General features: G+C 72.9%; 83 protein-coding genes, 2 pseudogenes and 2 CRISPR repeat arrays (2 of these 87 cut by a window edge). Of the genes and pseudogenes, 30 read left to right on the top strand and 55 right to left on the bottom strand.

Annotation, left to right across the window (positions count from 1 at the left end):
- The 5 genes from C1701_RS00280 to C1701_RS00300 form a co-directional block, all read right to left on the bottom strand.
- Nucleotides 1–342, bottom strand: partial view of a cytochrome P450 gene (locus C1701_RS00280; RefSeq protein WP_026420193.1) — the beginning only. It extends 882 nt beyond the left edge of the window; the window shows 342 of its 1,224 coding nt (coding positions 1–342); its start codon is at nucleotides 340–342; its stop codon lies beyond the left edge, outside the window.
- 69 nt (nucleotides 343–411) lie between these two features.
- On the bottom strand, nucleotides 412–1,641 hold the full coding sequence (locus C1701_RS00285; protein ID WP_030107086.1) for an NAD(P)/FAD-dependent oxidoreductase: 1,230 nt from the start codon (nucleotides 1,639–1,641) through the stop codon (nucleotides 412–414).
- On the bottom strand, nucleotides 1,638–1,838 hold the full coding sequence (locus C1701_RS00290) for a ferredoxin (RefSeq protein WP_026420191.1): 201 nt from the start codon (nucleotides 1,836–1,838) through the stop codon (nucleotides 1,638–1,640). Before C1701_RS00290 ends, C1701_RS00285 begins: the two co-directional genes overlap by 4 nt.
- A 41-nt stretch (nucleotides 1,839–1,879) precedes the next feature.
- Nucleotides 1,880–2,533: a TetR/AcrR family transcriptional regulator gene (locus C1701_RS00295; RefSeq protein ID WP_103055281.1), complete on the bottom strand. Its 654-nt coding sequence runs from the start codon at nucleotides 2,531–2,533 to the stop codon at nucleotides 1,880–1,882.
- Nucleotides 2,527–3,795 carry a cytochrome P450 gene (locus C1701_RS00300; protein WP_051712848.1) on the bottom strand — a complete coding sequence of 423 codons (1,269 nt, stop codon included), beginning with the start codon at nucleotides 3,793–3,795 and terminating at the stop codon, nucleotides 2,527–2,529. The genes C1701_RS00295 and C1701_RS00300 overlap by 7 nt, the downstream gene beginning before the upstream one ends.
- Nucleotides 3,796–3,939: 144 nt before the next feature.
- On the opposite strand from C1701_RS00300, the gene C1701_RS00305 reads away from it, so the two are divergent.
- A complete protein-coding gene (locus C1701_RS00305; RefSeq protein WP_030107089.1) occupies nucleotides 3,940–4,170 on the top strand; it encodes a hypothetical protein in 231 nt (76 codons plus the stop codon).
- 24 nt (nucleotides 4,171–4,194) lie between these two features.
- Here C1701_RS00305 and C1701_RS00310 read toward each other — a convergent pair whose 3' ends face one another.
- A complete protein-coding gene (locus tag C1701_RS00310) occupies nucleotides 4,195–4,884 on the bottom strand; it encodes a TetR/AcrR family transcriptional regulator (RefSeq protein WP_030225923.1) in 690 nt (229 codons plus the stop codon).
- Nucleotides 4,885–5,091: 207 nt separating this feature from the next.
- Here C1701_RS00310 and C1701_RS00315 point away from each other — a divergent pair, with 207 nt between their 5' ends.
- The 4 genes from C1701_RS00315 (at nucleotide 5,092) to C1701_RS00330 (ending at nucleotide 8,980) form a co-directional block, all read left to right on the top strand.
- Nucleotides 5,092–6,546, top strand: coding sequence for an MFS transporter (locus C1701_RS00315; protein WP_103055282.1), 1,455 nt, complete (start codon nucleotides 5,092–5,094; stop codon nucleotides 6,544–6,546).
- Between the two features lie 355 nt (nucleotides 6,547–6,901).
- Entirely contained in the window at nucleotides 6,902–7,429 is a 528-nt protein-coding gene (locus C1701_RS00320; protein ID WP_030107093.1) for a winged helix-turn-helix domain-containing protein, read from the top strand.
- A 76-nt stretch (nucleotides 7,430–7,505) separates the two neighbouring features.
- Nucleotides 7,506–8,588 (top strand): serine hydrolase domain-containing protein, encoded by a 1,083-nt coding sequence (locus C1701_RS00325; protein ID WP_103055283.1) that lies wholly within the window; start codon nucleotides 7,506–7,508, stop codon nucleotides 8,586–8,588.
- Nucleotides 8,588–8,980 (top strand): hypothetical protein, encoded by a 393-nt coding sequence (locus C1701_RS00330; RefSeq protein WP_026420186.1) that lies wholly within the window; start codon nucleotides 8,588–8,590, stop codon nucleotides 8,978–8,980. Before C1701_RS00325 ends, C1701_RS00330 begins: the two co-directional genes overlap by 1 nt.
- A 175-nt stretch (nucleotides 8,981–9,155) precedes the next feature.
- On the opposite strand, the gene C1701_RS00335 is transcribed toward C1701_RS00330, so the two are convergent.
- Nucleotides 9,156–9,824: a response regulator transcription factor gene (locus C1701_RS00335; protein ID WP_026420185.1), complete on the bottom strand. Its 669-nt coding sequence runs from the start codon at nucleotides 9,822–9,824 to the stop codon at nucleotides 9,156–9,158.
- Nucleotides 9,825–10,558: 734 nt separating this feature from the next.
- Here C1701_RS00335 and C1701_RS00340 point away from each other — a divergent pair.
- Nucleotides 10,559–11,416: a DUF4097 family beta strand repeat-containing protein gene (locus C1701_RS00340; RefSeq protein ID WP_155886244.1), complete on the top strand. Its 858-nt coding sequence runs from the start codon at nucleotides 10,559–10,561 to the stop codon at nucleotides 11,414–11,416.
- 166 nt (nucleotides 11,417–11,582) lie between these two features.
- Here C1701_RS00340 and C1701_RS00345 read toward each other — a convergent pair whose 3' ends face one another.
- The 5 genes from C1701_RS00345 to C1701_RS00365 all read right to left on the bottom strand — a co-directional run bounded on the left by C1701_RS00345 (nucleotide 11,583) and on the right by C1701_RS00365 (nucleotide 18,217).
- Nucleotides 11,583–12,989, bottom strand: a complete 1,407-nt coding sequence (locus tag C1701_RS00345; RefSeq protein WP_337662032.1) for a sensor histidine kinase — start codon at nucleotides 12,987–12,989, stop codon at nucleotides 11,583–11,585.
- Nucleotides 12,986–15,538 carry an FtsX-like permease family protein gene (locus C1701_RS00350; protein WP_103055284.1) on the bottom strand — a complete coding sequence of 851 codons (2,553 nt, stop codon included), beginning with the start codon at nucleotides 15,536–15,538 and terminating at the stop codon, nucleotides 12,986–12,988. Before C1701_RS00350 ends, C1701_RS00345 begins: the two co-directional genes overlap by 4 nt.
- A 1-nt stretch (nucleotide 15,539) precedes the next feature.
- The gene (locus tag C1701_RS00355; RefSeq protein ID WP_030107101.1) at nucleotides 15,540–16,283 is read right to left on the bottom strand and encodes an ABC transporter ATP-binding protein; all 744 of its coding nucleotides are present in this window, start codon (nucleotides 16,281–16,283) and stop codon (nucleotides 15,540–15,542) included.
- Nucleotides 16,284–16,499: 216 nt separating this feature from the next.
- Nucleotides 16,500–17,288 carry an ABC transporter permease gene (locus C1701_RS00360; protein ID WP_016697019.1) on the bottom strand — a complete coding sequence of 263 codons (789 nt, stop codon included), beginning with the start codon at nucleotides 17,286–17,288 and terminating at the stop codon, nucleotides 16,500–16,502.
- Entirely contained in the window at nucleotides 17,285–18,217 is a 933-nt protein-coding gene (locus tag C1701_RS00365) for an ABC transporter ATP-binding protein (protein WP_026065685.1), read from the bottom strand. The genes C1701_RS00360 and C1701_RS00365 overlap by 4 nt, the downstream gene beginning before the upstream one ends.
- A 156-nt stretch (nucleotides 18,218–18,373) precedes the next feature.
- On the opposite strand from C1701_RS00365, the gene C1701_RS00370 reads away from it, so the two are divergent.
- The 3 genes from C1701_RS00370 (at nucleotide 18,374) to C1701_RS00380 (ending at nucleotide 21,173) form a co-directional block, all read left to right on the top strand.
- Nucleotides 18,374–19,495 (top strand): sensor histidine kinase, encoded by a 1,122-nt coding sequence (locus C1701_RS00370; RefSeq protein ID WP_103055285.1) that lies wholly within the window; start codon nucleotides 18,374–18,376, stop codon nucleotides 19,493–19,495.
- Entirely contained in the window at nucleotides 19,492–20,139 is a 648-nt protein-coding gene (locus C1701_RS00375; RefSeq protein WP_026420181.1) for a response regulator, read from the top strand. Before C1701_RS00370 ends, C1701_RS00375 begins: the two co-directional genes overlap by 4 nt.
- Before the next feature lie 197 nt (nucleotides 20,140–20,336).
- Entirely contained in the window at nucleotides 20,337–21,173 is an 837-nt protein-coding gene (locus tag C1701_RS00380; RefSeq protein ID WP_016697015.1) for an aldo/keto reductase, read from the top strand.
- A 5-nt stretch (nucleotides 21,174–21,178) separates the two neighbouring features.
- On the opposite strand, the gene C1701_RS26980 is transcribed toward C1701_RS00380, so the two are convergent.
- A complete protein-coding gene (locus C1701_RS26980) occupies nucleotides 21,179–21,526 on the bottom strand; it encodes a hypothetical protein (protein ID WP_337662033.1) in 348 nt (115 codons plus the stop codon).
- A gap of 146 nt (nucleotides 21,527–21,672) precedes the next feature.
- Nucleotides 21,673–22,721 (bottom strand): annotated as a pseudogene (locus tag C1701_RS00385) (5-methyltetrahydropteroyltriglutamate--homocysteine methyltransferase).
- Nucleotides 22,722–23,039: 318 nt separating this feature from the next.
- Between C1701_RS00385 and C1701_RS00390 the strand changes: the two are divergent.
- From C1701_RS00390 to C1701_RS00400, 3 genes are read left to right on the top strand one after another with little or no spacing between them, the layout of a single operon-like run.
- Nucleotides 23,040–24,050 carry an acyl-CoA dehydrogenase family protein gene (locus tag C1701_RS00390; protein WP_245588927.1) on the top strand — a complete coding sequence of 337 codons (1,011 nt, stop codon included), beginning with the start codon at nucleotides 23,040–23,042 and terminating at the stop codon, nucleotides 24,048–24,050.
- Complete coding sequence (locus tag C1701_RS00395) at nucleotides 24,047–25,333, top strand: bifunctional PIG-L family deacetylase/class I SAM-dependent methyltransferase (RefSeq protein WP_103055286.1); 1,287 nt, start codon at nucleotides 24,047–24,049, stop codon at nucleotides 25,331–25,333. The genes C1701_RS00390 and C1701_RS00395 overlap by 4 nt, the downstream gene beginning before the upstream one ends.
- Entirely contained in the window at nucleotides 25,330–26,040 is a 711-nt protein-coding gene (locus C1701_RS00400) for a glycosyltransferase (protein ID WP_103055287.1), read from the top strand. Before C1701_RS00395 ends, C1701_RS00400 begins: the two co-directional genes overlap by 4 nt.
- 112 nt (nucleotides 26,041–26,152) lie before the next feature.
- On the opposite strand, the gene C1701_RS00405 is transcribed toward C1701_RS00400, so the two are convergent.
- The 5 genes from C1701_RS00405 to C1701_RS00425 form a co-directional block, all read right to left on the bottom strand.
- On the bottom strand, nucleotides 26,153–27,172 hold the full coding sequence (locus tag C1701_RS00405) for an ABC transporter substrate-binding protein (RefSeq protein ID WP_026420176.1): 1,020 nt from the start codon (nucleotides 27,170–27,172) through the stop codon (nucleotides 26,153–26,155).
- On the bottom strand, nucleotides 27,169–27,960 hold the full coding sequence (locus C1701_RS00410) for an ABC transporter ATP-binding protein (protein WP_026420175.1): 792 nt from the start codon (nucleotides 27,958–27,960) through the stop codon (nucleotides 27,169–27,171). Before C1701_RS00410 ends, C1701_RS00405 begins: the two co-directional genes overlap by 4 nt.
- Before the next feature lie 3 nt (nucleotides 27,961–27,963).
- Nucleotides 27,964–29,097, bottom strand: coding sequence for a FecCD family ABC transporter permease (locus C1701_RS00415; RefSeq protein WP_337662034.1), 1,134 nt, complete (start codon nucleotides 29,095–29,097; stop codon nucleotides 27,964–27,966).
- A 511-nt stretch (nucleotides 29,098–29,608) separates the two neighbouring features.
- The gene (locus C1701_RS00420) at nucleotides 29,609–30,862 is read right to left on the bottom strand and encodes an MFS transporter (protein ID WP_030107120.1); all 1,254 of its coding nucleotides are present in this window, start codon (nucleotides 30,860–30,862) and stop codon (nucleotides 29,609–29,611) included.
- Between the two features lie 424 nt (nucleotides 30,863–31,286).
- Entirely contained in the window at nucleotides 31,287–31,712 is a 426-nt protein-coding gene (locus C1701_RS00425) for a MarR family transcriptional regulator (RefSeq protein ID WP_026420172.1), read from the bottom strand.
- 125 nt (nucleotides 31,713–31,837) lie between these two features.
- Between C1701_RS00425 and C1701_RS00430 the strand changes: the two genes are divergently transcribed.
- The 4 genes from C1701_RS00430 (at nucleotide 31,838) to C1701_RS00445 (ending at nucleotide 37,545) form a co-directional block, all read left to right on the top strand.
- Nucleotides 31,838–33,571 carry an ABC transporter ATP-binding protein gene (locus C1701_RS00430; RefSeq protein ID WP_026420171.1) on the top strand — a complete coding sequence of 578 codons (1,734 nt, stop codon included), beginning with the start codon at nucleotides 31,838–31,840 and terminating at the stop codon, nucleotides 33,569–33,571.
- The gene (locus tag C1701_RS00435; protein ID WP_103055289.1) at nucleotides 33,568–35,412 is read left to right on the top strand and encodes an ABC transporter ATP-binding protein; all 1,845 of its coding nucleotides are present in this window, start codon (nucleotides 33,568–33,570) and stop codon (nucleotides 35,410–35,412) included. The genes C1701_RS00430 and C1701_RS00435 overlap by 4 nt, the downstream gene beginning before the upstream one ends.
- A gap of 692 nt (nucleotides 35,413–36,104) precedes the next feature.
- The gene (locus tag C1701_RS00440) at nucleotides 36,105–36,989 is read left to right on the top strand and encodes a BTAD domain-containing putative transcriptional regulator (protein ID WP_016700131.1); all 885 of its coding nucleotides are present in this window, start codon (nucleotides 36,105–36,107) and stop codon (nucleotides 36,987–36,989) included.
- 100 nt (nucleotides 36,990–37,089) lie between these two features.
- Nucleotides 37,090–37,545 carry a hypothetical protein gene (locus C1701_RS00445; RefSeq protein ID WP_016700130.1) on the top strand — a complete coding sequence of 152 codons (456 nt, stop codon included), beginning with the start codon at nucleotides 37,090–37,092 and terminating at the stop codon, nucleotides 37,543–37,545.
- On the opposite strand, the gene C1701_RS00450 is transcribed toward C1701_RS00445, so the two are convergent.
- The 3 genes from C1701_RS00450 to C1701_RS26985 all read right to left on the bottom strand — a co-directional run bounded on the left by C1701_RS00450 (nucleotide 37,542) and on the right by C1701_RS26985 (nucleotide 40,135).
- Complete coding sequence (locus tag C1701_RS00450) at nucleotides 37,542–38,633, bottom strand: lantibiotic dehydratase C-terminal domain-containing protein (protein WP_157163121.1); 1,092 nt, start codon at nucleotides 38,631–38,633, stop codon at nucleotides 37,542–37,544. The two genes, C1701_RS00445 and C1701_RS00450, sit on opposite strands and share 4 nt — an antisense overlap.
- A 26-nt stretch (nucleotides 38,634–38,659) precedes the next feature.
- Complete coding sequence (locus tag C1701_RS00455; protein ID WP_016700128.1) at nucleotides 38,660–39,910, bottom strand: coproporphyrinogen-III oxidase family protein; 1,251 nt, start codon at nucleotides 39,908–39,910, stop codon at nucleotides 38,660–38,662.
- 75 nt (nucleotides 39,911–39,985) lie between these two features.
- Complete coding sequence (locus C1701_RS26985) at nucleotides 39,986–40,135, bottom strand: thiocillin/thiostrepton family thiazolyl peptide (RefSeq protein ID WP_016697819.1); 150 nt, start codon at nucleotides 40,133–40,135, stop codon at nucleotides 39,986–39,988.
- Between the two features lie 421 nt (nucleotides 40,136–40,556).
- Between C1701_RS26985 and nocL the strand changes: the two genes are divergently transcribed.
- The 9 genes from nocL (at nucleotide 40,557) to C1701_RS00505 (ending at nucleotide 55,495) form a co-directional block, all read left to right on the top strand.
- Nucleotides 40,557–41,750 (top strand): 3-methyl-2-indolic acid synthase, encoded by a 1,194-nt coding sequence (gene nocL, locus C1701_RS00465; protein WP_016697820.1) that lies wholly within the window; start codon nucleotides 40,557–40,559, stop codon nucleotides 41,748–41,750.
- Nucleotides 41,751–41,768: 18 nt separating this feature from the next.
- Nucleotides 41,769–42,860, top strand: coding sequence for an alpha/beta fold hydrolase (locus C1701_RS00470; RefSeq protein WP_337662035.1), 1,092 nt, complete (start codon nucleotides 41,769–41,771; stop codon nucleotides 42,858–42,860).
- Complete coding sequence (locus C1701_RS00475; RefSeq protein WP_245533453.1) at nucleotides 42,830–44,170, top strand: AMP-binding protein; 1,341 nt, start codon at nucleotides 42,830–42,832, stop codon at nucleotides 44,168–44,170. The genes C1701_RS00470 and C1701_RS00475 overlap by 31 nt, the downstream gene beginning before the upstream one ends.
- Nucleotides 44,167–46,191 carry a hypothetical protein gene (locus tag C1701_RS00480; RefSeq protein ID WP_103055291.1) on the top strand — a complete coding sequence of 675 codons (2,025 nt, stop codon included), beginning with the start codon at nucleotides 44,167–44,169 and terminating at the stop codon, nucleotides 46,189–46,191. The genes C1701_RS00475 and C1701_RS00480 overlap by 4 nt, the downstream gene beginning before the upstream one ends.
- Nucleotides 46,188–48,314: a TOMM precursor leader peptide-binding protein gene (locus C1701_RS00485; protein WP_103055292.1), complete on the top strand. Its 2,127-nt coding sequence runs from the start codon at nucleotides 46,188–46,190 to the stop codon at nucleotides 48,312–48,314. Before C1701_RS00480 ends, C1701_RS00485 begins: the two co-directional genes overlap by 4 nt.
- 329 nt (nucleotides 48,315–48,643) lie before the next feature.
- Entirely contained in the window at nucleotides 48,644–50,236 is a 1,593-nt protein-coding gene (locus C1701_RS00490) for a nitroreductase family protein (protein ID WP_103055293.1), read from the top strand.
- Entirely contained in the window at nucleotides 50,233–53,061 is a 2,829-nt protein-coding gene (locus tag C1701_RS00495) for a lantibiotic dehydratase (protein WP_103055294.1), read from the top strand. The genes C1701_RS00490 and C1701_RS00495 overlap by 4 nt, the downstream gene beginning before the upstream one ends.
- Nucleotides 53,058–54,092, top strand: coding sequence for a lantibiotic dehydratase C-terminal domain-containing protein (locus C1701_RS00500; protein WP_103055295.1), 1,035 nt, complete (start codon nucleotides 53,058–53,060; stop codon nucleotides 54,090–54,092). Before C1701_RS00495 ends, C1701_RS00500 begins: the two co-directional genes overlap by 4 nt.
- A gap of 176 nt (nucleotides 54,093–54,268) precedes the next feature.
- The gene (locus C1701_RS00505) at nucleotides 54,269–55,495 is read left to right on the top strand and encodes a cytochrome P450 family protein (RefSeq protein ID WP_157162880.1); all 1,227 of its coding nucleotides are present in this window, start codon (nucleotides 54,269–54,271) and stop codon (nucleotides 55,493–55,495) included.
- Between the two features lie 121 nt (nucleotides 55,496–55,616).
- On the opposite strand, the gene C1701_RS00510 is transcribed toward C1701_RS00505, so the two are convergent.
- Nucleotides 55,617–55,835 (bottom strand): hypothetical protein, encoded by a 219-nt coding sequence (locus C1701_RS00510; protein ID WP_157162881.1) that lies wholly within the window; start codon nucleotides 55,833–55,835, stop codon nucleotides 55,617–55,619.
- Nucleotides 55,836–55,862: 27 nt separating this feature from the next.
- Between C1701_RS00510 and C1701_RS00515 the strand changes: the two genes are divergently transcribed.
- The 3 genes from C1701_RS00515 (at nucleotide 55,863) to C1701_RS00520 (ending at nucleotide 58,753) form a co-directional block, all read left to right on the top strand.
- A complete protein-coding gene (locus C1701_RS00515) occupies nucleotides 55,863–57,221 on the top strand; it encodes a cytochrome P450 (protein WP_337662036.1) in 1,359 nt (452 codons plus the stop codon).
- A gap of 262 nt (nucleotides 57,222–57,483) precedes the next feature.
- Nucleotides 57,484–57,633, top strand: coding sequence for a hypothetical protein (locus tag C1701_RS26990; RefSeq protein ID WP_016697832.1), 150 nt, complete (start codon nucleotides 57,484–57,486; stop codon nucleotides 57,631–57,633).
- Between the two features lie 712 nt (nucleotides 57,634–58,345).
- On the top strand, nucleotides 58,346–58,753 hold the full coding sequence (locus C1701_RS00520; RefSeq protein ID WP_039786038.1) for a pyridoxamine 5'-phosphate oxidase family protein: 408 nt from the start codon (nucleotides 58,346–58,348) through the stop codon (nucleotides 58,751–58,753).
- A gap of 361 nt (nucleotides 58,754–59,114) precedes the next feature.
- Here the strand turns inward: C1701_RS00520 and C1701_RS00525 are convergent, their stop codons facing one another.
- The 3 genes from C1701_RS00525 to C1701_RS00535 all read right to left on the bottom strand — a co-directional run bounded on the left by C1701_RS00525 (nucleotide 59,115) and on the right by C1701_RS00535 (nucleotide 61,835).
- Complete coding sequence (locus tag C1701_RS00525) at nucleotides 59,115–59,297, bottom strand: hypothetical protein (protein WP_103055297.1); 183 nt, start codon at nucleotides 59,295–59,297, stop codon at nucleotides 59,115–59,117.
- Between the two features lie 1,064 nt (nucleotides 59,298–60,361).
- A complete protein-coding gene (locus C1701_RS00530) occupies nucleotides 60,362–61,078 on the bottom strand; it encodes an SRPBCC domain-containing protein (protein ID WP_103055298.1) in 717 nt (238 codons plus the stop codon).
- A gap of 190 nt (nucleotides 61,079–61,268) precedes the next feature.
- Nucleotides 61,269–61,835 (bottom strand): pyridoxamine 5'-phosphate oxidase family protein, encoded by a 567-nt coding sequence (locus C1701_RS00535; protein WP_103055299.1) that lies wholly within the window; start codon nucleotides 61,833–61,835, stop codon nucleotides 61,269–61,271.
- 59 nt (nucleotides 61,836–61,894) lie between these two features.
- Here C1701_RS00535 and C1701_RS00540 point away from each other — a divergent pair, with 59 nt between their 5' ends.
- Both C1701_RS00540 and C1701_RS00545 read left to right on the top strand, forming a co-directional pair.
- Nucleotides 61,895–62,365 carry a winged helix-turn-helix transcriptional regulator gene (locus C1701_RS00540; protein ID WP_016697837.1) on the top strand — a complete coding sequence of 157 codons (471 nt, stop codon included), beginning with the start codon at nucleotides 61,895–61,897 and terminating at the stop codon, nucleotides 62,363–62,365.
- Entirely contained in the window at nucleotides 62,362–62,886 is a 525-nt protein-coding gene (locus C1701_RS00545; RefSeq protein ID WP_016697838.1) for a hypothetical protein, read from the top strand. The genes C1701_RS00540 and C1701_RS00545 overlap by 4 nt, the downstream gene beginning before the upstream one ends.
- A 121-nt stretch (nucleotides 62,887–63,007) precedes the next feature.
- Here the strand turns inward: C1701_RS00545 and C1701_RS00550 are convergent, their stop codons facing one another.
- The 29 genes and pseudogenes from C1701_RS00550 to C1701_RS00690 all read right to left on the bottom strand — a co-directional run.
- On the bottom strand, nucleotides 63,008–63,628 hold the full coding sequence (locus tag C1701_RS00550; RefSeq protein WP_016699034.1) for a dihydrofolate reductase family protein: 621 nt from the start codon (nucleotides 63,626–63,628) through the stop codon (nucleotides 63,008–63,010).
- Nucleotides 63,625–64,296: a winged helix-turn-helix transcriptional regulator gene (locus C1701_RS00555; protein WP_016699035.1), complete on the bottom strand. Its 672-nt coding sequence runs from the start codon at nucleotides 64,294–64,296 to the stop codon at nucleotides 63,625–63,627. The genes C1701_RS00550 and C1701_RS00555 overlap by 4 nt, the downstream gene beginning before the upstream one ends.
- A 340-nt stretch (nucleotides 64,297–64,636) precedes the next feature.
- The gene (locus C1701_RS00560; RefSeq protein ID WP_081715524.1) at nucleotides 64,637–65,488 is read right to left on the bottom strand and encodes an IS3 family transposase; all 852 of its coding nucleotides are present in this window, start codon (nucleotides 65,486–65,488) and stop codon (nucleotides 64,637–64,639) included.
- Between the two features lie 35 nt (nucleotides 65,489–65,523).
- Nucleotides 65,524–65,856 carry a transposase gene (locus C1701_RS00565; RefSeq protein ID WP_030106222.1) on the bottom strand — a complete coding sequence of 111 codons (333 nt, stop codon included), beginning with the start codon at nucleotides 65,854–65,856 and terminating at the stop codon, nucleotides 65,524–65,526.
- Nucleotides 65,857–65,921: 65 nt separating this feature from the next.
- Nucleotides 65,922–66,193: a CRISPR direct-repeat array (repeat unit 28 nt; unit sequence GGAACAGCCCCGCGTGCGCGGGGAAGAC).
- Nucleotides 66,194–66,233: 40 nt separating this feature from the next.
- Nucleotides 66,234–66,593, bottom strand: coding sequence for a type I-E CRISPR-associated endoribonuclease Cas2e (gene cas2e, locus C1701_RS00570; RefSeq protein WP_016699968.1), 360 nt, complete (start codon nucleotides 66,591–66,593; stop codon nucleotides 66,234–66,236).
- A complete protein-coding gene (gene cas1e, locus C1701_RS00575; RefSeq protein WP_337662037.1) occupies nucleotides 66,590–67,540 on the bottom strand; it encodes a type I-E CRISPR-associated endonuclease Cas1e in 951 nt (316 codons plus the stop codon). The genes cas2e and cas1e overlap by 4 nt, the downstream gene beginning before the upstream one ends.
- A gap of 41 nt (nucleotides 67,541–67,581) precedes the next feature.
- Nucleotides 67,582–68,247, bottom strand: coding sequence for a type I-E CRISPR-associated protein Cas6/Cse3/CasE (gene cas6e / locus C1701_RS00580; RefSeq protein WP_103055300.1), 666 nt, complete (start codon nucleotides 68,245–68,247; stop codon nucleotides 67,582–67,584).
- On the bottom strand, nucleotides 68,247–68,963 hold the full coding sequence (cas5e, locus tag C1701_RS00585) for a type I-E CRISPR-associated protein Cas5/CasD (protein ID WP_016699971.1): 717 nt from the start codon (nucleotides 68,961–68,963) through the stop codon (nucleotides 68,247–68,249). Before cas5e ends, cas6e begins: the two co-directional genes overlap by 1 nt.
- Nucleotides 68,960–70,096 carry a type I-E CRISPR-associated protein Cas7/Cse4/CasC gene (cas7e, locus tag C1701_RS00590; RefSeq protein WP_103055301.1) on the bottom strand — a complete coding sequence of 379 codons (1,137 nt, stop codon included), beginning with the start codon at nucleotides 70,094–70,096 and terminating at the stop codon, nucleotides 68,960–68,962. Before cas7e ends, cas5e begins: the two co-directional genes overlap by 4 nt.
- Nucleotides 70,093–70,683, bottom strand: a complete 591-nt coding sequence (gene casB / locus C1701_RS00595) for a type I-E CRISPR-associated protein Cse2/CasB (protein WP_337662038.1) — start codon at nucleotides 70,681–70,683, stop codon at nucleotides 70,093–70,095. The genes cas7e and casB overlap by 4 nt, the downstream gene beginning before the upstream one ends.
- 38 nt (nucleotides 70,684–70,721) lie before the next feature.
- Nucleotides 70,722–72,350: a type I-E CRISPR-associated protein Cse1/CasA gene (gene casA / locus C1701_RS00600; protein WP_103055303.1), complete on the bottom strand. Its 1,629-nt coding sequence runs from the start codon at nucleotides 72,348–72,350 to the stop codon at nucleotides 70,722–70,724.
- Nucleotides 72,337–75,162: a CRISPR-associated helicase Cas3' gene (gene cas3 / locus C1701_RS00605; RefSeq protein ID WP_337662039.1), complete on the bottom strand. Its 2,826-nt coding sequence runs from the start codon at nucleotides 75,160–75,162 to the stop codon at nucleotides 72,337–72,339. Before cas3 ends, casA begins: the two co-directional genes overlap by 14 nt.
- A 1,243-nt stretch (nucleotides 75,163–76,405) precedes the next feature.
- Nucleotides 76,406–77,257, bottom strand: coding sequence for an IS3 family transposase (locus C1701_RS00610; protein ID WP_081715524.1), 852 nt, complete (start codon nucleotides 77,255–77,257; stop codon nucleotides 76,406–76,408).
- A gap of 35 nt (nucleotides 77,258–77,292) precedes the next feature.
- Complete coding sequence (locus C1701_RS00615) at nucleotides 77,293–77,625, bottom strand: transposase (RefSeq protein WP_030106222.1); 333 nt, start codon at nucleotides 77,623–77,625, stop codon at nucleotides 77,293–77,295.
- Nucleotides 77,626–77,690: 65 nt separating this feature from the next.
- A CRISPR array of direct repeats spans nucleotides 77,691–78,024; the repeat unit is 28 nt; unit sequence GGAACAGCCCCGCGTGCGCGGGGAGGAC.
- Nucleotides 78,025–78,277: 253 nt separating this feature from the next.
- Complete coding sequence (locus C1701_RS00620) at nucleotides 78,278–79,057, bottom strand: enoyl-CoA hydratase (RefSeq protein WP_026420156.1); 780 nt, start codon at nucleotides 79,055–79,057, stop codon at nucleotides 78,278–78,280.
- Nucleotides 79,054–80,001, bottom strand: coding sequence for a 3-hydroxyisobutyrate dehydrogenase (gene mmsB / locus C1701_RS00625; protein ID WP_103055305.1), 948 nt, complete (start codon nucleotides 79,999–80,001; stop codon nucleotides 79,054–79,056). The genes C1701_RS00620 and mmsB overlap by 4 nt, the downstream gene beginning before the upstream one ends.
- Nucleotides 79,998–81,041, bottom strand: coding sequence for an enoyl-CoA hydratase/isomerase family protein (locus tag C1701_RS00630; protein ID WP_103055306.1), 1,044 nt, complete (start codon nucleotides 81,039–81,041; stop codon nucleotides 79,998–80,000). The genes mmsB and C1701_RS00630 overlap by 4 nt, the downstream gene beginning before the upstream one ends.
- A complete protein-coding gene (locus C1701_RS00635) occupies nucleotides 81,041–82,180 on the bottom strand; it encodes an acyl-CoA dehydrogenase family protein (RefSeq protein WP_030225973.1) in 1,140 nt (379 codons plus the stop codon). The genes C1701_RS00630 and C1701_RS00635 overlap by 1 nt, the downstream gene beginning before the upstream one ends.
- 9 nt (nucleotides 82,181–82,189) lie before the next feature.
- Complete coding sequence (locus C1701_RS00640) at nucleotides 82,190–83,689, bottom strand: CoA-acylating methylmalonate-semialdehyde dehydrogenase (RefSeq protein ID WP_026420153.1); 1,500 nt, start codon at nucleotides 83,687–83,689, stop codon at nucleotides 82,190–82,192.
- A gap of 1,033 nt (nucleotides 83,690–84,722) precedes the next feature.
- Nucleotides 84,723–85,460, bottom strand: a complete 738-nt coding sequence (locus C1701_RS00645) for a thioesterase II family protein (protein ID WP_103055307.1) — start codon at nucleotides 85,458–85,460, stop codon at nucleotides 84,723–84,725.
- Nucleotides 85,457–86,533, bottom strand: coding sequence for an HAD-IIIC family phosphatase (locus C1701_RS00650; protein WP_026420151.1), 1,077 nt, complete (start codon nucleotides 86,531–86,533; stop codon nucleotides 85,457–85,459). Before C1701_RS00650 ends, C1701_RS00645 begins: the two co-directional genes overlap by 4 nt.
- A complete protein-coding gene (locus C1701_RS00655) occupies nucleotides 86,530–87,681 on the bottom strand; it encodes an acyl-CoA dehydrogenase family protein (protein ID WP_103055308.1) in 1,152 nt (383 codons plus the stop codon). Before C1701_RS00655 ends, C1701_RS00650 begins: the two co-directional genes overlap by 4 nt.
- Nucleotides 87,682–87,684: 3 nt before the next feature.
- Nucleotides 87,685–87,945 carry an acyl carrier protein gene (locus tag C1701_RS00660; protein WP_103055309.1) on the bottom strand — a complete coding sequence of 87 codons (261 nt, stop codon included), beginning with the start codon at nucleotides 87,943–87,945 and terminating at the stop codon, nucleotides 87,685–87,687.
- Between the two features lie 27 nt (nucleotides 87,946–87,972).
- On the bottom strand, nucleotides 87,973–88,839 hold the full coding sequence (locus C1701_RS00665; RefSeq protein WP_026420148.1) for a 3-hydroxyacyl-CoA dehydrogenase family protein: 867 nt from the start codon (nucleotides 88,837–88,839) through the stop codon (nucleotides 87,973–87,975).
- Nucleotides 88,836–92,420 carry an SDR family NAD(P)-dependent oxidoreductase gene (locus tag C1701_RS00670; RefSeq protein ID WP_337662040.1) on the bottom strand — a complete coding sequence of 1,195 codons (3,585 nt, stop codon included), beginning with the start codon at nucleotides 92,418–92,420 and terminating at the stop codon, nucleotides 88,836–88,838. The genes C1701_RS00665 and C1701_RS00670 overlap by 4 nt, the downstream gene beginning before the upstream one ends.
- Nucleotides 92,417–101,737, bottom strand: coding sequence for a type I polyketide synthase (locus C1701_RS00675; RefSeq protein ID WP_103055310.1), 9,321 nt, complete (start codon nucleotides 101,735–101,737; stop codon nucleotides 92,417–92,419). The genes C1701_RS00670 and C1701_RS00675 overlap by 4 nt, the downstream gene beginning before the upstream one ends.
- 115 nt (nucleotides 101,738–101,852) lie before the next feature.
- The gene (locus C1701_RS00680; protein ID WP_103055311.1) at nucleotides 101,853–108,464 is read right to left on the bottom strand and encodes an SDR family NAD(P)-dependent oxidoreductase; all 6,612 of its coding nucleotides are present in this window, start codon (nucleotides 108,462–108,464) and stop codon (nucleotides 101,853–101,855) included.
- 32 nt (nucleotides 108,465–108,496) lie between these two features.
- Nucleotides 108,497–114,835 carry a type I polyketide synthase gene (locus C1701_RS00685; RefSeq protein ID WP_443098153.1) on the bottom strand — a complete coding sequence of 2,113 codons (6,339 nt, stop codon included), beginning with the start codon at nucleotides 114,833–114,835 and terminating at the stop codon, nucleotides 108,497–108,499.
- A 57-nt stretch (nucleotides 114,836–114,892) separates the two neighbouring features.
- Nucleotides 114,893–115,343: pseudogene (locus tag C1701_RS00690) on the bottom strand (SDR family NAD(P)-dependent oxidoreductase) (its annotated part continues 10,739 nt past the right edge of the window); the annotation flags it as partial.

A 115,343-nucleotide genomic window follows, 5' to 3' on the forward strand; every position in this document is an offset into this window, starting at 1 on the left:
CACGGTGAAGGCCGACCCGACCATCCGCCGCAGCCGCGCGTGCTCGGGATCATCCATGCCGATGAAGCTGAGACTGGCCCGGCCCGGGGCCGACCGGGGGTAGGTGGGGTGGGTCATGTCGGCGCTGACCCGCCGGTCGGACAGGACGGCGCGTTGGTCGGCGAACCGCGTCACCAACCACGGGGTGGTGCCGTCCCAGAGCCGAACCCGGGCCAGGGGCGTCTCCTCGCGGAGTCGCTCCAGCCGCGGGGGCGGGTCGAACGGGCAGCCCTCCGCGCGGGACATCGGGTAGTCGGGCGCGTCGGCCGGCGGGTGGTTGGCGGGGTCCAGGGTGCTCGTCATCGAATTCCTTCCGTGGCGGGCTCCCCGCCTTCCCTGCGGCGGGGGTGCCGGTGGGGCCGGCGGCGCGGGCTAGGCGGACGTGGGGGCGACGGCGGGTTGGCCGGTGTCCACCGCGGTCGGTGCGGTACGCGCTGGTGGTGGCCCGAGGAGGCGTTGCCGCAGTCGCCTGGCCTGTTTGGGCATGTTCCAGCCGAGGACGCCCACGGGCCGGCCCTCCCGCCGGTAGACGGCCACGAACCCACGGGACCCCAGTTCGCCGTCCTCGACGGTGACCTCGGCGTCGCGGGGCGGCAGGCCGTGGACCTGGAGCCTGGCGTCGAACTGGTCGGTCCAGAAGTAGGGCACGGGGGTGTACGGGCGGTCGGCACCCAGGATGTTCTGGGCGACCACCCCGGCCTGTTCGGTGGCGTTCGTGCGGTTCTCGAGTCGCATGCCGACGCCCAGGCCCTCGTGGAACCAGTGGGCGACGTCGCCGACGGCGTAGACCCCGTCGGCCGCCCGGCACCGGGAGTCGCAGCGCACTCCGCCGGTCAGGTCGAGCCCGCTGCCCGCCAGCCAGTCGGTGTTGGGCACCGATCCGAGGGCCACCAGGACGACCTCGGCCGGGATCTCCTCGCCGCCCTCCAGGGCCACCCCGGTGATCCGCCCCTCCCGGGCGACGAGCCCGGTCACGGCCCGGCCCAACCGGAGCCGCACCCCGTTGTCGGCGTGGGTCCGGCGCAGCAGGCCGGCCACCAGCGGGCCCAGCTGCGCCTCCAGTGGCGCCGCCTGGGGCCCGGTGAGGGTGACGTCGTGCCCGGCGGCGCGGGCGGTCGCGGCGACCTCCGCCCCCAGCACGCCGTCCCCCACCACGACCAGCCGGGTCCCGGGTCGGAGGTCCTCGCGCAGCGCCAGGCAGTCGTCGAGGGTGCGCAGCACGTGGACGCCGGCGAGACCGTCCTGCCCCGGGAACGTCCTCGGTCGGACCCCGGTGGCGAGCACCACGACGTCCGAGCGCAGCAGCCGTCCCGACGCGGTCCGCACCACCCGGTTGCCCGCGTCGAGGGAGACCGCCGGGTCGCCGAGGACCACCCGGACGTCCAAGGCGTCCAGAGCGTCCTCCTGGCGGAGCCGCACCCGGTCCGGTGCCCAGGCCCCGGCGAGGACCTGTTTGGACAGCGGAGGCCGGTCGTAGGGCGGGTGGGTCTCCGCTCCGAGGAGGGTGACCCCGTCGGTGTACCCCCGGCGGCGCAGGGCCTCGACCGTCGCGAGCCCGGCGGCGGACGCACCGACGACGAGCACCTCCGCCGGGGTGTTCACGGAGCTGTCCGCAGGGTGATCGCGGCGGCGGGGCAGACGTCGGCGGCCTCGCGGACGGCGTCGTGCAGCTCGGCCGGCGGTTCCGCGTTCAGCAGGACGACGACGCCGTCCTCGTCGCGCTGGTCGAACACGTCGGGGGCCGCCAGCACGCACGATCCCGCTCCACAGCACTTGTCCTCGTCGACGGACACCTTCATCGTTCTCGCTCCTTCGTCCTTCGTGGTGGTGGGTGGTCTCCTCAGCCGGTGGCCGAGGTGACGGGTGCGTGCCAGAGCCCGACGATGGCGTCGACGAGCGCGGCCGCGGCGCCGTCCCAGGTGGCTTTCGGGGTCGGCCTGCCGTCGGCGAGGGCCGCCTCCCGTTCGGCGCACAGGTGGGACAGGAGGGTGCGGGCCATCACCCCGCGTTCGAGGTGGACCGGTAGTGGCAGGGTGGGCAGGCAGCGGTTGAAGCCCTCCACGATGCGACGCAGGGCCTCCGTGGTGAGCGCGTCCTCCATGATGATCCTGCGCAACGCGGGGTCGGTCAGCGCCTGGGCGCTGAAACGCGCGTACCAGGAGGGAGTGCCGAGCCGGTCCAGGTGGTCGGTGAACGGCCACACCAGGCACGCCACCCAGTCGCGCGCGTCGTGGCTGCCCTCGATGCGGGCGAGCATCCGCTCCCTGGTCGCCTCGATGGCACGGGAGTGCCTGCCGATGATGGCCCGCACCAGCTCGGTCCTGCTCCCGAAGTGGTACCCGACGGCGAAGTTGTTGCCCTGGCCGGCCGCCTCACCCACCTGCCGGTTGGAGACGGCGGAGATCCCGCGTTCGGCGAAGAGCCGCTCGGCCGTGGTCAGGATCAGCTCCCGGGTGTCCTCCGCGCGTCGGGTCCCGTGTCCCGTGGTCACCATCGAACCGGTAGTTCCTGGAGCCCGCCGACCACCAGCCCCTCCACCCGCGCCAGGTCCTCGGGGGCGACGGCGAGCTCGAGCGTGGGGAGGCGGCGCAGCAGCACGGAGAGCACGGCCTGGAGTTCGGTGCGGGCGAGGGACTGCCCGAGGCAGGAGTGGCCGCCCGCTCCGAAGGCGAGGTGCGTGTTGGGGCTGCGGGTGAGGTCCAGCTGGTGGGCGTCGGGGAAGACCCGCTCGTCGCGGTTGGCGGCGCTGAGGTTGCAGACGACGGTGGTACCCCTGGGCACGAGGGTGCCGCCGACCTCGGCGTCCTCGGTGATGTAGCGGGGGATCCCGAAGCCGCCGTTGGCGTCCATGCGCAGGAGCTCCTCCACGGCGGTCCGCACGAGGGACGGGTCGGCGACCAGCGCCTCCCAGCGTCCCCGGTCCACGAGCAGCATGCCCACCATCTTGCCGATCATGTTCGACGTCGTCTCGTGGCCGGCGACCAGCAAGCCCTGCGCCGTCGCCAGCAGCGCCTCGTCCGGCATGACGTGCCCGTGGGTCTCCGCGGTGGCGATCAGCTCGCTGATCAGGTCCTCCCCCAGGTTCTCCCGGGTGGTCGCGATGTGGCCGACCATGTAGGCGCGGAACTCGGCCTGCGCCGCGTCGATCTCGTCCTGCTCGTAGCGGGTCAGGCTCAGCAGGGTGTTGGACCAGTAGGCGAAGCGGTCCCGGTCGGCCTCCGGCACGCCGAGCATGTCGCAGATGACCCAGACCGGCAGCGGGAAACCGACCATCGACCTGAGATCGGCGGGAGCGCCGTGCTCCAGCATGGCGTCGACCAGGCGGTCGGTCATGGCCTCGATCCCCGGGCGGAGCTGGGTCATGCGCTTGGCGGTGAACCACTTGCCGACGAGCCGCCGCCACTGCTGGTGGGTCTCCTCGGGCATGGCGCTGGCGAGTGCGCCGTTGAAGACCCCGCCGGACTCGTTCGCCGCGATGCGGGCGGCGTCGGGGGCGTTGAGGTGGCGGGTGAACCGGGGGTCGGAGAGCACCTGCCTGACGTCGTCGTACCGGGTCAGCAGGGAGGCCGTGTCGCCGCTCGGCAGGGTGACCGGGGCGACCGGGCACCGCCCTCGCAGTTCGGTCCACTCCGTCGGTGGTTCCAACGCGGCCGGGGCCGGGATGGGGTAGTCCAGCTTCTGGTCGGCGTCGCCGAGTGCCACCGCGTCCTCCTGGGTGTCGATGTCCTCCGGTCCAGCTAAACGAAATCCCCGCATTGAGTCAAGCGACTGACTTACGACTTCTGGAGGTGATCACCATGACACAGGGTGACGGCAGCACCGCGGACAGGTCCAGTCCCCCGAGCCGAACGGTCCAGCCCCGCGGCGACCGGATCGCCCGGACCACTACGCCCAGAGGGGGTGACCGGGCACCACCATCCCCTTCGGACCTCGGTCGAACGCGGGCACGCCGACACCACCACGGGGGACGGCTTCCACGAGCTGAGCCTCCTGAGCACCACCCGGATCGGGGCCCGCGCGGGGAAGCAGCTCAACCAGGGACGCGGGCCGCGCCGCCCGGTGTCGGGACCTCGTGGGAGCACCCCGGCCACCACCGCCCACCCGTCCCAGCCGGACGTGGAGGACCGGTGACGGGCGGGCACCCGAGGGCCGCGATCACAGTCCCGGCGGCCTCGGCCGGGAGCGCTCACCCGCGTGGGGCGCCGTCCACAGCCCGACGATGGCGTCGACGAGACCGGTGGCGGCTCCGTCCCACCCGGCACGAGGGGTGACCTCTCCTTCGGCCAGCGCCCGCTCGCGTTCCGCGCAGACGTGGAGGATGAGGTGTCGGACCATGTCCGCGCGGTCCGCCCGCACGTCGGGCGGGACCTCCGGGAGGCAGGACGACAGCTGGTCGAGCACCTCGCGCAGCGAGGGCGAGGCCAGGGACTCCTCCGCGAGGACGGGGCGGAAGGCGGGATCGGTCATCACCTGCGCGGCGAACCGGGCGAACCAGGTCGGCCCGTCCAACGAGGACAGATGGGAGGTGACCGGACGCACCAGGCAGTCCACCCAGTCGCGGACCTCCCGCGAACCCCGCACGGCCGAGACGCACGCCACCCGCAGCTCCTCGATGGCCTCGGTGTGCCGGCGGGCGATGGCGCGGACCAGGTCGGCCTTGGTGCCGAAGTGGTAGCCAACCGCCGCGTTGTTGCCCTGTCCCGCCGCCGCGCTGATCTGGCGGTTGGACACCGCGTACAGGCCCTCCTCGGCGAACAGCCGTTCCGCCGTGGCGAGGATCTGACGTCGCGTGACCTCGGCCTGCGCCGCCCTCGGTCGCCTGTCGACATCCGCCACCACGGTCACCACCCTACAGGCAGCTCACGGGGTGTTCGGACCCTCGATCTTCGGTCCCCCACCCCGTGCCCGACCACCACTCCGACGATCCGATCCGACATCGTGACCTCCCTGGTCTCCGCCCGGTGACGCCCCAGTGAATCCGGCGGGACTAGGCTAAGTCAAGCAACTGATTTAACATCGGTTCGCTCCCCTCTTCCCGACGGAGGCTCCGCCATGTCCACCGCACCCGTCCGCTCCGCCGACCCGACGGACCGACCACCGGCGAACACCGTGGTGGCCGTGCTCGCCTTCTCGGGCATCGTCGTGTCGCTCATGCAGACGGTCGTGATCCCGCTCGTCCCGCAGTTGCCCAACCTCCTGGGAGCTCCCGCGGCCGACACGACCTGGGCGATCACCGCGACCCTGCTCGCCGCCGCCGTCGCGACGCCGACCATGGGCCGTCTCGGTGACATGTACGGCAAACGGCGGATGCTGCTGATCAGCCTGGCGCTCCTGGTCGCGGGCTCGGTGGTGTGCGCGCTCAGCGACAGCCTGTCGCCGATGATCGTGGGACGTGCCCTCCAGGGGTTGGCCTCCGGGGTCATCCCGCTGGGCATCAGCATCATGCGCGACGAACTGCCCGCCGAGCGGCTCGGCTCGGCCACCGCGCTGATGAGCGCCTCCCTCGGCGTGGGTGGCGCGCTGGGCCTCCCCGCCGCGGCCCTGCTCGCCGAGCAGTTCGACTGGCACGTCCTGTTCTGGACGGCGGCCGGCCTGGGGGCGTTCGCGCTGGTCCTGGTGCTGGCACTGGTCCCAGAGTCCTCGGTGCGCTCGGGCGGCCGCTTCGACCTCGTCGGCGCGCTTGGCCTCTCGGCGGCGCTGGTCTGCCTGCTCCTGGCCATCTCCAAGGGAGCGGACTGGGGCTGGGGCAGCGGAACCACCACGGGCCTGCTCGCCGCCACCGCCGCCCTGCTGGCCGCCTGGGGCTGGTGGGAGCTGCGGACCCCCGGCCCCCTGGTGGACCTGCGCACCAGCGCGCGTCCACCGGTGTTGATGACCAACCTGGCCTCGGTCGTGTTCGGCTTCTCGATGTTCGCGATGTCGCTGGTGCTGCCGCAGTTGCTGCAACTGCCCACCGGTACCGGTTACGGACTGGGCCAGTCGATGGTGGCGGTCGGCCTGGTCATGGCGCCCTCGGGGCTGGTCATGATGGCGATGGCACCGGTGTCGGCCCGGATCTCCCGGACCAGGGGGCCGAAGACGACCCTGATCGTCGGGGCACTCGTCGTGGCGACCGGCTACGCGCTGAACCTGCTGCTGATGACGGAGATCTGGCACCTCGTGCTGGTGTCGAGCGTCATCGGCGCCGGCGTCGGCCTGGCCTACGGCGCGATGCCCTCGCTGGTGATGGCGGCGGTTCCCGTGACGGCGACGGCGGCCGCCAACAGCCTGAACACGCTGATGCGCTCGATCGGCACCTCGGTGTCCAGCGCGGTGGCGGGGGTGGCGCTCGCCCGGATGACGATCTCGTTCGGGTCCGACACCCTGCCGTCGCAGGACGCGTTCCGGTTGGTGATCGCGATCGGGGCGGGTGCGGCCCTCACGGCCGCCGCCGTCGCGGCCCTGATCCCCGGCCGCCGACCCACCCCGGCCACCGACCGGCCGGCCCCAGTCGCAGCCCGAGGCTGAGGGACCACCTCCCCGTCACCCATCCCCTGGTGCGCCCGGAGGCCGTCGCTGATCGCCCGGCCTCCGGGTTCGTCGCTGGCACGCGGACTTCCCGGGTCCCGCTGGCACCCCACACCGGACATGGCACCGGGCCGCACCCCTTCCTGGGGTGCCCGCCCTCGGAACGTGACCGCCGACCAGCACGGGGAAGTACGTACTTGTTGAACATGGAGATCCCCACCTCGCCCGGGGATCGGCGCCGATCAAGCCCGCCCACCACCAGGTACACCGAAACCAGCGCCCCTGGCCATCGTCAGCCCCCTCCCACGACACCCACCAGTTGCAAAAAGTACGGACTTACGTAATACTCGTGGCCATGACGGACGAATCCGGGTCCACCGAGGAGCGCCTCGCGGCCCTGGAGGAGAGGGTGCGAGCCCTCGAAGCCCGCTGGGCCGAGGACGCCACCTCGGCCCCTGAGGCAGCGGACCTCGCCGAACGGTTCTGGGTGCTGCGGGGCCTGCGCCAACGGATGCCCGCCGACGCCGGAGGGCTGGTCTACGCGGGCGTCCTCCGGGACGCCGCCACTCCGGTGGAGTGGCAGTACGGGCATTCCTCCGAGGAGCTGTTGGCACTGGAGAGCCCGGACGCGGAGTCCACAGCGGACCGCCTCGCCGCGCTGGGCTCACCGGTCCGGCTGCGCCTGCTCCGCGAGGTGCTCAACGGCGTCACCAGCGCGGCGGAGCTGGCATCGCTGGACTCGATGGGCACCAAGGGGCAGGTCTACCACCACGTCCGCATCCTGACCGCCGCCGGCTGGTTGCGGTCGGTGGGCCGAGGCGCGCTGGAGGTTCCGCCCGCCAGGGTCATCCCGCTGCTGCTCGCCCTCGCGGCGGCGCGCTGACGACGCGTTCCCGCCGCCGACGCCGTCCACACCCAGGTCCCACGACATCCGCGCACCGACACCAGGGGGAACAGCCATGCCTTCGTTACCGCTACCCGCCCGCTCCTCGACCGTGGTCGCGCTGGTCACCACCGCCGCGCTGAGCATCGGGATCCACACCGCGCCAGGCCCGTCCCAGTTGCCCGAGGACGCGCACGGCGGGCGAGAGCTCACCGACCTCGTGCTGGAGATCGCCGGCGAGGACCACCGGGCGCTCGCCGCCGCCGTCGTGACACCGGAAGGCCGCCACACGACCGTCATCGGCACCGACCACGACTCCCGTTTCGAGGCCGGTTCCATCACCAAGGGCATCACCGGCCTGCTGTTGGCCGACGCGATCGACCGGGGCGAGGTCACGGCGGACACCCGCGTCGGGACGCTGCTCGACCAGCTCGAGGGCACCCCGGCCGGGGAGGCGACCCTGGCGGAACTGGCCACCCACACCTCCGGACTGCCACCGCAGATCCCCTCCCGCCGCCAGTACCTGCTGAACCTGTGGGCGAGTTGGACCGGATCGTTCCCCTACCCGTCGAGCACCGAGGACCGGCTCGCCGAGGTCGCCGAGCTCGCGGCGGACTCCGAACCCGGCACCTACTCCAACGTGGCGTTCGAGGTCCTGGGAGCCGCGCTGGGCGAGGTCGCCGGCCAGGACTACCCGGAGCTCGCGCGGGACCGGGTCCTCGCCCCGGTCGGCCTGGCCGACGCGCACATCCCGACCAGCCCGGCCGAACTGGACCGGCGGGACCTCCTCGGGGAGGACGCGTCCGGTCGGACCGTCGCCGCCTGGGCGGGCGAGTCGATGGCACCCGCGGGTGGCCTGCGGATCCACGCCGACGACCTGGCCGTCCTGCTGTCGGCGTTGCTGGACGGGACCGCACCGGGCATGGACGCCCTCGAACCCCGTGGTGAGCTGGGGCCCGACCGGATCGGCTGGGCGTGGATCACCACCGAGACCGAGGACGGACGGCAGGTGGTGTGGCACAACGGCCACACGTCCGGGTTCGCCGCGTTCCTCGGGGTCGACCGGGAGGCGGGGACCGGGGTGGCCCTGGTGTCCGCGACCGGGCAGTGGGTCGACGCGGCAGGCTGGGAACTGCTGGCGAGGTCGGGAGAGCTCTGATGGAGGCACCCCTGCTGGGCGCGGTCCCCGCCCTCGTGGCCCTCGTGTTCATCGGGGTGCTCCTCACCAGGGCGTGGGGTCGCGGGAAGGCCGCGGCCAGGGACAGGTACGCCCTGGTGAGCGGAACGGTGGACGCCGTCGTGATCGCCTCGGTGGCGCGGGTGCTCGTCGCACCCCACGGCATGACGTCCTGGGGGTGGGCGATCAGCTGGGGCTGGGTCGCTGCCTGCGGCGCGATCGGCGTCGGGGTCGCGGGCGCCTGCCTGCGCTGGCGGTCCTTGCCCTGGGATGCGCCCACCAGGGCGGACCGCGCTCCCCGCCCCCGCCTGCGCGGAGTGCTCAGTGGCGCCTACGTGGCGGCGGGCGCGGCACTCGTCGTGCTCGTCAGCTAGTCGGCGTCATTCGGCCCACGGACCGGGCGCGCGCTCGCTCACCGGTCCGCCCCGCCGTCGCACGCCACCGCGTCCACCCCGGCGGCGCATCCGCTCCAGGCGCATCGGGTAGTCGACTCGCCCCCGATGGCTCCGCGCCCGCTGAGGTGAGGGAAACCCCGGTCGACCGCCTCGGTCAGGCGTCCCGCAGGTAGGTCAGCACCGCCAGCACCCTGCGGTGACCGTCGTCCGCGTTGAGCCCGAGCTTGTGGAAGATGTTGCCCACGTGCTTGGCGACGCCGGCCTCGCTGATGTGGAGTTGCCGCGAGATCATGTTGTTGGTGCCGCCCCGGGCCATCAGCCCGAGCACCTCGAGTTCCCGGGCCGTCAGCGCGGCGAGCGACTGCTGCTTCCGGCGGTCGGACATCATCTGCCTGACGACCTCGGGGTCGATCACCATCCCGCCGCCGGCGACGCGGCTGATCGCCTCGGCGAACTCCCCGACCTCCCCGATCCGGTCCTTGAGCAGGTAGCCGAGGCCGGCGGTGCTGGTCCTGGTGCCGCCGAACAGTTCGACGGTGTAGGCGGTGGCGACGTACTGGGAGAGCACCAGGACGGCCAGATCCGGATGGTCACGCCGCAGCCTGACGGCGGCGCGGAGTCCCTCGTCGGAGTAGCCGGGGGGCATCCGCACGTCGGTGATGACCAGGTCGGGCCGGTGTTCGTCGACCGCGGCCACCAGCCCCTCGACGTTCTCCACGGCGGCCACCACCTCATGATCGAGGCGGGTCAACAGTCCGGTCAGCCCCTCCCTGATCAGGAGTGAGTCCTCCGCGAGGACGATTCGGACGGGACGACTGGACATCGGTGCTCCACCGTGGACGCTCGGGACGAGGGGTACGGATGATCACGCACAGTATGCCCGTCAGCTACGTTCACCCTTGTGTCGGATCCCGCGTCCAGGTGAGCCAGCTGCTGGTTCGCCGTCGTCGTGAGTCCACCTCATCGCAGGAGCGGTCGGCACGGCACCACCCACGTCCTCGGGTACCGGTCCTCGGCCGTCGCGGGCGCCGGCCACCAGATCCGGGACCGCCGGTGCGTCGGACTTCCCCCGCCCAACCTGATCGTCGGCCGCGGTGATCCTCGGACCAGGAATGTCCTCCCGGTCCGATCCGAGTCCGAGATCGCACACGTTGGCGTACTGCCAGTCGGCCGCGGTCGTGGTCGTGAAGCGATTCCTCGTGCTCGGCACGACCGCGCCCTGGGCGCGTTGGCGACATCGAGCCGCGGGCGGCGAGCGGCTATCGCCGCCCTGACCGGTCCCGGTCCGCCCGCTCCCGTCGGCTGGTCCCGACTGGAAGGCACCTGACCTGCCGGTACTCCACGCTCATCCGCTCCTGCCCGAGTGGCGGCGGACCGCTCGCGGGAATGGCGCCGTCGACGCGGTAGAGGATGTGGGACAGCCGTGACTACAGCAGGCTATACCCGCGATTCGGGGTTTTCCCGGATTCCTCGGCGGTGGGTGCGACGCTAGTTTGATTCCCTGTCCCCCGAAACGCGGAAGGGGGAAAGGAAATCGGGCGGAGAAAGGGAGAAGGAATGGGCCACAAGGCGGCTCCGCCAGTGATGGCCATCGCGCTCGTGGCGGCGGCTGCCGTCTCGGCCGGCTGTTCGCCCACGACGAACCAGGAGACGCTGACATCCAGCCACGAGTTCCCGCTCACCGGCGAGCGCCTCATCGTCGAGGTGGTCGGCAGTGCGGTCGAGCTTCGCGAGTCCGATGTGGACTCGGTGAGCTTCGACCAGTACCTCGGTGGTGCCGCGGCCAGCGAGGGCAACGCCAGCTGGACGGTGGAGCGCGACAGCCTCCTGGTGGAGACCACCTGCACCGGTTTCACCCCCGGCTGTTCGGGCCGCTACGCCATCACCGTGCCCGTGGGCACCGCCATCGAGCTGACGGGGCGGGGCCGGAGCGTCACCGTGACCGGCCTGACCGGCCCGGTCACGGCCAGTCTCGACAACGGCACAATCGACGTTTCCGACACCTCGGGCGACCTGGACCTCGCGGCCCGCTCCGGGCACATCAGGACGGACAACACCTCGGGTTCCCTCCGGGCGAGCATCACCACCAACCACATGGAGATCCGGAACGCGAGGGGGCCGCTGGACCTGAGCAGCGAGTCAGGCAACCTCGTCGTGCGGGGCATCAGGTCACCGGAGGTCACGACCAACACCCGGAGCGGGGACGCGAGGCTGGTGTTCGCCGAGGCGCCCCGGCGGGTGAGGGCCACCTCGGCGGGAAGTGGCGACGTGCACGTGGCACTGCCATCGGGGCAGGAGACCTACCAGGTCGTCACCGAGGCCCGGCGGCTGGAGTCGGACGTGGATCACGACCCCGCGAGCGACCGGCTGATCTCCGTGGCCGGAAGCACCGTTCGCCTGACTCGGGACGCGTGACCCGGCCCGGGTCGACCGGGTCCACCCGGGGCGCCGACGAGGTCCGCGAAGCACGATGCCGCCACGGGCCCCAGCCGCCGTCCAGCGGGGTGCCGGGCGCGGGAGCCTGCCCGGAGGGGCGCCGCGCTGCCCGGTTCCGGGTCACGGCACCGAGCCCGGGTGGTGGTCAGCTCGCACCGGCGGCGTCGCCGGTGCGGGGCGGCGGGCAGGGGATGGTGACCGTGAGGGTGGTCGGTCCCCCGGTCGGGCTGGTGACCTCCAGCCGACCGTCGACGACCGCGACCCGGTCCTGGAGCCCCACGAGCCCGGTTCCCAGTCGGGTCGCGGACGCTCCTCCCACCCCGTCGTCGGTGACGGTGACGGTGAGCGTTCCCCGGTGCAGCCGACCGGTCACCTCAGCCCGCTCCGCCCGGCTGTGCTTGACGACGTTGGTGAGGGCCTCCCGCACCACGAAGTAGGCGGTCGCCTCGATCGAGGGCGGCAGCCGACGTCCCAGTTCGACATCGACGGTGACCGGGACCGGGCACCGTTGCGCGAGGTCCTCGACCGCGGCCCCGAGGCCGAGATCGGTGAGCACCCTGGGGTGGATTCCCCGGACCAGTTCACGCAGTTCGGTGAGCGCCGCCCTGGCCTGGTCGTGGGCCTCGTCGACGAGGCGGACGCCGCGCTCGTCCCCGGTCCTGGCCATCTCCAGCCTGGCCATGCCCAGGCTCATCATCAACGCGACCAGGCGTTCCTGCGCGCCGTCGTGGAGGTCCCGCTCGATGCGCCTGCGTTCGGCCTCGAACGCGTCCGCCAGTCGCATCCGCGAGGTGCGCAGCTCCCGGACCCTGGCCCCCAGTTCCTCCTCGGTGGGGGACAGCAGCAGTCGGGTCAGGGCCGCCTGCCCGAGGGCGATCGCCGAGGCCAGGTACAGCGACACCGGGGTCAGCACGAGGCCCAGCGCGGCCCAGCCCAGCGCCCCGGAGGCGGGGTCGTCGACGCCGAGGACGACGAGCAGGACGGTCAGGCCGAACCCGCCAGCGAGCAGGATGAGCCCCACCGCGTTGACGACGGCGAGCGGGAAGGCGACGACGAGGGCGTAGGCGAGCTCCCGCCACGTCGCTCGTTCCCGCAGCCGGCAGGTCAGCCACGGCCGGAGTCCCGACTCCGCCGGGGGGCGGTGCGCCGTCCGCAGGGGCAGGGAGTGGGAGTCCTCCACCAGTCGGAGCCGGTACCGCTCCACCACCGCCATCGGGATGCCCAGCAGCATTCCCCCGACCAGCAGGGGCACGCCGACCGCGACGGGAGCGAGGAGCAGGCCGAAGAACAGCGACACCGCGAACAGCACCAGCAGAACGGGCCCGCAGGCCGCTCCGACGGCGAGGTAGGCCAGTGAGCGCAGCGGCCACCAGGAGAACAGGAAGCGCAGCGGGTTACCGGTCAGCGCGGCGGCGAGGCTGGCGGGACGCCGGGAGGCGCGACGCCCCGGGTGGGCTGACGCCTCCCCGGTGCCCTGGCCACCGCCGGCACCCCCCGGGGTGCCCGGTTCCACGTCCGTCTCCGCCGGTACCTCGGTGGGCCTCGCGTTCACGGTCCCGCCCCCGCTCGTCCACGTCCGAGCAACGCGACCGGCAGCAGGCTCGCCGGCAGCGCCACCAGCAGGCAGGCCCCCGCCACCACGCCCAGGTCGCCCCACGGGATCGCGAGGTGCGCGGCGTCGACCGTCCTGGCCAGGGCGAGGTACACGCCGGTCCAGCTGACCGCCGCCGCGAGCACTCCCAGCAGCGCTCCGGTGAGGACCACCCCGACAGCCTCCCAGCTCATCATGCGGACCAGCTGGGCGCGGGTGGCCCCCGAGTCGCGCAGCAGGGCGAGTTCCGGGATCCGCCCGCCGGCCGACATCAGCAGCGTGTTGGCGATGGCGATGCTGGTGTAGAGCACGGCCATTCCGATGAGGACGAACGCGAACACCCGGCTCTCCTGGGCGTTGTCCACTTCCCGTTCCCACAACCAGCGCGCGCCCGGCGTGGCGACGGCTCCGACGGGGGCGAGGGCGTCGTTCAGCTCGGTCAGGGGGTCGTCGTCGGCCGGGGTGCGGTCGAGGGTGAGGTACAGCTCGGCGGTCATCGGGTCGCGGGAGTGCTGGGCGACCAGCTCGGGGATGACCAGGATCTCGGGGAGGTCGACCGAGTTCCGCAGCACGGCGGCGATCCGCAGTTCCCGCACCCGGCCGTCACCGAAGTGCACCGGGACGACCTGCCCGTGTTCCCACCCGGTGTCGTCGAGGACTGGTTGGGAGACGACGACGCTCTCCCCGTCAAGGGTCGCCGGGTCCCCCTCGGTGACGTCGAGCCGGTAGGTGTGCCGCACCGCCGTGGGGTCGACGCCGCCGATGGTGGTCGCCCGGGCGTAGGTGGCGGTGGGCACCCAGCCCCGGGTGCGGGTCACCGAGGCGAGCCCGACGACCTCGGGCGCGGCGCGGGCCACCTCGGCGGCTTCCGGTGGCAGGCCCGTCGCGGTGGTCGAGTGGACGATCACGTCGGCGGCGAGGTTGCGTTCGCTGTCCCGGGCGGTGGTGGCGCTGGTGATGCTGGTGGCCCCGAAAACCGTTCCGGCCAGTGCGACGGTGACGATCACCGGTGCCGTGGTCGAGGCCGTGCGGCGCATCCCGGTGCGCAGGTTGCGCGACGCCAGGAATCCGCTGGACCTGCTGAGCGAGGCGAAGGGGGTCACGACGATCGCCGCGAGGGCGGGCACGAACAGCGGTGCGAGGCTGACCAGGGTCAGGACGAGGAACACCGCCAGCAGGAAGGAGAAGACCACCACCCCGTCGGCGGCCGCGGTGGGCATCGTCGCCGCGATCAGCGCGCTCAGTGCCGCGCACACCCCGGTGGTGATCCAACGGCCGCGGGTCATGCGGCTGTCGTCGAGCTGGCCGAGTCTCGGAGGTTCGGTGGGCGAGACGCCACTGCCCCGCCGGGACGCCCCGACGACACCGGCCAACGCGACGAGGAGCCCGAGGACGAACGCGAGGGCCAGCGGACCGGGTGCTGTGGGCGCGTGGAACCCCGGCGGGGCGGCCCCGGCGTCGACGAGCAGCGCGGCGACCTGGCCGGCGGCCGCCGCTCCGAGGAACACCCCGACGGCGGAGGCCAGCACGCCGAGGATCAGCGCCTCCCCGACGAGCATCACCCGGAGCTGCCGGGCGGTGGCCCCCAACGCTCGTAGCAGGGAGAGCTCCCCGGTGCGTTGGGACACCGCGAACCCGAAGGTCCCGGCCACCACGAAGGTGGACACGAACAGCGCGATGACGGCCATCATCGCCAGCAGCGCGGTGATGTCCTGGGTGCCCTGCTGGTAGATCTCGTCCTGGGCGACGCCGCCCTTGGCCGGCCCGTGCAGCACGCGGAGCCCCTCGTCGGCGAACTCCTGGCGGATCGTCTCGGCGAGCCGGGCGGGGTCCTCCTCGGAGAACACCCCGAGGGCCACGGGGAGCTGTCCGTCGGGGACGAGCGACGCGGCGGTGGCGTCGTCGAGGAGGACCGTGGCCTCCCCGGGTATCCCGGTGCCACCGGGTGGTTCGGCCACGCCGACCACCTCGACGTCCTGGCGGCCGGTGGGGGCGGAGATCCGGAGCGTGGACCCGACGGTGATGCCGTCGGCGTCGGCCAACGACCGGCTCACCACGGCCTGCGCGGGTGCCACCGGTTCCTCTCCCTCCACCACGGTGAAGGGGGTCAGAGGAGCGTTGGACCAGGGTGCGCCGACCAGGTCCCGGAAGGGGGTGTCCGCGTCGTCCTCGGAGATCAGGCCGAGCGCGAAGGAGCCGTCGGCGACGACGTCGGTGACCCCGGGGGTGGTGCGGAGCCGGTCCGCGACCTCCGGGTCAACGCCCCGTTCCTCCCGTGCCGTGGGGTGCACGGTGCGATCGCCGACCTGGACCGGCACCTCCTGGTCGGCGCGGACGACCACGGCGGCGGCATCGTAACGACCGATCCCACCGAGCCCGGAACCGCTGGTGGAGGCGGAGAGCAGCTGGCCGGTGGAGGCCAACAGGGCGACTCCCAGGCAGAGCGCGACGAAGGACCCGACGAGCAGTCCTCGCCTGGCCCAGAGCGTGTGCAGCGCGACCCTCAGCATGTCACCCGCCCAACGTCGTCATCTGTTCGGCGACGGCGGCGGCCGAGGGGGCGACCAGTTCGCCGTGGACCTCCCCGTCGGAGAGGAAGACCACGCGGTCCGCCCACGCGGCGGACACGGGGTCGTGGGTGACCATGACCACCGTCCGCGAGTGCCGGTCCGCCGCGTCCCTGAGCAACGCCATCACGTCCCGGCTGGAGTTGGTGTCGAGCGCTCCGGTCGGTTCGTCGGCGAAGAGCACGGACGGTTCGGACACCAGCGCCCGGGCCACCGCGACCCGCTGCTGCTGGCCCCCGGAGAGCTGCGCCGGGCGCGCGGTGGCCCGGTCGGCGAGGCCCACCTGGTCGAGGACGAGTTCCACGTCGGCCCGCAGCGGGCGGCGGCCGGCCAGTCGCATCGGGAGTTCGACGTTCTGGCGGACGGTCAGCGCGGGCAGCAGGTTGTAGGACTGGAAGACGAAGCCGACCCGGTCCCTCCGCAGGCGGGTGATGTCGGGTTCCCCGAGCACGCTGATGGTGGTGCCCGCGAGGACGACCTCGCCCTCGGTTGGCCGTTCCAGGCCGGCGAGGCAGCGCAGCAGGGTGCTCTTGCCCGAACCGGACGGCCCCATCACGGCCGTGAAGGACGCCCGGGGGAAGCTGACGGTGACGCCGCGGAGCGCGGGCACCCTGTTCTCGCCCTTCCCGTACACCTTCCGGAGTCTCGACCCCCACAGGGGGACATCCTCCGTGACCTCCGGCTCCATCTGACCTCCCGCGTAGCACCACGCTGTTCGCGAGATCGAGTCAATCAGCACGGGGCCGGGAACTCACTGGAGTACGCACTCCACTTGCTGGTAGAGAGAACCCGACCACGCCGCCCCGAATCTGGTGGACGGTCGTGGTCGGGTCCTCCTCCCCCAGCCCCCGCTCGGGTGGCGGGCGGCTCCCTCAGCTGGGGCGGAGCGGGCGGGGTTCGGTGGTCACTGCCAGCGGAAGAACTTCGCGGCGACGAGGGAACCGATCAGCGTGGCACCGAGCAGGCTGAGGATGTGGGTCGTTTCCACCGACTGCCCCGCCCAGGCGGCGCCGAGGGCCTCGGCCGCCGCGCCGAAGGGGAGGAACTCGCCGATCGTGGCCATCAGGTCGGGCAGCGCCTCCCGGGAGCCGAACATGCCGCCGGTGGCTCCCATCGCGAAGAAGAGCACGAGCCCGATGGCGACGGAGGAGTTGGCCGTGGGGGCCAGGGCGGCGACGAGCATGCCGACCGCGTACATCGCGAACATGGTCAGGGCGAAGACGCCGAGCGCGACCAGCGGGGAACGGGGCAGGTTGCCGCCGAAGGCCGCGAGGGCGAGCGTGAGTGCCAGGGCGATGCCGATGACGCTCTGGATGACGCTGACCACGGCCTGGGCGACCAGGATCATCATCGGCTTCATCGGCGTCACGGCCAGCCGCCGCAGCACCCCGGACCGGCGGTAGTACGACAGGAAGCTGGGCATGTTCACCACGCCGACGGTCGCGACGACCATCGTGATGACCAGCGGGAGGACGAACACCTCCATGACCGTCAGGCCGTCCGTTCCCGGCAGGACCTGGTTGTCCATGCTGATGCCGTGCATCACCAGGAGCAGCATGGGCAGTCCGATGGGGATGAGCAGGCCCGCGGTGTCCCGCATGACCATCTTCGACTCGGCCAGGACGAGTGCCATCCAGGCGCCGAACCCGGGCGGGCGCGCCGTGATCTCGGGCTGTGTCGTCGGGGTGGTCACCGGGAGTCCTCCGTGGTGGCGTCGTCGTTGAGGGCACGCCCCGTGAGGGCGAGGAAGGCGTCGTCGAGGTTCGGCCGTTCGAGACGCGTCTCGGTGGCGATGATGTTGCCGTGCACGAGGGCGCGGCTGACCGACTGCAACAGGTCGCCGTCACCTCGCACGGTGACCTGACCGCCCTCGACGCGGACCGAGGTGACCTCGGGAAGCCTGTCGAGGACCGCCTGGTCGAAGGGGCCGTTGACCTGGAACCGGACCCGCTGGCCGAGTCCGGCGCCGGAGACCAGGCCGGCCGGGGTGTCGAGGGCGATGATCCGACCGGCGTCGATGATGGCGATCCGGTCGCACAGCCGCTCGATCTCCTCCATGAGGTGGCTGACGAGCAGGACGGTCACCCCGTCGGACCGCAGGTCCTCCACCAGCGCCCAGATGTCCCGGCGGGCCTGCGGGTCGAGACCGGTCGTGAGCTCGTCGAGCAGGGCCACCCTCGGGTTGCCGACGAGGGCCAGGGCGACGGAGAGCCGCTGTTGTTGCCCCCCGGAGAGGTTCTCGAACCGGTGGTCGCGCCGCGACGTCAACCCGACGCGGTCGATGAGCTCGTCGGGGTCGGCGCCGTCGCCGTAGAAGGAGCGGTACAGCCGCACCAGTTCCCGCACGGTGAGCGCGTTGTGGAGGTCGCTGGACTGGAGCTGCACGCCCAGGACCTGGCGGACCCGGTCGCGGTCGCGGTGCGGGTCGAGCCCGAGGACGCGCACCGTTCCCGAGGTCGGCCGGAGCAGACCGGCCACGCACTCGACGGTCGTGCTCTTGCCGGCTCCGTTGCGCCCGAGGATGCCGAAGATCTCCCCCTGCCGCACGGACAGGCTGACGTCGTGCACCGCGACGGTGGATCCGTATCGTTTGTGCAGTTCGTTGACCTCTATCGCTTGCAAGAACGCTTCTCCTGTCGGCTGGTGGATTCCCTCGTCCGGGGGATACCGCTGACGCTATTGCGCGGGCGGGTTCCCCCGCGCGTGCCAGAGGTCATGACGACCACCCATGACTTGTGGCAGGGGCGGCGGCCTGGGCCGGGTTCCTACGATGGCCGGGTGAGACGGCTGGACCCCGACACCTGGTCGGCGATCTTCGGACTCGTGGTGTGCCTGACCGCGGGGATTCCCGTGCTGCTGACGCAGCTCAACGGGCAGGAGGTGACGGTCGGTCCCCTCTGGCTGTGGTGGCTCGTCTTCCTCGGCTTCGTGACCTCGCTGGTCGCCTCCGCCATGCAGTCCGAGGAGGCGTCGCGGGGTTCCCGGTGGTCCCTCGCCGGTGCCGTGGTGCTCGGCTGCGCCCTCATGCTGTTGGCGCCGGGCGCCGGGTGGACGCAGATCGTGCTGGTGTACGTGGCCGCCATCAGCTGCTACATCGTGCCCTGGCGCGTGACGCTCGCGATCATCGTGCTCAACACGCTGGTGGTGCTCGTCGCCGCGTCCCAGGCCAGCCAGGAGATGCACAACGTCCTGTTCACGGCGATGCTCTACGCGTTCCTCCAGGTGGGGACCGCGCTGAGCGCCACCGCGCACCAACGGGACATCGAGTCGCGGGAACGCCTGGCGGTCGCCCACACCGAGCTGCGGGCGGCCAGCGCGATCCTCGCGGAGACGACCCGGGGCGACGAGCGCCTCCGGATCTCCCGGGAGCTGCACGACCTGATCGGCCACCAGCTGACGGTGCTCACCCTCGAACTGGAGGTCGCCGCGCACAAGAGCACCCCACCGGCCCTGGAGCACGTCGTCCGTGCCAGGAAGGTGGCGGGAGAACTGCTCGGCGACGTGCGCGCGACCGTCGGCGAGCTGCGCCGCCGCGCCCCGGACCTGCGGGACACCCTGGACCGGATCGTGCGGGACCTGCCCCAGCCGCTGGTGACGGTCCGGGTGGACGAGGACGTCCGGCTGGACGAGACGCGGGCGGCCGCGGTGGTGCGCTGCGCGCAGGAGATCATCACCAACACCATCCGCCACGCCGACGCGAAGGAGCTGTGGATCACGGTGAGCAGCGGGGAGAACGGCGAGGTGCGCCTGGTCGCGCAGGACGACGGGCGGGGGTCGGGGGACCTGGTGCTGGGCAACGGGCTGAGAGGGATGGTGGAGCGGGTGGAGGAACTCGGCGGACGGGCGCGGTTCCGGTCCGACAACGGTTTCCGGGTCGAGGCGGAGGTGCCGGCCGCGTGATCCGCGTGTGCGTGGTGGATGACCAGACCCTGGTCCGACAGGGCATCCGAGGTCTGTTGTCGCTGGCCGAGGACATCGAGGTGGTCGCGGAGGCCGACGACGGGATGGCAGCCCTGACCGTCATCGAGGAGACGACACCCGACGTGGTGCTGTTGGACCTGCGGATGCCCCGGCAGGACGGCATCTGGACCTTGGAGGCGCTGCGGGAGTCGGGGATCAGCGTGCCGGTGCTGGTCCTGACCACCTTCGACGACGACGAGCTGGTGTTGCGGGCGCTGCGGGCGGGTGCCCGGGGGTACCTGCTCAAGGACGTGACCCTGGAGCAACTGGTGGGCGCGGTGCGCACCCTGGCCTCGGGGGGAACCCTGGTGCAGCCGGCGATCACCGACCGCCTGCTGCGGGCGGTCCGGTCCCGCGAGGTGCCGTTCGACTCGGAGGTGACGCGGGTCGAGGACCTCACCGAGCGCGAGCTGGAGGTGCTGCGGCTGCTGGCCTCCGGATACGCGAACCGGGAGATCGCCGAGGCGCTGTTCCTGGCCGAGGGGACCGTGAAGAACCACGTCTCGTCGGTGCTGCTGAAACTGGGCACCCGGGACCGGACCCGCGCGGTGTTGCGGGCGCTGCACCTGGGTCTGCTGCGCTGAGGGTGGGCGGGTCGGCTCCGCTCCGCCCCGCGTATCCGGCCGGCCGGCGGGTAGCCGGGAGGAGGCCTACCCGCGCTGGAGGTGTCCGCGTACGCGCGCGGGGCGCGGCGGTGGGCACTTGAATCGGGCATGTCACCTGCCCAGCCGCTGGCACCGGCCGAGGTGTCGGCGGGACGGCGCGGAGGATCGGAGGCCGGATGGCACGGGAGCCGCACTCGCCGGACGGGCGGGAGACCGCGCCGTTGGGCCAGGGCACGTGGGGCATGGGCCAGCGGGACGCGGAACGCGCGGCCGAGGTCGCCGCGTTGCGACACGGTCTGGACCTGGGGTTGACCCTGATCGACACGGCCGAGATGTACGCCGACGGCGGCGCGGAGTCCGTGGTCGGGGAGGCGGTGGCGGGCCGCCGGGACGAGGTGTTCCTGGTCGACAAGGTGCTCCCCCACCACGCCGACCGCCGGGGAACGGTCCAGGCGTGCGAGCGGAGCCTGCGTCGGCTGGGCACCGACCACATCGATCTCTACCTGCTGCACTGGCGGGGGGCGACTCCCCTGGCGGAGACCGTGGACTCGTTCCTCCGCCTGCGGGACCGGGGTCTCATCGGGGCGTTCGGGGTCAGCAACCTCGATGTCTCCGACCTGGAGGAGTTGTGGCTCGTCGACGGCGGGCCGGAGTGCGCGGTGAACCAGGTCCTGTACAACCTGACGCGGCGGGGGATCGAGCTTGACCTCCTCCCCTGGTGTCGCGAACGGGGCCTCCCGGTGATGGCCTACTCCCCCATCGAGCAGGGCCGGCTGTTGGAGGACCCGGTGCTCACCGGGGTCGCCGGGCGGCACGGTGTCCTGCCGGCACAGGTGGCCCTGGCCTGGGTGCTGCGGGGCGGCGAGCTGCTGGCGGTGGCGAAGGCAGCCGCCTTGGAGCACGTGTCGGCGAACCGGGGTGCCCTGGACATCCGGTTGACCCGGCAGGACCTCGCCGAGCTCGACGCCAGGTTCCCGGCTCCCGACCGGCCGGTGCCGTTGGAGGTCCTCTGACGGGGTCACGATCCGCTCGCCGCGCGTTCCTCGCGCGGGCGGGTCGGAGCGCGCCCGTTCTGGGCCGTTCCCGCGTCGGCGGAGCGGGATTCGACCCGCTGGTCCGACAGGGAGGGTGGCAGGGCGGAGGCGCGGCCGGCGGTGCTGCCGCCCTGGCCGCTCGCCCAGTTCGGGGGCATCCCGGCGGGCGGAGCGGGGGTGGACCGTCCGCGAGCCGAAACGCCGAACCACCGGCCGAGCGACTCGACCAGCCGGTACCCCACCGCGTCCTCGGCCTGGTTCGTGAGCCGGTTGGGGCCGGCTCCCCACCCCGGCAGCGGCGCGATCTCGTCGCGTTCACCGGGACCTGGCACGAGTCACAGCTGGCGTGAGTCGTCGGAAGGCGGGCGCTGGCTCGCGGTCGACGTCGGGGTCGTGGGGGCACGCGGACTTGCGGTGGGAAGGTCCTCGTCTCCGTGCCGTTCCGGGGGCGGAGCCGAGCGGCCCCGCCCCGGTGTCCTCACAGGCCGAGTTGTTCGGCGGCCAGGGCGGTGCCCTCGATCCGGGCGCGGATCTTCGCGAAGGTGGTGTCCCGGGAGGTGGAGGTGTCGTCGGCGAAGGGGGCGAAGCCGCTGTCGTCGCAGGTGCCGAGCCGGTCGACCGGCAGGTACCTGGCGGCGGTGAGGACCCGGTCGCGGACCTGCTCCGGCGTCTCGACGGCCGGGTCGAGCGGGTCGATCACGCCGACGAGGACGCGGGCTCCTGGCGGCAGGTGGTCGGCGACGACACCCAGCACGCGGTCCGGGTCGGGCTCGCTGGCCAGCTGGAGGTAGAAGGTGCCCGCCCGCGACCGGAGGAACTTGGGCAGCAGCTCGGCGTAGTCGACGTCGAGGCTGTGGGTGGAGCCCTGGTCCGCTCCGGGGGAGGTGTGCAGCCCGACGCGGCCCGCTCGTCCTCGGAGAGGCGCTCCAGCACCTGGTCGTTGACCGCGATAAGGCTGTCCAGCAGGCCCCCGGAGGGGTCCAGCTTGAGAGACAGCCGTGCTTCGGTGAAGTCCAGTTGGACGACGTGCGCGCCGGCGTCCAGGCAGGCCCGGATGTCGGCCTCCGCCTCGTTCACCAGGTCCGCCCGGAACGCTTCCCGGGGGTAGCCGTCGATTCCGCCGGCGGGGTACAGCAGGCTCAGCGCGGACGGCGCGATGACGGCCTGTTTGACCGGCGAGTTCGTGTGCTTCCGGGCGGCGCGCAGGTAGTCGGCCGCGTGGTTGGCGTAGCGGAACGGCCCGGCGGTCAGCTGGGGCAGCTGCCGGGTGTGGCCGTCCGCGAACGGGATCACCACTCCCTCCGGCGACAGGTCCGGCAGCCCGGCGACCGGGTAGGTGGCGAAGCTGGGCTTGGCCTGTTCGCCGTCGGTGACGACCGGGGAGCCGATTTCCTCCAGCCGGGCGATGGTGTCGCGGACGGCGGCGTCCTGGGCGGCTGCCAGCGCGCCGGCGTCGCTCGCGCTCATCGCGGCGAGCAGTTCCGGGGTCCGGGGGATGCTCCCGATCGGTTCGGTGGGGATGGTCATCCGGAACGTCCTTCCAGGCTGTGTGCGAGCCAAGCCCGCCGAGTGGCACCGGAAGAACTACCAGACAGCGCGGCCTTCACCCGGCTCCGCCAAGATCAACCACCTGATGGGGTGAAGTGCCGGCACCCGCGGTGGAACGGTCATGTTCCGGGCCAGTGGCCCCCCGGCTGGCCGACGCCGGTGACCAACCGGGGGGCCACTGGCGGACCTCGTCATCCCTCTCCGGGCGGCCTGCCGACCCTGCCCCACGTCGGGTGGCGTGTCACACGACGGGGAGGGTGACGGGTAGTTCACCAGGCGACCGGGTATGCCGCTCCCATGCACCAGGAGAACCCGCCACCGAGGAGCCTTGTCGCCGAATTACCACCGAAGGGTCTCGCCGAGCCCCGCACCGTCATGACGGTGGCCGAGGAGCTGCGGTCCCTGGTCACCGCCGGGACGCTTGACCTGCCCCTCCCCGGGGAGGGGGACACCGCCGCCCGGTGGTCGGCCCTGTGCGAGCTGGGCAGGCGTGACCTGGTGTTGGCCCGTCTCGCCGAGGGCCACACCGACGCCACCGCCATCCTCGCGGAGGCCGGTGCGGTGCCCGAGCCGAACGCCCTCTACGGCGTGTGGGCCTCCCGCTCGGGCGGCACGGGCGCGGAGCTGGTCGACGGCCGTGCCTCCGGGCTGGTCCGCTTCTGCTCGGGGAGCAGCGCGCTCGACCGCGCCCTGGTCGTCGCCGACGAGCGGCTCGTCGAGGTGGACCTCGGGCACGAGGGGGTCCACGCCCACCCCGAGACGTGGCGGGCGGTGGGCATGGACGTCTCCGACAGCGGGGACGTGGTCCTCGACGGCGTCCCCGTCGAGCGGACCGTCGGCGGCCGGGGTTGGTACGTGCGTCGGCGTGGCTTCGCGCTGGGTGGGGCCGGCGTCGCGGCGGTGTGGCTGGGCGGCGCGGTGGGGGTGGTGGATCGCGTGGTCGAGTTCCTCCGGGATCGTGGTCACGTCGACGACCACCAGGCCGCCCACCTGGGCGCGCTGCGCACCGCCATCGCGGCCACCGACGCGTTGCTGGTCCGCACGGCCGGGGAGCTCGACGACGGCCGGGCCGGGGGCTCCGGGGACGCGGGGACCGCGCTCGTGGTGGATCTCGCCAGGGCGGCGGCCGAGTCGACGGCCAGGGACGTACTCGATCGCGCCCCCCGGGTCGTGGGCCCGGTGGGGCTGACCCGGGACCGCGACCTGCCGAGGCGGCTGGCCGATCTCCAGGTCTACGTCCGGCAGCACCACGGCGAACGGGACCTCGCCTCCCTCGGACGGCACGTCGTCGACGGGGGTGCCCGATGACCGGCGACCACACGGTGGAGGCGTGCTGGCGTCCCGCGCTGGCCGGTGTTCCCCGACGCCGGCTTCCCGCGCCCAGGAGGGCCACGGTGGTGGCCGCGCACCCGGACGACGAGACGCTGGGCGCGGGCGGCGTCGTCCGCCACCTGCACCGGCAGGGCACCGAGGTGGTGCTGGTCGTGGCCACGGACGGCGAGGCCGCGTTCCCCGACTCCCCAGCCGACGAACGGGCGGAGCTGGCCGGGATCCGCCGCCGGGAGCTGCGGGCCGCCCTGGACCGGATGGGCCTGGACGGGGTCGACCCGGTGTGGTTGGGGCTGCCGGACAGCGGGCTCGCCGAGCACGAGGACGCCCTGGTCTCGGTGTTGCGGGAGCTGATGGCCGACAGCGACCTCTGCCTGTTCCCCTGGCACGACGACCCGCACCCGGACCACCGGGCCGCGGGGCGGGCGGCGGCGGCCGCCGCGCCGGTGGGGGCCCACCGGTGGTCCTACCCGATCTGGTTGTGGCACTGGCGCGCACCCGAGGACCGGTCGATCCCGTGGGACCGGGCGCTGCTCCACCCGTTGTCCTCGGATGACCGCGCCGCCAGGGGCGCCGCCATCGCCGAGTTCACGTCCCAGCTCAAACCAGGGCCGCGCGGCGAGGACCCGATCCTGGACGAGGACATGCTCAGCCACCTCGACCGCGACGGTGAGGTGCTCTTCCGCGAACCCCGGGGCGGCACGGCTCCCCAGGGCCGTTTCGTCGAGCTGTACGAGCGGCGGGCGGACCCGTGGGACGGGAACTGCTGGTACGAACGACGGCGCCGGGCGGTGCTCCTCTCGGCGTTGCCGCGCGAGCGTTACGGGCACGCGGTGGAACCCGCCTGCGGACCCGGCCACCTGACCCGCGCCCTGGCGGGGCGGTGCGACCGGGTGGACGCCTTCGACGCCGTTCCGGCGGCCGTCCGCGCCGCCCGCCGCGCCACCTCCGACCTGCCGGGGGTGCGGGTCCGGGACGGCAGGCTGCCGGCGGGCCTGCCCGCCGGCCCGGTGGACCTGGTGGTGCTCAGCGAGATCCTCTACTACCTCGACGACCAGGACCTGACGGCCACCCTGGACGGGGCCGTCACCGTCCTGCGCCCCGGCGGGCACCTCCTCGCCGCGCACTGGTTGCCGTGGGCGCCCGAGGCCCCGAGGAGCGGGTGGGACGCCCACCGGCGCCTGGTGTCCCGCCCCGAACTCCGGTGCCTGGTGGCGCACGAGGACGAGGAGTTCGTGACGCACGTGCTGGAGCGGCGGTGATCGGCGCGGTCGGGGTCGTCGTTCCGGCCAGGGACGAGGCGGAGCTCGTCGGGGCGTGCCTGCGGTCGGTGCTGCGGTCGGTGCGAGCGCTCCCGCCGGGTGTGGAGTCGGCGGTGTGCGTGGTGGCCGACCGGTGCGCCGACCCCACCGAGGTGGTGGCTCGCCACGCCCTGGCCGGCCACCGCCGGGTGGTCGTGCTCGGCAACGACGCGGAGCTGACGATCGGGGAGGTTCGCGACCTGGGGGTGGACAGCGTGCGGACCCTGTTGTCGGCGCACCCGGCCGAGCGCACGCTCCTGCTGCACACGGACGCCGACACCGTCGTCACCCCGAGGTGGGCCTCGGAACACCTGGCCCGGTGCGCGGAGGGCGCGCACGCGGTGGCTGGCGCGGCCCGGCTGTCCAGTCCCCCGACGTCGCGGCTGGCGCGCATCCGCTACCGGGACGTGCTGGAGCGGGCCCGTCGACCGGAGGGCCACGGCAACGTGTACGGCGCGAACCTCGGGGTGCGGGCGGACGCCTTCGAGGCGGTCGGTGGGTTCGGCGCGGTGGCGCACGGCGAGGACCACGGCCTCTGGCGACGGCTGGACGCCGGGGGTTTCCGCGTCCGCTACGACTCGGCCGCGACCGTGATCACCAGTGGTCGGGTGGTCGGGCGGGCGCCGTCGGGACTGGCCGCGTTGCTGGCCTCACTCGCCGTCGAGTGAGGCCAGCGCGGGACCGGGCGCGGTGCTCGGGACAGGCGGGTGCCACCCGCTGATCCCCCGGGTCCGCGGGTGGTCAACGGGCTGACGGGCGGAGCGGTGGCGGGGTGGCGGGTCAGAGGTCGAGGTCGCGCAGGTAGTCGGCGAACTTCTCCAGGCCGTCGACGTTGCGGGGGCCGCTGATGCCCTCGTTGTAGTCGAGGACGAAGAACCGGTCGTTGACCACGGCGGGCAGGTCGGTGGTGGCGGGGAAGGACCGCAGGAAGTCGATCTTCTCCTCGGCGGGTTGGTCGCCGTAGTCGAGGATGATCACGACCTCCGGTTCGGCCTCCACCACGGACTCCCACCCGACGGTGCTCCAGCGGGCGTCGACGTCCTCGAAGATGTTGCGCCCGCCGGCGATGCGGATGATGTCGTTCGGCGGCACCTGGTTCCCGGCGGTCATGGGTTCGGCGGTCCCCGAGTCGTAGAGGAAGACCGGCACCCCCTCGCCCTCGGGCACGTTCTCCTCCACCGCCTCGACCCGGCTCCGCAACTCGGCGACGACCTCGTCGGCGCGGTCCCGCACCCCGAAGATCGCGCCCAGCCGCTCCAGGTCGGTGAAGAGCCCGTCGAACGGGCTGACCCGCTCCGGGTGGCCCGGGTAGTTGTAGCAGCTCTCGGTGTGCATGAAGCTCTGGATGCCCAACCCGTCGAGGATCTCCGGGGTGATGCCGCGCTCGTCGCTGAACCCCGAGTTCCAGCCGGCCACCACCAGGTCGGCACGGGCGTCGGCGACGAGTTCCCGGTTGAGCAGGTCGTCGCTGAGGAACTCGACGGCCGCGTAGTCCTCGGCGAAGGGGGACTCCTCGACGGGCGGGTTGGCCGGCGGCATGACGTAGCCGTGGACGTGGTCGGTCAGGCCGAGGACGAACAGCTTGTCGGCGCTGCCGGCCTCGTAGGCGACGGCGCGTTCCGGTAACCGGTACTCGACCTGTTCGCCGCACCGGGGGACCGTGACGGTGCCGCCGCCGGTCGCGGTCTCCTCCACGGTGGCGCCGCAGGCGGCGGTGAGCACGGAGGCGGCGGTGATACCGAGGGCGGCCGTCCTGGTGCGGAGGCGACGGGTGCTGGTTCGGCGGGCGGGGGCGGTCACGGGGTGGTCCTTCCGGAGTCGTGGGTGGTGAGCGCGTACAGCAGCTGGGGGTCCCCCGTCACCGGGTGGGTGACGACGGTGGCCTCGACGCCGAAGACGTCGCGGACCAGCTCGGCGGTCAGGACCTCCGTCGGCGGACCGGCGGCCACCAGGCGGCCGTCCCGCAGGACACCGAGCCGGTCGCAGCTGGCCGAGGCGAGGTTGAGGTCGTGCAGCACGACGAGCACGGTGAGCCCGCTGCCCCGCAGCAGGGAGAGCAGCTGGATCTGGTGTCGCACGTCGAGGTGGTTGGTGGGTTCGTCGAGCACGAGGACGCTCGGCTCCTGCACGAGCGCCCTGGCGACGAGCACCCGTTGGCGTTCCCCACCGGAGAGGGTGAGCACGCCTCGGTCTGCGAGGCGAGCGACGTCCATCCGCTCCATCGCCCACTCGCACAGGTCCCGTTCCCGGCGGCTGAGCGCCTGGTTGCCCGCGTTGTGGGGGGTGCGGCCGAGCGCGACGAGTTCGCGGACGGTGAAGTCCAGGTCGACGGTGTTCTCCTGGGTGAGCGCCGCCAGCCGGCGGGCGCTGTCGCGCAGCGGGAGCGCGTGGAGGTCGTCGCCGCCGATCCGCACCGTGCCGGTGTGGGGTCGCAGTGCCCGGTACACGCAGCGCAACGCCGTCGACTTGCCGGAGCCATTGGGCCCGACCAGCCCGACGACGCCCCCGCCGGGGACGTCCAGGCTCAGTTCGCGGAGCAGGGTGGTGCCGTTGGCGGTGACGGAGAGGCGGTCGAGGGTGAGTTCCACGGGTCAACGTCCTCCGAACAGGTAGCCGCGGCGCCGCATCAGGGTGAGCAGCACCGGGACGCCGACCAGGGCGGTGATGACGCCCAACGGCAGCTCGCGGGGGGCCACCAGGGTCCTGGCGAGCAGGTCCGCCCACACCATGAGGACGGCGCCGACGAGGGGGGCGATGACGAGGACCTTGCCGTGGCTGGCGCCGACGACGATCCGCGTCAGGTGGGGGATCACCAGTCCGACGAAGCCGATGGCCCCGCTGACGGCGACCATCGCGCCGGTGACCACCGAGGTGAGGACGAACAGGCCGACGCGGAGCCGGTGGGTGTCGATGCCGAGGCTCACGGCGGTCTCGTCCCCGAGCGAGAGCACGTCGAGGCGTCGGGCGTTCCTGACGAGGACGACGACCGCGACCAGGACGGCGACCGCGACCAGGGGGAGGGTGCTCCAGGTCGCGGCCCCGAAGCTGCCCATCGTCCAGTAGAGCACCATGCTGGTCGCCTCCCCGCTGGGCGCGAGGTAGATGAGCAGGCTCATCACGGCCTGGAACCCGAAGGACAGGGCCACCCCGGTCAGCACCAGGCGCAGCGGGGTCACCCCGGCGCGCGAGCGGGCGGCCAGGTAGACGAGGGCGGAGGCGCCGAGGGCGCCGAGGAACGCGCCGGCGGAGACCGCGTGGACGCCGAGCACGGCCAGGCCGCCGAACACCGAGACGCTGACGGCGCCGACGGAGGCCCCGGAGGAGACGCCGAGGATGAAGGGGTCGGCGAGGGCGTTGCGGACCATCGCCTGGATGGCGACGCCGACGAGGCTCAGGCCGGCTCCGACGACCACGGCGAGCAGCACCCGGGGGGTGCGGACCTGCCAGACGATCTGCTGGACGGTGACCTCGCTGGCGGGGATGGGGCCGCCGGTGAGGGCTGCCCAGAGGTGCCGGGCGGTGTCAGCGGGCGAGATGACGCTCGGGCCCAGGCCGATGGCCAGCACCACGGAGCCGGCGAGGAGCACGATGAGTCCGACGGCGCCGACGGCCAGCCCGGTCCAGCTCGGGGCGGGACGTGGTGGCGGGTGCTGGCCCTCCGTCCGCTCTGGGGCGTCGTCGTGGGCCGGGAGACGGTCCTCCGGCGTGTTGGTCGTGGAGGTCACCCGCGCTCCAATAGATTTGATTTCCGTTTTCATTAAGCTAGCACGGGTGATCCCGGCTCCACAGTGACCAGCGCCACTCCGCTGCCTCGACCTCGGGATCGTCGTCGGGCTGGAGCGGCGGTCGCGTCGTTGGGGATGCGCCGTCGTCACGCCGGACCTCGCCCCGGTCCGCACTCGACGCCCAGGGCCCGAGCCCCACGGCGGGCCGTCCGGCCGTTGCACCGCGAACGACGTGGGGAACCTGCGTTCCCGCTGGCATCACCAGGAACCCCATCCCCCGCGCCGGCGACCGACCGGGCGATGGCGCGGATCGTCCTCGATGGACGAGGGGGCCGAGCGAGGAGAACGCGGGACGGCCTCGCCGGGAGGAGCGGCCGCCGACCCGACGGGCGGAACACGGGAGCCCGTCCGGGTCCGCGTGGGATCCGCCGGAGTCGAACGACACACCCTTCCCCCGCCGGGGGCCACCACCCCAGTCGGCGGGCTCAGCGGTCGGGCTCAGCGGTCGGGCTCAGCGGTCGACGGAACGGCGCGAGTAGCCGCGCGCTCCCGGAGCGCAGGCCGCCAGGGCCGGCGCGAGGAAGCACACCACCGCGCACACCGCCAGGGTCGTCGACACCCCGCCCGCCGCCACGGCCGGGGTGATCAGCGCCAGGCCGACCGGGGCCAGACCGTAGGAGAACAGGAAGTCCACGGAGGAGACCCGGGCCAGCAGTCGGGGTTCGACCTCGCGCTGGATGGCGGTGAACCACAGGACGTTGAACAGCTCGATGCCCACCCCCGCGAGGACGTAGGCGAGGACCACCGCCGCCGGCGGCGCCTCCAGCATCATCGCCAGCGGCGCGAAGCCGTAGAGACCCAGCCCGAACAGGGAGGCCCACCCCGGCGACCGGGGCCGCCACCTGGCGACGACGACCGCGAATCCCAGGGCCCCCAGCGTGTAGCCGGTGGTGGCGGCGACCAGCACGAACTCGCCGTCGTAGTGGTCGCGGCTGACCAGGGGCAGGATCACGCCGGTCGCGGAGTAACCCGTGGCGATCACCGCCGAGAGCGCGGCGAGCCCGGCCAGGAACCACGGGTGCCGCCGCGCCTCCCGCAGGCCGTCGAGGAACTCACCCACGACGGAGGCGGACCTCCCCGCCTCCGCTCGGGCCGGGGGCGCGGAGGCGCCGGCGGGCGGCAGCAGCGCGGCCCCCAACCACATCAGCGCGGTGCCCAGGATGAGGGCCGACGTGTCCAGGAGGACCGCCAGCATCGCGGTCAGCCCCGGGGCGGCGAGGGTGGTGCCGCGCACAGCCAGGCTCATCGCCGCGTTCGCCCGCTGCCGGCGTTCCTCGACGACGACCTCGGCCGTCAGCGCCTGGTAGGCGGGCCGGCAGGCGCCCTGGCCGCAGCCGACGACGGCGGCCGCGATCGCGGTGACCGTGGTCGACCACCCGAGGCCCACCACGACCAGGGGCGTGGCGGCGGTCGCGGCCAACCCGGACCAGAGCACGGTGGCGCGACGGGAATGCCGGTCGGCGAGCACACCGCCCACGGGGACGGCGGCGAGGAATCCGACCGTTCGGGCGGCCAGGACCACGCCAAGCTGCCCGACGCCGAGCGTGCCGTCCACGACGGCGAACCCCAGGAGGAACGGCAGGGCCCAGGTGGCAAGGCCGGACAGTGTCGCGCCACACCAGAGCCGGAGGAAGGCGGGGTCCCGGCGGAGCGGGCGGCCCTGGTCGGGCGGCGGCGTGGGGTGTTCGGCCACGGGGGCGACCATCGGTCTGCTCCTCGACTGTTGCGCGGTCGACGTGCGGCGCGGTCGGACCGAGGGCCCTGGACTCGTACCGGGTCGCCTCCCGGCGACGTTCCGGCGCTCGCGGGGACCACCAGCATACTGAAAACGATTATCGCTATCTGGGGCGGGCTTCCGCCCCGCGCCAACACCACCGATGACGTCACCCGACGGGGGACCCCGGAGCGGCACCCGGGGCAGGGCCTCACCCTCCCTCCGCGGTGGCCACCGGCCGGCGACCAACCGGCGCACCGACGGTGGCGAGCGGTCAGGACGAGGAGGAGAGCGCCGAGATTCGGAAAACGGGGTGCGCGCCCCTCGAACGGGAGCGAGGATCCCGGGGTGGATCCTCCTCGCGGCCCACCGGCCGGGCACTCCGGATGGACGAACGCCGCACCGCTCCCCCAGCTCAGGAACGGACGCACAACCGCCGCGCGAGCCCGTCCAACATCGCCAGCACCTCGGCCCGCGCCTCCACGTCGTCGCCGCCGAGAGCGCGGTCGATGACGTGGTCGATCGGTGCCACCGGACGGCTCCGGCCCCACTCGCGGATGTTGGCCGAGGGCGCGACGAGCGTTCGCCTCCGGTCGGCCGGGTCCACGGTGGTCTCCAGCACCCCTTCGGCCCGGAACCGCGCCACCGCGCCCGAGACCTGGCTCTGGAGGAACCCGGTGCGCTCGGTGATGTCACCGATGGAACTGCCCGGGTGCTCGATCACGTCGAGCAGGATGGTGCGGGCACTGGCCGGCAGTCCGTGGAAGCCGCCCTCGGGAATGGCGTCCTCACCCAGTTTCATCAGCCTGCGCCCGAGTAGGTAGAGCACGAACCCGTCCACGCGCTCACGCTACAACAGCCGACACTCATCACCGATGATGCATCACTTGTGATGTAACCTGTGCTGACCTTCCGACCGCCACCCACCACACGCGCGACCCGTCGCGCCCGACACGTGGAGACCGCGTGCTCATCGCGCTGCTCAGAGTCCACTTACGGCCCTACACCGGCCGACTCGGTCTACTCGTGCTGCTCCAGCTCGTCCAGACCGTCGCCACCCTCTACCTGCCCACGCTGAACGCCGACATCATCGACAACGGCGTCATCCCCGGTGACCAGGGCCGCATCCTCACCGTCGGCGCCGTCATGATCGGCGCCACCATGCTCCAGGTCGCCTGCGCGGCCGGAGCCGTCTACCTCGGCGCCCACACCGCGATGTCCGTGGGCCGCGACATCCGCGCCGCCGTGTTCCACCGGACGCAGTCCTTCTCCAACCGCGAACTCGGCGAGTTCGGCGCCCCCTCGTTGATCACCCGCACCACCAACGACGTCCAACAGGTCCAGATGCTGGTCCTGATGACCTGCACGCTGATGGTCACCGCCCCCATCATGTGCGTCGGCGGCATCGTGCTGGCCCTCAACCAGGACGTCCCGCTCTCCGGCCTGCTGGTGGCACTCGTACCGGCGCTCGGCCTGGTCGTCGTCGCCCTGGCCTCCCGGCTGCGCCCCCTCTTCCGCACGATGCAGGAGCGGATCGACGGCGTGAACCGGGTCCTGCGGGAACAGATCAACGGCCTCCAGGTCATCCGCGCCTTCGGCCGCGACGACCACGAACGGGACCGCTTCCGGACCGCCAACACCGCGCTCACCGACACCGCGCTGCGCATCGGCCGGCTGATCGCCGTGATGTTCCCGCTGGTGATGCTCGTCGTCAACCTCGCCACCGTCGCCGTGACCTGGTTCGGCGCCGGCCGGATCGACAGCGGCGCCATGCAGGTCGGCGCACTGGTGGCGTTCCTCAGCTACCTCATGCAGATCCTGATGGCGGTCATGATGGCGACCTTCATGTTCATGATGGTGCCGCGCGCCGAGGTCTGCGCCGACCGCATCCAGGAGGTGCTGACCACCGAGGGCACCGTACGACCGCCCGAGGACCCGGTGCGGGAGCTCCCGGGAACCGGCGGCCTGGAACTGCGGGACGTCGAGTTCCGCTATCCCGGGGCCGAGGACCCGGTGCTCCGCGAGGTCAGCTTCCTCGCCAGCCCCGGGCAGACGACGGCCGTGATCGGCAGCACCGGGAGCGGCAAGAGCACCCTGCTGAGCCTCGTCCCACGCCTGGCCGACGTCAGCGGCGGCGCGGTGCTCGTCGACGACACCGACGTCCGCGACCTGGACCCGGCGCTGCTGGCCCGCACCGTCTCCGTGGTCCCCCAACGCCCCTACCTGTTCTCCGGGACCATCGCCAGCAACCTCCGGTACGGCAACCCGGACGCCACCGACGAGGAACTGTGGCGGGCGCTGGAGATCGCGCAGGCCGCCGACTTCGTGCGCTCCCGGCCCGAAGGGCTGGAGGCACCGGTCTCCCAGGGCGGGACGAACGTCTCCGGAGGACAACGACAACGCCTGGCCATCGCCAGGGCCGTGGTCCAACGCCCCGCCGTGTACCTGTTCGACGACTCCTTCTCCGCCCTCGACTACGCCACCGACGCCAGGGTCCGGGCCGCGCTCGCCCAGGAGACCAGCGACCGGACCGTCGTCATCGTCGCCCAGCGGGTCAGCACCATCCGCGACGCCGACAAGATCCTCGTGCTGGAGGCCGGCCGCGTCGTCGGCTCGGGAACGCACACGGAACTGATGGCGGACAACGACGTCTACCGGGAGATCGTCCTCTCCCAGCTGACCGAGGAGGAGGCCGCGTGAGCGCCCGAACCACCAGCGAGGACCGGCACGCACCCCAGAGCGCCGGCCGGCCCCCCAACGAGAAGTCCAGCGACTTCCTCGGCTCCGGGCGGCGGGTGCTCGGACTGCTGACCCGTGAGCGCACCGCGATGGTCGTGGTCCTCGTGCTGGCCCTGGCCAGCGTGGCGCTCAGCGTCGCGGGACCCCGCATCCTCGGCTACGCCACCGACCTCGTGGTCGACGGCGCCTTCGGACCCGACGCCGCCGGAATCGACTTCGGCGCCCTCGGCACCGTCCTGCTGTGGGTGCTGGCCGTGTACGTGGCGTCGGCGGGCTTCGGGATCGTCCAGGGCCGGCTCACCAACGGCGCCGTCCAGCGCACCGCCGGCCGGCTGCGCCGCGACGCCCAGGCCAAACTCGCGCGACTGCCGCTGCGGCACTTCAACGGCCAGTCCCGGGGCGAGGTCCTCAGCCGGGTCACCAACGACATCGACAACGTCGCCCAGTCCCTCCAGCAGGTGCTCTCCCAGGTCATCGTCTCCCTGCTGACCCTGGTGGCGGTGCTGGCGATGATGTTCTCCATCTCCTGGCTGCTCGCGCTGATCGCCCTCCTCAGCATCCCGGCGGCGGTGCTGGTGACCGCCCTCATCGGCAAGCGGGCCCAGCCCGAGTTCGCCGAGCAGTGGAAGAGCACCGGTGACCTCAACGGCCACGTCGAGGAGATGTACACCGGGCACGCGCTGGTGCGGGCCTTCGGCCGCCAGCGGGAGGCCGCCGAGGTCTTCGGCGAGCGCAACGAACGACTCTTCCGGTCAAGCTTCCGCGCCCAGTTCATCTCCGGCCTCATCCAGCCGAGCATGATGTTCGTGTCGAACCTGAACTACGTGCTGGTGGCGGTCGTCGGCGGCCTGCGGGTCACCTCAGGCCAGCTCACCATCGGCGACGTGCAGGCCTTCGTGCAGTACTCCCGCCAGTTCACCCAGCCGCTCACCCAGGTCGCGAGCATGGCCAACCTGGTGCAGTCCGGGGTGGCCTCCGCGGAACGGGTCTTCGACTTCCTCGACGCCGAGGAGGAGGAACCGGACCCCGCCGAGCCACACCGGCTGCCGACTGTGCGGGGCCGCGTCGAGTTCGAGCACGTCTCCTTCCGCTACGACCCGGAGAAGCCGCTGATCGAGGACCTGTCGCTCGTCGCCGAACCCGGGCAGACGGTCGCGATCGTCGGCCCAACCGGGGCCGGCAAGAGCACCCTGGTGAACCTGCTGATGCGCTTCTACGAGGTCACCGGCGGCCGGATCACCCTCGACGGGGTCGACACCGCCACGATGACGCGGGCCGACGTGCGGGCCACCACCGGGATGGTCCTCCAGGACACCTGGCTGTTCGGCGGCACGATCGCCGAGAACATCGCCTACGGCGCGAAGGACGCCACCCGGGAACAGGTCATCGCGGCGGCGAAGGCCGCCCATGTCGACCACTTCGCCCGCACCCTCCCCGAGGGCTACGACACCGTCATCGACGAGGAGGGCGGCGGGGTCAGCGCCGGCGAGAAGCAGCTGATCACCATCGCCAGGGCCTTCCTGGCCAACCCGTCGATCCTCGTCCTCGACGAGGCGACCAGCTCGGTGGACACCCGCACCGAGGTGCTCATCCAGCGGGCGATGGCCGAGCTGCGCAGCGGCCGGACCGCCTTCGTCATCGCCCACCGCCTCTCCACCATCCGGGACGCCGACCGGATCGTGGTGATGGAGGAGGGCGCCATCGTCGAACAGGGCACCCACGACGAACTCCTCGCGGCGGGCGGCGCCTACGCCCGCCTCTACGCCGCGCAGTTCGAACAGCCCGTCGTCGAGTCCGGCTGAACCGGAGGCCCCGGCACGCCCCCAGGTCGTTCCCGGCCACGCCCCCGTGGCCGGGACGGGCATTCGCCGGGACGACAACGTGTGGCCGGCCCCCGACGCCCCGCTCGGCCCGGCGTTGGAGTCGTTGACCCAGCTCGGGATCAGGGCCGGGACCGCTCCCGGACGGAGGAATGACGAGGAACGAATAACGAGCGGAGGTGGCGGTCCTTTTCCCGCCACCCGCTCGTGTTCGTCACCGGACCACGAAGAGTTTTCCTCGTCAAGAAGCCTGCCAATTGCGAACTGGCGGTGTCATAATAAGAACCGATCGTGTCGGTTTCCCGGTTCGGATCCTCGTGCTTCCCTGGAGAGGTCGATCCGTGCCACCAGAAGTGGGAAGGGGTTCGATACCGAACGACTCTCGTCAGGGCGAGGCTCCTCGGGGACGGTTCGCCCGTCATCGCCGGAGCTGGGTGGACAGCAGAGGGGACACGTCCAGGATTTCGCCGCTCGACAACCGGGTCCCGCACCATACGAAGCCGGCGTCCACCTCAACCGACAACGAAGTGCGCAGCTGTGGCGGTGCATGCCTGACGAATTCGCGAGGAGTGTTTGTTCGAACTGGGGGATTTATGAGGATTGAACTACTTGGCTCGCTCGCTATCCGGTATCACGGTGTGCTGGCCACTCCGACGGCACGGAAACCACGAACCGTGCTCGCACTGCTCGCCGCCCGGGCAGCCAGGACCGTTGAGTTGGACGAGCTGGTCGAGGAACTCTGGGCCAGCCGAGTACCCCGGTCGGCGCGCACGACAGTGCAGACCTACGTCCTCCAGCTCCGCCGTCTGCTGGCGACCGCGATCAGCAAGTCGGGCTTCTCGCCGAGCAGGGCCGACAGCGAGGCCAAGCGGCTTCTCGAGACCTGCCCCGGTGGGTACGTCCTCAACGTGGCGCCGGAGGAGGTGGACGTGTGGCACTTCGAGCGGCTGGCGGCCGAAGGCCACCGCGCGCGGGAGACGGGCGACCCACAACTGGCCGCGACCAGGTTCGCGGAGGCGCTCGGTTGGTGGCGGGGCAGCCCTCTGTCGGGAGTCCCCACCGGCCGGCACCTCAGGGAAGTGGCCAGGCGGTGGGAGGAGATGCGGCTGAACGTCCTGGACCGGCGGATCGACGCCGACCTCCTGCTGGGGCGGCACCACGAACTGGTGGGAGAGCTGACCGCGCTCGTGCTGCGGCACCCCCGGCACGAGGGACTGTGCGCCCACCTGATGGTCGCTCTCTACCGGTCGGGGCGGTCCTGCGAGGCGTTGGAGGTGTACCGCCGGCTGCGGGCCGGGTTGAGCGACGAGTCCGGCATCGAGCCCTCGCCGCAGCTGCGGCGGCTGCACCGCTCCATGCTGGTACCCGACAGGGCGCGCGAGGACATGGGCGGGCCCGGGCGTCGTGCCGTGCCGGTCGGCGGCCGGTCGACCGAACCGGCGACCGCCCGGGGGCGGGGTGATCTGCCAGAACGGATCTCCGCCGAAACCGCCGCGTTGCCCTGGGACGCGCACGGCCGGATCAGCGGCACCCGGCCCGCACCGAGCGGGCTCCCCTGACACCGGCCCCGAAGGTCCCCTGAGGTGGGGAGCCTTCGGCACAGGGCATTCACCCGGTCCGCCGCCCGATGTTCCCTTCCCGCCGTGACGAGGGAGTGACGTGTTCGCCTCAGTGATCCTGTGGAACCTCTCCGACTCCCAGCAGACCGTGGCGTCCCTGCGGTCCCACCTGCGCGAGTACGCCGTCGAGGCGTACTCGCGGGTCCCCGGGCTGCACCAGAAGCTGTGGGTGTCCTCCACCGGACCGGAGGGGGAGGTATGGGGTGCCCTCTACGTGTGGGAGTCCCTGGAGCTCGCCTACGGCCGGCCTCCCGGCGTCTCCCGGGTGCTGAGCCTCATCGGTTATCCACCGACCCGGCGGAGCTACTTCAGCGTGGAGGCCGCCACCTCCGGTGGCAGCCCCCTCGAGCTGACCGCCGGTCTCGGCCTGGCGTTCGCGTCCGAACCAGTCCCCCCGTTGACCAGACCGGTCGAGCACCTGCCACCCGGTGTCGAGCAGGCGGACCCGACGTCCACTGACCACCACCGGTGGACGTCGGGGCCGTCGGCCCCCTAACCGGCGATGCCGCCCAACACGTCCAGCGCGTCCACCTGGTACACGGCCTCGCAGGCACGGCTGACGGCGTGGCAGAGGAAGTACCGCTCCACCAGGCTCAGGCCGAGATTGTGCAGTCCGAGGTAGAGCAGGCTGGTGAGCACGCGCACCGCGAGGAAACCGGGGTCGGCGCGCAGGTACCGCAGGAGGTCGGTGTCAGCCTCGACCGCTCGGTGGAAGGCACTGGCCGCGCCGAGGTCCTCCCGCCCCCCGGGCCAGCCGGCGGTCCCCCCTCCAGACGGTGGTCGGTCGCCACGGGCACGGTCGGCGGTCGACTCGTCGACGAGCCAGATGGTGCCCTCCCGCACCTGGTGTTCCACGATGGGGCGGGCGAGCCTCATGGCACGGGCCCAGCGGGCCGCCGGCCCGCCCCGCTCCTGACCTCCGGTGGCCTGATGGACAACCTCGCGGACCCGCATTTCGATCTGGTCGCGCACCGCCTCGTACCTGGTGTCGAACGCGGCTCGGGACGCCGCGGGGTCCCGGCTGGTCGCGAGGAAGGCCTCCGCGTGCGATCGCAGGCTCAGGAAGGCGATCGGGGCTCCCCGCAGCCTCTCGGTGGCCCGATCGAGGTTGGGCACCGAGGACGGTCCCAGGGCGGGCAGGTGGGCGAGCGCCAGGTCGAGGGCCCCACCGAGCAGGCGTGCTCTGCCCGCCCGTCCCGCATCGGCGACGGCGAGCAACGCGGGAGTCACGGTGGCGAGGACGGTCCGGGTGGCCTGGGGCAGGCCCGGCCCCGAGAACACCGAGCCGGCCAGCGGTACCCGACGGGCTGGCCCGGTGTGAACCGGCACGCCCCGGCTCGCGCCGCACCCACGGAGTGCGGCGGCGAGCTCGGCGGCCAGCGATGGTCGCCCCGGCGAGGCGGTAGGGGGTTCTCGGATCTGCACGCTCACCTCGGGATCGCGGTCACCGCCCAGGCCACGCAGCCACAACCATTCGCCGCCGTCGACCGGGCCGCCGTCCTCGCTCGCGCGGGCGAGCAGGACAGGGGCGACCTCGTCGACGAGAACCCGCCCGACCACCCCGGGGTCAGAGCGGAACCTCACCTCCGTCCAGCTCTCCCCCGGGGTGTTCACGGCTGCTCCGGCTGGGACATCGCCATCTCGAAGGCCAGTTCGATCAGGGTGAGCCCCGCGCGGTCGCGAGGCAGGCGGATGCCCCGAGCGTCCTCGACCAGACCCCGTGCCCGTAGCAGTCCGGCAAGCGGAGCGATCGAAGGACGTTCCAGGACCTCGTCGAGCTGGGTCCCGGTCGCCAGTTCCCACTCCGCCCGCAGCACACCGTCGAACATCGCCAGTCCGGCTTGGAGGAAGGACACCAGCACACGGTCCTGCCCGGCGGGTACCGCGATGTCGAAGGAGAGCGGGTCCTGGACGTACCGGTGCAGCAGGCCCTTGCGGTGCGAGAGGAAGCGTTGGTCGACCAGGGACACGGCTCCGGACCCGAAACCAGCGGTGTCGGCGCGGAGCTGGAAGTACATGGCCGCGAACGGGGAGACCTGACCGAAGTAGCCCGAGGCGTACTCGGCGAGCCCGCCGTCCTCGATGCGGCGCCGCGCCGCGGTGAACAGGATCTTCTGCCGCCGCAGGTAGTCGCGGCGTTCCTGGCCCCCCATGCGGCGACGCATCGCCGTACCCGCCGTGGGGCGGAAGGAGTACAACGAGAGGTGGGTCACCGGCAGGCGCAGTGCCTGGTCGACGGTGGCGTGCACCTCCTCGAGGTCCTGGTCGGGGAAGCCGGACATGATGTCGATCGACACCTGGTCGAACCCGGCTTCCCTGGCGTCGCGCACGATCCGTTCGGCCTGGGCGGCGGTGTGGCGCCGTCCCAGGCGGCGCAGCCGGTGGTCGTCGAAGGACTGCACCCCGCTGGAGACGCGGTCGAAGCCGAGCTCGCGGAAGAACGCCAGCCGGTCGGCGTCGACGGTGTCCGGACTGCACTCGATGGTCGTCTCGGTGACCGTGCTCAGGTCGAAGGTCTCCCGGAGCGCGGTCATGATCTGCTCGGCTTCCGCCTCCGACAGGCTGCTGGCGGTGCCGCCTCCCCAGTAGACGACGTGAGGCACGTGGCCGGTCCCGGTCAACCGCGTTCCGCGCACGCGGATCTCGTCGCAGAGCGCGCGCAGGTAGTTCTGCCGGACCGAGTCCTCGGGTCGTCTGAGCAGGTCCCGGTTCGGGATTCCGTCAACCCAGTCGCAGAAGGTGCACCGGGCGTGGCAGAAGGGCACGTGCACGTAGATCATGAGGAGCCGGCGGTCGGGGGTGCTGGAGGGCAGCCGCTCCACGGCGGCCGTACCGGCGGATGTGGTGACCGGGGACGCCATCTGGGGTCCTTTCACGGGCCGGCCGGGCCGGGGGTCGCCCCCGGCCCGGCGGTGGGAACGTGGACGGGCGAGGAATCAGGACGAGCAGCTGCAGCAGCACTCGCAGGTGGTGCAGGAGGCGGACATGACCTTCGCGACCACCTCCCCGTCCTCAAGGCGGTTGTCGTCGAGGAACTCCGAGATCTCCAACGACTCGATGTTCAGCGCGGGCAGGTCAGCGGACATCGCACACCTCGTTTCTCGTGAGAGGAACCGGATTCGGCCCCGCATCGAACGGTAGGAACACCGAGACCCGTAGGTCAAGGACGCCAATTGTTGTTTTCGCGGTTTTCCCGGGCGACGCAGAAAAGTCAGCGAACTTCCTGAACATCGGCGCAAGCGGGGCGGAGAACCAACGCAAACACACTTGAGAACCGCTTGAGGCGCGACCGAGGAACGGCGCATGACCAGCGGAGAAGCCCTCGCCGACCAGGATGGGGACGTTTCTCCACCTCACGCTTGCAACGCCCACCGGAAACCGGGTGCTGTTGCCAGGCGGGGATTTCGGGAGTACGAATGGCGTGGAACAGCCGGAGTTTCCCTCCCATGGAGGGCGCGGGCGATCCCGCTTCGTTCCGCTTTTCCTCCCCACGGCGAAAGGGTTGCCATGAGCGATCGACAGCGGACCGGAACGACCGACTTCTCGCTGCCGGACGTGACGGCGGTAACGATGGAGGCCGAGGGGGTGGACACGAACGCGGTGCTCGGCCTCGCGGCCGGGCAGGAACCGGGAGTGTCCCGGGCGGCAGCGGCGCTCGCGTTGTGGCGGGACCGCTCGATCCCCACCGAGACACTGGTGGCGGCGGCCCAGCGGCGCTGCGCGGCGAGAAGTCCCCGCCTGCACACCTTCGTGCCGCTCTACACCACGAACCACTGCGACTCGGAATGTCGGATGTGCTCGATGCGAGCGGGCAACACGCGGATGGAGCGCAAGTTCTCCGGCCGGCACGAGATCACCGACCAGCTCCGCATCCTGTACGAGCACGAGGGCGTTCGCGGCGTCGGCCTGCTCACCGGCGAGTACGCGGACAAGTACACCAGGCTGAGCACGGCGTTCCGGGTCGGCTGGGCGATCCGCACCGCGCTGGACATGGGTTTCGAACGGGTCTACTTCAACATCGGCAGCATGGAACCCGACGAGATCGAGGTGCTGGGTGAGTGGGTTGACCGGGCGGACCCGGTGACCATGTGCGTGTTCCAGGAAACCTACGACCGCGAGTCCTACCGCCGTTTCATGGGAGCGACCTCCAGCGCGGTCCCCAAGGCCGATTTCGACCGGCGGGTGGTGTCCTTCGACCGGTGGCTCGACGCCGGGTTCCGGCACGTCAACCCGGGCGTGCTGGTGGGCCTGCACCCCGACGTGGAGTCGGAGATCGTCCAGTTGGTGGCGCACGGCGATCACCTGCGCGAGCGGGGAGCCGTCGTGGACCTCTCCCTGCCCAGGATGCGTCCGGCCATGAGCTCTCGGGACAGCACCAGGATCGGGGACGAGGACTACCTGAGGATGATGGCGGTGATCGCGTTCACCTGCCCGGAGCAGCGTCTGGTGCTCACCACCCGGGAGCCGCAGGAGTTCCAGGACCGGGCACTGGGCCTGGCCGGGGTGATCAGCCCGGGCAGTCCCGACGTGGCCCCGTACCGGGCCGACTCAGCGGCGCGCAACGAACCGAGCACGTCCCAGTTCCTCATCGCCGACCTGCGTCGTCCCCGGCACATCCTCAGCCGCATCGAGGCCAACGGCACGAAGGTCACCCACTTCGCCAACCCGTTCCGGGACGCCGGGGTCGTGGCGGTCGGTTGAGCGGGACGGAGGACACCGATGTTGGGCGCTCGTGTTCGCCGTCCCGTGGTGTACGTGCTCCACGGGCTGCTCGGCACCGCCTACGGTCACTTCGGGAAGCAGATCGGCGCGTGGCGGTCGGAGGCCGATGTCGTGCCCGTCGACCTGCCCGGTCACGGGCGGTGCCGGCTCGATGCCGAGGACGGCTATCTCGACGTGGCGCTGCGCTACGTCCTCGCTCTGGTGCGCAGGTTCGGCCCCGGTCGTCTCGTCGCCGCGTCGTACCTGGGCGGGCCGGTGGCCGTGCGGTGCGCCGCCCTCGCCCCGGACCTCGTCTCGTCGCTGGTCCTCACGGGCGTCGCGCCCGGGCTGGATCGCGAGGCCTTCCTCTCCCTGCTGGGCGGTTTCCACCGCTTGGCCGGTGAGAGCCGGGCGCTGGTGGCGGAGTACGAGCGCCTGCACGGTCCCCGGTGGCGAGCCACCCTGGACGCGTACACCGCGCACGCGACGACGTCCTACGCCGACCGGATCCAGATCCACCCGGAGACGCTCGCGGAGCTGCACCGGCCGGTGCTGATCATCAACGGTTCCCTGCGGTCCGTCGAGCGGGAGGCGGCCAGGACCGCCGGCGACATCGGTCCCGAGGTGCGGGGCCGGGTGGTGGAGGGCGGCGGGCACCTTCCGGGCAACGACGACGCGGCCACGGTCAACCGCGTGGTGTCCGGGTTCTGGCGGGAGGTGGAGCGGGGTCCGGCGCCTCCGGATGAGCGGCCGATGGGCCCCGCCTCCTCCGGCGCGGAGCGGCAGGAGGACGGTCCTGGGCCGACACCGGCCGGCAGGGACACCGATGCCGATGCCGTCCTCCCCAGTGGTGGCGCCCCGGGCGGGCGGGCGACGTCGGGGCCCACGCCCACGAGTCCCCCGAACACGGTCGCGGCCCTGCGGGCGGCCCTGGTCGACGCGGTGAACGAAAGCGATCCGACGCGGCGACTGGACTCCCTGGAGACGGTGGTCGTGCTCGCTTACCTGCGGAACACCCGGCTGGTGTCGACGCCTCCCGAACCGCCCGACCGTCCCGACACGATCGAAGGGTGGGTGACATGGGTCGCCAGGCGTTCACTCGTTTCCTGACCAGTAGCCGAGCACGGTCCGCCACTGGACGCCGAGGCGTCCAGTGGGGCGGTGCCGTCGCGACCTGGGACGAGTTGCTCGCGGGTGGGCGGGACCGGGCGCGACTGGTCCGCCCCGGGCACGCCTACGTCGTCGACCCCACGGAGGGCCTGGAGGCGCTAGCTTCGCTCTTCGCCGTCGCCAGCGTGCCGGACACCCTGCTGCTCTGGACGGCCCGTTCCGCGCTGGGCGTGGAGGAGCACCGCCTCGCTCCCGCTCTCGCGGAGGTGCCGCTCCCGCTGGCGGAACCGATGACCCGGCCGATGTGGGGCGTGTGCACATCCGGCAGTTCCGGTCGGCCCAAGGTCGCGATCGGGCACGCCGATCTGTGGGAACTGGTGGCCGTGCAGCACGACCACATGCTGCGAACGGCGCTGCCGGGCACCGGCTCCGACCCGGTGCTGGCCACCTGCCTGCCGTTGCAGTACTCGGCGGCGTTCCTGATGACCGTGCTCCCCGCGATGTTCTTCCGCCATGACCTGCTGGTGTTCCCGGCTCACGACTGGACCCCCCTGGCGACGGCGGCCCGCGACCGGGACGTGGCCGTGTTGGGGGTGCCGGCCGTGGTCGCGGCGGCGTGCCTGGGCACGCCGGACCCGCTGCCGATGGGCCGGGTGGCGGTGTTCCTCGGCGGCGGCCATGTCAGCGCCACCCGGGTCCGGCTCGCCAGGGAGCGGTTCGAAGGGGTGAGGTTGGTGAACCTGTACGGGACCGCTGAGACCGGGGCGGTCTCGGTGGATCCGGACCCCGGCCACGGAGGGCACGTTGGCCGGCCCGTCGAGGGCAAGGCCGTCTGGGTCGACCAGCCGAACGAACGCGGGGTGGGCGTCGTCTCCGCCGCCGGCCCGGACTGCTGCGTCGCGGTGTGGCGGCCAGCGGACGGTGCCCCTCCCGAGGAGACGACCGGCACGGTCAGGTCCACCGCCGGCCGCGGGGTGGGCGTCGACTACGGGCGGTGGGACGCCGAGGGGCGGCTCTGGTTGGAGGGGCGGGTCGACGGCGCGGAGAAGGTTTCCGGGATGTTGGTGCACCCGCGCCAGGTGGAACGGCACCTGTTGGCCCTTCCCGGTGTCGCCGACGCCCGGGTTCGGGTGGAACAGACCTCACACGGGCTGGAGAACCTGGCCGCCAGGGTCGTGGGCGACGTGAGTGTGGAGGAGGTGCGGGCGCACTGCGCCGCGCTGCCGGACGCACGACGGCTGACCCGGGTCGAGGTGCTACCGGAGCGGGACGCGGCCGCGGCCTACGGCGCCCACGGGAAGCTGACATGAGCGCCGGGCTCGACGAGGACTCCCTCGACGAACGGCGGTTCGCGGTACGGGCCGACGCGTTCTTCGTGCGGCACGAGGGCGGAGTGTGGCTGCGGAACAACCTGGGGTCGTTCTCGATCAGGGGGGCGGGTGCCTACCAGCTGGTGGGCTCGTTGTTCGCCAACCTCGACGGGGAACGCAGCGTGGCCGAGATCTGCGAGGGGCTACCGGAGAGCGCGAGACGATCGGTGTCCCGGCTGGTGGGCACGTTGGACCGCAACGGTTTCCTGCGCGAGGTCGTCGGGCCGAAGGAGGTCCCCCCGGAGTGGATGGCAGAGCTGTACCCGGTGCACCTGGCGTTCTTGGAACACCACGCCGACCGCCCGGTCAGCCGGCTGTCGCGGGTGCGGTCCACACTGGTCGGCTGTCTCGGGTCCGGGGTCGCGCTGCGGGCGGCCCTCGGCGCGCTCGGGGAGTTCGGCGTCGCCCGGCTGCTCGTGGTGTGCGGCGAGGCCGACGAGGCCAGCGCGGCCGAGTTGATGGCGGCGGTCCGCGAACGGGACCCGCGCGTGCGCTGGCGGTTGAAGGTGGTGGACGGCTCCTGGCCGCTGGCCTCGGCGTTACGGCTCCCGGAGCTGCGGGACGCCGGGCAGGTCCTGCTCGTGACCGACGACGCAAACCCGGTGGCCCTGGCCGACGCCCACCACCTGGCGCGCGGTCGAGGTCAGGACGTGGGGGTGCTGGGGCGCTGCGGTGACCACGTGGTCGCCCTGCCGCCCGGTGTCGCCGGCTGCTGTTGGGAGTGCGCGCACCGCTCGGTGGCGGCCCGGGTCGCCGGGTTCGCCGGCGACCTCCCGCCCGCCCCGGCCCCGGCGGCCGTCGCGGCCCTGCACCTCGTGCAGCAGGTCTTCGCCCGGCTGGCGGGGGTCGCGCTGGAGGGTGCGGGGGCGATGACGACGGTCGAGCCGTGCGCACCGGTGGTTCGGCAGCACACCGCCCGTCGGCACCCGCTGTGTTCACGCCACCCGGCTGGTGTCTCGTGGTCGGGCCCGCTCAGGGCGCCGGTGACCGGGCACGGCCGGGCGCGGACACCGTCGTCCTCGGTTCCGGCGGCCCTCTCCCACGCCTCAGTCGGTGCTCGCCCTCGGTACCAGGTCGGCTCCCCGCCTGAGGGGGAGGGCGGTGCCACCGGCTGGTCGGCAGGCCCGGGCCGCGGGCTGGACACCGTCCGACCGGACGTGCCGAGAGCGGAGGACCCGGCAGAGCTGGTCGCCGAGGCCGATCGCATCGTCGCGGCGACGGCGCGGTGGACCGACTCCGTGACCGGCCCGCTGTTGGCGGTCGGGGAGGGCGACCTCGACCAGCTGCCGCTGGCGGCCAGTTCATGCCAGGTGGTGGCACCGGAGAGCACGGCGTGCGATCCGAGGACCCGGCTGCTGGTGTGCCGTGCGCTGTCGGCCAGGGAGGCGCGCCACCAGGTGGTGCTGCGGGCCGTGGAGTGGCTCGCGGCCCGCACCGCCCGAGCCTTGGGCCAGACCGCCCCGCTGGTCCTCGGCGCCGGCTGGACCGTCCACGAGGCGCGGTTGCGTGCCCGGTACGCAGCGGTCGCGGCCAGCCGGGTGCCGACGGCCGGCCGGTGGGAACCGGCCGCCGACCTGTCCACGGCGGACACTCCGGCACGGCGTTTCCTGGTGCGCGCCCTGGCCGGCTCCGACCGCGCCTGGTGCGGGGTGGCCTGGGATGACCCGGTCGGGGGGCTCCGCAGGGTTCGGGTCCGCACCGCGGCCGGCACCACCCACCCGGGGATCGGCCTCACAGCGGACCACGCGATCGACAACGCCCTGCTCGCCGCGCTGGCCGCCGGTTCGGAGGACGCCGGCGACACCGTGGGGTGGTTGGCGCCACCGACGGCGACCTGGACCGAGGCGGCGAGGCGAGCAAGCCCACCCGGCTCGGATGCGCTGTCCGACGTCACTGGCCTGTTGCCCTTCGCGGACGGGGAAATCCACCTGGTCGCCCTGTCCCCCGGGATCGGGGCATGACCGCGCACGGGGCCCCGGGACGGGGAACACCAGCGGCGTCCGTGCTGGGCCGGGGCCCCCTGGCCCGGTGGGTGGCGGCGCACCTGGGGGTTGCCCGCTCGACGTCGACGCCCACGTGCGACGCCTCGGACGCGGCGGACTTCCCGGGGCACGCCCGCGCGACCCGTGCTCCCCGGTTGGTCGAGGATCCGGCGCCGGAGGACCGTGGGACTGCCTCGGTCTCCGCCCGCGCCCAGGACGTAGCGGCCCCAACCGAGGAACGAACGAACGAGCACCTGGCCGGTCCGGGGGCGGTGGCGTGGGACGAGGCCGGGGGCCCGCTGGTGCTGGTGGCGGAGTTGGACGCGGTCGAGGAGTTCGAGGATGTGCTCGCACGCGCCCGTCGCCTCGCCTGCCCGCTGCTCTTCGTGGGCAGCTGGCGCTCCCTGTGCTACGTCGGTCCGTGGTCCCAGCGTGGTGTCCCCGGATGCCCACGGTGTCTCGTGGTGCGCACGGCCAACTCCGCTTTCGGCCCCGACCTGGCAGGTGAGCGGGTGCTGCCCGGCTCACCGCGGCTCCTGGCCGCCACCACGCTCGGGCCGGCCACGCTGTCCGTGGTGGCCAGGTCGGTCGCCGAGGCGGTCCGCGCTGGCCCGCCGACCGGAACCGGTGCCGCCAGCGGCGTCCTGGTCCTCGACGGGGTCACCGGGGCGATGGACCGGCGGACGTTGCTGCCGGACTCGACCTGTGCGCTGTGCGGGCAGGTCACCACCGACACGGTCCCGCACCTCACCCCGAAGGGGGTGCCGCTGCCGAAACTCGGTCCCGAAGTGCTGCGCACCGGGCAGTTGTCCGCCGAACAGGTGGAACGTGACTACCTCTTCCCCGGCCTCGGCCTGTTCAAGGAGGTGCGGCAGGACCTGCAAAGCCCCTTCGGCGCGTGCTCCGTGGAACTCGACACCCGTTGGGGGCGGCGAGAACCGGCGATAGGCCGCGCCCGGGGTTACCGGACCAGCCGCACCGTCGCCGTCCTGGAAGGACTTGAACGGTACGCGGGGCTGCGGCGGGGAGGTCGGACCGCTCCCGTCCGCGCCAGTTACGCCGAGGTCGCGGACCGGGCCCTCTGCCCGCTGGACCTCGGTACCCACCCCGAGGAGTCGTACCGGACGGAGTCCTTCCCGTACCGCGAGTTCCACCAGGACACCGTTGTCGACTGGGTGTGGGCCTACTCGTTCCAAGCCCAGGAACCGGTGCTGGTACCGGAACGCGCCGCTTTCTGGGGCCCGCGGCATGACGGCGAGATCGCGTTCGTCTACGACACCTCCAACGGGTGCGCGCTGGGCAACTCGGTGGAGGAGGCGGTGTTGCACGGTCTCCGCGAGGTGGCGGAGCGGGACTCGTTCCTGTTGACCTGGTACCGGCGGCTCGCGTTGCCCGAGGTGTGCCTGGAGGGCGAGCGGGGAGCGGTCGGGGACCTGCTGCGGCGCGCCGAGCTGTTCACCGGCTGCCGGTTCCGGTGCTTCCTGTCCACGATGGAGTACGGGATGCCCAGCCTGTGGCTCACCGCCGAGGGCCCGGCCGGCGGGCCCTCGGTGCTCGCGGGCAGCGGCGCGCATCCGGACCCCAGGCAGGCGCTGGTCGGCGGGCTCCACGAACTCGTCGGCATCGTCCTGGCGGTGCGGGACGGGTTCCCGGACCGCCGGGAGGAGGCCGAGGCCATGCTCGCCGACGCCGACCTGGTGCGGCGCATGTCGGACCACTCGCTGGTCAACGCCCTACCAGCGGCGCGGGACCGGTTCGCGTTCCTGCTCGACGCCCCGCACGAGGAGATCCGCCTTGACGCGGTGCCCGCGACCCTCCACCCAGCCGAGTCCGACCTGCGGGTCGAGGTGGACACCGCCGTTCGAGGTTTCCTCGACGCGGGGTTGGACGTGCTGGTGGTTGACCAGACGATGCCCGAGCTCCGGCGAAACGGGCTGTGCTGTGCGCGGGTGCTGGTTCCTGGCCTGGTTCCGATGACTTTCGGGCACCGCAACCGCCGGACGCGCGGTCTGCCCCGGCTCACCGAGGGCACCGGGCTTCCCTATCCCGGCGCGATCGCCCCCGAGGAGGAGGTCGGATGCGTCCCGCACCCCTTCCCCTGATCGACCAGCGGCGTCCCGGCGCGCCAGCGTTGCCTGCCCCGGGGGGACGGGACATCTCCGGCCCGGGGGTCCTGTTCGGTGGCCGGCGGGGCATCGTCGGGACGTGGCCCTCCCGGCGGCCCCGGACCCGGCGCGTCCACGCTGCTGGCTCCCCGGGGATGGGCCCCCCGGCGGATGCGCGAACCGCTCCTGGTGCCCCCCGGAGACGAGCGGCACCAGCGCTCACGTGTCCGTTTCCTCCCGCTCCACGCCGCCGTCCGCTGGGCCTCAGGGAGGAGCTGCCAGGAGAACAGCACGACGCCCAGGGTGTGGCGATGGAAGGAGCGAGGATGGCGACCGGTCACGCCGAGTCCGACAAGCGGGAGCACATCCCTCCGCTGACCGAGCGGGAAGCAGCCGAGTACACGCTCGCGTTGCTCCGTGACCCGACGTCGGTGAACCCGGACGGCTGGCAAGTGGACTGGGACACCGCTCCCTGGCCCGTCAAGGTCCACGTGGGCGGCAGCCGACGCCCGCTGGGTGTGCGCCGACCACTGGATCGGCTGCTGTTCTACGGGCTCGCGGTGTCCCGGGTCCGGTTCGACCTGACGGCGCCGGTGCCGACCACCCCGCACGGCCCCGTCCTCCCCCGGCGGAGCCCGCGTGTCACGACCCGCCGGCCCGTCCCCTCCGGGGGGGCGATGTACCCGACGGAGGTCTACGTCCTGGAGACGGGGCCCAGGCCGGGTGCGCACCACTACGACCCGTACCGGCACGAGCTGGTTGATCTCGGGCAGCCGGCTCCGGCGGGGGTGCTGCGGGCCGCGCTCGGGCTCGGGGCGGGCGCGGCCCTCCCCCAGCTGGTGCTGGTGCTCGCGCACCGGTTCTGGAAGAACCTCCACAAGTACGCTGACTTCGCCACCCGGCTCGGCGCCGTCGACGTGGGCGTGGTGCTGGGACGGGTCATCCGCCTGGGTCTGGTCGAGTTCGGTGTCGTCGACGTCCGGGCCGACCTCGACGGTGCGGTGTTGGCGGGCGGTCTGGGGCTCGACCCGTGTGCTGAGGCCCCGCACCTGCTGGTGGGACTGGGCGCTCCACGGCAGGCAGCGGCGGCGGAGCCGCGCGGGGTGCGGACCCCGTGGCCGCCCCAGGTGGTGGAGCGGTCGTCGAGGTTCCGCCGGTCGTCCCGTTTCGAGGCCTTCCAGGCAGCGTTGGCCGCCTACCCGTGTCCCAAGCCCGGAGCGGCGTTCAGGTCGGCGCTTCCCGGTCCACCGGCTCCCGACACGTGGGAAGGACCTTCGCCCGGCCCGGTGGTCGCGCTGCCCACTCCGGCGTCGAACGTCCCGATGGCCGGGGACGTCCTGCTGCGGCGCACCTCCAGCGGTGCCCGGTTCTCCGGTGGGTCCTGCACACCGGCCGGGCTGGCCTCGGTCCTCGACCAGGCCAGCGCCGCCGTCGCGCAGCTCCGCCACGTGGGTGACGGCGCGCTCGGTCACGAGGTCGCCCTGTACTGCGCGGTACACCGCGTCCGGGGTGTCCAGCCGGGCTGGTACCGGGCGTGCGGGGCGGGGCTGATCCCGGTGGGGCGGGGTGTGGACCCCGACTGCGCCCAGCTCGTCCAGGAGGCGTTGCTGATCGACTCGCTGAACGTGGAGCTGGCCGCCTTCACGGTGCACGTCGCCGTACCCCCCGACTTCCGCTCGAGCGACCGGGGACCGAGGGCACACCGGGAACGGCAGATCTCGGTCGGAGTGGTGATCGAGGCGGTGACCCTCGTCGCAACGGCCCTGGGCCTGGGGAGCCACCCCGTCCTCGGTGTCGACACCCGCCGGTTGGACGCCGGTTACGGGTTGACCGGCGGCAGTGTGAGCGTGCACGGCCAGGTCTCCGTCGGCGCCGTTCACCCCGGCGTGAACTGGGAGGTCACGGTGGTACCACGATGAGGGACCAGCAGCCGTCGGCGACGTTCAGCCCCTATGTGATGTTCCGCCGAGGCACGCTCGCACTCGCCGCGCTGGACGGTCTCGTCCCGGACCGGGCCTGGGCCGCGCTCGACGCGGCCGAGCAGGAGGCCGAGGCCGTGACCGCGCTGGCTGTCGAGGTCGAACGGACCCTGCACGCGCTGGTGCCGTCGCTGCCACCGGAACGCCGGGCCGTGGTGCTCCGGCTGCGCCGGGACGTGCACAACGGCCGACAGCCGGACGTGGAGGCCCTGGACTCGGTGGTGTCCGGGGCGGCACGGGCGGTGGTGCGGCGGTGGGACCGGGCCCGCCTCCGCCGGAACGCCCTGCTGGCGGAGTCGGCGGCGGCGTACCTCGCTGAGGCGGCCCGCGCGGTGCGGGTGCTCAGCGCCGTCGCGTCCAACGAGGACTTCCGGCGGGGCGTCCAGCTCTCCGCCGAGGACACCTTCCGGGAAGTGGCCCATTTCGCGGCCAACCCCGAGGCCCCGGTCAAACCCAGTCGGCGACGCCGGGTGGAGAGCACGATCGCGAGCTTCGCCTACCGGGTGGTGTTCAAGCCCTCCCCGTTCGGATCATTCACGGAAGTCGGTGCGCTGCGCCTTCCGGCGCCCGGCGAGGGCGCCGCGCGGGAGCCGGGTGGCACCTGGCGACAGGTCGACAGCGGAACGCGGGCCCCGTCCTGCCCCGTCGGCCCTGTCGCGGTGCCCACCGGTTCCTCGGTCGCTCGACCCGACGCGGCGACGGCACCGGCGCGACACGCCCCGGCCCACCAGTCCGACGTCGTCCAGCGCACCGGAGCGGGAGCCGCGCACCGGATATCCCGGGCGAGGCTGAACGTCGGCCTGCTCGCCTGGATGGCCCAGCGCCTGCGCTCCCTACCGGGCGCGGACACCCTGCTGCGCATTCGGTTGAACAACTCGCTGACCCTTCACGACGGACGCGCCGTCTGGCTCCGCCGGCCACTGGAAGGCGTGGACGACGCCTTCCACCCGGACCGGGTGGTCGACGCCCGGCACTCCGACCTGGTCCGCCTGCTGGTGGACCTGCTGGAACTCGGTGACCGCACCGAACGCGAGGTGCGGGACCAGCTGGTCGCCGGGGGCCTCACGGCCCACGCCGCCGCCGCGACCCTCGACCAGCTGGTAGGTGTGGGCCTGTGCCACCGGGGCCTCGGACTCCCAGACCAGACCGATCGGGTGGCGGGCCGCATGGCCGTACTCCTGCGAGGCCTGGGCACTCCCTTGGCGGGAGCGGCCGCGGACGTCCTCGACCACCTCCAACGCGTCGAGGACGTCTTCCCCTTGTCCGACGCCGACCGGCGGAGCACGCTGCTCGCCGAGGTCCGGTCCGGTGTCGACCGCTTCGTGGAGATTTGCGGGTGCGAGGCACCTGCCAGGGACGCCCTGCGTTCCCCGGTCTACGAGGACGTCGGAACCACGGACGGCGCCCACAGCTGGTCACCGGCCGTGTTGGCTGCCTCGCGGGACCACCTGGCGTTGTTCGCCCGCCTGGTGCCGGTGCTGGACGGCGCCACCGTGGAACGGCTCGGCCTCTACCGGTTCGTGACGGAGAAGTTCGGCGAGACCCATCCCGGAATCCCGTTCATCGAGGTCTTCCGGGCCTTCTCCTCCCTCTCGCCCGAGGAGGCTTCCGCCGTGATGAGCGGTGCGGGTGATCCCGCGTGCGCCGCGCTCAGCACTTGGCGGGCGGGTGTGGCCCAGCTGGCGGACGAGGCAGTCGAGGACGGGGCCGAGGTGGCGCGGTTGGACACCGGCAGGCTGCGCGCTCTCGCCGAGGCCCTCCCCGCCGAGTTCCCCCCGTGGCGGTCCACCGCCTACCGGCTGCAGTTCGCCCGTGATGCCGACCGCACGCTCGTCGTGGTCAACGGCGTCACGACCGGGCACGGGGTGTTCTTCTCCCGTTTCGCCGACCTGCTCACCCCCGAGACCGGGGCGGGCTGGCACCTGGCCGAGGAGATCCGCTCCCACCTCGCGGCGACCGAGCCACGGCAGGCCGACCTGACAGCGGTACTGGGGCTCAACTTCAACCTCCACCCCCGGTTGAGCCCGCTCGAGGTCATCTACCCGGGGTCGGTCGCCTCCGGCGGCCACGGGCCAGCTTTGACCCTCGCCGACCTGCGGGTGCGCCCCGAGCCGGTCACCAGACGCTTGGAGCTCGTCTCCTCCGTGGACGGCGAGCGGGTGGACCTGGTGCCGATGAACTTCCTCTACCCGGCGGCGGCACCGCCTTTGTACCGCTTCCTGTGCGCCTTCGCGCCAACCCGCACCTACCGGGGCGGGCTGTGGGAGCAGCTGGACCGCATCCGCCCCGCCTCCGCCGGCTCGACAGGCCCACGCCCACGCCTGCGGCTCGGTGACCTCGTCCTCGACCGCCGCACCTGGCGGGTGCCCGTCGACCAGTTGGCGGTTCCCCCCGGTCTGGAACGGCGGGAGTGGGCGGCTGTCACCGAGTTCGAGCGCCGTCGCCGTGAGCTCGGCCTGCCCCGGCACAGCTTCTTCCGCGTGCTGCCGCCGGCACCGCCCGACACCGGGGTACGGGACCTGGCGGCCGAGACACGGCGCTGGGCGCTGGAAGCCCGCACCGCCCGCCTCCGCAAACCCCACTACCTGGACACGCGCAACCCGCTCCTGAGCGCGGTGCTCGCCCGCCAGGCGCTTTCGGTTCCTGACGGCACCGTGGTGTTCCAGGAGTGCCTGCCCGGTCCGGGAGAACACCCAGCGCCGGGCAGTCCTGGCAGCGCCGAGGAGTTTCTCGTGGAACTCACCGTTGAAGGGGGACACCGATGACACCCACCAGGCCCGACGGCGAGGTGTGGAGGAGCCTGCACGTCCACCGGTACGGCCGCATGGATGCCTTCCTGGTGGACGGGCTCGGCCCGGCCATCGCGCGACTCCGGGCGGAGGGCGGGGTGCGCGGGTGGTTCTTCCTCCGCTACTGGCGGGGAGGCCACCACGTGCGGGTACGCATCCGTGTCCGGGCCGACGACGCCTCGGACGTCACCACCGCGCTCGCCGACCGGCTGTCCAGCCACCTCACCCGCCACCCCAGCGGTGCGGACTTCGACGTCGAGGGGTTCCGGCTGGCGCAACCCACGATGGCCGCGCTGGAGAACGAGCCGGTTGCCGACGTCCTCCCGGACGACACCGTTCACCCCGCCCGCTACGAGCCGGAACAGGGCAAGTACGGCGGCCAGGACGGGGTCACGCTCGCGGAAGCGTTCTTCGAACGCAGCAGCGACCTCGCCCTGGCCGCGGTCGGGGACATCCTCACCCGACCGGCCCGGCGGCTCGGCGCGGGCTTCACGACGATGCTGCGAGGGCTGCTCGCCGCCGGGTACAGCACCCGGGCGATGGCTGGCTTCTTCCAGCACTACTGCCTGCTGTGGTCGCCCTACGCGTTCGACGTGTTCCTCGACACCTGGCCCGACCTCCTCGCGGCGCGGCGGAGCGCCGTGACGGCACACGCCCGGGCCGTGCTCACCGAACCCACCGCCACGGACTCCGAACCGTTCGGTCTCGCGATGAGGACCCTGCACGACGCCGTCGACGCGCGGGCGGACCGGGTGCTGCCGGCGGTCACCCTCGCCGGGCCCTCCGCCAGCGCGCACGACCGCCGACGGGTGATCACGACCAGTTGCCTGCACACCCACAACAACCGGATCGGTCTCACCCCGGAACAGGAAGCGTTCCTCGGTTTCCTGGGACACCACGTGCTGAGCGAATGCGCCGGCACCGAGCCCCATCCGAACCTGGCCGCCGCCGCCCGAACACACCGGGACCGCCGACTCGTCGGTGTCCACCACTCGCCAACGACCTGACCACCTCCCCGGGCGAGCCACCCACCCCGCCCAGAACGCCAGCACCGGACCGACCGCGCTATGAGGTGAGCGGTTCCGAGCCCCACCCGCTCCGGCGTCCCCAGCCGTGGGCCGCACCGTCCCACCACGACCCCGCCACCGGCCATGGCACCGGCCGGCCGGCCAAGGAGATGCTCATGGACCTCACCACCCGGACCTACCCCTTCCACCGGGACGGCACGTTCAGGATGCCCGCCGAGTTCTCCTGGATCAGGACGCACCTGCCCGTCGCGCAGGTGAAACTGGCCAGCGGGCACCCTGCCTGGCTCATCACCCGGTACCAGGACGTGCGACGCGCCCTCACCGACCCCCGCTTCACCCGGACCCTGGACCAGAACACCACGGCGCGCATGAACACCGGCTTCGCCGCGGAGCAGTCCAGCCCGGTGTTCAGCTTCGGTGGCTCCATCTCGGAGCCACCGGGACACACGCGGTGGCGGCGGATCGTCAACCGCGCCTTCACCCAGCGGCAGGCCGACGCCATGCGCGACCGGATCGCCGGTCACACCGACGCCGTGCTCGACGACCTCACCGCCCGGCCCGAGCGCCGCGCCGATCTGATGGCCGACTACGCCTACCGGGTTCCCATCCGGGTGATCTGCGAGCTGCTCGGCATCCCCGAGGACGGCAGACCAGCCTTCAGCACGATGGCCGCCCGGCTGACCCGGCGGGACCTCCGGTCCTCGCCCGAGGACTTCGGGCAGGCGTTGCGGGACATCGGCCGGTACGCCGTCGAGCTGATCGTCCGCAAACGCTCCAACCTCGGCGACGACCTGTTGAGCACCCTGATCGGCCTGCACGACGAGGACGACGGCGCACTCACCAACGAGGAACTGGTGTCCACCGTCATCCTGCTGCTGATGGCGGGCTACGAGAGCACCGCCGTCCAACTCGGCAACGCCCTGTACGCGCTGTTCCACCACCCGGCGGAGCTGGCGCGGCTGCGCGCGGACCCGGGCCTCGTCGACAACGCCGTGGAGGAGTTGCTGCGGTACGCGCAGATGGGCACGGGCTTCGCCGTCGCGAAGTTCACCTCGGCGGACGTGGAGATCGGGGGCACGGTGATCCCGGCCGGGTCTACCGTCTTCGTCTCGCTGGCATCGGGCAACCGGGACGTGGAGGTGTTCGGGGACGACGCGGAGGAGCTGGACCTGGCTCGACGCACCGCCGACCGGCAGCTGGCGTTCAGCGCCGGCCCGCACTACTGCCTGGGTGCGGCCCTGGCCCGGGCGGAGCTGGCGGAGGCCATCACCCGGCTGTTGGACAGGATGCCGGAGTTGGCTTTCGACGGGGACCTCACCGACGTCGTGCTCGCGTCGAACCTGTTCACCTACTACCCGCGCGAGCTCCCCGTGCGTTGGTGACCCCTGCCCGCCAGTTCCGTTCGCCCCACCCCGTGGGCACCCACGACAGCGCCAGCCCGCACCGCGGTCCCCCGCCCGAGGCATCGGCCTGTCCCTCCCCAGCGGCCGCGTCCGGGCGGAATCACAGGCCGACCCGGCGGCGCGTGTCGAGGGCCGCCCTGGTGGGCGGAAACCTCGCACCGCGCCCCGGGGGAAGGTCCAGTGCCGGTGCGCCCGGCCACTCGAAGAGGACACGCGCGGTGGCGCGGAGCGCCCGCCTCAGCGGCCTGGTGTCGACATGACCGCCGCTGACGACCACCACGTTCACCCCCGCGAGACCCGAGGGCGGGCGTGTCCTCACCCGCTTGAACGACCCTGGAGACGAGCCGTGGATCCCCATCGTGTCCGCTACCCGTTCCCCCGACCCAATCCGACCGAGCCGCCAGCGGAGCTCGCTTGGCTCCGCGACACCGCCCCGGTGTGCCAGGTCCACCTGCCCGACGGCAGCTCGGCGTGGCTGGTGTCCCGGTACGACGACGTGCGCACCGTTCTGACCGACCCCCGCTTCAGCCGCGACCGCCGCCCCACCGGGATCAACGGGTCGACCCCGGTGGCGGCCGGTGCCGGGAGCACCCCGCTCGGAGGACGGCGACCCGTGGTACCTGCCACCGCGCTGGACAGCGCACTCCCGACACGCCCCGGTGGCGCCGGCCGAGCGGTGGAAGGCGTCCCCGAGCCCGGGGGCCCGACAACGATGGGGGCGGCGACGGCGGGAGGCGACGGCGGGGCGTTCGATTTCGGCATGTTCCTGGCCGCTCCGGAGGACCATGAACGCTGGCGGCGCGGTCTGTCCCGGGTGCTGACTCCCAGATACGTGGAGGGGCTCGGACCGGAGGTCGGGAACGTCGTCGAGCGTCTCCTCGACGAGGTCACCGCAGCACCAGCGGATCTGATGACGGCGCTGGTGTTCCCGCTTCCGCTGGAGGTTCTGTGGCTGCTGTTCGACGTTCCGGCCCCACTGCGGCCAGGTTTCGACGCCTGGGCGCGGGCGATCCGAACCAGCGGCACGTCACTCGCGGGGCTGGGCAACGCGGTCGCGCACCTCCGCCACCCGGTGAGGGAACTGGCCAGGCTCGCCCTCCCCGGTCGTGGTGGCGGCCTGCTCGCGGAGCTCTGCCGGCGGGAGCACGAGGACGGGAACGCCGTCTCTGAGCAGTGGCTGGTGTCGACCGCGCTGCTGTTGACCGTCGCCGGCTACGAGAGCACGGTCGCCAGGCTCGGACACGGCCTGTTCACTCTGCTGCGGCACCCCACCGAACTGGCGCGGGTCGCGGCGGATCCCGATCTCGTCGTCCCCGCCGTTGAGGAGGTCCTCCGCCACACCCCAGCGGGCACGGGAGCCAGCGGCCGCCTGCGGACGACCGTCGACGTCGAACTCGGTGGCGTGGTGATTCCCGAGGGATCCCTGGTCCTCGTCTCGCCGGAGTCAGCTGGCCGAGACGGTTCCCGGACCGAACGGCCGGATGCCTTCGACCCAGGCAGGGGGTCCGCCCGCTCGCACCTCGCCTTCGGCAGTGGACGTCACTCCTGTCTGGGCGCGGCGCTGGCCCGTCTGACTCTGCGGGAGGCGCTGGGGAGGCTCGTCCGCCGGCTTCCCCGGCTGCGGGCCGCGTCGAACCTGTCCGAGGTGGAGTTCGACAGCAGCCTGGCCCACTCCTGGCCCCATGCGCTCCCGGTCAGCTGGTGATCGAGTGTGCCCGGGTGACCGGGAGGGGGCTCCGACGCGCACACCGATCCACCGCTCTCGTCGCCGCTCGTGCCCTCGCCATCCCGTCGGTCGCCCCGTTCTTGGTAGGGGCCCGTTCCCTCGATGTCCGTCCACCGGGTTGTCGCGGCCAGGACCACTCACGACTCAGGGCACGGTCGAACGTTGGCACACGTGCGGGCCGAGCGGGCGGAAGCCCTCCGGACAGGGCGAGGAATCGCCCCACAGCATCACGGTCAGCGGAATGAGCAGCACCAGCAGGACGAGCGCCGGAACGCACCACAACCACGTCCAGCGGCGGAGACACGACCGCCGTTGGCAGTTGGGCGGCTCGAACAGGGTCATGCTGCCGCAGGGGCAGATGACCCTCCTGCTCAACACCGGCACGATGTGAGGGGTGCCTGGTCGGGAGGAACGCGGCTGGTCGCCACACCCGGACATGCGGACTGGTGCTGCCATGCGGCCATGCCAGGACTGTAGGAGTGCCAGCTCGAATCACGCTCACGCAACACGGAGTTCACCCATTGGGGCTAGCAGCAGTCGGTGAACGTGCCCACCCGAACGGCGGCTGGTCGACGACGGGGACCGGTGTGCGGGCTCGATGCTCCAGGGGTCCTCAGGGATATCGCAGGCGCCCGGCTCAGCAGCCGCGTACGAACGAGCACCTCCCGGAGGGGAGGAAACGCCGGTCCCGTGGAGAGTGGAAAACCAACGGGAAAGCCCGAACGCGCCACACCACGAGCAGTTCCGCGTGCGGGGGGAGGCAGGCCCGGTGCCCCGTTTGTGGGACACCGGCAACAGCCCCCCGTGCGCGGGGAAGGAACTTCCTGACCTGCGGAGTCAGGAGCGCTCGCACCGATTCTCGTTCACTGTGTTCCCGTCACCGTACGGGATACCGGGCTCCCCGAGCGCCGCTGAACCGTCTCGGCCCCTGGCATGCCTGGCCGACCGCTCCTCATCGTCCGACACCAACCCCCGGCCTCCAACTCGGAACGGGGCCACTGCTGCCGGTGGCAGCACCGCTGGCACCGGTCCACCACCACCGAACCGTGGAACGGGGACGTTCCCATTGACCTCAAGCAAAGTGGAACTCCTAGCGTTGCGGGATGACTACGAACTCTCCATTGGAAGGCCTGTCGGAAAAGGCCGAGGACCGGGTGCTCTGGCTCGGCACCGTCACCCCCAGCAAGCGGCCGGCACTCCGCCCGGTGTGGTTCGTCTACGTGGACGAGAAGCTCGTCGTCTTCAGTGAGCCGCACGCGGCCAAGGTGCGCCACCTGCGCGCGAACCCGGAAGTCGTGGTGACCTTCCACACCGACCCCAGCGCTGGGCACATCCGCGTCGTCTCCGGCCGGGCCGAGGTGAGCCTCGACGGCCCGCCCGCTTCCTCGATCCCCGAGTTCCTGGACAAGTACGAGGACCTCTACCCCGTCGCTGGCTACACCCGTCACTCCTTCGACACGGCGCTCAGTGCCCGCATCACCATCACGCCCACCCGTTCCTGGGGTTGGTAGGCCAAGCCGTGGGACCGGTGGGCTGCCCTGGTGGGCGACGGCCGCGCGGGTGCGGCGGTGCACTCCCGACCACCACGCGCAGCACCACCCGGGCGCGGTCCGGCGTCGGGGACGGCTGCGGAAGGTGGGAGCCTCGGCCGGCCCCGGCGGCGGGGCTCGCACTCGTCTGGCAAGGTCCGAACGTCATCCACCCCAGAGCGGTGCGATCGAGACGGCCTCGTGTGGACGCGGCAGGAGAAGGCAGCCGACGAGGTCACCCTTACGGAGCAGCAGGCTGCTGCGCCTGGACCGCGCGAGGATCCGAACGCGCGAGCAGCTGTCCCGGTAGCTCGTGATGGCCGTTCGGAGGCGATCGCCGGCGTCACGTGGCGAACCCGCCCAGGGCCAGTGCGTGCAGTGCTCGGCCCGTGTCCCCGTTGAGCTGGGTAAGCGCGTAGTACGCGCCGAGTTCCTCATCCTCCCTGCTCTCGGGCTCGCCGGGGGAGGAAGCCGCGAAGTGCCCGTGTTCGACGGGGAACGCTGGTACCCCCGGCCGCCACGCCACCGCCGTTCCCGTCCCCACGATCCCGCCGGCCGGAGGCGGGCTCCAGCGGGACGACGACGATGCGGGCGGTGACCGGCGGCGCGGCAGGTGGGGTGCGGCGGGGCGCGGACGGTGCTGCCCGGAGTGGTCGGGCGGCGGCCGCTGTTCTTCGCGGCCGCCACGACTGGCTGATCTGCGGTACCGGGCGGCGGGCCCGGGGAGGGCCCACGCTGCGGATGCCGGCACCTCGGGCCTCCCCGACCTGGTGACCACGGGCTCGACCGGCGCTGTCCGCGCCGTCCGGTCTACTGGGGTCAGCTAGGGGCCTTCGATCGGGGGCCATTCGCGAGGTTTCACCCCACGGCCAGGTCATCACCCCTTCTCCCCGGTCTCGTCGTGCTGGTACCCACTCCTGGAGGGCGGGGAATCGTGGCGCACGAACCGGGGTCCGGCCCGTTCCAGTGGGGAGTGCTGTCGTGTGGTGGCGACTTGGTCGGGTGGCGGGCTGGTGAACGACCCGCCGGTGGGACACCAGCCCCCCTGCCATCGGCGGTCTCCGGGTGGTCCCGGGTGGTTGCCGTCCCGCTCCGCGTCCGGGGTGCGGTCTCGGGGGCACGGGTCGGCGCCGCGCCCTCCTCGGGTCGTGCCGCGTTCCCGCCACCCGGTCGAGCGGCCGGTGTCGTGCGGGCACCGGGCAGACCCGACGAGGGCGGTGTCCGATGTGGGTTGAATACTCCGAGCTGGGCGTCCTGCACAGGCTTCGCGACCGGACGACGACGCGCGTCGCGGTGTGGTGCGGCAGGGTCTTCGACGCGGGCGAGGTTCGTGGAGTGCCGCACGGCACTGGTGGGAAACCCTGCCTCAGGTGTTGGGAGCGGGAACTCCTGACCTGGATGAACCGCCGGAGATCCGGAGGGTCGTCCTCGTCGGGTGATGCGCTGCCGGGTCCTCTGGCGTGAGCCACCGGCGTTCGAAGGCCGACGCCGGGCTGTCGAACTCCTCGAGGTCGCCGGGGCGCGGCCGGATCGCCACGCCGAAGTGGGCGTCTCCGGCCGCCGCCTTCGACGTGGCCGTGCCGTCGGCCGCTACTGCTCGGCGCCGGTGTAGAAGGCGAAGGTGCGGTCGGCGGTCCCCCGGGCGTGGTCGGGGTCGGCCCCGGCCTCGACGTCCGCGTCCGCCCAGGCCGAGGCGGTGCGCCGCATGAACTCGACACCTTCCTCGCTGGCTCCCACCTTGGCCATCTCCTCCGGTGTGGCTCGCGGGTCGCCGGCGAGGTGCAGCGCGAGGGAGAGGACCGAACCGTCCCAGCCGACACCGGTGGCGCTGGGGCCGAACGTGTCCCAGAAGTCGCCGCCGGCCTGGACGTGCTCGACGCGAAGCACCGCCTGGTCGCCCTCCTCCCGCAGGGTCACCTCGACGAAGCTGCCGGCACCGGAGTCCTCCCAGGTCACCCGCAGACGCTCCCGTGGCACGCAGACCTCGATCGTGCCCTCGATCCCCCTGCCCTCGAGGCGGTACCTACCCCCTTCACGCAGGTCGCCGCTGACGGGCTCGAACCAGCGCGGCAGCCGCTCTGGGTTGACGCAGGCGTCCCACAGCTCGGTGAGCGTGGTGTCGTAGGCGCGGGTGAGGATCACCGAGTTCAGCTCGGTGCCCCGCTTGACCGCGCGGTGTGTCCGGTTGATGTGGTCGAGAAGGTCCATCGCCGCTCTCCCCCTGTCCGCCGCCCCGCCACCGCGAGTACGGCCGTCGTCGTCGAAGCGTTCCACCCGGTCCCACCAGTGGCACGCCCGCTCGGCCATCCCCCAGGGGATACCCCACCGCGTCGCTCTCAGCAGGCCGACGAGCGGACGCGGGCTCGCAGGCAGGCGGCGGGACCCGCGCCGACACTACAGCAGCAGCTTATATAAGTGAAACCTGAACTTGTTCCCCTCCCGTCATCCCAGCTCAGGGGCAGCCGGCCCCGCGCGAACGGGATCACGCGGGTGCACCTCACCACGACCAGCGGGTGGCCGAGCTCCCCGCGAACCCGAACGAGACCCGGGGCACCACGCAGTAGATCCCGTACTCCGGTTCGCCGGGCAGGTCCGGGTCGACGACGACCCCATCGCCAGCGACCGCGAGCCGCCACCCGAACCTCTCGGCCAGCACGCCGGTGAGCCGCCGCAGCGCCCCGACCTCCCGCACCCGCTCCGCCCTCCCCTCCAGGACCAGCTCCAACTCCTCCGAACTGACGATCACGCTGACCTGGGGGTTCGCCGCGAGGTTCCTCCCCTTGCGGGAGGTCGGCCGGAGCGTGACGAACAGGGCGCCGTCGACCCAGAGCGCGAAGACGGGCACGGCGTGCGGCCGACCGTCGGGCCGGACGGTGGCCAACCACACCGTCGAGGCCGCCGTCAGCCACCGCTCCGCCTCGACCCAGGGGGTCAGCGGTGCCCGGTCGTCGAAGGGACTGGCATCGGACGGGCCGAACAGGGGCTCGGTCCGCGCGGGAGGCGCGCCGACCCCCTCGCGCCCGAGAAGGTCGACGGCGTCACCGGCGGGGATTCTGGTTTCCATGCCGTCGCACCCTAGACCACTGAGTTCCCTGAGGGAACTCAGCTGGTTATACTGGGTCCATGCAGCGCACCCGTTTCGGCGACATGCCCTGCTCGATCGCACGGACCTGGAACGTCATCGGCGAGCCGTGGTCGCCACTGATCCTGCGCGACATCTACGTCGGCGTACGCCGCTTCGACGACCTCCAGGCGTCCTTGGGCATCTCCCGCAAGGTGCTCGCCGAACGCCTCACCTGGCTCGTCGACCAGCAGGTCCTCGACCGCCACCCCTACTCGGACCGACCCACCCGCCACGAGTACGTGCTCACCCCGCGGGGCGTCGAACTCTGCGACGCGCTCCTCGTGCTGGCCCGATGGGGTGACCGCTGGCTGGCCGGTGCGGACGGCCCGCCCGCCCTGTTCCGCCACCGGAGCTGTGGCGCGACGAGCCACGTGACGCTGCACTGTTCCCACTGCGACCAGCCGATGACCGCCTCCGACGTCGACGTGCTCGACGGCCCCGGAGCGCCGGCACGGGAGGAGACACCGTGACGACCCCAGCACGCGCCGCTCTCATCGGCCGCGACACGCCGCCAGGCTCCACACCGATCCCCTGGGAGGAAGCGCGCGACAGCTTCGCCGCGGCCAGCACCTACTGGTGGAGCACCGCCAGCGGCGACCACCCCACCCTGCGCCCGGTGCTGTCGGTGTGGGTCGACGACGCTCCGCACGTCTCGACCAGCCCCGTCACCCGCAAGAGCCGCCCCCTCGCAGCCAGCCCGACGACGACGCTGGCCTGCCAGACCGGCATCGCGGACACCGTCGTCGAGGGCACCACGACCCGCGTCACCGACCCGGCCACGCTGCGGGCGGTGGCCACCGCCTACGCCACCAAGTACGGCTGGTCCCCGAGCGTCGTGGGCGACGCACTCGGTGGCGAGGAGGGGGCGCCGACCGCCGGCCCGCCGCCCTACGAGGTGTACCGGATCACGCCCCGCCGGGCGTACGCCTTCGGTATCGACGAGGACCACGGGGCCCGGTCCACCCGCTGGGTCTTCCCCGACCACTCCTGAGCCGACCCGTTGGGCGGCCTACCGCGCCGGGGCGGGGCCGACCCCCCGCCCCGGCGCGTCACCGTGCTACCCGGTGGTGGCACGGTGGGCTCCCGAAGGAGGCGGGCGCTTGGCCGGCGGGTCAGGCCTCGCGCTCGTCCCGAGGCAGCTGGTAGGTCAGGTGGGTGGCGTTCGGCGTCACCGCGACCGTCGCCTGCGACAGCAGGACGCGCTGGTCGATGTGGGCGAAGAGTGGCGTGCCCGAGCCCATCAACACCGGGGACAGGTGGATGCGGAGCTCGTCGACGAGGTTGAGCGCGAGCGCCTGACCGCAGACGTCCCCGCCACCCATGATCACGGTCTCCCGGTCGCCGGCGACCTCCCGGGCGGCCGCGACGGCCGCTGCCACGCCCTCGGTCACGAAGGTGAAACCGGTCTGGTGCCGGGGGTCCGCCGGGGGCTCGTGGGTCACCACGAAGTTCGGGGGCGCCTGGGACTGGTCCTGCTTGTAGCCGTAGCCGAGGTCGTCCTTCCAACCGGCGGCACCGTCGATCACGTCGAACGTCCGCCGACCCATCACGACGGCCCCGGTCGCCCTGAACGCGGCATCCAACAGCGCGGAGTCCTCCGGCGAGGGTTCCTCCGGCATGACCCAGCGGTGGATCGGCTCACCGCCCTCCCCCAGGCCCTGGTCCGGACCGGCGTTCGGGCCGGTGACGAAACCGTCCAACGACATGGAGATGTCCACGACGACCTTGCTCACGAATGTCCTTCCTCAGGGGGTGGATCGGGGAGAACGAAACAGGACAACAGGGACTCGACGTCCGCGTGCGGACCGCTGACCACGGCGAGCTGGCGGCGCTCGGCGGCCTCAACTGACAGGGAGCCGAACGTCAGGTCTGACAGGACGGCAGGAGGGGCCGCCACGCGTACGGCGGGCGGTCGCGAGTCGGGAGCGGCCCGGGCGATGTGGAACGCGCCCTCCTCGATCCGCGCGTCGAACACGTCCTCACCCATCTCCAGCCGCACCGCGACCGTGCGTCCGGCGGCCAGGGAGGCATCGAAGGTGGTGCGCAGCGCCAACGCGAAGGAGGAGGGGCTGAGGACCTGGGCGGCGAGGTCCACCGGAGTGTGCGCGGCCCACCGCCCGAGGGCGATCAGCACCGGCTCGAGCGCCCGCCCCCAGGCAGTGAGTTCGTAGACCGCGACCGGCGTGGGCGGCGGGAGACGCCGCCGGACCACCACGCCGACCTCGGCAAGCTCCCGCAGCCGGGTGCCCAGGATGTTCGTGCTCACGCCGGGCAGCGCGGCGGCGAGGTCCGAGTACCGCCGTGGCCCGAACACCAGCTCCCGCACGACCGGGAGCGCCCACCGCTCCCCCACCGCATCCAGCGCCCGGGTGATCCCGCACGCGTCCCCGTACGTCCGCATGCTGGCACCGTACAACTCCACACTTGTTTTTCAAGAGCAGAGCCGGGCATGTCGCTACCCAGTCCTCGTGACACCCGGAACGGCAGACGTCAGGACAGGCCGCTCCCGCCAGCGCCCACGCGAGCGTGAATAGCACCACCGCTGGCCACCACCGGCGACAGCGCCCCCGGGCACCAAACCCACCCAACGAGGACCCCCCAGGACCGGGAACAACGAACGGGGCGGAGTTGGTGCGGTGGGTAACAGCCCCTCGTGCGCGGGGAAGACGCTGACCGGGGGTGCACGGTGAGTGGACCGCCCCGGTGGTGTTGGAGGCCGTGCCTCCCACGCTCGTGTGCGTTCAGACCGCTGTGGCCTGTCGCCAGTGTCGTTCCTCGTACTCCAACGGTGGCCTATTCCCACACCAACTATGCAGCCTGTGGTGATTGTACCAGTGAATCCACTCCGCAGTAGCAGCGCGGACGTCCGCAACCCCCTTCCACGGGCCTTTCCGGTAAATCAGCTCCTTCTTGTACAACGCGTTGACCGACTCCGCCAGCGCATTATCGTAGGAATCACCCCGACGCCCAACCGACCGCGCGATCCCCGACCGGCTCAACCGCTGACTGTAACGCAACGCCGTGTACTGCACCCCCCGGTCGGAATGAGCCACCAAACCAGGAGACAGACGACTCCTCCGCGCCCACAGCGCCATATCCAACGCATCCAACGCCAGCGACGTATCAGCGGTATCCGACACCTGCCACCCCACAATCGCCCGCGAGAACGCGTCCACGACCAACGCCGAATACACGAACCGACTCTCCCCGAGCCGAACGTAGGTCAGATCCGTGACCCACAACCGGTTCGGCCTCGGTGCCCGGAACACCCGCTCGACCAGGTCACCGGGCTGGCCCTCGACCTGCCCGGGCAGCATCGACCGCGGCCGGCGGGACCGGGTGACCAGCCCGGTCATGGCCTCGGACCGCATCAGCCGTTCCACGGTGCAGCGGCCCACGGTCACGCCTTGGCGGTGCAGTGCCGCCCAGACCTTGCGTGCCCCGTAGAGCCGGTGCGAGTCCTCCCAAATCCGGCGGATCACCGCAACGAGTTCCCGGTCGCGGCGGTGCCGGGCGGAGGGGTTCGTCCGTCGGTTGCGAATCGCGTAGTAGGTGGACACGCTCAGCCCTACTGTGCGGCAGGATACTTCCACGGGGAACCGGTCCCGGTGGTGGTCGACGAACTCGGTCAGCTCGGTGGGCGGGGGTCCATCTCCCGGGCGAAAAAAGCCGAGGCAGCCTTGAGGATTTCGTTGGATCGGCGGAGTTCGGCGTTTTCCCGTTCCAGCCGTGCGATCCGGTCCCGGTCCGACTCCCCGGTATTCGTGGAGTCCGCCGAGCCGGTGTGGGTGCTGGGTTCACCGCTGCGGACCCAGTACCGCAGGGCCTCGGGGTGCACTCCGAGTTGGTCGGCTACCCGGGCGATGGCTCCACGTCCGGGTCCCCACTGCCCCTCCAGTTCACGGACCATCTCCACCGCGCGTCGCCGCAACTCCTGGGGGTATTTCTTCGCGGAACCCATGCTCCTCATCCTTCCTGGGGTGCAGGGCCTCCAACAAACCCAGTACGGTCCAGAGCGCGCTCGCCGGAACAGCCCCTCGTGCGCGGGGAAGACGTGGACATCTGGCCGCCCGACACCGGCTGGCTGGGAACAGCCCCGCGTGCGCGGGGAAGACGACTTCGCCGCCGTGGAGGTTTCCGCTGATGACGGAACAGCCCCGCGTGCGCGGGGAAGACCGGCCCTTGCCCATGACCCGGATCGTCCCGGTGGGAACAGCCCCGCGTGCGCGGGGAAGACGCCGTCAAGGTCAATCGGGGTGCCCTGCATCGGGGAACAGCCCCGCGTGCGCGGGGAAGACACTTCCTGACCTGTGGCGTTAGGAGCACTACCGACGATTTTCATTCACTTTTTTGGCCACGGCCGTACCGTCTCCTCTTGCTGGCGGTGCTCCAGCCGGCGCGCTGCTTCGGCGCCGAGCGCTTCCGCTGCGCGGGCCTCAGCATGAGTTGGACCCCCTCGTGATCCACCGGTGTCCACTCGTGGCCGTGCACCTCGAAGGCCAACCCCTGCTCGGTGTCCGCGTTGTAGACCATGATCGCTCGCCCGGTCTTGACCATCTCCTGGACGCGTCCCCACAACAGAGCACGCACCCGAGCCGTGATGCCGCCGACGAAGACACCCGGGGAGATCTCCAGCAACCAGCGAGTGAGGTGGCCGCGCAGCCCTACCGGGCAGGCTGTCACCACGACCACGGTCACGACGCTTCCCCGTCCTGGTTGACGCCGTCGTCGTACTCGTCGTCCTGCCCGTAGGAGACGCCGGCCGGCACGTCCGGTCCGTCCTCGTTCCACAACATGACCACGTCGGGGAGCTGGAGGTCCGTGGCATCCCCGAGCTGCCCGTCCGCCGGGTCGCGCAGCAGGGTGACGATGTCCCGGACGCAGGTCCGGAGGAACTGCCCGTCCTTCATGCGGTCACGCACCGCTCGCCGGGTCACCGCGCCGATGTCGTCGGGGTCGGTGGCCGCCACCTCGAAGGCGACGGGGATGGTCACCTGCGCCTTGTACAGGTCGGCGATGTCGTAGACGAACGATCGCCGGTTCCCGGTGTGGACGAAACCGAGCCCAGGAGCCAGTCCCAGCGACACGATGACGGCGTGGACAACCCCGTAGAGGCTGGTGTGCGCGGCGGAGAGCGCCTGGTTGATCGGACTACCACCCGCGAAGTCGAGTGGGTCGTACTCCCTCCCGTCCCAGTCGATGCCGGTGCGGGCCGCGTACTCGCGGTACAGGCGACGGACCCGTGCCCCCTCCCGTCCTCGCAACTGCTGCATGGTCGAGGCACTGACGTCCTCGCCGGGGAACCTCATCCCGTACATCCGCCGCGCGACCGACAGCCGTGACGTGCGGTTGCTGACCAGCGCCGCCTGCCGTTCGAGAAGCCGGGAGGAGTCGGTCAGCATCCGGCCGTGCGCGTAGTAGCGGACGCCGTGTTCCCCCACCCACACCACGGTCGACCCGCTCTCGGCGAGCAGGTTCACCGCGTGGTGGCTGATCGTGGTGCCGGGACCGAGCATCAGGACGCTCAGGGTCGCCGCTGGGATGTGGAAGGTCCCGCGCTCGTCTCGGGAGGTGATGGCGTTGGCGTCGCGGTGGACGACGCAGTGTTCGAGGTAGACGAAGGTGAGCCGGTCCGCGGCTCGCACCAGGTGCGAGATGGGGACCGGCCTCGCCCCGGGGATCTCCGTCACGTCGGCCTGACCCGGGCCAGGGTGAGCAGGCCGCACCCATAGCCCTTGGCGGAGCCGATACCATGCGTCAGCGTCCGGCGGAACAGGGCGGGGTCGGCGACCCGCAACCTGCCCTCGTAGGTGGCGAGGGTGAGGGTGACCGTGGTTCCCTGGCGGGCGAACCTGCGACGGTCCCGGCCCCGCACCGTCACGTCGGGCTCGTTCTCCACGGCTGGCGGGATGCTGAAACCCAGTCGTTCGACTCGTCCCAACAACCAATCGGTCTGCTGCGTCACGGTGAGGTGCCCGTAGCGTTTCGTGTCCACATCCGACGTCCTGCGAACGCTCCGGGTCGGGTTCGCGGTGAGACGGAAGGCCCATTCCTGGCCTGCGGCGAGCTGGTCGAGAAGTGGGCCGTAGGGACGGGTGTCCCAGGTGCTGGTGGCGGGCCACCCGGTCTCCTCCACCAGGTGGGTGAGGTCGGGCCGGTGCGGGCTGACGATGTACAGCAGGGTCTGTTTCGGGGTCTGGTCGAGACGCCAGAGGACCCTGCCGTCCTCGGTCGGCTCGCGGTGCGCGGCGGGGAAGGCTTTCATCACGGCACCGTGCAGGCGGTGCGGTGATGCCAACAGGTGACGCGTGGCCCGCCGTGCAGGGTTCAACTCGAAACGGGTGAGGTGCATCAGGACGGGCTCCCGAGCAGTTCCATGGGGTCGTGTGGGTGTTCGTCCGGTGGTGGACTGTGGTCGGGGTTCGGGATGGTGACCGTGTCCCGGTGGACGCTGCGCCAGGAGTACTGGCGGTGCCGGGGGTCGAAGCTGATCGGGACATCCCGCACGACGTCGCTCCCGGGTGTGTCGGGTGGGCAGTCGAGGACGACGTCCACCGTCACCTCCCGGTCGCTGGCGCGCTTCCTGCGGACGGCCGGGGAGGCGAGCCACGGGACGGTGGCCAGCGCCGTCCTGATGTCGCCGTCGATGACGGCCTCCACGAGGCGGCCGGCGGGCGGGCAGGAGCGGCGGCCCAGGAACAGGGGTGCGGCCGGCCTGCGCAGCGCGGCACGCACCCTGTCCAGCAGTTCCGCGTCACCCTCCACGGCGACGCAGAACACCGCGTCGGCCAGGTAGAAGCGGGTGGACAGCGGCATCACCTGTGATCCGTCGAGGCTGCGGGCAGTCTGGAAGTCGCGTTCCAGTTGGCCTTCCTGATCGACCCTGACCCCCACCCTGAGGTGGGTGAACGCTCCGAGGTCGTCGGCGCGGCGGACCCCGCAGGCGGAGGCCAGCAGTCCGATGACCCCGCTGCGGCTGGGTGCGAGGTCGGTGTTGCGACGGGTGAACCGGCTGCTGGTCCCCCAGGACTGGAGCGGTGCGGCGAACCGCAGGACGAGGGCGGTCACGGTGCGAGCCGCTCGGCGACCAGCTGCCCGGCCCCCTTCACGGCGACGTCGAGGCTGACCCGCTCACCGATCTCGGCCAACGGCTCGACGCGCTCACCGACGCCGAAGCTCCACGCCCGCAGGGGTGTCTCGTCGAAGGCCGCGTGGATGTCGGTGGCGTGGGTGGCGATGCGACGGATCGAGCCGCTGATCCGCCCGCCCTGCTCCCGGGCGGTCACCGCCTCCTCGAAAGCACCGACGAGGTTGATGGGCTGCGTCTCGCGGGCGACGACGAGCACGGCGTCGGGAAGGGTGCGGTTGGCGAAGGTGTTCTGCTTGCCGGTGGGCATGCTGGAGACGAAGGCACGGACGAACGCCTCGACCGCCCGGCGGGTGGCCTCGACGTCGCCCAGGTTCTCCTGGAGCTGGTCCACGTCGATCGTGGCGTACCGGTACAGCGTGGAGGAGTTGAACTCGATGGTGCCGATCATGCCGGCCCCCGCGTCCTCCTCTTCGTCCGCCTTCTTGTGGTCGTCGACGGCGGTGTAGTAGTCGTACTCGTTGGTGACCCCGTGGACACTGAGCGCGTGCGCGACCTGGGTGGCGGCCTCGACGTTGAGATCGGGGAGGTTCGCGACCATCCTGCCGAACAGGGCGACATCCACGGAGTGGGACCGGTCGGCGCGGGCCTTGGCCTCGGACTTGTCGATCTTGGTCTTGCCGTCGCCCGCCTCCCGTGCCGACTCCACCGCGAGGTCGGCGAGGTTGATGATCTGCGCGCGGGAGAGGAAGACCAGGAAATCGGCCTCGTCCGGGGTGCCTTCCGGGGCCTTCCGTGGTGCCTTCAGTTTGAAGCCGGCAGCTTCCAGCACGGACTTGGCGAGTTCCTGGGCGCGGTCGGCGTGCTCGGGGGAGCGTTCGCCGATGGTCTCTGCGACCAGTTCGACGATCCGCTTGGTGCGAACCCCCAGGTTCTCCTTGTCGAGCAGGGACTCGAAGGCGTCCCGGGTGGCGCGCTTCCACGCCTGGCTGGACACCCGGGCGCGCCGGACACCCCCGTACATGGCGGTCTTCGGGCTTCCGGTGTCGTCGCGGTTGATGTTGCTCGGCGGAACGGTCTGGATGACGTGCAGGTCGATGATGGTGCGGCTCACGAAGCGTCCTCTGTCTTCTCGTTGTCGCTCGGCGGAGTGGTGTCGGATTCGGTGTTGGGCACCCGGTGGAACTCGCGGCCCCAGACGCGGCGGATGCGTTCAGGGGCGTCCTCGAAGCGGTGCCAGCGGACGAGCTGGTCGGCGAGCAGGCCGTAGTCGAGGGGGATCTCCGCCCCTCGCAGTAGCTTCACCAGGCCCCGCAGGTGGACGAGGAGTTCGTCGAGGTCGGTGCTGGTGACCAGCGTCGCGAACCTGCGGGCCGCCGGGTCGGTGGGCGAGATCTCCGCCTGGGGGTGCAGGGCCCGTGCCGCCCGGCCGACCCCCCAACCGGGTACGCACGCGTGCTTGCGCAGCGATTGCTGGTGCACCGCGAAGAGCGTCATCGCGTGGTGGGCGGCGGTTTCCTGCGCGCTGGGTTGGTCGCTGTGCCAGCCCTGCGTCATGAAGGGGGCGTAGGTGAGGTCCAGGATGTCGGGCATCACGCCTGGCGGCGTGTCCACGGCACGGCGCAGCCTCGCCAGACCGGCGACCGCGTGTGACCTGTCCTTGACGTACTCCTGTTGGAGTCGGCCCGTCTGCTCGTTCACCCACTTCCGAAGTGGAGGGTGCTCACTGTGGTTTCCTGTCATTCTTCGTCCTTCTCGGGCGGTTGCGCTGGGGATGCCATGGGCAGTGCTCGGTTCAACGCGAAGGTGAACCAGCGTTCGGCGACCGGGATGGTCAACCACTTGTCCTTGACGAGCCGTCCGGTCCACCCCGTGGGGGGTGCCTCGGCGATGAGGCGGCTGCCCACCGCCCGCATCTCCGCTCGGGCCGCGACGTGCCACTGCTCCTTGACGTCGATCGGGTCATCCTCGGGGAGACGAGCGGCGAGCCAGCGGCGGAAGGCGGGGTCCAGCGCGGCGTAGGCGAGTTCGAGGGCGGTATCCTTCGGCCCCAGGCGACCGTTCACGTTGGGCTCTTCGCGGGAACCGCAGGCCTTCGCGAGGTTCAGCGCGAGATCGCCCACGGCGTAGGCGGCCTTCTCCGCGTCGCGGACGCAGCCCAGCACGACCTCCTTCAGGTGGGCCAGTTCTCGGTCGAGCAGTGCCGCGTGCAGCGAGATGGCGTCGTCGACGATCTCGGCCGTCGTGGAGCTCTGGCTGCCGTAGGTCATGCCGATGGTGTGCAGGCGAAGCGGGTAATCGCGGGGCAGCCGTCGGTCACTCGTCAGTCTGGCGATCTGGTCGAGCACGCCGGGGGACAGCCGGTCGGAGGCCTCCGACCGCTGGTTGCTGGTGACCGTCTGCGGCAGCATCGCGGTCAGCCCGCGCCAGATCACCCGTTCCGGGCTGTGCTCCAAGGGCATGTACACCGGAGTGCTGGACTTGAGTTTCTTCTCCTGGGTTTCGCTGCGCCGCCACGACGTGTGCGTCTCGTGCTTGTGCTGGTTCTGCGGCCCGAGTGGATCACCGTTGCAGACGAGGACGCCAGTCACGCGGTCCCCGGTTCCGACCAGGCGGATGCGCCGGCTCTGCCACGTGTAGAGGTCGACCGGGCCGGTGGGCTCCCGTTCCTTCCCGAGTGGACCGCGCTGGCCCTGCTCCCAGGCGGGCAGGTCGTTCTCCCGGGTGGGGAGCACCAGGTTGAGCAGCAGGGTGCGCCAGAGGGTGTCCCCCTCCGGGGCCACTCCCCCGAGGCGTCCGCTCCACCCGGTGCCGATCGGGTAGCCCTTACCGTTCTTGACCCGGCTGTCGCCGACGGCGCCGGACTTGATGCCGGACGGGTCGAAGGCGTGGCAGTGGACCAACCAGCGCGCGGCCTCCGCCGGGGAGAGCGTGAGGTCCCGCTCGAGCCGCGTACTGAAGAAGGGGTGCCCGTTGGGGACGTCGGCGACGATCCTGTTGAGCTCGAACACCTCGTCCTTGGCGGTGCGGAGTGTCGCCACCTGCATGAACGGTTCCGCGGGGTGGAAGAGGTCGAAGCGGGAACGGTGCTGCTCCAGGTAGTCCTTGATCTGGTCCTGCGGGACGCCCTCGTCCCACAACCGCTTCCAGCCGTCGTCGTCCAGGCCCCGGCCGAAGGCCCGGTGGCACACCGCGAGCAGGAGGCGGAGGTGGGCGAACTGCTGGGTCGGGATGTCCCCGACCAGGCCAGCGAGAGTCTCGGACTGGGTGAGGGTGTCGAGCAGGGACTTCTCCGTCACCTCGCCGTCGAGGTCACGCACGAGCAGCCACGGCCGCTCCACGAGGTCGTAGGGGTCAGGCAGGCTCATGCATCAGTCCTCGTCGCCGGTCGTAGGTGAGGATGTGGTCGTGCAGTCGGGTTCGTCGTTCGGCATCGAGCGTCAGGACGAGTTGCCCGCTCAGCAGGGGATTGGCCTGGAAGCTGGCGAACCAGTTGTCCTCCAGTTCGTCGATGACCTCGTCGATCACGTCAGGGGTGCTGAGGGCGAGCGGCAGCCGCAGGGAACACGCCGCGACGACCCGGGCCTGGTCCCACGGGACCTTCGAGTCCAACGGCAGCTGTTTCCCCCCTCCCGGGACCCAGGGCAGGGTGCGCAGCCCGCCGCCAGCGTCCCGTTCGACGACGAGGACTTCGAGCGAGGCGGCACCGTCCCGGACCTGCGCGGCTCCGCGTGCGGTGTCCTCCGAGGCATCACCGACTCCGGCCTTCAGCCAGCCGGTGAGGGCACCGGTCTCGGACGGCGCGCCCAGCCGGTAGGTCTCCGCGTCCTTGGCGCGCCGGCTGGCCGTCTCCTCGGCGGCCTGGGCGGCGGCGGTCATCGCCGGTTGCCAGGAGTTGGGGCCAAGGGTGGTGTCGCCGTACCCGGCCTGCACCAGCGGCGCGATGTCGTGCGGTAGGGCGATCTCGTCACGGTCGATCACGAGGGCGGCGGCCCGCAGCAACAGGTGTTCCCCGTACACGCGCCGCGAGCCCGGGTGTGACCGCGCTGGCTCGGCCGCCCAGTCCTCCACTCCCACGATGGCACAACGGGGGCTGCTCACCGCCGTCGGGCGGGACCGGGTGTGGCGGTGGAGGCGTCCCATCCGCTGGAGCAACAGGTCCACTGGCGCCAGGTCGGTGACCATCAGGTCGAAATCGACGTCCAGCGACTGCTCGACGACCTGGGAGGCGACCACGATGTGCAGCGGTGGGCGGTCGGGGGCGGACTCGGGTGGTCCGAAGCGCCGCAGGAGCCCCCGGTCGATCTCCGCCCGGTCGCAGGCCAGGAACCGGGAGTGCGCGATGGTGACGGCGTCCTCGCCGAACTCCTCGCTGAGCCGCCGGGCCGTCTCCTGCACTCGACCGACGGTGTTGTGCACGACGACCGCGCAGCCACCGTCGGCCAGTTTCGCGCGCAGGTAGGTGACGAGGGTGTCCTGGCCGTCGTCCAGCCTGTCGAGGGCGACCCGGGTCCGCTCCGGGGGTAGCGGCAGCACCGTCGGAGGTGGACCACCGCTCACCGACACCACGGGGTAGCCGGGGTGCCCGGCGGGAACGCAGGAGGCGTCGCCACCTCGACCGGTGTCGTAGGCGTGGAGCAGTTCCGCGCGGCGGTGGTCGGGCAGCGTGGCGGAGAGCAGCACGACCGGGACCCGGTACGCCCCCAACCATTCGAGGACGCGGTGGAGGTACTGGGACATGTACACGTCGTAGGCGTGCACCTCGTCGACGACGACGACCTTGCCCGCGAGGGCGAGGTGCCGCAGCATGACGTGCCGGCTTTTGAGGGCGGCGAAGAGCAGCTGGTCGATGGTGCCGACGACGAACGGCGCGAGCCCGGACTTCTTGCGCCCGCTCAGCCACCAGTGCGCGACCACAGGGTCCTCGCAGTCGTCCTGCGAGCGCCGGGACGATCCGCGCCGCTCCACGTCGTCCCCCATCGAGGCGAACCGGCCGCGTCGGACGAGCCCGGAGTAGGTGTCGTTCAGGTGTGCCTTGCCGTGGGCCAGGCTCACCGACGCCCTGTCCGGAATGCCGTCGAGCCTGTGCAACCAGGTGTGGACCCGGCCGAACATCGCGTCGGTGGTCGCCTGGGTCGGCAGCGCCACGATGACGCCGTCGGCGCCGGCCCGGTGCGCCATCACCTCCGCCACCAGCAGCGCGGCCTCGGTCTTCCCCGAACCCATCGGTGCCTCGATGATGAGGAGCCCTGGCTCGGGTTGCTCCACCGCCGCGCGGACGGCGGCGATCTGGACGTCGCGGGGGCGGTCACGCTCGAACCGGCACCGCAGGAGCCCCGCGACATCCCCGTCGAACGGAACGGCCCGCCACCGGGGCGACAGGTTCAGCTTCGACCACGCCTCCGCCACCCGGCGTTCCGTCACCGTGTCATCAGGACCCGGCGCCCGGTCAAGCGCACCGACGGGGTAGAGCGGGAAGAGTTCGGAGTTGGAGGCGATCCAGTCGGCGACGATGACCAGGGCGGTCAGCAGGGCGAGCGCGGGCCGGCTGAACCGGACACCACGGAAGCGGACCAGTGCTTGCGGCCCACCCAGGTGGTCCAGCGACCACCCGAGGATGTGGGCGCGCACCTCCTGCCACCGGCGATCACCGAGGAGGTATTCCAGCCCGTCCAGGCGGTGCAGCGCCGTGTCGTCCGGCGGGAGGCCGTGGTGGCTCCCGACGACCGAGGCCAGTTCGTGCGCCCCGCCCAGGAAGTCGAAGCCGAGCTCCTCCTCAAGCCACTCCCGCACCACCCGCTGGCCGGCGACGGCGTGGTTGGCTCTCGGCCGCTCGGGGTCCGCCTTGATGCCACGCCGTACGGTCAGACCCCGACTCGCCATGTGGTTCGCCAGCTCGGGAACCTGGCAGGCGAAGGCCGGGCTGCACTTCAGGAGGTCGTGGACGGAGGCGAGCCACACGGTGAGGGTCTCGACGTCCTCACGGCCACCAGGGAACTCGGCGGCGAGCCGGTCCACTACAGCCGGTGACAACCACTCACGAACGAGCAGCCGAGCCACCCCAGCGGAATCGGCGAGGTGCTGGTGCAAGGGAAGCCAATGCGTGAGTTCACCGCTTGGGTCACGCTCAGACTTCGCCCAGACAGCCGTCCAGGCTACTTCGATCGGGGACAACCACACCCTCCAGTCAGGTCAGCACTGAACTAATACCGAAAACCCGTGACGTCGTTCCGGAAAACCAGGAACCTCACCCGTTCGGCCGAATATCGACCACTCGACACCCTGAGATCCAGGCCGGGTGACACCTTGGCCAGCAACGACGGACACCCCCTGTCTTGATGGAAAATCACCAGCGCACGACTGGGAAATTTAGGTTCCGGGTAACCGCCCGGAACCCCATGACCCGAGCGGTTTCCTGGCACCGAGCACCGACAGGAAACGAGGACTGCGGAGATTGGCCAGTGAGCCAACAACGACGGGAGCCCCCGACGGAGAATTGCCGCGACAACCGTTCCGAGACGGCCAGTTACCCCGCAGGCGCTTTCCCGGCTTCCCACTTCGGGGCTAGCCAACTCCGGGACCTCACAGCAGCGAGTGATCGATCGCCGCAGTTCGGCAGCGGTCCGTGTGGGGGCGGGCCGCACCTCGGTGACGAGCAGCCGCGTCCCGCGTCCGTGGACCAGCTGGCCGGTCTGTGCGCCCTGCGTTGCCCGTCAGCTCCACATCCGACACTCGACCCACCGAGGGTCCAGGTTATGGAAGAGCCCGAACGGGCAAGCTCCTGGGCGGGGGAGGGCAGCGTCCCCAACGATATGTCCAGCGCGAGGACCGGAACAGCCCCGCGTGCACGGGGAGGACACTGTCCCGACCGTGGTCTTCACCGGCGTGTGCGGAACAGCCCCGCATGCGCGGGGAGGACTAGATGGCCTCCCGCTCATCGCGCGATCCGTCCGGAATAGCCCCGCGTGCGCGGGGAGGACGACGCGGAGGGAGAAGCGGTGAAGGGGCTAGCAGGAACAGCCCCGCGTGCGCGGGGAGGACGTGCCGCTGATCCCCCGCAGCGATCGTGATGGAGGAACAGCCCCGCGTGCGCGGGGAGGACGTTGTCCCGCATGGAAATCCGGGACGACGAGTCGGGAACAGCCCCGCGTGCGCGGGGAGGACGTTGTCCCGCATGGAAATCCGGGACGACGAGTCGGGAACAGCCCCGCGTGCGCGGGGAGGACGTTGTCCCGCATGGAAATCCGGGACGACGAGTCGGGAACAGCCCCGCGTGCGCGGGGAGGACGTTGTCCCGCATGGAAATCCGGGACGACGAGTCGGGAACAGCCCCGCGTGCGCGGGGAGGACTAGACCGGTACTGGCCGGAACTCTGGACCGCCCCGGTGGTGTTGGAGGCCGTGCCTCCCACGCTCGTGTGCGTTCAGACCGCTGTGGCCTGTCGCCAGTGTCGTTCCTCGTACTCCAACGGTGGCCTATTCCCACACCAACTATGCAGCCTGTGGTGATTGTACCAGTGAATCCACTCCGCAGTAGCAGCGCGGACGTCCGCAACCCCCTTCCACGGGCCTTTCCGGTAAATCAGCTCCTTCTTGTACAACGCGTTGACCGACTCCGCCAGCGCATTATCGTAGGAATCACCCCGACGCCCAACCGACCGCGCGATCCCCGACCGGCTCAACCGCTGACTGTAACGCAACGCCGTGTACTGCACCCCCCGGTCGGAATGAGCCACCAAACCAGGAGACAGACGACTCCTCCGCGCCCACAGCGCCATATCCAACGCATCCAACGCCAGCGACGTATCAGCGGTATCCGACACCTGCCACCCCACAATCGCCCGCGAGAACGCGTCCACGACCAACGCCGAATACACGAACCGACTCTCCCCGAGCCGAACGTAGGTCAGATCCGTGACCCACAACCGGTTCGGCCTCGGTGCCCGGAACACCCGCTCGACCAGGTCACCGGGCTGGCCCTCGACCTGCCCGGGCAGCATCGACCGCGGCCGGCGGGACCGGGTGACCAGCCCGGTCATGGCCTCGGACCGCATCAGCCGTTCCACGGTGCAGCGGCCCACGGTCACGCCTTGGCGGTGCAGTGCCGCCCAGACCTTGCGTGCCCCGTAGAGCCGGTGCGAGTCCTCCCAAATCCGGCGGATCACCGCAACGAGTTCCCGGTCGCGGCGGTGCCGGGCGGAGGGGTTCGTCCGTCGGTTGCGAATCGCGTAGTAGGTGGACACGCTCAGCCCTACTGTGCGGCAGGATACTTCCACGGGGAACCGGTCCCGGTGGTGGTCGACGAACTCGGTCAGCTCGGTGGGCGGGGGTCCATCTCCCGGGCGAAAAAAGCCGAGGCAGCCTTGAGGATTTCGTTGGATCGGCGGAGTTCGGCGTTTTCCCGTTCCAGCCGTGCGATCCGGTCCCGGTCCGACTCCCCGGTATTCGTGGAGTCCGCCGAGCCGGTGTGGGTGCTGGGTTCACCGCTGCGGACCCAGTACCGCAAGGCCTCGGGGTGCACTCCGAGTTGGTCGGCTACCCGGGCGATGGCTCCACGTCCGGGTCCCCACTGCCCCTCCAGTTCACGGACCATCTCCACCGCGCGTCGCCGCAACTCCTGGGGGTATTTCTTCGCGGAACCCATGCTCCTCATCCTTCCTGGGGTGCAGGGCCTCCAACAAACCCAGTACGGTCCACTCGGCGGAACTGGGAACAGCCCCGCGTGCGCGGGGAGGACTATGCCGGCGCCCTCCCGGGCGGTTCGGATCGCGGAACAGCCCCGCGTGCGCGGGGAGGACTGCGGCGCCAGATGGCCGCTGCCTTGATCCAGCGGAACAGCCCCGCGTGCGCGGGGAGGACGCCCTGCCACTGCGCCAACGCCTCCTGCTTGAGGGGAACAGCCCCGCGTGCGCGGGGAGGACCGACCGGTCCGTCCTCGTGGACGTCGCCACGACGGAACAGCCCCGCGTGCGCGGGGAGGACGCCGCCGTGATCCGCGCGTCCTGCCTCCTCCGCGGAACAGCCCCGCGTGCGCGGGGAGGACACTTCTTGACCTGCGGGTTTACCGCGACCCGGCCCGGTTTTCATTCACTTTTTCTGGCATCTCCACCTCGGGAACCTCACTGGGGATCGGCACGGCGGCCGGCGGCCAGTTCCCCGGAGGCGGGGTCGGTGTTCGCTCCCTCCCGAACAAGCCTAGCGACACCTCACCCAGGTTCCCGCGTTCGCCCGCGATGCCTCAAGGGCACGGGCGGTGGACAGCCCTCCGCGCCTGACGGGCGGCGGCCTTCCCTCCCTCAGCGGTGGCGGAACTGGGGGGCGCGCTTCTCGCTGAAGGCGGCCATGCCCTCCTTCTGGTCCTCGGTGGCGAAGGTGGAGTGGAAGACGCGGCGTTCGAAGAGCAGGCCCTCGGCGAGGCCGGTCTCGAAGGCCTGGTTGACGACCTCCTTGGCCATCGCGACCGCCGGGGCGGAGAAGCCTGCGATGCGGGTGGCGGCGGTGAGCGCCTCTTCCCGCAGGGTCGCGGTGGGGACCACCCGGGACACCAGTCCGGAGCGGTCGGCCTCCTCGGCGTCCATCATGCGGCCGGTGAGGCACAGGTCCATCGCTTTGGCCTTCCCCACGGCCCGGGTCAGGCGTTGGGAGCCGCCCATGCCGGGGATGACGCCGAGGGTGATCTCGGGTTGGCCGAACTTGGCGTTGTCGGCGGCGATGAGCAGGTCGCACATCATGGCGAGTTCGCAGCCGCCGCCGAGGGCGTAGCCGGCGACGGCGGCGATCAGGGGGGTGCGGACGTCGGCGAGGGCGGTCCAGCCTGCGAGCCAGTCCTGGGCGTGGACCTCGCTGAAGGTGAGGTCGCGCATCTCCTTGATGTCGGCGCCGGCGGCGAAGACGGTGTCCGAACCGGTGATGATGATCGCGCCGACGTCGGGGTCGGCGTCCAGCCTGGCGGTGAGGTCGGTGATCTCCCGCATGGTCTGGAGGTTGAGCGCGTTCTTGGCCTTCGGGCGGTTCAGGGTGATGAGGGCGACGCGGTCGGCTGGCCGTTCCAGGGTGATGGTGTGGAGGTCGTTCACGGGGTTCCGTCCTGGTTGCGGGTGTCGTCGACGACGGGCTCGGCGGTGGCGGGCGTGCCTGGGTCGAGGGATCCGTCGCGGATGGCGGTGATGATGGCGGAGAAGTCCCGCGCCGGCCCGTCCTGGGCCACGAAGGCCGCGTAGAGTTCGGCGGCCCGCCGTCCGAGGGCGGTGGTGGTGCCGGTCTGTTCGGCGGCGGCCATGGCGAGGCCGAGGTCCTTGAGCATCAGGCCGCTGGCGAAGCCGCCCGCGTAGTCGCGGTTGGCCGGGCTCTTGGGCACCGGTCCGGGGACGGGGCAGTTGGTGGTGAGCGCCCAGCACTGGCCGGAGGCGGTGGAGGCGACGTCGAAGAGGGCCTGGTTGGTCAGGCCCAGTTTCTCTCCGAGGGCGAAGGCCTCGCTGACTGCGATCATGGAGGCGCCGAGGATGAGGTTGTTGCAGACCTTCGCGGCCTGGCCGGCGCCGGATGCTCCGCAGTGGATGGCCCTGGCCCCCATCAGCCGGAGGTAGGGCTCGGCGGCGGTGAACGCGGTGTCCTCCCCGCCGACCATGAAGGTGAGGGTGGCGGCCTCCGCCCCGACGACTCCCCCGGAGACGGGGGCGTCGACGGCGGGGTGGCCGGCGACGAGGGCGAGTTCGGCGGCGGCACGGGCGTCGGCGACGTCGATGGTGGAGCAGTCGAGGAACAGCGCTCCGGGGGCGGCGAGGGGCAGCACCTCCTGGTAGCAGTCCAGGACGTGGCCGCCGCCCGGCAGCATGGTGATGACGACGTCGGCGTCGGCGACGGCGGCCCCGGGTTCCTCCACGGTGGTCACACCGGCGGCGAAGACGCGGTCCCGTGCCATGGGCACGGGGTCGTAGCCGACGACCCGCTGTCCGGCCCTGGCGAGGTTGACGGCCATCGGGCCGCCCATGTTTCCGAGTCCGAGGAACGCGACGCTCATCGGGACCACACTCCTTCCAGCCTGGCTTCGTCGGAGTCGTCTGCGGTGAAGTAGGCGGCCACGGTGGCCTCGTCGACCTCGGCGAGGGTGGCCGGTGACCAGCGCGGGGAGCGGTCCTTGTCGATGATCTGGGCGCGCACGCCCTCGACGAGGTCGGCGGAGCGCAGGGCGGCCCGGGAGGTCCGGTACTCCTGGCGGAGGACGGCCTCCAGGTCGGGCAGGGTGGCGGCCGACCGGAGTGCCCGCAGGGTGACGGCGAGGGCCGTGGGTGACTTGGTGTCGAGGGTGGCGGCGGCCTCGGCGGCGGGGCCGCCGTGGTCGCGGAGCCGCCGGAGGATGTCTGTGACGGTGCCGGCGGTGTAGCAGTGGTCGATCCAGCCGGCGTCGGTGGCGAGTGCGCTGGCCGGTGCCGGGGTGGCGTGCGCCTGGATGGCCTCGGCGGCGGGTGCCTGGGTGAGGGCTTCGGTGAGGTCGTCGAGGCGGTCGCTGGGGACGTGGTGGTCGGCGAGTCCGCAGTGGAGGGCGTCGGCCGCGCTGACGGGTGCCCCGGTGAGGGCGAGGTGGGTGCCGAGTTGTCCGGGGGCGCGGGAGAGCAGGTAGGTGCCGCCGACGTCGGGGATGAAGCCGATGCCGACCTCGGGCATGGCGATGCGGGAGCGTTCGGTGACGACGCGGTGGCGGCCGTGGGCGGAGATGCCGACGCCGCCGCCCATGACGACGCCGTCCATCAGGGCGACGTAGGGCTTGGGGTAGCGGGCGATGCGGGCGTTGAGCCGGTACTCGTCGGCCCAGAAGTCGAGGGAGGCGGTGCCGCCGGCACGGGCGTCGTCGTGGATGGAGCGGATGTCGCCGCCGGCGCACAGCCCCCGGTCCCCGGCTCCGTCGACGAGCACGGTGCGCACGGTGTCGTCGTGCTCCCAGTCGTCGAGCGCGGCGTGGAGGGCGCGGACCATGTCGTGGGTGAGCGCGTTGAGGGCCTTCGGCCGGTTGAGGGTGAGTCGGCCGAGGTGGCCTCGCACGGTACGGAGCACGTCGGTCATCAGGCGGCCTCCCGCAGCATCCAGCGGGAGACGATGACCCGCATGATCTCGTTGGTGCCCTCCAGGATCTGGTGAACCCGCAGGTCCCGCACGAGTTTCTCCATGCCGTACTCGGTGAGGTAGCCGTAGCCGCCGTGGAGTTGGAGGGCCTGGTTGGCGATGTCGAACCCGGCGTCGGTGCAGAAGCGCTTGGCCATCGCGCACAGCGGGGTGGCGTCGGGTTCGCCGTGGTCGAGGGCGTCGGCGGCCCGCCACAGCAGGGTGCGGGCGGCTTCGAGTTCGGTGCGCATGTCGGCCAGGCGGAACTGGAGTGCCTGGGCGTCGGCGAGGCGGCCACCGAACGCGGAGCGTTCGGTGAGGTGGCGGACCGCTTTGGTGAGGGCGGCTTCTGCCCCGCCGAGGGAGCAGGCGGCGATGTTGAGCCGGCCGCCGTCGAGGGCGGACATGGCGATGCGGAACCCGCCGCCCTCGCCGCCGAGCAGGGCGTCGGCGGGCACTCGGGCGCCGTCGAGGATGACCTGCCGGGTGGGTTGGGCGTTCCACCCCATCTTGACCTCGTTGGGTCCGAAGGACAGGCCGGGGGTGTCGGGTTCGAGGAGGAACGCGGAGATCCCGGCGGCGCCGGGGCCGCCGGTTCTGGCGAGGACGACGTAGACACCGGAGGTGCCGGCGCCGGAGATGAACTGCTTGACGCCGTCGAGCACCCAGTGGTCGCCGTCGCGGCGGGCGCGGGTGGTGAGCGCGGCGGCGTCGGAGCCGGCGTCTGGTTCGGTGAGGCAGTAGCTGCCGAGGGTGTCCATGCGGCAGAGGGCGGGCAGGTGGCGGTGCCGCTGCTGGTCGGTCCCGTACTGGTCGATCATGCGGGCGACCATGTTGTGGATGGAGACGTAGCCGGCGATGGAGGGGCAGCCGGTGGCCAGTGCCTCGAAGATGAGGACGGCGTCGGTGCGGGTGAGGTCGGAGCCGCCGACGTCCTCCCGGACGCAGACCCCGCCGAGGCCGAGTTGGGCCGCGGTGCGGAGCACGTCGACGGGGAAGTGCTTGGTCTGGTCCCAGTGGACGGCGTGGGGTTCGAGGTGTTCGGTGGCGAAGTCGGCGACCGTCTCGCGGAGCGCGCGTTGTTCGTCGGTGAGTGGCATCGTCGGTCCTCAGTGCATGGTGGGGATGACGAAGGAGGCGCCTTCCTTGGCTCCGGAGGGCCAGCGGGAGGTGACGGTCTTGGTGCGGGTGTAGAAGCGGATGGAGTCGGGGCCGTGTTGGTTGAGGTCGCCGAATCCGGAGCGCTTCCAGCCGCCGAAGGTGTGGTAGGCGATGGGCACCGGGATGGGGACGTTGACGCCGACCATGCCGGTGTTGACGCGGGAGGTGAAGTCGCGGGCGGTGTCGCCGTCGCGGGTGAAGATGGCGACGCCGTTGCCGTACTGGTGTTCGCTGGGGAGCCGGAGGGCGTCCTCGTAGTCGGTGGCGCGGACGACGGAGAGGACGGGTCCGAAGATCTCCTCCTGGTGGATGCGCATCTCGGGGCGCACGTGGTCGAAGAGGCAGCCGCCGAGGTAGAAGCCGTTCTCGTGGTCGGGGACGGTGACGTCCCGGCCGTCGACGACGAGGGTGGCGCCTTCGCTGACCCCGAGGTCGACGTAGTCGCGGACCCGGGTGACGGCCTCGGCGGTGATGAGGGGTCCGAAGTCGGCGGTGTCGTCGAGTGCGGGGCCGACGCGGAGGGCGCGGACCCGGTCGGCGAGGCGTTCGACGAGGGCGTCGGCGGTGGCCTGGCCGACGGGGACGGCGACGGAGACCGCCATGCAGCGTTCCCCCGCCGAGCCGTAGCCGGCGCCGACGAGCGCGTCGACGGCCTGGTCGAGGTCGGCGTCGGGCATGACCACGAGGTGGTTCTTGGCGCCGCCGAAGCACTGGGCGCGTTTTCCGTGGGCGGCGGCGGTGGCGTAGACGTACTCGGCGATGGCGGAGGATCCGACGAAGCCGACGGCCTGGATGGTGGGGTGGGTGAGCAGGGCGTCGACCGCTTCCTTGTCTCCGTTGACGACGTTGAACACGCCCGGCGGGAGCCCGGCCTCGATGAGGAGTTCGGCCAGGCGCAGGGGCACGGACGGGTCGCGTTCGGAGGGCTTGAGCACGAAGGCGTTGCCGCAGGCGATGGCGGGGGCGGCCTTCCACAGCGGGATCATGGCCGGGAAGTTGAACGGGGTGATGCCGGCGACGACGCCGAGTGGTTGGCGCATGGAGTAGACGTCGATGCCGGTCCCGGCGCTCTCGGTGTACTCGCCCTTGAGCAGGTGGGGGATGCCGACGGCGAACTCGACGACCTCGAGGCCTCGTTGGATGTCGCCGTGGGAGTCGGCGAGGGTCTTGCCGTGTTCGGTGGAGAGCAGGCGGGCGAGGTCGTCCTGTTCGGCGCGGACGAGTTCGAGGAAGCGCATCAGGACGCGGGCGCGGCGCTGCGGGTTCCAGCGGGCCCATTCCCGTTGCGCGGCTGCCGCGTCGGCGACGGTGGCGTGGACCTCGTCGGCGCTGGCCAGGGGGACGCGGGCCCGGACGGCGCCGGTGCTGGGGTCGTGGACGTCGGCGAAGCGACCGGAGGTGCCTGGGACGGTTTCTCCGGACCGGAAGTGGCGCAGTTCTGCGGTCACGCGGGTCACCTCTTCTTCCTGGCGCTGGATCACGAAGGGGTGACGGGGCGTGGGGCCTGGCTCCCGCCACCGGGGACTGGGTGGGGTTGCGGGGCCGGGCTACCGGCGGGCCGGCGGTGGGGTGCTGCGGCGGGCTGGTCGACGAGGGCTCCTCATGCGGTGCTCTCCCTCCTCGTGGACGAGCGACGACAGTCCGGTGACCGGTGGTCCGGCGCCTGCCAGCGTCGCCAGCTTCCGCCCTCGGGCGGGGCCGGTGGTCCGCGACGTGGCGTCGTTGCCGGTCACGGGGGTGGGGACGTTCCGGGTCGCCCCGGTTCCTCCCACCTCACGAGCTCCGTGGACACCATATAGTAGGAAGTCAAAGTATGTCGATAGCCCGGTGAGACCAGGACGAGGGCGTGTCCGTTGTGGACCATGTGCGGTGTCCCGGCTCGGTCGGGTGCCCCCCGCCCCGACCTTGGGCGCCACCAGCACACGACATCCCACCCGCACTCGGCTTCTCCCACGCCGCGAGATCGACGACCGCCCGCTCGCGCCGATCCCGACGGCCTGGGGGCACCGGGGCGAGGATGGCCGCCGGGAGGGCGGGAGCGCTGGTGGCGGTGACGGGGACCGGTATGCCGCTGAAGACGATCAGGAAGGTGTAGCCGGCCGCGCGGCGAGCATCCGGGTGGTCGGCTCCTGCTCATCGGCCCGCCCGTGGTGCCGGACACCTTCCTCCTCGCGAACCCGCTGGTGACACCCACGGTCTCCGGCGGGACCAGAAGCACCGGACCTGCCCCGGACTGGCCGTGACCACGGCCAGTCCGGTTCGCGCTCCAGTCCCCCGGCGGGCGGCTGGCGATGTTTCGGAGCCGCTGGGAGCGAGGGTCCTGGCCGACCGGGGCGGGCACGCCGATGGGCGCAGCCGTTCCAGCCAGACGGAGGAACCCGAGCACCGGCACCCTGACGCGGGTGACGGGGTCGGGAGCCCGCGTCCGGCTGGGGTACGCGGACCGGGGCGGGCCGCGCCCCGGTCCGGGCACGACCCGGGTCAGCCCAGGAGCTCCCCGGTCGCGGTGGTCACCAGTTCCTTGGCGTGCGGGACCAGGAAGAAGTGGTCACCGGGCAGGACCCGGACGGTGCATCCGGCGCCGGCCTGCGCGGTCCACTCCCCCAGCTCCTCCTCGGTGGCCCGGGGGTCGTCGTCGCCACCGAACACCGTCAACGGCACGTCCAACGGTGCCTGCTCGGCGTACCGGTAGTTCTCGTTGACGGCGAAGTCCGCGCGCAGCGTGGGGAGGAACAGTTCCAGCAGGGCGGGTTCGGTGAGGACCTCCTCGGGTGTGCCGCCGATGCGCCGCAGTTCGGGGACCAACTCCGCCGTGCTCAAGGTGTGCAGGACCCGCCGGGGGTTGCGGCGCTGCGGGGCGGTGCGACCGGACACCACCAGGTGCGCCGGTGGGGTCGCTCCCCTGGCGCGGAGCCGTCGGGTCAGTTCGAACACGACCAGCGCGCCCATGCTGTGCCCGTAGAGCGCGTAGCGGCCGGTGAACTCGTCGCCGATGTCGTCGAGCAGGTCGTCCAGCAGCGCGTCGAGGTCGTGGTGCGCGGTCTCGGCCATGCGTTCGGCCCGGCCGGGAGGCTGGAGCGGGCACACCTGGACCTCGGGGGGCGCCAGTCGACGCCACTCGGCGAAGGCGGCGGCGCCGGCGCCGGCGTGCGGGAAGCAGAACAGCCGGGGCGCGGCGCGGTCCGGAACCCCGAACGGCAACCAGCGGGAACCGGTCATCGTGTCTCCACCGTCAGGTACCCGGGCATGGGTTGCACCACCTCGAGGTCGGACTCGAACACCACGGAGTCGCCGTCGCGGGTGAGTTCGCGGAACCCGGCGAAGGCGTAGGTCACGTACATCATGCGGTTGCGGCCCGTCTCCACGAAATCCGCCCGCAGCCTGGCGCCGTCCTCCCCCGCCAGTCGCATGACGTGGTTGAGCAGCACGGTTCCCACGCCACGTGCCATCACGCGGCAGGACATCAGCATCATGCGGAGGTGCCAGACCTCGTCGCCGCGTTCGACGAGGGCCAGGCCGATCTTGCCGTAGTCGCCGTAGCGGTCGGTCAGCGCGGCGACGAGCAGCAGGTGGTCCTCGGAGCGGCGGAGCCGGTCGAGTTCCTCGTAGGAGTAGGTGCGGCCGGTGGAGTTCAGCTGGTTGGTGCGGACGGTGAGTTCCTCGGCGCGTTGGAGGTCGGCCTCCTCGGCGCGGGAGATGGTGAAGCGGAGGTCGAGGGTGGCCAGGAACTCCTCGCTGGTGCCCTGGTGGTCCTGTTCGGCCTGGTCGCGGACGGCGGCGCTCTGGTACATGGCGCGGCGGTGCCGGGACTCGTCGGTGACGAAACGGGGGTGGAACTCGTCGCGGCGCAGCACCTCGGTGATGTCGGCGGCGTCCACGGTGGTCACCTCGGGCAGCGCGAAGCGGACCTCCTCGCGTTCGAAGGGTTGGTCGTCGACGAAGGCGATGGCGTCCAGGCCGATGTTGAGGTCAGCGGCGATGCGTTCGATGGAGGAGGACTTGGGGTTCCAGGTGATCTTCGGGTGGAGGAAGTAGTGGTCCAGCCCTTCTGCTCGTAGTCGGTCCATGGCCAGGTCGGGGTCGTTGCGGCTGGCGATGGAGTGCAGGACGCCGAGCTGGTCGAGGCGGCGGAGTTCGGCGACGACCTCGGGGCGGACGGTGACCTGCTCGTCCTCGAGCAGGACGCCCTCCCAGACGGTGTCGTCCAGGTCCCACACGACGCACTTGATCCGCCCGGGGCGGGAGGTCGGTGCGGTGGTCGTGGCCTCGCCGGCGGTCGGGGTGCTGGTCACGGTGCTACCTCCCGGTGGGCGTGGTCGGCGATGGCGGTCTGCTGGAGTTCGGTGGAGCCCTCGATGATCTCCATGACCTTGGCGTCGCGGTAGAGCCGGGCGACCGGGGAGCGCGGTCCGCAGCCGAGGGCTCCGTGGATCTGGACGGCGTCGCTGGCGGCGCGGGCGGCGGCGGTGGCGGCGAAGTACTTGGCGACCCAGGTGGCGGTGATGACGCCGGGGTCGTCGGTGTCCCTGAGCCGCCCGGCCTCGGCGCACAGCAGGCGGGCGGCCCGCCGGTTGGTGATCATGTCGCTGAGCATGCGGCGGACGAGCTGGCGGTCGGCCAGGACGCCGTCCCCGGAGGGGCGGGTGGCGGTGAGGTCGGCGCAGGCTTCGAGGGCGGCCGAGATGATGCCGACGCTGCCGCTGGCGACGCTGAGCCGGCCGAGGTCCAGGGCGGAGGTCATCACGGTGGCGGCGGCCCAGCCGGGTGGGCCGAGCACGGCGTCGGGGCCGAGCCGGACGTCGTCGAAGCGGATCTCGGCGAGCATGCTGGCGCGGGTGCCGAGGACGCCCGAGAGGGGCGTGACGGTGATGCCGGGGGCGTCGGCGGGGACGAGGAACGCGGTCATCGCCTCCCCGGTGCCGGCGAAGACGAGGAGGAGGCCGGCCAGTTGCCCGCCGGTGATCCACTTCTTGTGCCCGGTGAGGACCCAGCCGTCGCCGTCGGGTTCGGCGCGGGTGGCGGCGACGGAGGTGTCGCTGCCCCCCTCCGGTTCGGTGAGGCAGAAGGCGGCGAGCGGCCGGCCGGCGGCGAGTCCGGGCAGCAGGCGGTCCCGCTGGCCCTGGTCGCCCCAGCGCCACACCGACCAGCTGACCATGCCGTGCACGGTGAGCAGGCTGCGCAGGGAGGAGCAGCCCCGGCCGATCTCCTCGTGGATCCGGGCGAGGGTGGCCGTGCTGGTGCCGGTGCCGCCGTGCTCCTCGGGGAGGAACGGGGCCCACAGGCCGAGTTCGGTGACGCGGCGCAGCAGGTCGTCGGGTACCCGTTCGTCCTCGTCGTACCGTTCCACCCTGGGGCGGATCTCGGTGTCGACGAAGTCGCGGACCAGGGTCGGGTCGGGTGCGGTCGGTGGCGCGGGTTCTCGGGTGTCGGCGGCGGTCACGGCTCAGCCCGCCGTGGCCTCGGTGCCGGTGCCGACCCTGTCGACCAGGGCGGCCATGGCGGTGACCGAGCTGAAGTTCTCCCGGCGGAGTTCGTCGTTGGGCACCCGGACGCCGAGTCGCTGCTCGACGAACATGACGAGTTCCATCGCGAACAGGGAGTTGACGAACCCCAGGGCGAAGATGTCCTGGTCGTCGTCGAGGGTGATCTGGGGGAAACGGCCGGTGATGAACTGGCGGACCTCGGCGCGGACGTCCTGGGCCATGGGTCTGGGTCCTCCTGGGGTGGCGGGTCAGGGGTTGGCCGGCGCGGCGGCGCCGTCGTAGGTGTAGAAGCCCCGGCCGGTCTTGCGGCCGTGGTGCCCGGCGTCGGTCATGCGTTTGAGCAGCGGGCAGGGCCGGTACTTGCTGTCGGCGAAGTGGTCGTGGAGGACCTCGACGCTGTGCAGGATGGTGTCGACCCCGATGAGGTCGGCGGTCTCCAGTGGTCCCATCGGGTGGCCGAAGCAGCTGCGGAACACCTCGTCGACGGTGGCGGCGTCGGCGACTCCCTCGTGGACGAGGAACGCGGCCTCGTTGACGGTGAGCATGAGGACGCGGTTGGAGACGAATCCGCAGGCGTCGTTGACGGGGATGGCCTTCTTGCCGATGGAGTCGAGCAGGGCCCGCACCGTGGCCAGTGCCTCGGCGGAGGTGTGTTCGCCGGGGATGATCTCGACGGCGGGTTTCATCGGCACCGGGTTCATGAAGTGCACGCCGACGAACCGCCGGGGCCGGCGGGTGAGCGAGGCGAGCCGGGTGATGGGGATGGCGGAGGTGTTGGCGACGAACACGGCGTCGGCGCGGACGGCCGCGTCCAGCCGGGGGTAGAGGTCCTTCTTGAGGTCCCAGCTCTCGGTGATGTTCTCGATGACGACCTCGGTGTCGGCGAGCGCGGCGAGGTCCTCGCTGGTGGTGATGCGCCCGAGGACCTCCTCGGCGTCGAGGTCGGGGCCGCCGAGGAAGCGGGACATCCGGCAGTCGCGGTCGATGGTCTCCCTGGCCCTGGTGAGGGCGTGGGGATCGGAGTCGACGAGCACGACGGGGTGCCCGTGGCGTGCGAGGTTCTGCGCGACGCCGGCCCCCATGACTCCGGCGCCGACCACACCGACGTGGGTCACGGTTGGTCTCCTGTTCCTGCGGTTGCGGTGGCGGCGAGGGCGGTGGCCAGGCGCCGCACGGTCGGGTTGGCGATCAGCACGTCGGCCTTGGTGCCGCCGAAGCGCGCGCGGACGCGGGTCATCACCCGGACACCGGCGAGGGAGTGGCCGCCGAGGTCGAAGAAGTCGTCGTTGGCGCCGACGCGGTCGAGGCCGAGGACCTCGCACCAGATGGCGGCGAGGTGGGTTTCGTCGCCGGGGGTGGGTTCCTCGTAGGGGATGTCGAGTTCGGGGCGGGGGTGGCGGAGGGTGGGGGCCTTGTCGGCGCCCCGGGAGTCGGTGAGGTTGGTGATGCGTTCGTCGAGGGGGCCGCAGGAGACGACCAGGTGCGGGGCCCGGTCGAACAGGGACAGCGCCCGTTCGAACAGGTCGGTGCCCTCGGCCCGGTCGTGGGTGTAGTCGCGGATGGCCGGTGCCAGGGTGCGCGGGTCGACGCCGTCGGTGAGCCAGGTGTCCCAGTCGACGGTCTGCCAGCGTGCCGGGGTGGTGTCGGTGAGCGCGACGGACTGGGCGTCGAGGGCGGAGTTGGCGGCGGCGTAGGGGCCGTGGCCGAGCCCGCCGAGGAGGGTGGACATCGAGGAGACGGCGAGCCGGACGGGTGCCTCCCCTTCGTGGAGCAGGTCGTGCAGGACCCGTTGCCCGGTGACCTTGGAGTGGAAGTGTTCCTCGCAGGCGGCGCGGTCGAGGTCGACGACGGGCCCGTACCGGTCGGAGCGCATGGTGCCGGCGGCGTGGATGACGGCGTCGAGGGGGCCGAAGCGCTGGCGGGCGACGTCGAGCGCGGCGGCCATCGCCACCGGGTCGCCGGCGTCGGCGGCGAGGGCGAGCACGTCGGCGCCGAGGCCGGTGAGGCGACGCAGGGTGGTGATGTGCTGGGCGGTGCGGTCGCTGGCCGGGTCGTGGTGGGCGAGGTGCTCGTCCCACTGGTCCTCGGGTGGCAGCGGGGTGGTGGCGGTGAGGACGAGGCGGGTGTGGCGGGTGGTCACCAGGTGTTCGGCGAGGATCTGGCCGACGGCGCCGAGGCCGCCGGTGATGAGGACGGTGCCGCCCTCGGGGATGCGGCGTCCCCGGGCGGGTGGGGCGGGCAGCGGGAGCCGGTCGAAGTGGCGGACCCAGCGGTCGGTGCCTCGGAGGGCGACCGGTTCGACGAGGTCCACCCCGAGTTCGGTGAGGACGGCGGCGGCGAGTTCCCGCGTCCCGCCGAGCGCGGCCGCGCAGCCGGTGACGTCGACGTCGATGAGCCGGCAGTCGAGGTCGCCGACCTCCTGGGCGATGACGCGCAGCAGGCCGAGCAGGGTGGCCTGTTCGGGGGCGGTGAGGTCGTGGGTGGTGGCGTTGACGGCGCCGCCGGTGCACACCAGCAGGTCCACGTCGCCGGGGGTGGGGTGTTCGGAGAGGGCCTTGGCCAGGGCGCGGACCGAGTGGAACCCGCGGTCCTGGGCGGCGGCGAACCGGGCGGCGGGGTCCTCGGGGCGGGGCGCGGCGAGGCTGGCGGTGTGCAGGAGGGCGCGGGGGCGGCCGTGTTCGCGCAGGAACGCGGCGGCGTCCGTCGGGGTGGCCACGGTGGCGGGGTCGACGAGGGCGACCTCGGCTCCGTCGGCGCGCAGCAGGGCGGCTGCTGCCGCGCCGACCTCGTCGTCGGCGACGACGAGCCACGGGCCGAGGGCGCGGGCGTGCCCGGGGTCGCGGACCGAGGGCAGGGGGACGCGGCGCCACGAGGGGTGGTTGATCCAGTCGGCGCGGTCGGGCAGGCGGTGGCCGGGCAGTCCGGCGTCCTCGCGGGCGGCGGCCGCTCCCAACGCGGGGCGGGGGATGAAGTACTCCCGCCGTTCGAACGGGTAGGTGGGCAGGGGGACGCGGCGGACGGTGCGCCGGTGCAGGGCGGCCCAGTCGACGTCGGCCCCGTCGAGCCACTGGTCGGCGGCGGTGGTGAGGGTGCCTGGCCGCGTCGCTGGGGCGCCGCGCGACGAGGGGTGGGCGGTGCGGTGGCGGGTGGGGTCGTCGAGGGCGGCCACCGCGTCGGCGAGGTCGTCCGCGACGCACACCAGGCGGTGGCCGAAGCCGGCGCGGCTGAGCTGGAGGGTGTAGGCGACGTCGCCCAGGTCGGTGTCGGTGAGGGTGCCGTCGGCCAGGCGGTCCCGCAGGGCCAGCCGGGCGGCGGTCAGGGCCGTGGCGGTGCGGGCGGACAGGACGAGCACGTGCGGCCCGGGGAGGGGGTCGGCGGCGGGTCGGGGCGGTGCCTGTTCCAGGACGACGTGCGCGTTGGTCCCGCCCGCACCGAAGGAGCTGACCCCGGCGCGGCGGGGGGTGTCGCCGGGGGTGGTCCAGGGCTGGTAGGTGGTGAGGACGCGGAACCGGTCGCGGGGCAGGGCGGTGTTGGGCTGCCGGAAGCCTCGGGTCGCGGGGAGTTGGGCGCGTTCCACGGCGGTGGCGGCCTTGATGAGCCCGGCCATGCCGGAGGCCCGGTCGAGGTGCCCGAGGTCGGGTTTGGTGGAGGACAGCACGCAGGGGGTGTCGCGGGCGGTGGGGAAGGCCCGGTCCAGCGCGGCCAGTTCGACGGAGTCCCCGAGCCGGGTGCCGGGGGCGTGGCACTCGACGTAGTCGATCTCGCCGGGGTCGACCCCGGCCACGGACATGGCGTCGCTGATCACGGTGGACTGGCCCTCGACGGAGGGGGCGACCAGGCCGGCCCGGGCGGAGCCGTCGTTGTTCACGGCGCTGCCGAGGATCACGGCGTGCACGTGGTCGCCGTCGGCGAGGGCGTCGGTGAGTCGTTTGAGGACGACGACGCCGACGCCGTTGCCCAGCACGGTGCCGTTGGCGTCGGCGTCGAGGCTGCGCACGATCCCGTCGGGGCTGGTGAGCGATCCCTCCTCGAACAGGTAGCCCTCGGGGACGGGTTCCTCGATGCGGGACGCCCCGGCCAGCGCGGTGTCGCACTCCTGCGTGAGCAGGCTCTGCACGGCGACGTGCACGGCGACCAGGGAGGTCGAGCAGGAGGACTGGACGGAGAACACGGGGCCGTCGAGGCCGAGCCGGTAGGAGACGACCATGCACAGCGAGTCGGGGGCGGTGCCCATCGCGTACTGGCCTCGGGTGATGGTGTCCATGACCTCGGGGCTGGCCAGGACGTGCCGCAGCCCGTAGAAGCTGTGGCCGACGCCGCCGAAGACCCCGACCCGGCCGGGGACCCGGTTGGGCTGGTAGCCGGCGGATTCCAGGGCCTCCCAGCAGCATTCGAGGAACAACCGGTGCTGGGGGTCGGTGGCCTCGGCCTCCCGGGCGCTGAACCCGAAGAAGGAGGCGTCGAAGAGCCCCGGGTCGTCCAGGGGGGCGCCGCGTCGCACGTACTGCGGGTTGGCGAGCATGGCGGGTGGGACGCGGGCGGCGGCGAGTTCCTCCTCGGTGATCTCCCGGATCGCCGTCGGGCCGCCGGTGAGGTTGCTCCACAGTTGTTCGACGGTGCCCGCGCCGGGGAAGCGGCCGGTCATGCCGACGATCGCGATCCGGGTGTCGTCCTCGGGCATGTCCACCTCGTTCATGCGTTCTTCCTCCGCTGCGCCGCGCGCAGACCGGCGCGCCGCCGTTGGCCTCGGTCGCCGCCGGTTTCGGTCACGGCCGGGGTCGGGGGCGCCTGGTCGGGTGCGATCAGTTGGGCCAGGGCGCCGACGGTCGGCGCCTGGTACAGGACGTGGGGGGCGAGGTCGTCGACGTCGAGGCGTCGGCGGATGTCGGCCAGCACCTTGATGCCGACCAGCGAGTTGCCGCCGAGGTCGAAGAAACCGTCCTGGGCGCCGACGCGGTCCAGTCCGAGGGCCTCGGCCCACACCTCGGCGACGGCGGTCTCGACGTCGCCGGTGGGGGCGACGTAGGGGGTGACGAGGTCGGGGCGGGGGTGGCGGGGGCTCGGCTGGTCGGTGGGGCGGGGTCCGTTGACGGCGTCGACGGTGAACTGGGAGCTGGCGCGGACCAGGGTGGTGAAGTCCTGGGTGTTGACGACCGCGTGGGGTTGGTCGGTGGCCAGCGCGCGCAGCAGGGAGCGCCAGCCGGCGTCGAAGTCGATGCCGAGGCGGGCCCTGTTGGCCCGGAAGTAGTCCTGGAGCGCGGAGTCGTAGCCGGCGAGGCCGGCCTCCCAGGCGTTCCACCGCCACTCCCCCCAGCCGACGGAGAGGGTGCGCCACGGCTCGGTGGCGCGGCGGGGGTCCCTGGCGTGGGCGTCGAGGAAGGCGTTGGCGGCGCAGTAGTCGACCTGGCCGGGTCCGCCGCCGGTGGTGGCGGTGATGGAGGAGAACAGGACGAGGAAGTCCAGGTCGGGTACGGCGCGCAGCGCGCGGGTCAGGGCGAGGGTGCCGGCGACCTTGGGGGCGAGCACCCTGGCCATCTCGGCCCGGGTCTTGAACTGCATGAGCCCGATGCCGGGGACGCCGGCGGCGTGCAGCACGCCGTGCAGCGCGCCGAAGCGGTCGAGGGCGGCGCGGACGGCCCGGTCGGTGTCCTCGGGGAGGCTGACGTCGCCGGTGACGACGAGGACTTCGGCACCGGTGCCCTCCAGGCGTCGGACGCCGGCCACGCGGCGGCGCACCTCCTCGCCGGTGCGGGGGTCGGCGAGGATGTCGTCCCAGGTGTCGCGGGGTGGGAGGCCGGTGCGTCCGAAGAGGACGAGCCGGGCCTGGCAGGTGGTGGCCAGGTGTTCGGCCATCGCCAGGCCGATGCCGCCGAGCCCGCCGGTGACGAGGTAGACGCCCCGTTCCCGCAGCGCGCCCTGGCCGGCGGTGGTCCGCGCGTCGGTGTCGGGCTGGGCTGGGGGGATCCGGTCGTGCTCGGGCAGCCAGCGGCGCCCGCCGCGCAGGGCGACCACCGGGTCGGCGGGGTCGGCGGCGAGTTCGGCGGTGAGGGCCCTGGCCAGTCGGGGCGACGCGGGGGGTTCGGCGGGGTCCAGGTCGACCAGTCGGCAGGTGACGCCCGGGTATTCCAGCGGTACTACCCGCACGGGTCCGGTGAGGGTGGCCCAGGCCGGTCGCAGCGCCTCGGTGCCGGTGGCGGAGCAGACCCCGGAGGTGACGACGTCCAGCGCCCAGGAGGTGGAGCCGAGGTCGCGGAAGGCGACGGCGAGGCCGACGAGGGTGTGCAGGCCCCGGGTGAGGGCGGTGTCCACGGCGCCGGCGGGGTCGTGCGCCTGGTCGCCGTCGGCGGCGTGGTCGGGGAGCGACCACAGGTGGACGACGCGGTCGGGGAGTTCGTCGAGTTCGCGGGTGTGGCGCAGCGCGGCCCGCAGCTGGTCGGCGTCGCCGGGGCGGAGGGTGGCGGTGTCGCCGTCCCAGCGGGGTTCGGTCGCGTCGTCGTCGGGGAGGGCGAAGCGGACGGTGCCGCCGGCGGCGCGCAGGGACTCGGCGAGGGACCGGGTGAGCGGGGCGTCGGGGTCGTCGACCAGCAGCAGCCACCGGGCGGCCGGGGGTGGGGTGGGCCGGGGTGGGGTCTGCCGCCACACCTCGGTGTGCAGCCAGTCCGGCTCCTCCAGCAGGGGCAGGGCGCTGATGTCCAGCGGTGCGCCCTCCGGTGCCGGGGAGCCGGGGTGGCTGGCCCGGGGGGTCTCCTCCAGCCAGTACTCCCGCCGCTGGAACGGGTAGGAGGGCAGTGGGACCCGGCGGGCCTCGCCGTGGTGGTGGGCGGACCAGTCGAGGTCCACTCCGGACAGCCAGAGCCGGGCGAGGCCGCCCATCAGGGTGTGGTCGTCGGCGTCGGTGTCGACGGCGGCCGGGAGGACGGGCACGATCAGCGGGCCCCGGTCGCGGTCGCAGTCCGGGTGCGCGCGGGCCATCGCGCCCAGTGACCGGCCCGGGCCGAGTTCCAGCAGCACCAGGTCGGGGTCGGCCAGCAGGTGTCCGAGCCCGTCGGCGAACCGCACGGTGGACACCATGTGCCGTGCCCAGTACTCGGGGTCGGTGACCTGGTCGGCGGTCACCGGGGCGCCGGTGGCGTTGGACAGGTAGGGGATGCGGGGTGGGCGGGGGCTCAGGTTCTCGGCCACCCAGCGGGTGAGCTCCTCGTGGGCGGGGCGCAGCAGGCGGGAGTGGTAGGCGTGGGCGCTGGGGAACCGGCGGTGCGGTTCCCCGGCCTCGTCGAGCAGGCGGGTGAGGGCGTCCACCGCTTCGACGGTGCCGCCGACGACGGTCATCTCCTCGCCGTTGACGGCGCACACGTCCACTCCCCGGTCGGCCAGGGGGCCGAACCGCCGGTCGAGGGTGTCCGGTGCCAACGCGACGGTGAGCATCGCCCCGCCGGGCAGGGTGTCGATGAGGGCGGCGCGGTGGACGAGGAGCCGGAGGGTGTCGCGGGTGCTGAGCACACCGGACAGGCAGGCGGCGACGTACTCCCCCAGGGAGTAGCCGAGCATCACCGCGGGGGTGACGCCCCAGTCGAGGAACAGCCTGGCGAGGGCGTACTCGGCGACGAACACCGCGAGGTGGGCGACCTCGGTGCGGGTGAGCTCGCTGGCTTCCGGGCTGTCCGGGCCGGTGCGGGGCCCGGTGAGCAGGGCGACGACGTCGACGTCGACGAGGTCGGCCAGCTCGGCGGCGCACTCGTCGACGGTGGCGCGGAACCGGGGTTCGCGGTGGTACAGCTCCCGGACCATGCCGGGGTACTGCTCGCCGACGCCGGCGAACAGGAACGCCACCGGGCGGTCCCGGGCCGGGTCGCGGCGGAGGAGGGGGGTGGCCGGCGCGGTGCCTCCCGCGGCGAGGTCGTCGGTGGCGGAGACCACGAGGGCCCGCCGGTGTTCGAAGGTCTCCCGACCGACCTGGAGGGTGTGGGCTACGTCCCGCAGGTCCAGTCCGGGGTGGGCGGCGAGGTGGTCGCGGAGCCGGTCGACGGCGGCGTCCGCGCTCTCGGCGGTGCGCCCGGAGAGCGGCACCAGCTGGTAGCGGCGGTGGCCGGTGCCGGGCCGAGGCTCGGGGTCGGGGGCCTCCTCGACGACGACGTGCACGTTGGTGCCGCCCATGCCCAGCGAGTTGACGCCGGCGATGCGCCGGCCGCCGGGCGGTGGGGTCCAGTCGGTGAGGGCGGTGGTGACGTGGAAGGGGCTGGCCGGGAAGTCGATCTCCGGGTTGGGGGTGGTGAAGTGCAGGCTCGGGGGGAGCTGGCGGTTCCGCAGGGCCAGCACGGTCTTGATCAGCCCGCTGGCCCCCGCCGCGGCGGCCAGGTGCCCGATGTTGGTCTTGACCGACCCGATGGGGCAGGACTGGCGAGGGGGGCCTTCGCCGAACGCCCTGGCCAGCGCCGCCACCTCGATCGGGTCGCCGAGTTCGGTCGCGGTGCCGTGCGCCTCGACGTAGCCGACCTGTTCCGGGCGGACCCGGGCGGCGCGCAGGGCGTCGGAGACGACGCGGGCCTGGCCGACGACGCTGGGCGCGGTGTAGCCGACCTTGAGGGAGCCGTCGTTGTTCACGGCGGAGCCCCGGATGACGGCGTGGACGGTGTCCCCGTCGGCGAGGGCGTCGGCGAGCCGTTTGAGCAGCACCACGCCGGCCCCGTCCCCGAAGAGGGTCCCGGCGGCGGCGGCGTCGAAGGTGCGGACGTGGCCGTCGGGGGATTCCATGCCGCCCGGTTGGTAGCGGTGCCCGACCCGGTCGGGCACGTGGATGGCGACACCGCCGGCGAGGGCGAGCTCGCACTCGCGGGCCCGCAGGCTCTGGCAGGCCAGGTGCAGGGCGACCAGGGCGGTGGAACAGAAGGTCTGGACGCTGATGCTGGGCCCGGTGAGGCCGAGCTTGTAGGACACCCCGCTGGCCAGGGAGTCCTTGTCGTTGCCGATCAGCGAGGCGTACAGGTCGGCTTCGCCGCCGTCACGGACGGCGTCCTGCCGGCGGGCCATGTAGGCGCTGAGGTTCGACCCGCCGAACACCCCGACGCGGTCGCGACCCCGGGCGGAGCCGTAGCCGCCGTCGTCCAGGGCCTCCCAACAGCACTCCAGGAACAGCCGGTGCTGCGGGTCGGTGATGCTGGCGTCGCGGGGGCTGTAGCCGAAGAACTCGGCGTCGAAACCCCGGATGTCGTCGAGGACGGGCCGGCGGGGCACGTAGTCCGGTGAGTGGATGTCGGCCTCGGGGACGCCGGAGGCGCGGAGTTCGTCCTCGGTGAACTCGGTGACGGACTCCACGCCGGCGGCGAGGTTGGCCCAGAAGGTGCCCAGGTCGGGGGCGCCGGGGAAACGGCCGGCCATGCCGACGACGGCGATCGGGTCGGGGGCCCCGGTCGGGTCGGGGGCGGGGGCCGGGGGCGGGTCGGCTGGTTCCTCCTCGGCCGTGCCACCGGCCCGTTCCAGCAGGGCGGCCATGGTGCGCACGCTGGGGGCCTCGAACAGCGACACGGCGGAGAGCGCGATGCCGAACACGCGTTGCACCCGTTTGACCAGTTGCAGGGCCATCAGGGAGGTGCCGCCGAGGTCGGCGAAGTTGTCGTGGGAGCCGACCCCGTCGATGGCGAGCACGTCCTCCCACACCTTGGTCAGGCGGCGTTCCACCTCTCCCCGGGGCGGGACGAACTGCTGGGCGAGGTCGGGGCGGGGGAACCGGTCCCCGGGGGTGGTCGGGTCGTCGCCCTGGTCGACCCACTGCCGGATCCGGCCGGCGAGGTCGCCCGCGCTGACCAGGGTGCGGGTGACGGGGGCGGCGAGCACCCGGTCGAGGGCGGTCAGCGCCTGGTCCTCGGTGAGGGAGTGCTCGACCTGGCTGCTGCCGAAGTCCTGGTCGCGGAGGGCGTCGGCGGTGCTGGCCCAGGTGTCCCAGTTGATGGCGCTCCAGCCGGTGTTGCGGGCGGCGACGGCGTCGAGGAAGGAGTTCGCGGCGGCGTAGGCGGCGAAGCCGATGCCGCCGAGGGTGGTGGAGATCGAGGAGAACAGCACGCAGCGGTCGACGTCGACGTCGGCGAGGACCCGTTCGAGCACGCGGGTGCCTCGCACCTTCGGGGCGAAGTGGCGGGCCCGCACCGCGGGGTCGAGTTCGGCGAGCACCCCGAACGCGGCCGGGTCGGTGAGGCCGGCGAGGTGGATCACGGCGTCGAGGCGGCCGTGGCGGTGGGTCAGGGTGGTGACCAGGGCGCGCATGGCGTCCTCGTCGGTGATGTCGACGGTGGCGACCTCGACGCTGGCGCCCTGCTCGGCGAGGTCGGTGAGGCCGCGCAGCCGGGCGCGCAGCGCGGGGTCCTCGGCGGCGTCGAGGACGGCGGGCCAGTCCTCGCGGGCGGGCAGCGCGCGGCGGGTGGTGAGGACGACGTGGCCGCCGAGGCGGGCGGCGAGGCGGAGTCCGACCGCGCCGAGGCCGCCGGTGACCAGGGTGACGCCGTCGGCACGGGGCCGCCACGGCGTGGGGGTGTCGGCGGGCTCGGCCGGCCGGTGGTCCAGGGTGGAGCGGACGCCGTCGCGGTGGGCGACGAAGCGGTCCGTCCCGGTCGCCCACATCTCGGCGGCGACGAGGGCGGGCAGGTCCTCGGTGGGCAGCCGGACGTCGACCGCCCGCACCAGCAGCGACGGGTACTCCTGGGGGATGACCAGGCAGGCGCCGAAGGCGGTGGCGCGTTCGGCGACGGGCACGTCGCCCGGTGCGACGGCGCGGGCGGAGTCGGTGACCACGGTGACCGGCAGCGGGGCCCCGGCGGCGGCGCCGAGGGCGGTGGCCAGCGCGCACAGGCTGTCGAAGCCCAGGCGGAGTGCGTGGGTGGCGTCCCCGGCGGTGCGGGTGTCGACGCCCCACAGGTGGACGACGGCCGCCGGGAGCCCGGTGCGGTCCAGCAGCCGCCGGTAGTCGGCGGGGTCGTCGGGGCGGAGGACCCCGTTGTCCTCGTCGGGTTCCTCGCCGGGGTGGACCAGCACGCAGGTGTGGTCGGGCAGGCGGTCGGCGAGGGCGGCGCCGATCCCCCGGTCGTCGGCGAGGATCCACACCGGACCGGTCGGGGCGGGCGGCGGGGTGGCCGGCAGCGGCGCCGGTGCCCAGTGCGGCCGCAGGATCTCCGGGCCACCGGTGGCGGTGGGGGTTCGGGTGGCGGGGGGTGGTGTCCCGGCGGCGCGGCCGGGGGTGTGGCCGGCGGGGTCGGGGGCCGCGCCCGGGCGGGTGGTGGGGCCCGGGGGTGTGGCGGGGCTGGCCTCGATCCAGTACCGGCGGCGCTGGAACGGGTAGTCGGGGACGGTGGTCTTCCTGGCGCCCCGGCCCCGGTGGTAGGCGGCCCAGTCGACGTCGGCACCGGCGAGCCACAGTTGGGCGACGGCGTTGGCCAGCACGGCCTCGTCGGTGGCCGGGTCGGCCTCGGCGGGCAGGGTGGGCACGAGCAGCGGCCAGCGCCTCGGCTCGCAGTCCGGGTGGTTGCGGGCCATCGCGCCGAGGGACTGGCCTGGTCCCAGTTCGAGGAGCACGTCGTCCCCGCCGGCCAGGACGGTGCCGAGCATGTCGGCGAAGCGGACGGTGCTCACCATGTGCTGGGCCCAGTAGCCGGGGTCGGCCAGCTGCGACTCGGTGACGAGTTGACCGGTCACGTTGGACAGGTAGGGGATGGTGGGGGGCCGGGGGCTCAGGTTGCGCCGTGCCCAGTCGGTGAGGTCGTCGGCGACCGGTCGCAGGGCCTCCGAGTGGAAGGCGTGGCGGGTGCGGAGCCGGCGCAGCGGGACCCCGTCGCGGGCGAGGCGGTCGGCGAGTTGGTCGACGGCGTCGGCGGCCCCGGAGACGACGACGAACCTCGGCCCGTTCTCGGCGGCGATGTCCACCCCCAGGCCGGTGGTGCCGTACCGGTGGCGCAGTTCGTCCGAGGACAGCGGGACGGCGGCCATCGCGCCCCGGGGGAGCCGGGAGATGAGGGTGGCGCGGACGGCGACGAGGCTGGCGGCCTCGTCGAGGGTGAGGGTGCCGGCGAGGCAGGCGGCGGCGAACTCGCCGATGCTGTAGCCGAGCAGGACGCGGGGCCGCACTCCCCAGGAGGACACGAGCTGGCCCAGGGCGTAGTCGACGGCGAACATGGCCGGCTGCACGACCTCGGTGCGGGCCAGGTCCCCGTCGTCGTCGGCGGCGGGCCCGGTGTCCCGGCCCAGCAACCGGGCGAGGTCGTTCCCGCCGGTCTCCCGGTCCCGCAGCAGTTCCTCGACGGGGTCGCCGTCGAGGTGGCGGGCGAACACGGCGCGGCAGGCGTCGAGTGCCTCGGCGAAGACGGGTTCGGTGCGGTGGAGGCCGGCGACCATGCCCCGGTAGTGCTCGCCGACCCCGGCGAGCAGGAAACCGGTGGTGCGGCCGGTGGTGGCGTCGACCCGGGTGGACAGCCGCTGGGCCGCCTGGGTGGTCACCGCGTCGGCGGCGTCGCTGGCGGAGGTGACGACCGCGGCCCTGCGGTGTTCCAGGACGGCCCGGCCGGTCTGGAGGGTGTAGGCGGCCGAGGGCAGGTCGGGGGTGCCCTGGAGGTAGGTGGCCAGGCGGGCGGTGGACTCGTCGGCGGCGGCGGCGTCCCGCCCGGACCAGACCAACACCTGGTGGCGGCGGGCGGGCAGCGGGGCGGTCGGGGTGGTGTCCGCCGGTTCCTCGAGGACGACGTGGGCGTTGGTGCCGCCCATGCCGAAGGCGCTCACCCCGGCCCGCCGGGGCCGGGACGACCGGGGCCAGGGCTGGCGGTCGGTGACGACGCGGATGCGGTCGCCGGAGCGGGCCAGCTGCGGGTTGGGGGTGGTGAGGTGGAGGGTGGCGGGGATCTCCTCGTGGCGCAGGGCCAGGGCGGTCTTGATCAGGCCGGTGACGCCGGCGGCGCGGTCGAGGTGGCCGAGGTTGGTCTTGGCCGAGCCGATGCGCAGCCGCACGCCCTCGGTGTCGAAGACCTGTTGGATCGCGGAGATCTCGGCGGCGTCCCCGAGGGGGGTGCCGGTGCCGTGGGCCTCCAGGTAGTCGAGGTCGGCGGGTTCGAGCCCGGCGGCGGCGAGGGCCTCGGCGACGACGGCGGCCTGTCCGGCGACGCCGGGGGCGGTGAACCCGACCTTGTCGGAGCCGTCGTTGTTGACCGCCCAGCCCCGGATGACGGCGTGGACGCGGTCGCCGTCGGCGAGCGCGTCCTCCAGCCGGCGCAGCGCGACGACGCCGACGCCGCTGCCGACGGGGGTTCCGGTGGCGGTGGCGTCGAAGGCCCGGCAGCTGCCGTCCCGGGAGGACATGCCCGCCTCCTGGTAGAGGTAGCCGACCCGGTGGGGCAGGGAGACGGTGACGCCGCCGGCCAGGACGAGGTCCGCCTCGCCGGCGAGGAGGGTGGAGCAGCCGAGGGACACCGCGACCAGCGAGGTGGAGCAGTAGCTCTGCACCGCGTAGGCGGGTCCGGTGAGGCCGAGGGCGTGGGCGACGCGGGTGGCCAGCGAGTCCTTGTCGTTGGCCAGTCCCACCTGGACCTGCCCGAGCAGTTCCAGCAGGTCGGGGTGGCCGAGCAGGTGGTGGGTCAGGTAGGTGCTCAGCGCGGCCCCGCCCACGACGCCGATGGTGCCGTCGAACCGGGCCGGGTCGACGCCGGCGTCCTCCAGGGCGTGCCAGGAGCTCTCCAGGAACAGCCGCTGCTGCGGGTCCAGCAGTTGGGCCTCCCGGGGCGTGTAGCCGAAGAACCCGGCGTCGAAGAGGTCGATGTCGTCGAGCACGGACCCGGCGCGCACGTAGTCGGGGTCGGCGAGCTGGTCGGCGGGCACCCCGGCGGCGCGCAGCTCCTCGTCGGTGAACCGGGAGATGGACTCGACACCGGACCGCAGGTTCGTCCACAGTCGGCGGACGTCCGGGGCGCCGGGGAACCGGCCGGCCATCCCGACGAGGGCGATGTCCGCTCCGGTGTCGCCCGACTCGCGTGCGCTTTCGGTCATGGATGACTCACCTATCGTGATCTCGTCACCGGAACGCCTGATCTCGGCAGAGGCTAGGTCGGGCTCCTGACCTGCCCCAATGTGGCGCGTCCACCGGGTGCCCATCTCGAAGTAACTACCGGCGGCGACGGGCGGCCACCGCCCGGCGGCGTTCGCCTCGGCGCGCCGCCCGGGTGGTGCCCGGTTCGGGGGTGTGGTCGTCGGGGTCGCGCACGAGTTCGGCGAACCGGGCGACGGTGGGGCGCTCGAACAGGTTCGCGGGGGCGAACTCGATGCCGAAGTGGCTGGAGAGGTGGGCCACCACGGACAGCCCGACCAGGGAGGTGCCGCCGAGTTCGAAGAAGGGGTCGTGGACGCCGACGCGGTCCACGCCCAGCTGGTCCTGCCAGACCTCGGCGATGTGCCGTTCGGTGTCGTCCCGGGGCGCCAGGTAGGGGGTGCGCAGCGTGGGCCGGGGGCGGCGGCGCTCCGCTGGCACGCCGCCGGCGGCGGCCTCGACCTCGGGGCCGGTGCCGGTGGCCTGGGCGGTGAGGCCGTCGAGGGTGTCGCCGAGCGCGTAGACGTGCGGGGGGCCGGCGGCGACCACCCGGGTGAGGGCGTCGAGGCCGGCGGCGTCGCTGATGCCGGACCGCGCGCGGTAGCGCAGCATCCTGGCGCGGAGTTCGGGGGCGTCGGCCAGCGCCTCGGTCTGCCACCGGTCGCGTCGCCACGGTCCCCAGGCGACGGAGACGACGCGGTCGGCGATCGCCCCGGTGCCGTCGTGGGCGAGCGCGAAGGCGTCGAGGAACGCGTTGGCGGCGGCGTAGTCGGTCTCGCCGAAGCCGCCGACGGCGGTGACGGCCGAGGAGAACAGGGCCAGCAGGGGGACGGGGCGGCGGCGCAGCGCCTCGGCCAGGGCGAGGGTGCCGGCGATCTTGGGGGCGAGGACGGCGTCGGCCCGCTCCCGGGTGCGGTGCTGGAGGAGGCCGCCGCCGGCGACACCGGCGAGGTGCAGGACGCCGTCGAGGGGGCCGAGGCGCTCGTGGGCCTCCTCCAACGCGGCCGAGACCGCGTCGGGGTCGGTGACGTCGGCGGTGAAGGGGTGCGCCTCGACGCCGGCGGCCCGCAGGGCGCGGAGCTCGCCGATCACCCTCGCGTCCTCGCCCCTCGGGTGCTCGGCCAGCACGGTGTCCCACCGGTCGGCCGGGGGCAGGGTGCGGCGGTGCAGCAGGGCCAGGCGCGGGCGCAGCGGGGCGAGCTGGGCGGCGAGGGCGAGGGCGAGTTCACCGGTCCCGCCGGTGATCGCGTAGGTGCCGCCCTCCCGCCACACCTGCCGGGTGGGGACGGCGGGCAGGGTGAGGGGGTCCAGCACCGCGCGCCACCGCCGGCCGCGCCGCCAGGCGTGCGCGGTGTCGGGTGGGGTGGGTGCGGCCAGCGCGGACAGTTCGATGTGGACGTGGCGGGCGTGGTCGGTGGCGTCCGGGTCGAGGTCGACGCAGGAGACGCGGGCCGAGGGGTACTCGCGTCGGATGCTTCGGTTGAGCCCGGCGGGCAGGGCGCGGAGGGGGTCGAGGGTCTCCCCGCCGAGGACGTCGGCGGCGCCGGTGCTGGCGACGAGCAGGTGCAGCGGTCGGGTGGGGGCGACGGCGGAGGCGGCTTGGACGAGGGCGACGAGGCTGTGCGGGCCGTCCCGCAGGGCCGTGGGGGTGTCGGGGGCGGGGCGCAGGCCGAGGGCGTGCACGACCCGCAGTGGACCGGTTCCGGTGTCCACCTCGGACAGCAGCTGGCGGAGGTGGTCGGCCTCGCCAGGGTCGAGCTCGTGCGGCGGGTGCCCGTCGAGGCGGAGGACCTGCCCGGGGCGCACGGCGACCGGGGTGTGGCCGGTGGCGCGGAGCCCGTCGGCGAGGGCGTCGTCGTGGGCGAGGACGAGCACGGTGCCGGGTTCGGCCGGTGCCAGGGCGCGCGGGGACTCGTCGCGGTGCCAGGTGGGTCCGTGGAAAGTGATCCCGGGAGCGGGGGCACCTGGTCGGGTGTCGGCGTGGCCGGTGGTCTCCGGCCAGTGGCGGACCCGGTGGAAGCGGTAGGTCGGCAACCGCAGGGTGCGGGCACCGGGGCGGCTCAGTGGCGTCAGGTCGACGCCGATCCCCCGTTCCCAGAGCCGGCCGACGAGGTCGAGCCAGCCGCGTTCGTCGGAGGCGTCGGGCAGGGGGAACTCCCCGGTTCCCGTCGTGGACAGGACGACCTCGGTCCCGGCCTCGGCCTCGGGGTCGGGGTCGGGGTCGGAGGCGGGGTCGGAGGCGTCCTGGCCCAGGCCCCAGGCGGCCAGCCGCTCGGCGAGTTCCGGGCGGGCGTCGTCGGTGGCCTCGACGGCGTGCGGGGTGTCGCCGGTGGTGGGCGTGGTGGTGCGGGTGGCCGCGGCGCGCAGGGCGGTGACCGCCTCGGTGGGTTCGGAGGCGACGACGGCGAGGCGGTGGGCGAGGGCGGCCCGGCCGGCGGCCAGGGTGTGGGCCACGTCGGAGAGCCGGAGTTCGGGGTGGGCGTCGAGGTGGTCGGCGAGGGCGACGGCGTTGTCCCGCGCCGCCTGGTGGGTGGCTCCGGACACGGTGAGCAGGTGGGGGCCGGGGTGCCCGGTGTCCTGGTGGTGGTGGGTGGGGTCGGGCGCGGCCTCCAGGACCAGGTGGGCGTTGGTGCCGGACCAGCCGAAGGAGCTGATGCCGGCCCTCGGCGGCTGGCCGGGCGCCCCCGGGAGGGGGTGGGTGCCGGTGGCGGGGCGCACGGGCCCGTCGAGGTCGACCTGGTCGCTGGGGGTGGTGAGGTGCTGGTTCGGGGGGAGCCGCCGGGCCCGCAGGGCCAGGACCGCCTTCACCAGGCCCGCCATGCCCGCCGCGACGAGCAGGTGGCCGACGTTGCTCTTGGCGGCTCCGACCAGCAGCGGCCGGTCGTCGTCCCGGCGGGAGAACACCTCGCGCAGGACGCCGAACTCGATGGCGTCGCCGAGGGCGGTGCCGGAACCGTGCGCCTCGACGAAGTCCAGGTCCCCGGGGCGGAGCCCGGCGTCGGCGAGGGCGTCGGTGATGGCCGCCCGCTGGGCCGCGCCGCTGGGCGCGGTGAGGCCGTTGGTGTGCCCGTCGGAGTTGATGGACGTGCCGCGCAGCACCGCGTGCGGTGGGGCGTCCTCGGGGCGCACGTCCCGGGACCGGCGCAACACCACCGCCGCACCGCCCTCGCCGATGACGTAGCCGTCGGCGGCGGCGTCGAAGACCTTGCAGTGCGCGTCCTCGGCGAGCATGTGGGACTTGCAGGCCTGCACGAACACCTCGGGGCTGAGGGTGGCCGAACTGGCGGCGACGATGGCGGTGTCGCACTCGCCCGCCCGCAGGCTGCGCACCGCGAGGTGCACGGCCACGAGGGACGAGGAGCAGGCGGTGTCGACGGTGAGGCAGGGGCCGCGCAGGTCGAGGTGGTAGGCGATGCGGCCGGCGGCGGCGCTGGCCGAGGTGCCCAGGGCGAAGAGGGGGTCGTCGGCGAGGGACCGGCCCTCCGCCTCGGCCTGCCGCGCCTGGTACTGCTGCGAGTCGGTCATGCCGAGGAACACACCGGTGCGGCTGCCGCGCACCCGGTCGGCGGACAACCCGGCGTCCTCCAGGGCCGACCACACCAGTTCCAGCACCATCCGGTGCTGCGGGTCGAGCCGTACCGCCTCGCGGGCCGTGTAGCCGAACAGGGTGGCGTCCCAGTCGGCGATGTCGGGCAGGTAGGCGGCGCGCTGGGTGTAGGCGCGGCCGGGGGCGGCGCGGTCGGGGTCGTGGTAGGCGGCGGCGTCCCACCGGCCGGCGGGTACGTCGGTGACGGGGTCGGTGCCCTCGACGAGGAGCCGCCAGTAGGCGTCGGGGCTGTCGGAACCGCCGGGGAATCGGCAGGCCATGCCGACGAGGGCGACGGTGTCCCCGGTCGCCGGTGCGGCCTCGGGCCGTCGGGGTGGGCGTGGCTCGGCGACGTCCTCGTGGAACAGCGCGGCGAGCAGGTGCCGGGCCAGGTCACGGGGGGTGGGGTGGTCGAAGGCGGCGGACACGGCCAGGGACACCCCGGTCTCGGCGGCGAGGGCGTCGCGGATGCGGACGGCGGCCAGCGAGCCGACCCCGAGGTCGGTGAACGACCGGCGGGCGGGGACCGTGCCCCCGGCGGGCTGGTCCAGGGCGTCTGCGACGGTCCGGGTGACCAACCGCACCAGGTGGCGTTCCCGGGTGGCCGAGGGGAGGGCGGCGAGCCGGTCGCGGGTGGCGGCGCGGCGCGCCGCCCGCTCCGGGGAGTCGTCCCCGCCGGCTCCGGAGGTGGCGTCCGCGTCCGGTGGCGCGGCGGGACGGCCGGTGGGGTCGGTCGTCCCGGCGGTCGCCGCCGGCTCCAGGCCGCCGCCGAGCCAGTAGTGGCGGCGTTGGAAGGCGTAGGTGGGCAGGTCGACGGGGTGGCGGGCCGGGAGGACCCGCCGCCAGTCGACGGTGCGGCCCAGGGTGTGCAGCCGGGCCAGCGCGGCCAGCGGACCGTCCTCGACGGACACGACGATGTCAGGGCCTGGGGAGGTGGCCGGGGGGCTGGTGCCGAGGACGAGGTGGACGGTGGTGCCCTCCCCGGCCAGCGCGGCCAGGTCCACCGCCCCGGCGGTCCCGGTCGACGGGCCCGGCCGGTCGGACCAGTAGGCGGGGTCGAGCCAGTCCCGGGTGGACACCGGCCGCTCGGCCACCGCCGGCAGGTCGGGTTCGTGGAAGGTCACCGCGTCGAGGACGGCGCGGTGCTGGTCGGGGGTGGCGGTCAGCACGCGGAGGGCGTCGGCCCTGGACCACAACCCGGCGGCGACCGCCGCCGCGTACTCGTCGGCGCCGGCGCCGGCGACCACCTCGGGGGTGATTCCGGCGGAGACGACCAGGTCGAACAGGGCGATCTGGTGGGCGATCCGCTCCCCCGCCGGGCGCAGCTCCTCGTAGCTGGCGGCGAACACCGGGAACCGGGCGGCGAGGTCCTCGGCCTGGCCGGGTGGGAGTTCCCCGGTGAACACGACGGCGACCGCCGGGTCCTCGACCTCCTGCGTTCCGACGAGCAGGGCGGCGCCGGCTGGGTCGGCCGTGCCCTCGGCGGCGAGGACGTCGAGTCCGGCGCGGAGGCTGGCGAGGTCGTGGCCGAGGACGACGGCCCGGGTCTCCAGCGCGGCCCGACCGGTGCCCAACGTCCACGCCACCGCGTGCGGGTCGACGTCGGCGGCGGTGTCGAGGGCGTCCCGCAGCCGCGCGGCCTGCGCGCGCACTCCGTCGGGGGTGCGGGCGGACACCGGCCACACCGTGGTGGTCGGGGCGGTGGTGGCGGTGGGGGGCGTGGGGGCTCCGGGTGCCTGTTCGAGGATCAGGTGCACGTTGGTGCCGCTGAAGCTGAAGGAGGACACCGCACCGCGCCGGGGGCGGTCCCGGGCTGGCCACGGTGTCGGCTCGGTGAGCAGGCGCAGCGCCCCGGTGCGCCAGTCGACGCGGGTGGTGGGCCGCTCGGTGTGCCGGGTGCGGGGCAGGGTTCCCTCCCTCAGTGCCATGACCATCGAGAGCAGGCCCGCCATGCCCGAGGCGGCCTGGGTGTGGCCCAGCACCGACTTGACCGAGCCCACGTGCAGCGGGTCGTCCCGGTCCCGCCCGTAGGTGGCCTGGAGGGCGTGGGCCTCGATGGTGTCCCCCAGCGGGGTGCCGGTGCCGTGCGCCTCGACGGCGTCGACGGCGGTCCCGGGTAGTCGGGCGTCGTCGAGCGCGGCCTGGATGACGCGGCGCTGCGCCGGGCCGTGCGGGGCGGTGAGCCCGTTGGACGCGCCGTCGGAGTTGACGGCGGAGCCCCGCAGGACGGCGAGGACCGGCCGGCCCTGGGCGAGGGCGTCGGACAGCCGTTGCACGAGGACCATGCCGGCTCCCTCGCCCCAGCCGATGCCGGTGGCGTCCTCGGCGAAGGGCCGGCAGACGCCGTCGGGCGCGGAGCCGCGCAACGTGCCGAACTCGACGAGCATGTCGGGTTGGCCGAGGATGGCGGCGCCGCCGGCCAGCGCCAGCGAGCACTCCCCGGCCCGCAGCGCCCGCACCGCCAGGTGCAGGGCGAGCAGCGCCGACGAGCAGGCGGTGTCGACGGTGGCGGTGGGGCCCTCCAGCCCGAGGGTGTAGGCGATGCGGCCGGAGGCGATGCTGGTGGTGCGGCCGGTCATGACGTGCCCGGCGACGTCGGCGGCCTCCGGCGCGCCCCTCCCGTACTCCTGGGCGACGACTCCCAGGTAGACGCCGGTGTCGCCGCCCCGCAGGGACGTGGGGGCGATGCCGGCGCGTTCGGCGCTCTCCCAGGCCAGTTCCAGCAGGACCCGTTGTTGCGGGTCCATCGCCAGCGCCTCCCGTTCGCCGATGTCGAACGGGTCCGGGTCGAACCAGCCGGCGTCGCGCAGGAAGCTCCCGTTCCGGGCGTAGGTGGTGCGCGGGTTGGTGGGGTCGTCGTCGAACAGGTCGTCGAGCCGCCAGCCCCGATCGGTGGGGAACGGACCGACCGGGTCGGGCCCGTCGGCGAGCAGCCGCCACAGCGCCTCGGGGGTGTCGGCCCCGCCGGGGAACCGGCAGGCCATGCCGACGACCGCGATCGGCTCGTGGGCCCTGTCCTCCAGTTCCGCCAGCTGGCGGCGCGCGTGGCGCAGGTCCACCGTCGCGCGCTTGAGGTAGTCCAGGTACTTCTCTTCGCTGGCCACGGGGGTTCTCCTTGCGGGCGGGGACGGGCGGCTCAGGAGGTGCCCAGCTCGCTGTCGAGCAGGGCGAACATGTCCTCCGCGGACGCGTCGGTCACGTCGTCGTGGCCGCGGGCGTCACCGTCGGGGCCGCCGGGGGCGGCGGCCCGGGTCGACCAGGTGGACAGCAGCCGCCGCAGGGCCGGTTCCACTCCCGAGTAGGCCTCGTCGGTGGGGTCGGCGGAGGCCAGGAGCTCCTCCAGGCGGTGGATCCGCTCGCGCAGCGGGGCGGCCCGGTCGGCGGGCGGGGCGTCGGTGCCGGCGTCGCCGACGAGTTCGGTGAGCAGGGCACCGGCGACGGCCTGCGGGCTGGGGTGGTCGAACACCAGGGTCGCGGGCAGCCGCAGGCCGGTGGCGGCGGCGAGCCGGTTGCGGAGTTCGACGCCGGTGAGGGAGTCGAGGCCGAGTTCGGTGAAGGGCTGCTGCGGGCGGATGCGCCGGTGGTCGGCGTGGCCGAGGACGACGGCGAGTTGGGTGGTGACGACGTCGAGCACCACCCGCTGCCGTTCCATGCCGGACAGGCCCGGGAGTTCCTCGGTCCAGGCGGTGTCCAACCCGGTGGTGGCGGCGCTGGCCTGGCGTCGAACGGTGCGCCGGACAAGGCCGTGCAGCATCGGGGGCGCGGTCCCGGCGGTGGCTTCCAGCCGGGCGGTGTCGACGAGGATGGGCACCACCACGGGGCTGGTCGAGCGGTGGGCGGTGTCGAGCAGCGGCAGCGCCCGTTCCGGGCGGAGCGGGGTGATCCCGCCCCGGGAGATGCGGGCGACGTCCTGTTCGGACAGCCCGGCGCCCATGCCGATCCCTTCCCACAGGCCCCAGGCCAGCGCGCGGGCCGGGCGGCCGGTGGCGGCCCGGCGGAGGGCCACCGCCTCCACGGCGGCGTTGGCGGCGGCGTAGTTGGCCTGGCCGGGCGCTCCCATCAGGCCGGCGGCCGAGGAGAACAGGGTGAGGAAGGACAGGTCGAGGTCGGCGGTGAGCCGGTCGAGGTGGTGGGCGGCGTCGGCCTTGGGCGCGAGGACGGCGTCGACGCGGTCGGGGGTCAGGGTGCCGAGCAGCCCGTCGTCGACGACCCCGGCGACGTGGACGACCCCGGTGAGGGGGTGCGCGGCGTCGATGCCGTCCAGCAGGGCCCGGGTCTGGTCGGGGTCGGCGACGTCGCAGGCGACGAGGGTGGCGGTGGCGCCCAGGTCCGCCAGGTGGGCGACGAGGTCGGTGGCGCCGGGGGCGTCGGGGCCCCGGCGTCCGGTGAGCAGCAGGTGGCGGACACCGTGGTGGGTGACGAGGCGTTCGGCCACGGCCCGTCCGACGCCGCCGGTGCCGCCGGTGACGAGCACCGTGCCCTCGGGGTCGGGGGGTCGGGGCACGGTGACGACGACCTTGCCGACGTGCCGGGCCTGGCTCATGAACCGCAGGGCGTCCCCGGCCTGGCGGACGTCCCAGCAGGAGACGGGCAGCGGGTGGATCCGGCCCTGGTCGAACAGGGGGAGGAGTTCGGTGAACATCTCCCGGATCCGCACCGGACCCGCCTCCAACAGGTCGAACGACCGGTACTCCACCCCCGGGAACTCCCCCGGGTCCCGCAGGTCGGTCTTGCCCATCTCCACGAACCGACCCCCCTCGCCCAACAACCCCCTTGAGGCGTCGACGAACTCCCCCGCCAACGAGTTCAGCACCACGTCCACCCGCCCGAACCGCTCCGCGAACCCGGTGTCCCGCGAGGACGCCACCCGCTCCGGGGCCACCCCCAACGCCTCCACGAACCCCCGCTTCACCGGCCCGCACGTCCCGTACACCACCGCACCCCACTCCCGGGCCAACTGCACCGCCGCCATCCCCACCCCACCGGCGGCCGAGTGCACCAACACCGACTCCCCCTCGACCAACCGGCCCAGGTCCCGCAACCCGTACCAGGCGGTCAGGAACGTCACCGGCACCGTCGCCGCCTCCGCGAACGACCACGACCCCGGGAACCGGGACCACATCCGGTGGTCGACGACCACCTCGGAGGCGAACCCGCCCTCGCACAGGCCCATCACCCGGTCACCCACGGCGAACCCGTCCACCCCGCGTCCGACCTCGGTGACGACCCCGGCGGCCTCCAGGCCCAACGGCAGGGGTTCGCCCGGGTACATGCCGAGCACGGTCATGACGTCACGGAAGTTCACCCCGGACGCCCGCACCGACACCCGGATGGCGCCCTCGGGCAGGTCCTCGACCGGCTCGGTGGCCTCGGGGGCGACGCCGTCGACGCTGCCACGCCCGTCGGCGGCCAACCGCCAGGTCCCCTCGGGGGGCGGGGCCACCGTGGCGGCGGGGGACGGCTGGAGCCGGGGCACCCACACCGCGGCGTCCCGGACGGCGGTCTGGGGTTCGCCGACGGCGACGGCGGACCGGACCTCGTCCAGGGGGACCCCGCTGCCCGGGGGCAGGTCGACGAGCAGGATCCGGCCGGGGTCCTCGGACTGGGCGGACCTGACCATGCCGCCCACCGCGGCGGCGGTCGCGGTCACCGGGGCGTGGTGCGCGGGGTGGGTGGCGGCCCCGCCCCGGGTGACGACGACGAGGCGGGCCCCGGACCACCGCTCCTCGGCGAGGAAGGTCTGGAGCACGGCGAGGGTGGCGTGGGTGGCGGCGCGCACCGACCGGGGTTCGTCGTCGGCCGGCGGGAAGGCGGGCCACACCAGGGTGTCGGGTTCACCGTCGACGGCGGCGAGTGCGCCGGCGGGGGCGAACTCGTCGAGGACGTGCCAGCTGCCGGTGTCCTCGGTGGCCGTGGGGCTGGCGGAGGTCCACTCGACGCGGTAGAGCGGGTCCTCCTCGGCGGCGGTGGTCCCCTCCGGGGTGGCCACGGTGGCCTCCCGGAACGCGGTGACCCGCCCGGTGAGCACCGGTTGCCCGGCGCCGTCGGCGAGCAGGACGTCCAGTTCGCCGGTGCCGAGGCGGTGGAGGACGGCCCGGACCTCGGCGGCGCCGACGGCGTGCAGGCGCAGCCCGGCCCAGGTGGCGGTGACGGTGTCGGCCCCGAGCAGGCCGGCGGTGCGGGCGGCGGCCAGGGCGGCGTCGAGCAGGGCGGGGTGGAGGTCGAAGTGCCGGGCGTCCCGGGCGTGGTCGGCGGGCAGGTCGAGGTCGGCGAGGACCAGGTCCTCGGAGCGCCGCAGGCGGCGGAGCGCGCCGCCCTCGCTGACGGAGAGCTCCTCCACGTCGCCGGTCTCCGGGGGCGAGGGCACCGTGGCGGCGCCGCCGCTGGTCAGGCGTCCGGTCGCCAGCTCGGTCCACGGGGTGGTGCCCTCGACCCGGCCGTGGACGGACAGGGCGCTGGCCGCGTCGCCGTCGGGGACGAGGGTGACCCGGAGGTGGACGTCGGCGGCGTCGGGGACCGCCAGCGGTTCGGCCACCTGGAACTCGGCGACGGTGTCGTGCCCGGCCTCGTCGCCGGCCCGGACGGCGGCCTCCAGCAGCGCGCCGACCGTGACGACGACCCGCCCGCGCACCGGGTGGTCGGCCAACCAGCCGTGGGTTCCCGAGGCGAGCCGGCCGGTGAGCACCACCCCGCCGTCCCCGGGGAGGTCGACGACGGCGCCCAGCACCGGGTGGTCGGCGGCGGCCACGCCGAGACCACGGGGGTCGGCGGACTGGCCGGAGCCGCTCAACCAGAACCGTTCCCGCTGGAACGGGTAGGTGGGCAGGCCGACGACCTCGCCGTGCCCGAGCACGGTGTCCCAGCCGACCGGGGTGCCCGCGCAGAACAGGGCGCCGAGCGCGGTGAGCACGTGCGCCGGTTCGTCGCCGTCGCGTCGCAGGGTGGACACGACGGGCACGGTCTCGTCGAGCACCAGGCCGGCCATCCCGGCCAGGGTGGAGTCGGCACCGACCTCGACGACGGCGGTGGCCCCGAGGTCACCGAGCTTGGCGAGGTTGTCGGCGAACCGCACGGTGGAGCGGACGTGCTCGGCCCAGTAGGCCGGCTCCGTCCACCGGTCCGCGGTGCCACCGGTGACGTTGGACAGCCCGACGAGCTGGGGTTCCCGGAACTCGAGGGTCTCGAGGGCACGGGTGAACTCGGCCAGCACCGGGTCCATGCGGGCGCTGTGGAAGGCGTGCGACACCCGCAGCCGGGTGGCCTTCACGCCCCGCCCGGTCGCGGCGGCCACCACCCGGTCCACGGCGTCGGCGTCGCCGGAGACCACGACCGAGGTCGGGCCGTTGACGGCGGCCACCTCGACGCCCTCGACGAGCAACGCGTCCACGGTGGACGGGGTGGCGGCCAGGGCGGCCATCGCGCCGCCGGGGGGTAGCCGCCGCATCAGGCCGGCGCGGGCGGCGACGACCCGGCAGGCGGCGGGCAGGTCCCACACCCCGGCGATGTGCGCGGCGGTCACCTCGCCGATGGAGTGGCCGCCGACGATGTCCGGGCGCACTCCCCAGGAGGCGAGCAGCCGGTACAGGGCGGTCTGGACGGCGAACAGCGCGGGCTGGGCGTGGCCGGTGTCGTCGAGCAGGTCCTGGTCGGCACCGAGGACGGCGTCGCGCACCGAGAACCCGACCTCGGGGTCGAGGGCGGCGCACACCTCGTCGAAGGCGTCCCGGTAGGCGGGGAAACGGGCGTGCAGCTCGCGGCCCATGCCGGCCCGCTGGGTGCCCTGGCCACCGAAGAGGACGGCGAGCCGTGGGGGCACGGCGGTCCCGGTGCGGACCCGGGGGTCGGGCTGGTCGCGGGTGAGCGCGTCGAGGCCGGCCAGCGCCCCGGCGTGGTCCTCGGCCAGTACGACCGCCCGGAAGTCCAGTCGCGCCCGGGTGGTGGCGAGGCTGCGGGCGACGGTGCCCAGCGGCAGTTCGGGGTGGGCGGTGAGGTGGGCGGCGAGCCGGCCGGCCTGGGCGCGCAGCGCCTCCTCCGACCGGGCGGTCACCACCAGCGGCGCCGGGGACGTCTCCGGGGCGGCCGGGGCGGGTTCGACCGGCGGGCCCTGTTCGAGGACGACGTGGGCGTTGGTGCCGCTGATCCCGAAGGAGGACACGGCGGAGCGGCGGGGCCGGCCGGTGTCCGGCCACGCCGTCGGGTCGCTGGCCAGGGCGACGGTGCCGCCGGACCAGTCGACGTGGCTGCTGGGTTCGCTGACGTGCAGGGTGCGGGGCACCCTGCCGTGGCGCATGGCCTGCACCATCTTGATGACGCCGGCGACGCCGGCGGCGGCCATCGAGTGCCCGATGTTGGACTTGATGGAGCCCAGGAGCAGGGGGCGGTCGGGGGTGCGGCCCTGCCCGTAGGTGGCGATCAGCGCCTGCGCCTCGATGGGGTCGCCGAGCGCGGTGCCGGTGCCGTGCGCCTCGACGACGTCGACGTCGCCGGTGGACAGGCCAGCCGAGGCCAGCGCGGAGCGGATCACCCGCTGCTGGGAGGGCCCGTTGGGGGCGGTGAGGCCGTTGGAGGCGCCGTCGGAGTTGATGGAGGTCCCCCGGATGACGCCGTGCACCCGGTGCCCGTTGCGGAGGGCGTCGGACAGCCGCTCCACCAGCACCATGCCGGCGCCCTCCGACCAGGCGGTGCCGTCGGCGTCGTCGGAGAAGGACTTGCAGCGGCCGTCCGGGGACAGGCCGCGTTGGCGGGCGAACTCCACGTAGATGGTGGGCACCGACAGCACGGTGACGCCGCCGGTGAGGGCCATCGAGCACTCGCCGGCGCGCAGCGACCGCACGGCGTGGTGCAGGGCGACCAGGGAGGAGGAGCAGGCGGTGTCGACGGACACGACGGGACCCTCGAACCCGAAGGTGTAGGCGAGGCGCCCGGAGGCGACCGAGCAGCCGTTGCCGGTGAGCAGGTAGCCCTCGACGTCGTCGCGGGGGCTGCTGCGGTGGTTGTACTCGGCGGCGGGGATGCCAACGAAGACGCCGGCGTCGCTGCCTTTCAGGCCGGTCGGGTCGATCCCGGCGTGTTCGAAGGTCTCCCAGGCGGTCTCCAGCAGGATCCGCTGCTGCGGGTCCATCGCCAACGCCTCGCGGGGGGAGATGCCGAAGAACTCGCGGTCGAAGTCGGCGGCCCCGGTGAGGAACCCGCCGCGCCGGGTGTAGCAGCGGCCCACGGCGGCGGGGTCGTCGTCGAAGAGGTTGGCCAGGTCCCAACCCCGGTCGGTGGGGAAGTCCGAGGTGGCGTCGCGGCCGGTGTCGACGAGGTCCCACAGGGTGTCCGGGTCGACCACGCCACCCGGGTAGCGGCAGCCCATGCCGACGATGGCGATCGGTTCGGTCGAGCGGTCCTCGATGCGCTTGAGCCGGTTGCGGGTCTCGTGCAGCTCCGAGGTCACCTGCTTGAGCAGGTGCAGCATCCTGTCTTGTTCCACCATGGGGGACCTCGCTGGGTTCGCGCTGGTTGTCGCTGGTCTCTGGGGCGGGCCGCGCTAGGAGATGCCGAACTCCTCGCTGAGGAGGTCCGCGAGTTCGTCGGCGGAGGCGTCGGCGATCCGGTCTCCGACGCCGACGGCCCCGGCTGCCCCGGCCTCGGTGTCGGGGGTGGTGAGCCGCTCGGCGAGGGCGTGCAGCCGCGCGGCGAGCGCGGCCCGGCCGGACTCGTCGGCGCCGAGCGCGTCGACGGCGGCGTCGATCCGGTCGAGTTGGGCGAGGAGCGCGGAGGTGGACGGGACGCCGTCCAGGTCCAGTTCCGCCAGCAGCGCCCGGCCGACGGCCCTGGGTGTGGGGTGGTCGAAGGTGACGGTGGCGGGCAGGGTGAGGCCGGTGGCCGCGTTGAGCCCGTTGCGGAACTCGACGGCGAGGAGCGAGTCGAACCCGAGGTCGGCGAAGGCCTCGTCCGGCTGGACCCGGCGGGTGCCGTCGTGACCGAGGACGGCGCTG

Source organism: Actinoalloteichus sp. AHMU CJ021 (assembly GCF_002895405.1).
GTDB lineage: Bacteria > Actinomycetota > Actinomycetes > Mycobacteriales > Pseudonocardiaceae > Actinoalloteichus_B > Actinoalloteichus_B caeruleus.

What these genes read in the sequence shown, in the direction of transcription:
- C1701_RS00290 (WP_026420191.1), bottom strand. Translation starts at nt 1,838, where the DNA reads ATGAAGGTGTCCGTCGACGAGGACAAGTGCTGTGGAGCGGGATCGTGC.
- C1701_RS00295 (WP_103055281.1), bottom strand. Translation starts at nt 2,533, where the DNA reads ATGGTGACCACGGGACACGGGACCCGACGCGCGGAGGACACCCGGGAG.
- C1701_RS00300 (WP_051712848.1), bottom strand. Translation starts at nt 3,795, where the DNA reads ATGCGGGGATTTCGTTTAGCTGGACCGGAGGACATCGACACCCAGGAG.
- C1701_RS00315 (WP_103055282.1), top strand. Translation starts at nt 5,092, where the DNA reads ATGTCCACCGCACCCGTCCGCTCCGCCGACCCGACGGACCGACCACCG.
- C1701_RS00320 (WP_030107093.1), top strand. Translation starts at nt 6,902, where the DNA reads ATGACGGACGAATCCGGGTCCACCGAGGAGCGCCTCGCGGCCCTGGAG.
- C1701_RS00325 (WP_103055283.1), top strand. Translation starts at nt 7,506, where the DNA reads ATGCCTTCGTTACCGCTACCCGCCCGCTCCTCGACCGTGGTCGCGCTG.
- C1701_RS00330 (WP_026420186.1), top strand. Translation starts at nt 8,588, where the DNA reads ATGGAGGCACCCCTGCTGGGCGCGGTCCCCGCCCTCGTGGCCCTCGTG.
- C1701_RS00335 (WP_026420185.1), bottom strand. Translation starts at nt 9,824, where the DNA reads ATGTCCAGTCGTCCCGTCCGAATCGTCCTCGCGGAGGACTCACTCCTG.
- C1701_RS00340 (WP_155886244.1), top strand. Translation starts at nt 10,559, where the DNA reads ATGGGCCACAAGGCGGCTCCGCCAGTGATGGCCATCGCGCTCGTGGCG.
- C1701_RS00350 (WP_103055284.1), bottom strand. Translation starts at nt 15,538, where the DNA reads ATGCTGAGGGTCGCGCTGCACACGCTCTGGGCCAGGCGAGGACTGCTC.
- C1701_RS00355 (WP_030107101.1), bottom strand. Translation starts at nt 16,283, where the DNA reads ATGGAGCCGGAGGTCACGGAGGATGTCCCCCTGTGGGGGTCGAGACTC.
- C1701_RS00380 (WP_016697015.1), top strand. Translation starts at nt 20,337, where the DNA reads ATGGCACGGGAGCCGCACTCGCCGGACGGGCGGGAGACCGCGCCGTTG.
- C1701_RS00390 (WP_245588927.1), top strand. Translation starts at nt 23,040, where the DNA reads ATGCACCAGGAGAACCCGCCACCGAGGAGCCTTGTCGCCGAATTACCA.
- C1701_RS00395 (WP_103055286.1), top strand. Translation starts at nt 24,047, where the DNA reads ATGACCGGCGACCACACGGTGGAGGCGTGCTGGCGTCCCGCGCTGGCC.
- C1701_RS00420 (WP_030107120.1), bottom strand. Translation starts at nt 30,862, where the DNA reads ATGGTCGCCCCCGTGGCCGAACACCCCACGCCGCCGCCCGACCAGGGC.
- C1701_RS00455 (WP_016700128.1), bottom strand. Translation starts at nt 39,910, where the DNA reads ATGGCGTCCCCGGTCACCACATCCGCCGGTACGGCCGCCGTGGAGCGG.
- C1701_RS26985 (WP_016697819.1), bottom strand. Translation starts at nt 40,135, where the DNA reads ATGTCCGCTGACCTGCCCGCGCTGAACATCGAGTCGTTGGAGATCTCG.
- nocL (WP_016697820.1), top strand. Translation starts at nt 40,557, where the DNA reads ATGAGCGATCGACAGCGGACCGGAACGACCGACTTCTCGCTGCCGGAC.
- C1701_RS00470 (WP_337662035.1), top strand. Translation starts at nt 41,769, where the DNA reads ATGTTGGGCGCTCGTGTTCGCCGTCCCGTGGTGTACGTGCTCCACGGG.
- C1701_RS00475 (WP_245533453.1), top strand. Translation starts at nt 42,830, where the DNA reads ATGGGTCGCCAGGCGTTCACTCGTTTCCTGACCAGTAGCCGAGCACGG.
- C1701_RS00480 (WP_103055291.1), top strand. Translation starts at nt 44,167, where the DNA reads ATGAGCGCCGGGCTCGACGAGGACTCCCTCGACGAACGGCGGTTCGCG.
- C1701_RS00485 (WP_103055292.1), top strand. Translation starts at nt 46,188, where the DNA reads ATGACCGCGCACGGGGCCCCGGGACGGGGAACACCAGCGGCGTCCGTG.
- C1701_RS00490 (WP_103055293.1), top strand. Translation starts at nt 48,644, where the DNA reads ATGGCGACCGGTCACGCCGAGTCCGACAAGCGGGAGCACATCCCTCCG.
- C1701_RS00495 (WP_103055294.1), top strand. Translation starts at nt 50,233, where the DNA reads ATGAGGGACCAGCAGCCGTCGGCGACGTTCAGCCCCTATGTGATGTTC.
- C1701_RS00500 (WP_103055295.1), top strand. Translation starts at nt 53,058, where the DNA reads ATGACACCCACCAGGCCCGACGGCGAGGTGTGGAGGAGCCTGCACGTC.
- C1701_RS00505 (WP_157162880.1), top strand. Translation starts at nt 54,269, where the DNA reads ATGGACCTCACCACCCGGACCTACCCCTTCCACCGGGACGGCACGTTC.
- C1701_RS26990 (WP_016697832.1), top strand. Translation starts at nt 57,484, where the DNA reads ATGAGCAGCACCAGCAGGACGAGCGCCGGAACGCACCACAACCACGTC.
- C1701_RS00520 (WP_039786038.1), top strand. Translation starts at nt 58,346, where the DNA reads ATGACTACGAACTCTCCATTGGAAGGCCTGTCGGAAAAGGCCGAGGAC.
- C1701_RS00530 (WP_103055298.1), bottom strand. Translation starts at nt 61,078, where the DNA reads ATGGCCGAGCGGGCGTGCCACTGGTGGGACCGGGTGGAACGCTTCGAC.
- C1701_RS00535 (WP_103055299.1), bottom strand. Translation starts at nt 61,835, where the DNA reads ATGGAAACCAGAATCCCCGCCGGTGACGCCGTCGACCTTCTCGGGCGC.
- C1701_RS00540 (WP_016697837.1), top strand. Translation starts at nt 61,895, where the DNA reads ATGCAGCGCACCCGTTTCGGCGACATGCCCTGCTCGATCGCACGGACC.
- C1701_RS00555 (WP_016699035.1), bottom strand. Translation starts at nt 64,296, where the DNA reads ATGCGGACGTACGGGGACGCGTGCGGGATCACCCGGGCGCTGGATGCG.
- C1701_RS00565 (WP_030106222.1), bottom strand. Translation starts at nt 65,856, where the DNA reads ATGGGTTCCGCGAAGAAATACCCCCAGGAGTTGCGGCGACGCGCGGTG.
- cas6e (WP_103055300.1), bottom strand. Translation starts at nt 68,247, where the DNA reads ATGCACCTCACCCGTTTCGAGTTGAACCCTGCACGGCGGGCCACGCGT.
- casA (WP_103055303.1), bottom strand. Translation starts at nt 72,350, where the DNA reads ATGAGCCTGCCTGACCCCTACGACCTCGTGGAGCGGCCGTGGCTGCTC.
- C1701_RS00615 (WP_030106222.1), bottom strand. Translation starts at nt 77,625, where the DNA reads ATGGGTTCCGCGAAGAAATACCCCCAGGAGTTGCGGCGACGCGCGGTG.
- mmsB (WP_103055305.1), bottom strand. Translation starts at nt 80,001, where the DNA reads ATGAGCGTCGCGTTCCTCGGACTCGGAAACATGGGCGGCCCGATGGCC.
- C1701_RS00630 (WP_103055306.1), bottom strand. Translation starts at nt 81,041, where the DNA reads ATGACCGACGTGCTCCGTACCGTGCGAGGCCACCTCGGCCGACTCACC.
- C1701_RS00635 (WP_030225973.1), bottom strand. Translation starts at nt 82,180, where the DNA reads ATGCCACTCACCGACGAACAACGCGCGCTCCGCGAGACGGTCGCCGAC.
- C1701_RS00645 (WP_103055307.1), bottom strand. Translation starts at nt 85,460, where the DNA reads ATGACCGGTTCCCGCTGGTTGCCGTTCGGGGTTCCGGACCGCGCCGCG.
- C1701_RS00660 (WP_103055309.1), bottom strand. Translation starts at nt 87,945, where the DNA reads ATGGCCCAGGACGTCCGCGCCGAGGTCCGCCAGTTCATCACCGGCCGT.
- C1701_RS00670 (WP_337662040.1), bottom strand. Translation starts at nt 92,420, where the DNA reads ATGAACGAGGTGGACATGCCCGAGGACGACACCCGGATCGCGATCGTC.
- C1701_RS00675 (WP_103055310.1), bottom strand. Translation starts at nt 101,737, where the DNA reads ATGACCGAAAGCGCACGCGAGTCGGGCGACACCGGAGCGGACATCGCC.